This window comes from Bradyrhizobium roseum, assembly GCF_030413175.1.
Classification (GTDB): Bacteria; Pseudomonadota; Alphaproteobacteria; order Rhizobiales; family Xanthobacteraceae; genus Bradyrhizobium; species Bradyrhizobium roseum.
Map to the genome: position 1 here is coordinate 3,788,923 of NZ_CP129212.1, position 112,135 is coordinate 3,901,057.

The window sequence follows — 112,135 nt, forward strand, 5'->3', positions numbered from 1 at the left end:
AGTTGGCAAAATTCAAGCCGATCAGCACCGAAGCCATCAGGATGGTCAACGCGATCACCGCAAACATCAATGCGAAGGCGACCTGAATGCCGAGCCGGCGCGATTCGATCTGGGCGTATTCGGCGACACTGGCCTGGGTCTGCTTCAACTGGCTGACGACGCGGGGGTCGAGGAGACGGGCAACGTAGAGGAACGTATCCGTGAAGCCGCGCAGGCGAATGATCGCCGCGACGTAGTTCTCCTCCGGAAAGACCGCGATCTCCGGTTTGCTTTCGTCGATGTTGTTGAGGAAATCCTGCGGCGGCGTCGAGAATTGCTGCTTGATACCGGTTTGTGCCGTCACCAGGATGTTGCGATCCTTGTCGATCAGCATGGCGCCCGGCAAATTGCGGGCAGTCGCGTTGTTGGTCAGCAATTCGAAAAACGACTGCCGGTCCTGGTCAAAAAGCGGCCTCGCGTTGGACAGGTCATTGGCCATCCCGAGAATGTCGCCATTGATCAGATAGGCGTGCTCATTGACGTAAGCGTGGGCGATGTTCAGCGAGTTCTCAATCGCGGCGCGCGTCGGCCCGGAAAACAGCCTGTCGAGGCCGCGGTCGAGGGTGATGTTGGCGACGATGGCGACCACCACCGCCGGAAGCACGGCGATGATGGAGAAAAGAGCGACGATCTGGACGTGCAACCTGGCCGCAGCCCGCCCGCGCCGCCGTGCCTGGATCACCTGCCAGACTTCCCGGGCGATGATGGCGACCAGCAGCAGGATCGTCGCCGCGTTGGTCAGCAGGAACGAATAAACGATCTGCCGGGTCGGCTCGATCGGCGTCAGACCGCTCAACACAACGAAGGTCAAAAATGCCGACAGCAGCGCCGTCGCGACCGCAAGCGGCGCCACCCACTTCCGCAGGACTCCCCCTCCGGATTCGGCATGCGATGGATCGAACGATGGTGCCGAGGTCGTCTCTGCGGTGGTCATTCCGACAATCGGTAATGTGAAAGTGCTTGGGTTCGCGGTTCGCGAACTGATGCATACATATCACAATGTTGCCGAATTGCGACAATTCCACGGCGCAGTCGAACACTAAAGTGATCGATACTGCGTCGAATCAACCGCTTTTTTCACCGCATTCGAGAATCGTCCCTAGCCTCCGCTCCGGTAGACCTGAATGTCGAGATCCCTGATCTTCTTCCGCAGCGTGTTACGGTTGAGACCGAGCAGGTCTGCCGCGCGGATCTGGTTGCCGCGGGTGGCCGCCAGCGCCGCGGTCAGCAGCGGTACCTCAATCTCCTTGAGGATGCGGTGGTAGAGCCCCGGCGGCGGCACGCCGTTCGGGAAGCCGGAGAAGTGCGAGGACAGGTAGGCTTCTACCGCACCGCCAAGGTTCTCCACCCCGATCGGCGCGTTGCCGCCCGAGGTAACAGCAGGCGGCGCCAGCTCGCCGTCGATGACCGAAGCCGTGATGACGTCCTGCGGGTAGAGCGCCGCCAGCCGACGCGCGAGGTTTTCGAGTTCGCGCACGTTGCCGGGCCAGCGATGCTGCTTGAGCCGTTCCAATGCCAGCGTGTCGAGCTTCTTCGGCGGCAGGCCGTCCTTTTCGGCGAGCGAGAAGAAATGCCGGATCAGATCGGGCAGATCCTCGATCCGTTCCCGCAACGGCGGCAGCCGCAGCGGCACGACGTTGAGGCGAAAGAACAGATCCTCCCGGAACAGCCCCTGCTGGATCAGGATGCGCAAATCCTTGTTGCTGGCCGCGACGATGCGGACATCGGTCTTGATCGGGGTACGCCCGCCGACGGTGGTGTATTCGCCCTGCTGCAGCACGCGCAGCAGCCGCGTCTGCGCTTCCATCGGCATGTCGCCGATTTCGTCCAGGAATAGCGTGCCGCCCTCGGCCTGCTCGAAGCGACCGGAGGCGCGGGTATTGGCGCCGGTGAACGCGCCGCGTTCATGGCCGAACAGTTCGGATTCGATCAAATCGCGCGGGATCGCCGCCATGTTGACGGCGACGAACGGACCGTTGCGGCGCTTGCCGTAATCATGCAGCGCGCGGGCGACCAATTCCTTACCGGTACCGGACTCGCCCGAGATCATGACCGTGAGGTCGGTCTGCATCAGCCGCGCCAGCACCCGGTAGATTTCCTGCATCGCCGGCGAGCGGCCGACCAGCGGGATCGAATCGAACTCGCCCTCGTCAGGCGAGCTTGGCACCCGCTCCTTCGGCTCGGCCAGCGCCCGACCGACGATGGTGATGAGTTCCTTCAGGTCGAACGGCTTTGGCAGATATTCATAGGCGCCGCGCTCGGAAGCCCGGATCGCCGTCATGAAGGTGTTCTGCGCACTCATCACGATGACGGGAAGGTTCGGCCGCATCTTCTTGATCCGCGGCAGCAGATCGAATGCGTTCTCGTCGGGCATCACCACGTCGGTGATGACGAGGTCGCCCTCGCCCTGGCTCACCCAGCGCCACAGCGTCGCGGCGTTGCCGGTGAGGCGCACTTCGTAGCCGGCGCGTGAAAGAGCCTGGTTGAGAACCGTGCGGATGGCGGTGTCGTCATCTGCAACGAGAATGCTACCTGCGGGCATTGTTATTCCTCATCTTGCGTCCTGTGAGGCAGGCGGCAGCGTACCCGGAACGCCATCGCGGTTGCTTTGGTCGAACTGTTTGGTGGGATTGAACATCGGCATCAGCACGCGGAAAGTGGTCTTCCGCGGCTGAGATTCGCATTCGATGATGCCGCCGTGATCGCCGACGATCTTGGCCACCAGCGCCAGGCCGAGGCCGCTGCCGGTTTGCTTCGTCGTCACGAACGGATCGAACAGGTTGGGCAACAGGTCTTCCGGCACGCCGGAGCCGTTGTCCTTGACGCAGAATTCGAGCGGCAGCGACACCCGCGATTTCTTGCCCGGTACCGACAGGCGAACGCCGGGACGGAACGCGGTGGTGAGCTGGATTTCAGCGTCGGAACCGAGATCGGCGACCGCTTCGGCGGCATTCTTCACGAGATTCAAGAACACTTGTATCAGCTGGTCCTGGTTAGCCAGCACCGGTGGCAGCGAGGGATCATAGTCCTCGATGAAGCGGATGTTGCGCGCGAAGCCGGACTGCGCCAGCCGTTTGACGTGGTCGAGCACGGAATGGATGTTGACCGGCCCGCGCGCCACCGGACGGTCGTCACCGAACACCTCCATGCGATCGACCAGCGTCACGATGCGGTCGGCCTCATCGCAGATCAATCGCGTCAGCATGCGGTCTTCGGATGATGCCGCCTGCTCCAGCAGTTGCGCCGCGCCGCGGATGCCCGACAGCGGATTCTTGATTTCATGCGCCAGCATCGCGGCCAGCGCGATCACCGAGCGCGCCGCACTGCGGTGCGTCAATTGCCGGTCCATCTTGTCGGCGATGGTGCGCTCCTGCAACATGACGACGATGTGGCCGGGGCGTTCGGTGAGCGGCGCGACGTGCAGGTCGACCTGGCGATCGCCGCCGATGCGGGGCGTGCCGAGATCGACCTTGTATTCGTTGACCGGCGAGCCGCTCGATCGCACCTGATCGATCAGTGCCAGCAGCGGACTGCCGAACGGCACCAGTTCCTTCAGCGACTGCCGGCGCAGGAACTGCGTCGAAATCTCGAAGAAGGACTCGGCGGCGATATTGGCGTCCATGATGCGGCCGTCGGGCGCCACCAGCAACACGGGGTTGGGCAGTGCGTTGAGAATGGCCTCGCTATCGGTGGGTATGGCGCGGCGATGTTCTAAGGCTGACGTCATGCGGCAGCACTCCATGAAAAATCGTCGAACGCGTCCTGCAGCGATCGGTGGACCCGATGTGGGTCCTCCGATGTCAGGATTTTTTGCCGCCAGCCCTTCAGCGTCTCTGCCGGCGCGCGGCTGTACAGGGCTGCGATCTCCAGCGCCCAGCCGAGATGCTTTCGCGCGTGCTTCAATCCGATACGCAGACCGTAATGGCTGCAGACTTCATCGTAGAGCCTGCGCACATGCGCGAGTTGCTCGGCGAGCGAGGGTGCCGTCTCCGCCTGCCCGGTTTCGAGCCGGCGTCCGATCTGGCCCGGCAACCAGGGCTGTCCCTGCGCGCCGCGTCCGATCATCACGGCGTCCGCGCCCGACACGTCCAGCGCCTGGACCGCCTTTTCGTAAGAGGTGATGTCCCCATTGACGACGAGCGGCACGGAGACCGCGTCCCTGACCGGGCGCACGGCGGCCCAGTCAGCCGCGCCCTTGTAGAACTGGCAACGGGTTCGCCCATGCACGGTGATCATCTGCACGCCGACGGCTTCCGCGCGGCGCGCCAGTTCGGGCGCGTTGAGCGAGCGATCGTCCCAACCGAGCCGCATCTTGAGCGTCACGGGAACTTTCACCGCAGCGATCGTGGCTTCGATCAGCGTCAGCGCATGGTCGAGATCGCGCATCAGCGCCGAGCCGGACTGGCCGCCGGTGACATGGCGCGCCGGACAGCCCATATTAATATCGATAATATCGGCGCCAGAGGCTTCGGCGATCCGCGCGCCCTCCGCCATCCAATGCGCCTCGCAACCGGCGAGTTGAACGACATGCGCACCGACACCGGCTGTCTCGCAGCGCAGGAGAGACATCGGCCGCCCATGGACAAGTTCGTCGCTGGCGGTCATCTCTGATATTACCAGTCCAGCCCCGAGGGTGGCGGCGAGCCGTCGAAAGGGGGCATCGGTGATGCCGGACATAGGCGCCAGAAAAACCCGGTTGGCGACAGCAATATCGCCTATAGTCAACAGCTTAGGGCGTGAACTTTCCGGGCCGGTCACATCGTTCTCGTGGTTGGGGCGGCGGCGTCATTGCCACCGTCGGCGTATATTGTGAGCACAAATCTTGGGCAGTCAAGCGTCTTGCCTACACTTTAGACAGATCTATCATTTGCGCAAGTGCACTGCAACAAAAACCGCTTTTCCCACGGGTGATGGGAATCACTCTGTTTTCCAAAATCTCCATGGTAAGGGCTGTGCGCCAGCGCCTGACACCCCGCCCTCAACCCGATTCGTTCGCATTTTGAGTCCCGATGCCCAAATCTGAGCGTACCGCAGCCATCCTCGTCGCAGCCGGACGCGGGCTTCGCGCCGGTGCCGGCGGACCGAAGCAATATCGCGAGATCGGCGGACAGACCGTGATCTTCCGCGCCATGGAGGCGTTCTGCCGGCATCCGGACGTGTTCGCCGTGCAGCCGGTGGTGAATCCCGACGACACCGCGGTCTTCAATGCGGCCGTTTCGGAGCTGCGCTACCGGACCCCCACCCATGGCGGGGCGACCCGCCAGGCTTCGGTGCATGCCGGGCTCGAGGCGCTCGCAGCGGAGAAGCCGGATATTGTTCTGATCCACGACGCTGCGCGGCCCTTCGTCACCCCTGGCGTGATCTCGCGCGCGATCGACGCCGCCGGCCGCACCGGCGCGGCGGTGCCGACGATCCCCGTCACCGACACGGTCAAGCAGGTCGGTGAGACCGGCAACGTCGAAGCCACGCCCGAGCGGGCGAAACTGCGAATCGCACAGACGCCGCAAGCGTTTCGCTTCGACGTCATTCTCGATGCGCATCGTCGCGCCGCGCGCGACGGCCGCAGCGATTTCACGGACGACGCGGCGATCGCGGAATGGGCGGGATTGACGGTTGCGACATTTGAAGGCGATCTTGCAAACATGAAACTGACCACGCCCGAAGATTTCATTCGCGAGGAAGCCCGCCTCGCCGCCCAGCTGGGCGACATCAGGACCGGGACCGGCTACGACGTGCACGCCTTCGGCGACGGCGATCATCTGATGCTGTGCGGCGTGCGCGTGCCGCACACACGCGGCTTTCTCGCCCATTCCGACGGCGATGTCGGCCTGCATGCGCTGGTTGACGCTATTCTCGGCGCGCTGGCGGATGGCGACATCGGCTCGCACTTTCCGCCGAGCGATCCGCAATGGAAGGGCGCGGCGTCCGATAAGTTTCTCAAATATGCCATCGACCGCGTCACCGCGCGCGGCGGCCGGATCGCCAATCTCGAAGTTACTATGATCTGCGAGCGCCCCAAGATCGGCCCGCTGCGCGACACCATGCGCGCCCGCATCGCCGAGATCACCGGCGTCAACATCTCGCGCGTCGCGGTCAAGGCGACGACCAGCGAGCGGCTCGGTTTCACCGGCCGCGAGGAAGGCATCGCCGCTACGGCGAGCGCCACCATCCGTCTGCCCTGGAGCGAGTAAGATGGGCGGCAGCGACGCGCGCGCCCTCTCCCGCTCGCTGCTCGATCTGTGTCGCATGCGCAAGCTGACGATCGCGACCGCCGAGTCCTGCACGGGCGGCCTGGTCGCCGGCGCGCTCACCGACATTCCCGGCTCGTCGGACGTGATCGACCGCGGTTTCGTCACTTACTCCAACGACGCCAAGCGCGCGATGCTCGGCGTCAAGGCCACGACGCTCGCGACCTTCGGCGCGGTCAGCAAGGAAACCGCGACCGCGATGGCGGTCGGCGCCCTGGAAAAAGCCAAGGTCGATCTCGCGGTGTCCATCACCGGCATCGCCGGTCCCGGCGGCGCCACCCCGGGCAAGCCGGTCGGCCTGGTCCATTTCGCCGTTGCCTCGCGCGATGGCAAGATTTTGCACCGCGAGTTCCGTTTCGGCGCCATCGGCCGCACCGCCGTGCGCCAGCGCTCCGTGGTGGAAGCGCTGCGCATGCTGATGGAGCTGGCGCGCGGTCCGCAACCGCCGACCAAGCCGCGGCGCGACACGATGAGCCGGCTGCGTCCACGGGTAGCGCGCACGCCGCGGCGCAGCGCCGTCAAACGGCGCCGGCCGACGCGGACTTAAGTTCCGCTGGTCACTTTTGCGCCGCCAGCGCCTTGGCGCGGGTTTCGCTGAGCGACGCAGCCGGCGTCAACGCTTCCGGGCTGATCGCAAGCTCGATGATGGCGGGAAGTCCGCTGGCCACGGCTTCGTCGAACGCCTTGGCAAAATCCTCGGTCCGCTCGACATGGGCACCAAAACCGCCGCAGGCGCGCGCCAGCGCGGCGAAGTCTGGGTTGGCGAGATCGGTGCCGGACACCCGGCCGGGATATTCGCGTTCCTGGTGCATCCGGATCGTGCCGTACATGCCGTTGTTGCAGACGATCACGATCAGCGGCAGCCGGTTTTCGACCGCGGTCATGAACTCCAGCCCCGTCATCTGGAAACAGCCGTCGCCGGCAAAACAGATGACGGTGCGTTCCGGATGCTGCAGCTTGGCGGCGACCGCCGCCGGCAGGCCGTAGCCCATCGAACCCGAGGTCGGCGCCAGTTCGGTGCGGTACTGCCGATAGCGCCAGAACCGGTGCACCCAGACGGCATAATTGCCGGCACCGTTGCAGATGATGGTGTCATGGGGCAAGCGGTCGCTCAAGCCCCGAACGATCTGCGAAAGCTGGACGTCGCCCGGCGAGCGCGTCGGTTCGGCAAATGCCAGATAGTCGGCATGCGCCGCCTTGACATGGTCGGCGCGCGATTGATGCTTCGGCTCCAGACGCTTGATCGCCGCCGCAAAGGCCGCGCTGCTCGCGACCACACCGAGCGTCGGCGAATAGACCCGGCCGATCTCTTCGGGATCGGGATAGGCGTGAACCAGCGGCTGTTTCGGTTTTGGAATATCGAACAGCGTGTAGCCGCCTGTGGTCGCCTCGCCCAGCCGCGCGCCGAGCGCGATCACCATGTCGCTGGTGCGGATCCGCTCGGCGATCTTGGCATCGAGCCCGATACCGATATGTCCGCCATAGCAGGGATGCAGATTGTCGAAATAATCCTGACAGCGAAACGAGACGCCGACTGGCACTTCATGCGCCGCCGCAAATGCCTCGAGATCGCGGCGCGCCTGGTCGCTCCATCCGCCGCCGCCGATGATCAGAAACGGCTTCTTCGCTTCCGACAGCAGCGCATGAAATTTCCGTAGCGCGCCTTCATCGGGCGCGATCGGAAGCGGCGTATAGGGCGGCGCATCCGGCACCTCGGCGGTGTCGGTCAGCATGTCCTCCGGCAGCGCCAGCACGACGGGGCCGGGACGGCCCGAGGTCGCGGTGAAGAAGGCGCGCGAGATGAATTCCGGAATCCGCCGCGCATCGTCGATCTGCGCGACCCATTTCGTCATCGGCCCGAACATTTGCCGATAGTCAATTTCCTGAAACGCCTCGCGCTCCATCATGTCGCGCCCGACCTGCCCCAGCAGCAGGATCATCGGCGTTGAATCCTGGAATGCGACGTGAACGCCGGCCGAGGCATTGGTGGCGCCGGGGCCGCGGGTGGCGAAGGCGATGCCGGGACGGCCGGTCAGCTTGCCATAGGCGTCCGCCATCATGGCGGCTCCGCCCTCGTGCCGGGCGTTGATGAACCGCACGCGTTGGCTCTGGTACATGCCGTCGAGCGCAGCCAGATAGCTTTCGCCGGGCACGCCGAACACGGTGTCGGCATTGTGCAGCGCAAGTTGCTCGATCAGAATATGGCCACCGGTTCGAAGATTTCCGTCCATTGCCTCGTCCTTTCGCGATTTGGACCCGGCTTAGAGAATGCCGCCGGTGCCAGCAACCGGTTTTCCGGCGCTATCAATTCATTTCCTCGCGGGCTGCGGGTCTTTCGGCGTAACCCGCGCCGCCACGCCGGTGACGGCTTCGTAGGCCTTGATGACGGCGGTGCAGGACTCGCCGTCGTGCCCGAGCAACGCGGCCTGGCGGTAGGTCTGGTGCACGGCCTCCGCCATGAACCCGGGCAGACCCGCCTCCTCCAGCCAGCGCGCGTAGTAGCGCACGTCCTTGCGGGCGTTCGCCAGCGACATCAGCGGCGTAAAATCGCCGTCGAGGGTGGATTGACCGTAGAGATCGAGCATGCCGCTCTTGCCGCCGGCGGCGGAGATGATGGCGATCAGCTGCGAGAGATCGAGCCCGTCCTTGGCGGCAAGCGCAAAGCCCTCGCACCACGCCGCCACATTGGCGAAGGCGATATAATTGTGGATGAGTTTGAGCCGGATGGCGTGCCCGAGCGGACCGATGTGGAAGATGTTTTCCGCATACAGCTCGAAATAGGGCCTGAGGTCGTCGAGCAAGTCGGCCTCGCCGCCAAACAGCACATTGACCTTGCCGATATCGGCATGTTTCGGGGTCCGCGTCATCGGCGCTTCGGCATAGCGCCCGCCCGCCTCCCGCACCATGCGATCCAGCTTCGCCACCATCTGCGGGCTGCCAGTGGTGTGGTCGACGATGATGAATCCCGGCAGAGGACCGGCCAGCAGCCCATCGCGCGCGATCATCAGCGCCTCGACGTCCTCCGCCTCATTGACGCAAATCATGATGATGCGGCAATTCTCGCGGATCTCCTGTATGCCGCTGGCGGCGGTCGCGCCAAACGATGTGGCGGCGGCGACGGCGACCGGATTGAGATCATAGGCGGTAACGGCCACGCCCTTGGCGACGAGATTCTTCACCAGCCCGCGCCCCATGCCGCCAAGGCCGATAAAGCCAACGCGTTCGGATGTCGTCATTTGGGCCTCCCGATCTGTGCTAGCGGGCTTCCTCCCACTCGGCCATTCTGTTGCGCTGCGGTCGTTTTGCCGCCCGGCTAGCACGCTCACAGGCTGTCTGACAACCGCGATGATGCAGTTTGCGCGGCACGGCTTGTTTCGATATGCCTGTTAGCTCGCGTAAATCGCAACGGCGGGTTGAGGGCGACGCCGCCAACAGGACAGGACCAATCAGGTGAAGTTCAAATCCCTCGCGCGCACCCCTTCATTGCCACAGGAAATCGTCGCGAGCCTGACCGGCGCCCTGCACGCCGGCGAGCTTCAGCCCGGTGATCGCCTGCCGTCCGAACAGGCGCTGGCGACCGAATTCGGGGTCGCGCGAACGGTGGTGCGTGAAGCGATCTCGCAGCTCAAGTATGACGGCATCGTGCAGAGCCGTGTCGGGGTCGGCGCCTTCATCTCCCAGCCGCAGGAGCGGACGGCATTTCGTATCAGTCCCGAGTGCTTCAAGAAGCGCAAGGAACTACTGAAGCTGTTGCGTTTGCGGAACGGCGTGGTCATCGAGGTCGCGGCAGACGCGGCGCAGGCGCGATCCAACCGCGACATCGTCCGCATGGAGTCTATTCTCAAGGAGATGCGCGACGCGATCAGTGACGGCGTTCACGGCGCCGAGCGCCACTTCGAAGCCGAGCGCCAGTTGATCCTCGCCATCGCCAAAGTTGCCGACAACGAACACGCCCTCAATTTCATCGTGATGATCGACAGCCAGATCGCCGAAAAACTGCGGTCGGTCGCCGTCAAGAATACCAAGGCGACGGAACTCGCCGCTGCCGCGATCGAGGAACAGGTCCAGCTCGTCGAAGCCATCAAGCGCGGCGACCCGATCGCGGCGAGGGACAGAGCCCGCAAGCACTACGACAACGCCGCGCAGCGGCTGGCCGACCGCGCCGACTTCGTCGATCTCTAGGATGGCGATCTAACCGCCCCGCCCTTCCCGTAGACCGTGTCCGCCCGTTTTTCGAACGCGGCGGCGAAGCGCTGAAATGCGGTGTCGAACATCGTGCCCATCAGCATCGCCAGCATACGGCTCTTGAATTCGTAGGACAGGAAGAAGCCGACGTCGCAGCCGGCCTCGGAGCGCGGCTCGAACGTCCAGCGATTTTCCAAATTGCTGAACGGGCCTTTCAGATATTCGACCATGATCTTCAGGTTCGGCCGATCCAGCGTCACCCGGCTGGTGAAGGTTTCTCGCACCAACTTGAACGACACGGTCATGTCGGCGACGACGACCTCGGTGCCGTCATCCTTCGGCGTGCGCTGGCGTATTTTGAGCGACTGGCACAGCGGCACGAATTCCGGATAGCGCTCGACGTCGGCGACCAGATCGAACATCTGCGACGCGGTGTGTTGAACCCGGCGCTTGCTGGAAAAGCGCGGCATCAGTGCGCACTCGCCTGATTCTGTTTGAGCGCGATCTGCTTCAGATAGTCGTTCGCCTGCGTCCGCTCGGTGAAGCAGACCAGCGCCTGATCGGTACGCAGGCCCTGAAAATACTTCAGCAGCTTTGGCCGCTGTTGCCGGCGGTAAGTCCAGACGTAGCGGAAAAATTCGAGATCGAATCGCTCAGGACAGCCTTCCGCCATTTCCGGACGAACCCGCCCATAGCTGCCGACGATCCGTCTCATGATCCCGAGCATGCAACGGCGGCGCGGCAGATCGAACCAAATCACGGTGTCGCTGGACTGTCGGCGCAGTTCGCCGGCCCCATAGCGGGTGTAGTTGCCGTCCATGACCCACCGCGGCTGGCGCGCGACTTCCGCGACGCGCTGCCCGAACTCGGCGCTGTCTGACGCAACCCAGCCGGGCTTCCAATACAGCGCATCCAGCGAAACAAAGGGGATGCCAGTCATCTCCGACAAGCGTCGCGCAAATGTCGACTTGCCGGACCCCGACGATCCCATGACGAGAACCCGTTGCATTGGTTTGATCCGAGGCTAGCGTGCCCGTGCCAGGCGCGCGGCTTGCAGCCTGGCAAAATCCTCGCCGGCGTGATGCGACGAGCGCGTCAACGGGCTCGCTGACACCATCAGAAAACCCTTGGTGTAGGCGACCTTCTCATAGCCTGCGAATTCTTCGGGAGTGACGTAGCGCATCACGGCGTGATGCTTGCGCGTCGGCTGCAGATACTGCCCGATGGTGAGGAAATCGACCTCCGCCGAACGCAGATCGTCCATCACCTGCAGCACCTCGTGGCGCTCCTCGCCGAGGCCGACCATGATGCCCGATTTGGTGAAGATGGTCGGATCGATCTCCTTGACCCGCTGCAGCAGCCGGATCGAGTGAAAGTAGCGCGCGCCGGGGCGTACCGAAAGATAACGCGACGGCACGGTCTCCAGATTATGGTTGAATACGTCGGGTTTGGCCGCCGCGACCATTTCAAGCGCGCCTTCCTTGCGCAGGAAGTCGGGCGTGAGGATCTCGATGGTCGTGGTCGGGCAGCGCGCCCGGATGGCGCGGATCGTTTGCGCGAAATGCTCCGCCCCGCCGTCGGCAAGATCGTCGCGGTCGACCGAGGTCACCACGACATGGGTCAACCCGAGCTTGAACGTCGCCTCCGCGACATGCTCCGGCTCGCCGGCGTCGAGTGCGCCGGGCATGCCGGTCTTGACGTTGCAGAACGCGCAGGCCCGGGTGCAGGTGTCGCCCATGATCATGAAGGTGGCGTGCTTCTTGTCCCAGCACTCGCCGATGTTCGGGCAGCCGGCCTCCTCGCACACCGTGACGAGGCCGTTCTCCTTGACGATTCTTCGCGTGTCGGCATAGCCACGGGTGTTCGGCGCGCGCACCCGGATCCAGTCCGGTTTCGGCGGCGACGGCGCGTCGGGCCGGTTCACCTTTTCGGGGTGACGCGGGCGCACCTGGGTAGTGGAGACGGTATCGACGAGGACGACCATGTTAAGTCCGGATATGGCGAGAAACATTAGCTAATCGGTGCCGCCCGCGGCCGCAACCCACGTTGCAGAATACCGCAACGGGGTTGCGGAATGCCGCCATCGGATTGGGGCAGACTCGCTGAGGCTAGCAGAAACGTGCAACATACTGGCGCTTTTCGCCCGTTCCACCCTGATTCCCACCTCAAAATGGCTCAAAATCCCAAGTCGGCCGATGCCGCCGCCATCAACCCCGGCAAGCCGCTGAAACGCTCGTTTTTCGGGCGCAGCGTGCACGAGGTGGCGCCCGATTTGATCGGCGCGACGCTCCTGGTCGACGGCGTCGGCGGCATCATCACCGAGGTCGAGGCCTACCATCACACCGACCCGGCGGCGCACTCCTTCAATGGACCGACGCCGCGCAACCTCGTGATGTTTGGCCCGCCCGGCTTTGCCTATGTCTACCGCTCCTACGGCATCCACTGGTGCGTGAATTTCGTTTGCGAGGCGGCAGGCTCGGCCAGCGCGGTGCTGATCCGCGCGCTGCAGCCGACCCACGGCCTGCCCGCGATGCGCCGCCGCCGCGGCGTGCCGGAAGAGCGCGCGCTGTGCTCCGGACCGGGCAAGCTCTGCCAGGCCCTCGGCATCACCATCATGCACAACGAATTGCCGCTCAATCGGCCGCCCTTCGCGCTGCATGCGCGGCGCGAGAAACCCGAGATCGTTGCCGGCGTACGGATCGGGATAACTAAGGCGGTCGATCTGCCGTGGCGCTATGGCTTGAAGGGTTCGAAGTTCCTGAGCAAGCCTTTTTGAGGGGCAGGTCCTGTCAACGTCGATAGCCGTCATCAGGTGCCGCGCGATGTACAAATCAGAGAGCGCCTTCCTGGCAAAGGTCGAACTGCCAGCCGTTTGCGTCGCGGAATTCCTCCACTTCACGACGTCAGCGCGGTTCGGATCATCCGCGCCAGATCGGAACTGAGGTAAGGTTTCGGCAGCAGCAGCACGCCGGCGTCGAGCCGGCCATGATGCACGATGGCGTTCTCGGTATAACCGGACGTATAGAGCACCTTGAGGTCCGGACGCCGCTTCTGCGCCTCCGTCGCGAGCTGCCGGCCGTTCAGTCTGCCGGGCATGATCACGTCCGTGAACAGCAGATCGACGTGTTCGGGACCGTCGATGATCGCGAGCGCCTCGGCGGCATTGCCGGCGGCCAAGGTGTGGTAACCGAAGCGGCCGATCTGTGTCATCACGTACTCGCGGACCAGCGCGTCGTCCTCGACGATCAGGATCGACTCGTCGCCGTGCACCGGCTCCGCCGCGCCAGCTTCGGCGGACAACACCTCCGGCAGCCCCGCCACCGCCGGCAGATAAAGCTTAACCGTGGTGCCGTGCCCCTCCTCGCTGTAGATATTGATGTGGCCGTTCGACTGCTTGACGAAGCCGTAGACCATGCTGAGGCCCAGCCCCGATCCCTTTCCGACGTCCTTGGTGGTGAAGAACGGTTCGAACACCTTGTCGAGCAGGCTGCCGGGAATTCCTGCGCCGGTATCGCTCACTGCGACCATGACGTAGTTTCCCGGCTTGATCTCGCTGGTCATGCTCGGATAGCTCTCGTCGAGCACCACATTCTTGGTTTCGAGCGTCAGTTTGCCGCCATTCGGCATGGCGTCGCGCGCGTTGAGCGCAAGGTTGAGGATCGCGGTCGAAAGCTGGCTGGGATCGATCAGTGCCGGCGAGGAATCGTGCGCCAGCATCGACTCGATTTCGATCTGCTCGCCAAGCGTCGGCCGCAGCAACCGCGCGGAATCAATGACCAGGGCATTGACGTCGGTATTGCGTGGCTGCAGCGGTTGCCGACGCGAGAAGGCCAGCAGATGTCGCGTCAGATCTGCGCCCCTCGCCGCCGCAGCGCTGATCATGTCGGTGATCTGGGCGAGGTTCGGCCGGTCCTTGACCGCGTCGGCGAGGATTTCGATGGTCCCGGTGATGACGGTCAGAATGTTGTTGAAGTCGTGCGCCACGCCGCCGGTGAGCTGGCCGATCGCCTCCATCTTCTGCGCCTGCCGGACCTGGGCCTCGTTGGCCTCGATCTCCTGGAAACGCCGGACCATCGCTTCGGCCTTGCGCCGGTGTTCCATTTCCTCCTCGAGCGCCGCCTTGGCGTGCGCCAATTGGATGCGGGTCGGCAGCACCAGGATACGCGGCAGCATCAGGAGCAATGTCGCCGTGACGCCAAGCGATACCAACGCCAGGAAGCCCTTGACGAGGCTCTCGATGTCGTAGGCCGGGACCCACAAGGTGAGGACCGATAGCAGTCGGGCCAGCCCGCAGAACGCGGCGAACACGGCGAACGTCCAGAACACGCCGCGGAACATGACATCGCTGCGGCGACGCCACACGTAGAAACCGAGAACGAACGCGGTGACAAAAAAGGCGATGGCCAGCAAAGCGTCGGAAACGGCGTTCACCCAGATCAATTCCGGTTTCCACAGCAGGCACGCGCCATGCGGGGTGAGCATCGACATGTCCAGAATATCCTGTCCCGGGTTGAGGCTGGTCTTTCGATACTTAGGGCATGATCCGGGAAAGTGAAACCGGTCCACTGCCCTGGTGACACACCGCCTCGACCGTTGCGGTCAGGGATTACGGCGGCAGTCCATTTCACCACCGGGTGATGAATGCACTGCCGCCGCGATGCGCCGTAGCCGCGAGAATGCTCGCCAGGGAGACTTCACGATGCCAGCGCGGTCCTGATCATCCGCGCCAGATCGGAGCTGAGGTAAGGTTTCGGCAGCAGCAGCACGCCAGCGTCGAGCCGGCCATGATGCACGATGGCGTTCTCGGTATAACCGGACGTATAGAGCACCTTGAGGTCCGGACGCCGCTTCAGTGCCTCGGTCGCAAGCTGCCGGCCGTTCATTCCGCCGGGCATGATCACGTCGGTGAACAGCAGATCGACGTGTTCGGGGCCGTCAATGATCGCCAGCGCCTCGGCGGCATTGCCGGCGGCCAAGGTGCGGTATCCGAAGCGGCCGATCTGCGTCATGACGTATTCGCGGACCAGCGCGTCGTCCTCGACGATCAGGATGGACTCGTCGCCGTGTTCGGTCCCCGAGACGCCGGCCTCGGCGGCCTGCGCCTCCGGCACGCCTGGCGCGGCCGGCAGATAGAGCTTCACGGTGGTGCCGTGGCCTTCCTCGCTGTAGATATTGATGTGGCCGTTCGACTGCTTGACGAAGCCGTAGACCATGCTGAGGCCCAGCCCCGATCCCTTGCCGACGTCCTTGGTGGTGAAGAACGGTTCGAACACCTTGTCGAGCACGCTGCCCGGGATTCCTTCGCCGGTGTCGCTGACGGCGACCATGACGTAGTTGCCCGGCTTGATCTCGCTGGTCATACTGGGATAGCTCTCGTCGAGCACGACGTTCCTGGTTTCCAGCGTCAGCTTGCCGCCGTCAGGCATGGCGTCCCGCGCGTTCAAAGCAAGGTTGAGGATCGCGGTCGAGAGCTGGCTGGGATCGATCAGCGCCGGCGAGGAATCGTGCGCCAGCATCGATTCGATTTCGATCTGTTCGCCGAGCGTCGGCCGCAGCAACCGCGCGGAATCGATCACCAGGGCATTGACGTCGGTGTTGCGCGGCTGCAGCGGTTGCCGACGCGAGAAGGCCAAAAGATGCCGCGTCAAATCGGCCCCCCGCGCCGCGGCGGCGCTGATCATGTCCGTGATCTGGGCGAGGTTCGGCCGGTCCTTGACCGCGTCGGCAAGGATTTCGATGGTCCCGGTGATGACGGTCAGAATGTTGTTGAAGTCGTGCGCCACACCGCCGGTGAGCTGGCCGATGGCCTCCATCTTCTGCGCCTGCCGGACCTGGGCCTCGTTGGCCTCGACCGCCTGAAAACGACGAACCATCGCCTCGGCCTTGCGCCGGTGTTCGATTTCCTCCTCGAGCGCCGCATTGGCGTACGCAAGTTGCTTGCGTGACGGCGCCGTCAGGATCCGCGGCAGCGACAGCAGAAGCCCTGCGGTGATCCCAAGCGATATCAGCGCCAGGATACCTTTGGTGATGGCTTCAATGTCGTGGGCCGGCACCCATAGGGTGAGGATCGACAGCAGCCGTGTCACTCCGCAGACCGCAACAAAGACGCCGAATGCGCCGAACACCGCACGGAATGTCAGATCGCGGCGCCGCCACAAGAAATACCCGAGGACGAACGCGGTAGCAAAGAATGCGATGGCGAGCAGACCGTCGGAAACGGCATTCAGCCAGATCAATTCCGGCCTCCACAGCAAGCAGGCGCCATGCGGGGTAAGCGTCGACATGTCCAGAATATCCTGTCCCGGGCTGAGGGAATATTGTCGATACTTAGAGCATGATCCGGATAAGTGGGGAACCGTTTCACGCCCCCCGGTGGCAGACCGCCTCGACCTTGTTGCCGTCGGGGTCGCGCAGGAAAGCGCCATAATAGGCGGCGTGGTCGTGGCGCAGGCCGGATGGCCCGTCGCCGGTGCCGCCGGCGGCCAGACCCGCGCGCCAGAACGCATCGACCTTGCTGCGTGACGCGGCCTTATCGAGCGCCTGCATGATGGCGTATGCAGGGGGCTAGTTCGGCGCCTCTATTACGAAGCCAGCTTCAGCCGCTCCAGCGCTTCCTGCAGCTTTGCCTTCCGCTCGACTGCCGCCTCGCGCTTTTCCTTTTCTTCCTCGACGATCTCTTCCGGCGCGTTGGCGACGAACTTCTCGTTGCCGAGCTTGGCGTCGACACGCTTGATATCGGCCTCCGCCTTGACGATCTCCTTGTCGAGCCGGGCCTTTTCGGCCGAGAGGTCGATGACACCCTTGAGCGGCAGCGCCACGACCTCGCCGCGGACGAGCAACTGCACCGCGCCTTCCGGCGGACGGTCTGCGAATGAAATATCCGCCAGTCGCGCCAGTCGTTTCACGGTATCGCTCCAGAGCTGGGCCCGCGCCTGCGTTTCGGTGGACGCGCCCGACAGAACCAGCGGGATCAAGGTGGCCGGCGAGATGTTCATTTCCGAGCGCACCGATCGGATGGCGGTGACAAGATCGACCACCCAGCCGATTTCGGCCTCGGCCTCAGGATCGCTGAAATCGTCGGCGTCGAGCGCGGCCATGACCGGCGCGATCAGCGGCTCGCCGGGGCCTGCCAGCGCCATGGCAGCGATTTGCTCAGCCGTCACCGTGCTGGCCTTGCGCGGCCACTCCGCCAGCACCAGCAGGCCGTCGCGCCTGGCCGTCACCGCCCACAGTTCCTCGGTGATGAAGGGCATGAAGGGATGCAGCAGTTTGAGGATCTCGTCGCGGGCCCAGGCAGTCATGGCGCGGGTTTCGGCCTTGGCTGCGCCCTCCTCGCCCATCAGTACGGGTTTGGCGAGTTCGACATACCAGTCGCAATAGACGTTCCAGACGAAGCGGTAGATTGCATTGGCCGCATCGTTGAAGCGATAGGATTCGATTGCCTCCGAGACCTCGCGCGTGGCGCGCGACGTCTCATGCGCGATCCACCGGTTCAGGGTTTCCTTTGCTGCCGTCGGATCGAATCCGTCCGGCTTCTCGCAGCCGTTCATCTCGGCGAAGCGACACGCGTTCCACAGCTTGGTCGCGAAATTGCGGTTGGTTTCGACCAGTTGCGACGACAGCTTGATGTCGTGGCTGTGCGCCGCGCCACGCGCCAGCGCAAAACGCAACGCATCCGCGCCGTATTCGTCGATCACGCCAAGGGGATCGATGACGTTGCCTTTCGACTTCGACATCTTGGCGCCCTTCTCGTCGCGCACCAGGCGGTGGATGTAGACGGTCGAGAACGGCGCATCCTTCATGAAGTGGATGCCCATCATCATCATGCGGGCGACCCAGAAGAAGATGATGTCCCAGCCGGTGACGAGGACGTTAGTCGGATAGTAGCGCTTCACTTCCGGCGTTTCGTCGGGCCAGCCGAGCGTCGAGAACGGCCACAGTCCCGAGGAGAACCACGTGTCGAGCACGTCCTCATCGCGCGTGATGAAGCCTTCGCGTTTGGCGGGGTCCAGCGCCATCTCGCGCCCCTGCTCTTCCGTGATGACTTCCTGCTCGACGTAATAGCCGAGCGCGTTGCCGACGGCCTCCTCTTCGGTTTCTGCGACGAACACCTTGCCGTCGGGGCCATACCACGCGGGAATTTGGTGGCCCCACCAGAGCTGGCGCGAAATGCACCAGGGCTGAATGTTCTCCATCCACTCGAAATAAGTCTTTTCCCAGTTCTTCGGCACGAAAGTCGTCGCACCCGAGCGCACGGCCGCGATCGCCGGCTGCGCCATGGTCTTGGCGTCGACATACCACTGGTCGGTCAGATATGGCTCGATGACGACGTTGGAACGGTCGCCATGCGGCACCATGTGCGTGTTCGGTTCGATCTTCTCGAGGAAGCCAAAATCTTCCAGCCGCGCTACGATCGTCTTGCGCGCCGCGAAGCGCTCGACGCCTTGCAGTTCTTCCGCCAGCATCAGCGCGCCTTCGGGCAACCCGCGCAGATAGTCCTCGTTCTCGTTGAGCGCCAGGCAACCTTCGCGATCGAACACGTTGATCTGGGGCAAGTTGTGCCGCTTGCCGACCTCGAAATCGTTGAAGTCGTGCGCCGGCGTGATCTTGACCGCACCGGATCCTTTTTCGGGATCGGCGTAGTCGTCGCCCACGATCGGGATGCGGCGGCCGACCAGCGGCAGGATGACGTGCTGGCCGATCAGATGCCCGATCCGCTCGTTGTCCGGATGAATCGCAACGGCGGTATCGCCCAGCATCGTCTCGGGCCGCGTGGTCGCCACGACGACAAAGGTCGAGGGATCGTCGGGGTTGAAGGTATTGCCCTCGATCGGATAGCGCAGATACCACAGGCTGCCCTTGACCTCGACCTGCAGCACCTCGAGGTCCGAGATCGCGGTCATCAGCTTCGGGTCCCAGTTGACCAGTCGCTTGTCCTTGTAGATCAGGCCTTCGCGTTGCAGCTGGACGAACACCTTCACGACGGCGCGTGACAGGCCTTCGTCCATCGTGAAGCGCTCGCGTGACCAGTCGCAGGAAGCGCCAAGCCGCTTCAACTGGTTGACGATGGTGCCGCCGCTCTCTGCCTTCCATTGCCAGACGCGTTCGAGGAATTTGGTGCGGCCGAGGTCGCGCCGATGCTCCTGCCGCTCCATCAACTGCCGTTCGACCACCATCTGGGTCGCGATGCCGGCATGGTCTGTGCCGGGCTGCCACAGCACGTCGCGGCCGCGCATCCGCTCGAACCGGCAGAGGATATCCTGCAGCGTGTTGTTGAGCGCGTGGCCCATGTGGAGCGAGCCCGTCACGTTCGGCGGCGGGATCACGATGGTGAACGGCGCGGCTTCCTTGCGTTCCGGGCGGCCGGCCTCGAACGCGCCGCTCTCCTCCCAGATGGCGGACATGCGGCTTTCGATATCGGCGGGCTGGTAGTTTTTCTCGATCATGGCACTGCAACCGGAATGATGGGGAGCCCTCAAGCCGATCCCGTTGCCGGGCCGCTCAAGGAATGCAAGTCAAATCAACGTGGTAGCGCCCGGTCTGGAGGCATCGGTGCCGGGCTGTGCGCCTAGAAAGCCGCCACGGCGTCTCAAGTCAACCGGACAGCTGCGTCGGCGTAGCGGAGAGCCGCGGCGACGCCGGCTTAAAGCGACAACCGGGTTGGCAGCCCATCGCCGGCAACCAGATTCTTGCCGACTCGAATCCGCCCCGGAACCCGGCCTTGGCCTCAACGGCCGCCGCGCGAGACCCGCTCGATTTCTGCCTTGACGATCCGCTCTACCAGACCCGGCAAATTGTCGTCGAGCCAGGATTTCAGCATCGGCCGCAGCATTTCCTTGACCAGATCTTCCAGCGTCCGCGCATTGTTGCTCAGGACGGTATTGGCCAGCGAGTTGAAAGCAGATTCCACGGCGGAGACAGTCGAATGCGATAGAATGGGTCGTGCCGGTGCGCTCTCGAAGGGCGGCTCCGGTGGACGGCGAGATGCTCTGGCTTCGGTGAATTCGATGTCGTCCGGGGGCTCGACCTTGTTGAAGCTTGCGGGAGGTGGTGGTGGCGGCGCCGGCACCGCCATTTCGTCGGTGAGTTCGAATACGTCCGGCTCGGGCTCGGGTTCGGGCGGCGCCGGCCTGATCTCGGCCTCGGGCGTCGCGGCATCGAGGCTCGCCAGCATGGCGTCGATGTCGTCCTGATTGTTGCTGACGGGTGCCGGCGCAGCTGCAGGCGGTGGCGGAGCCGGCTTCGGCGCGGGGGCCGGCTTCGGAGCCGGCGCAATCGCCGATGGCGGAATATCCTTCATCACTGGCTTTGGGGCTGCCGCCGGGCCTGCCGGCTTTTCGGCAGCGGCAGGCTTCGCCTCGTCGTCGGCTATGATGCGACGGATCGACGCCAGAATCTCCTCCATCGAGGGCTCTTGGACCTTTGCAGGTTGCGTCATCTCCGACTCCACATCGAAACCATTTTATACCAAAGCCACGGAGGAATTGCCGGTTCCGGATGTGAAGGCCGGGATTTTCATCGCACAAGCCCTACTTGTCCCCAGATCAAAGCCCGCCCGCAGCATCGCGCGCGGGTCTTGCTCCCCTCAAGGCGACTCCAGCCCACGTCCATGAAATGCAAGGACGCGGACCACGAATCGCTCAGCTCGCCCAGGAAACGGTACGTCATGGCCACAATTGATTGCAAGCAACGCGCCCGGCACAACCGGCGCCGGGCGATGATATTCGTCCCGCCCATGCGGGAACAGCGCTGATATCAGCGGCCGTCCGGCGTACGAACGCCGGCCCAGCTGTCGCGCACCTGATGGTAGTGCACGCTCGGATCGTAGACCGTGGTCGGCAGGTTGAGGACCTGCGGCGACAGCCTTCCGACCTTGTCCAGCACGGAGTATGACGCCACCACGCGATCATGCTGCGCGGTGACGAGCGCCACGCGGGCATTGACCAGCGCCTGTTGCGCGTTGAGTACGTCGAGCGTGGTGCGCTGTCCGGCCTTGGCTTCCTCGCGAACGCCGTTCAGCGCGATTTCCGACGCCTGCACCTGCGCCTGGGCGGACTGAACCTGCGCCTTGCCGGCGACGAGCTGCCCCCATGCCGTGACCACGTTGGCGCGGGCCTGGTCGCGGGTCTGGTCGAGAATGAGGCGCTGCTGCGCGGCCGTTTCCTTGGACTGGCGGATCAGCGAATATTCGGCGCCACCCTGATAGATGGGAACGTTAAGTTGCGTGATGGCGGACGCGCCGAACGAGCGGTATTGCACCAGGCTCTGCTCATAGGTCTGCTGAACCGAGGCCTGAAGCGTGACCGTGGGCAACAGCGCGCCTTCGGCCACCTTGACCTGGAGGTAGCTGACGTCGATGCCGAACATCGCCGCAGTAACATTCGGATTTTGCGTCAGGCCGAGCTCGACGGCGGCCGGCAGCGTCGATGGCAAATAGCGGTCGACCGGCGAGCCCGGCGCGAGCGCTTGCGGCTCGTTGCCGATGATGCGGCGGAAGTTGCCGCGCGTCGTCGTCAGATTGGCTTCTGCGGTCAGCAGCTGCGTCCGGCCGGCAGCCAGCTGCGCCTCCGACTGCGCCACGTCGGTGCGGGTAACTTCGCCGACGTTGAAGCGGTCGCGCGTTTGTTTCAGCGTCTGCTCGAGGACGCGGACGTTGCTCTTCTGCACCTCGACGATCGCCGAATCGCGCAGATAGTCCATGTAAGTCGTGGCGGCACTGAGCAAGACGGTCTGTTCGAGTGCGCGCAAGGCTTCGCGCGCGCCCGAAACCTGCCCTTCGGCTACTCGGGTTCGGTTTGCGGTCTGCTGGCCGTTGAACAGCGTCTGCGTGACGGTCGCGCCGACGCTGCGCGGCGCATTGGCGCCGTTGATTGGCGGTGCCCTGCCGACGTTGAGGTCGCCGGTGTTGGTAAGGCTGTCGCTATATTGGTAGCCCGCACTCGCCGTCACCGAAACCTTCGGGCGGTAGCCCGAAAGCGCCTGCGGCACGTTCTCGTCGGTGACGCGCACCTGCGATCGCTGTGCATTGAGCTGCGGATTGCTTTGATAGGCGCGCACCAGCGCGGCCTCGATCGTATCGGCCAAGGCGGGCATCGGGCCCATACAAGCTACAAGAAGGACCGAAGCCGCCGCCCCGGTGAATACCTTCACCCCACGCATCCCTGGTAATCCATTCATTTTTATTCGCCGGCCCAAAATCACGAGCAAAACCATGGACCGGGCGCCGCTTCAGTCGAAGTGAGTCCCGGCTCACCTTAGTCCGCACGTAAGCCGGACGGAACCACCCCGCAAGCAAACGACGTCGAAACTCTGTACGTGGGGCAATCGGGCCACACTTCTGATTTCGAAGAGGATTTAGCCGACGACCAAGGGCGAATATTGGGCGCCGAAACGGCTGAAACGCTAGAAAACAAAGGCCGGAACAAGTTCCATGCCGGGCAGCACGGGGGCTGCAGCATCAAACAATGTGCGGTGACCGAAATCGCCGTGCGAAGCCGTCACGATGGTGGCCCGCGCCGGCCGCGATGTCGCGAAAACGCCTACCAAGCGGCCGCCGCTGCGCAATTGCGCATAAAGATGCTCCGGAACGACCTCGGTCGCGCCGTTGAGAACGATGACGTCGTAAGGCCCTCTCGCCGCATCGCCGTAGGCCGATGCTGCGGCCCGGACGGCCACATTTCCACAGCCATTATTGGCCAGGATCGCCTGCGCCTTCGACGCGAGCGCTGAATCGCTCTCGATCGCGCTCACCTCGGTGGCGAATCGGGCGATCACGGCAGCGGCATATCCGCTCGCGCAGCCGACCACCAGAACGCGGTCGCTCTGCTTGATTTCGGCCGCCTGCAGCATCTTCGCCAACACGACCGGCTTGATCAAAAACCGTTTAGCCGCGCCGCCCTCGCTGACGTCGAGATCAAGGTCCAGATAGGCTAGGGCCTGCTTGTTTTCGGGAACGAAGGCCTCGCGCGGCACCGCCAGCATGGCATCGAGAATTCGGATATCTGTGACGTCGCTCGGACGCACCTGACCATCGACCATTTTCTGGCGCGCGGTCGCAAAACCGGACATAGCTTTAAGACCCTGAGAGCTGGCAGCAAGGCCGCCGAAGGAGCTGAAACCGCGTCATCTTTGGTACAAGCGCCGGCAAAACGCAACACGCGGGCGTCGGTTGCCGGACGGATGGCCAATCGTGCAAGGTACCTCGATCGACCACGGTGAGCCCTCGGTCGCGGGTATCGATTCGGTTTCCTTGAAGTCTGGCAGGCCGGTCCATCCCGGCATGTGCGGGGGTTCCGCCCTCCCAGGTTCCTGCCGCCGTTGTCTGGAACGCACTAAACCAGCAAATCCCTGTCGCGAAGTGGCTTTCCGGACCACCGTGTCCCGAATGCACAACTGGCGATTTGGTCCTTTGCAAGCCCGAAAGGCTTTGTTATACGCTCCCCGCCGCGAACCTTTGTTCGCCTGTTCCTCGGTAGCTCAGCGGTAGAGCATTCGACTGTTAATCGAATGGTCGCTGGTTCGAATCCAGCCCGGGGAGCCAGCCACGGCTCTTGTCTCCTCCATCAGCCCGCATGTACCCTCCGACACGCCATATAGTGTCTTGATCGGCACCGTCCGATCCGTACGCAGAAGCATGCCGCCCCTTTTCGGCTTTTGGTGCAGCCCACGGCTCCCGTTTCCGGTACTCACCGCATTTCCGCGAATACTGTCGCAACTCATTTGTGCGGTCAGCAAGACCACAACCTTATCCATACCGGTGAACGCGATTCGGGACACAACTCAAGGATTGAAATTTAATTTTACGAATTTAAATGTGTTCCCTGGGTGACCGGATTATGTCAGGTTGGGTTCCATTAAATAGATCGTTGAATAGCGGGGGCGTATCATGGGCAGCGCATTTAAAATTCTAACCGCAGGGTTACTCGCCGGCTTGGTGCATTCACCGGCAAGCGCAGCCCTTGTCAGTTTCACCGGCGACGGCAATTTTTCGAACGTTACCAATTGCAGTGGAGGCAGCCCCGGCTGCTCCATTACCAACAACGGCAACGTGCTCAACATGTCAGGCGCGGCGAAAAACCATAAGCCGAGCACGCTGACCATCACCGACATTATCGGGACCGACATTTCCACCAACAAGAACGATTTTGTTATCGGCAAGATCACTTGGGTTAATCTGGCTACGTACAACACCGACCAGAATTTCAACGTCAATTACTCGTTTTCGCTGCACTTTACTTCGCCGAGCGATTCGCTTGATTCTCAGCTGTTCAACCTGAACATCCGTCAAACGACCAACCCCTCCGCCGACAACGTGTTCAGCATCACCCAGTCGACGCTGAGCAACCTTGGCCCGTTCATCCTCAACGGCGTCGAGGTTTCCGACATTCACTTCGTGGAGTATGGCGATGGATGGTACGATGGCAGCAAGTGGACCAACCCTGAGGGTGGTACGTCGACGCTTAAGATCGTGGCGGACTTCAAGTCTGTGATTGCCGCGCCGCCGGTACCGGAACCATCGACATGGGCGATGATGATCCTCGGCTTTGCGGGTGTCGGCTTCATGTTCTATCGTCGCGACCGTGGCGCGAAAGCTCTCACGGCCACCTGACCTGACGCCGGGCCCGCTTACTGCGGAAAAACCGCGGCGCAGCTCGGGCTCAGGCTCGCCTTCTGCCGGCGCAGGCAAGCTGTGATGGCGCGAACATTCGGGATCTCCCCCGCACAGAGCCGATAGACGTCCGGCGTGCAGGCCTTGCGCTGTTCGGGGGTGCCTTGCTGGGCAGTCGCCGAGTTGCTCGCAAGCAGGACGAGCAGGAACCCGAACGCCGAAGCCCGGCGGTAACGAAACAGAACTTCCGCGCGTCGCGCAAACCTTGCCTTCATTGCCGCATCTCCCTGGACCATGCCCGCCCTGACACGGGCAGCCGTCATCCGCGGATACGCGAACTAAATTTTGCGAAAAGTGATTTTTCTCACACATCCCCGCAAGTGTACGGGGCTAGCCTTCCGGCGGGGAACTCAACACTTTAGTAACCAGCTTTGCTGCGGCGCCCGAATCCTTAAAATTCGAACGATCCGTTCAATCTGGAAACAAAATCGATCTGAGACCATCGCCTCTGGAACCCCGGAGAGCGCGATGAGCGAAGTTGAATACGATTTGCTGCTGGAAGCCGTCGAAACGGCCGTTACCACAGCCCCGGAGGATGATTTCGTGGTCCAGACCCAGCGCCTTTATACGTCGCCGCGTGCCGCCAACGACAACGGGGCCCGCTGGCCGCTAGTGCCGTTTCCCGAGGGCTGGTACGCCGCCTGCTGAGTGCGGACGAACTCACGCATCACCGGCCTAAGCCATTGATTATGTGGATGGAGGCCACGACCAGAATTGAACTGGTGTACACGGTTTTGCAGACCGTTGCGTAACCACTCCGCCACGTGGCCCCATCGGCGTTTCTTATACGCCCCGCTCGGGATAGGCAACAAAGCAGCTCACATCCGATGCCTCCGCCGGCTGGCAGGCGGGACGGTCCGGACTTCCGCGGCGTTCGCGCCTATTTGGTTCGCGGCGGCGCGCCCTTGCGGCGCCGAAAGTCCCGCTTTTTCGGCTTCGGCGCGAGTTCCGGCATTTCGGCCTGCACTTCCCGATACCGCGCCAGCATGTGCTCAAAGCTCGCGTTGAGCGTCTCGGCAATGTCCGGCCGCTTTTCGAGGCCGGCCAGCAGCAGGCCTGCGGCCTCGATGGTGGAGAGGCCGTCGCCGCGCGGCTCCTTGCGGAGCTTGCCGTAACGCGACGGTCGCTTCGGGCCCAAAACGACCCGCTGGCACTTCAGCATCCATGCGTTGCGCCACCATAGCGCCTTGGCCTGGCTCCAGGTGCCATCGAGCAGCACGATGCCTTCGATGTCGGAGAGCATGGCACGCTGGTGCGGCTCGACCTCGCCCTTGCGGTTGATCGCAACGATCTCGGCATCGGTATCGAGATCGGCGACCTTGGCCGAGCCGAGATACAGCACCGCCCAGCGCGAGGGATCGTCGACCTTCCGCCCCAGCGCCTTGGACAGGCTTGGCCAGGACAGTCCGATCTTGAGCACCGCATCCTTGAAATGCATCGCCGTCAGCCGCGCGGTGCCGAGAGCCCTGTCCTGCTCCTGTGGGTGCTGCAGGATCAGCAGCGAGATCTTGCTTTTGATCGGCGTGACGCTGTCGCAGATGCACAGCGGGAGCGGCTTGCCGCAATGCGGACAGTCCGGGACCACCTCCTCGGCGGCGCCGGACTTGAGATTGGCTTGTTGTGACATCCGCCCGCTATACGCTTCGTGGCCAGTAATTCAACTATTCCGCGGGGACGGGGAGCGGCGCTGGCCGCCATCGCTGCCGCAGCCGGTCGATCAGGAGATAGATCACCGGCGTGGTGTAGAGCGTCAGGATCTGCGACACGAACAGCCCACCGATGATGGTGATGCCGAGCGGCCGGCGCAGCTCGGTGCCGGGGCCGGTGGCGATCACCAGCGGAATGCCTGCGAACAACGCCGCCATGGTCGTCATCAAGATCGGCCGGAAGCGGGCGCTGCACGCCTCGAAGATCGCATCCGCCGACGAGAGGCCGCGGTTGCGTTCGGCATCGAGCGCGAAATCCACCATCATGATGCCGTTCTTCTTGACGATGCCGATCAATAGAATGATGCCGACAAAGGCGATCACGGTCAGCGGCGTGTCGGTGACCTGCAGCGCCAGCAGCGCGCCGAGCCCGGCCGACGGCAGCGTCGAGATGATCGTGAGCGGGTGCGCCAGGCTCTCATAGAGCACGCCGAGCACGATATACATCGCCACCAGCGCGCCGAGGATCAAGAGCGGCTGCCGCCCGCTGGTCTTGTTGAAATCGCCGGCATTGCCGTCAAAACTGCCTCGGATGCCTTCCGGCATGTGCAGTTCCTCGACCGCGCGCTGGATGTTCGAGGTTGCGACCTGCAACGGCACGCCGGGCAGCAGATTGAACGAAACCGTCGTCGAGGGAAACGATTGCGAGTGATAGACCGCGAGCGGAGACAGGCCGCGATGGTAGCGCACCACGGCCGACAGCGGCACCTGGGCATCGCCGGCGCCGGCGACGAAGATGCGCTCCAGGCTGGACGGATCGGCCTGCAATTTTGGATCAATCTCCAGCACCACCATGTACTGGTTGCGCTGGGTGTAGACGATCGAAATCTGCCGCTGCGCGAATGCATTGTTCAAGGCGTTGTCGATATCCTGGACGCGCACGCCGAGGCTCGACGCTGTTTTGCGGTCGATTACCAGCGACAATTGCAGGCCGCCGGGATCGCGGTCGCTGGAAATGTCGGTGATGCCCTCCACCGTCTCCATACGCTTGGCCACCAGCGGTGCCCATTTCTGCAACAGTTCGAGGTCGGTGCTCGACAGCGTATATTGATAGTCGGAATCGCTCTGCCGTCCGCCGGCACGGATGTCTTGCGCGGCGAACATGAAAAGGCGGATGCCGGCGACCCGATAGAGATTGCGCCGCAGCCGGTCGATGACCTGCGCGGTCGACAGGCCTGCTCGCTCTTCCGGCGGCTTTAGGCTGATGAACATGGTGCCGCGGTTGGAACCGCCGCCGCCGGGGCCTACGGTGCCACCGAGCGAGGAGCCGACGCTGGCGACAGCCGGATCCGCCATCACGATATCGGCCAGCTGCTGCTGCAGCCCCAGCATCGCCTGGAACGAGGTGTCGGGCGATGCGCGCGTGGCGCCAATCACGAACCCGCTGTCATCGGTCGGGAAATAGCCCTTCGGCGTTTTGATATACAGCACCACCGTCAGTGCGATGGTGGCAAAGAACACCAGCAGGGTCAGGAACGGGAAGCCGAGCACCGCCCGCAGCGTCCAGGTGTAGAAAGCAACGATGCGCGACAGCGAGCCCTCGACCAGCCGGTCGAACCATGTCGCATGGTTCGAGGTCGCTTCCTTGATGTAGTGCGCGCAGATCATCGGCGTGACGGTGAGCGAGACCACGGTCGATACCACGATGGCAAAGGTCAGCGTCAGCGAGAATTCGCGCAACAGCCGCCCGACGAGGCCATCCATGAAGATCAGCGGCGTGAACGCCGCGATCAGTGACAGGCTGATCGACAGCACCGTGAAGCCGATCTGCCTGGCGCCCTCGAGCGCAGCCGGATACGGCGCCATGCCCTGCTCGAGGTTGCGGTACATGTTCTCGATCATGACGATGGCGTCGTCGACCACGAAGCCGACCGAGATCGCCAGCGCCATCAGTGACAGATTGTCGATCGAGAAGCCGGCAAGCCACATCCCGGCGCAGGTGCCGGCCAGCGCGAGCGGCACCGAGACGCCGGCCGCGATAGTCGGCGTCAGCCGCCGCAGGAACACGAACACCACCAGCATGACGAGGAGGGCGGTCGCCAGCAGCGTATACTGCATGTCGAGCACGCTGGCGCGGATGGTGTTGGTGCGGTCGACCAGCGTCGAAATCTCGACGCCGCCCGGCAGCCACTGCTTCAGTTCCGGGATCAGCGCCCTCACCCGGTCGACGGTGTCGATGACATTGGCATCGCCCTGCTTGGTGATCTGGATCAGCACCGCGGGCTGCTTGTTGAACCAGGCGATCGAGCGGCTGTTGCGGACGGAATCCTCGACCTCGGCGACGTCGGCGAGGCGGACGAAATTGCCGCCCGAACTCTTGACAATGATGTCGCGGAATTCGGCCGCGGTGCGCATCTGCTTGTTGGTCGAGATCGTCTCGCTCTGGCGGCCGCTGTTGAAGATGCCGACCGGCCCCAGCGGATTGGCATTGACGATGGCGAGCCGCACGTCATCGGTGGCGATCCCGGCGTTCGACAGCGCCACCGGGTTGAGCGCGATCCGCACAGCCGGTTGGTCGGCGCCGGAGACGGAGACCTCGCCGACACCCGGCACCTGCGAGATGCGCTGCGCGATCACGGTATCGGCGGCGTCATACATCGCGCTGGTCGTCAGCGTCTTGGAGGTCAGCGCCAGCACGAACACCGGCGCCGCCGACGGGTTGGCCTTGCGGAAACGCGGCAGCGACGGCAGGTCCGTCGGCAGGTCCGCCAGCGAGGCGTTGATCGCAGCCTGCACGTCGCGCGCGGCGCGGTCGATATCGCGGCCGATCGAGAATTGCAGCTGAATGCTGGTCGAGCCCAGCGAACTGGTCGAGGTGATCTGCTCGATGCCGGCGATCTGGCCGAGCCGCCGCTCCAGCGGCGCCGCCACGGTCGCCGCCATCACGGACGGATCCGCGCCGGGACGCGTCGCCGAGACCCGGATCATCGGGAAATCGACGTTGGGTACCGAGGAGACCGGCAGAAAGACATAGGCGACGATGCCGACCAGAAAGAGCCCGATCGCCAGCAGCGTGGTGCCCACCGGCCGCCGGATGAAGGGCTCCGAGATCGATGCCATCTACTGCATCCCCTCGGTCGCACCGGCCACCGTCGGGCCCGGAGGCCCGGGATCCGGCACCGCCTTCTCGATCTTGCGGTTGAGCCGGTCGAGCGCAAGATAAATGACCGGCGTGGTGTAGAGCGTCAGCAACTGGCTCAACAACAGGCCGCCGATGATGGAAATGCCGAGCGGAAAGCGCAGTTCGGCGCCGGTTCCGCTTTCGACCGCCAGCGGCAGCGCACCGAACAGCGCGGCCAGCGTCGTCATCATGATCGGGCGGAAGCGCAACAGGCAGGCCTGCACGATGGCTTCATGGGGCGACATGCCCTGATGCCGTTCCGCGTCCAGCGCGAAATCGATCATCATGATCGCATTCTTCTTGACGATGCCCATCAGCAGGATGATGCCGATCAGGCCGATCACCGAGAGGTCCTGTCCGAACAGCATCAACGCCAGAATGGCGCCGACGCCGGCGGATGGCAGCGTCGAGAGGATGGTGATCGGGTGGATGTAGCTCTCGTAGAGCACGCCGAGCACGATGTAGATCGTGACGATCGCCGCCAGGATGAGCCAGGGCTGGCCGGCCAGCGACTTCGAAAACTCGGCCGCGTCGCCCGAATAAACGCCGACGATGCTGCCGGGCATTGCCATATTTGTTTCGATCTTCTTCACCGCCTCGACCGCATCGCCCAGCGCCTCACCGGGCGCGAGGTTGAAGCTGAGCGAGACGGCCGGAAACTGCGCCAGATGCGAGATTGCCAGCGGTGCGGTGGTGCGAGTCAGCGTTGCGACCGCCGACAGCGGCACCTGAGCGCCGGGTGTGCCGGCAGTCGTGCTCGCGGCTCCCGGGAGATACAGCTTCGAGAGGATCGACGGATCGCGCTGGTAGATCGGCATCGCCTCCAGCACCACGCGGTACTGGTTGGCCTGGCCGTAGATGGTGGAAATCTGCCGCTGCGCAAAAGCGTCGTTGAGCGTGTCGTTGACCGCCTGGAGGCTGACGCCGAGCTGGCCGGCGCGCTGGCGGTCGATGTTGAGCGCCGCACGCAGACCGCCCTCCTGCGCTTCCGACGAAACGTCGCGGAACAGCGGATCGCGGCGCATCTCGGCAACCAGCTTCTGCGACCACAGCGAGACCTGCGCGGCGTCGGTGCCGGTCAGCGTATACTGGTACTGCGAGCGGCTCGACTGGGTCGATATCTGCACGTCCTGCACCGGCTGGAAATAGATGGTCATGCCGGGGATCGAGGCGGTGCGCTGTTTCAGCCGGTCGATCACCACCGAAATACCGTCTTGCCGCTCACCGCGCGGCCGCAGCGTCATCACCAGCCGCCCGACATTGGTGGTCGGGTTGACCGAGCCTGCCCCGATCACCGAGACCACGCCGACGACGTCAGGGTCGGCCTGGATCGCGGCCGATGCTGCCGCCTGCCGGCTCTGCATCTCGGCGAAGGAAACGTCGGGACCGGCCTCGGTCACCGCCGTGATCGAGGCGGTATCCTGCAGTGGCAAGAAGCCCTTCGGCGCGATCACGTACAGGAAGAGCGTCGCGGCGATGGTAGCGAACGTCACCACCAGCGTCGCGCGCTGGCGCAGCAGCACCCACAGCAACGTGCGATGGTAGAGATCGACCGTGCGATCGATGAAGCGGCTGACGGCGGCCAGCCCCGGAACCGTCATCTCGTTGCCGGCATGCTTGAGCAGCCGCGAACACATCATCGGCGTCAGCGTCAGCGAGACGACCGCCGAGGTCACGACCGCAATCGTCAAGGTCAGCGCGAATTCGCGGAACATGCGCCCGACCAGCCCGGACATGAACAATAGCGGAATGAACACCGCGATCAGCGACACCGTCAGCGAGATCACGGTAAAGCCGATCTCGCTGGCGCCCTTCAGCGACGCCTCCATCACCGACTCGCCGTTCTCCATGTGGCGGACGATGTTCTCGATCATGACGATGGCGTCGTCGACCACGAATCCGGTGCCGATGGTCAGCGCCATCAGCGACAGATTGTCGAGGGAAAAGCCGGCAAAATACATGATGCCGAAGCTCGTGATCAGCGACAGCGGCAGCGCCACGCCCGCGATCAGCGTCGCGCGCAACGACCGCAGGAACAGCAGCACCACCAGCGTCACCAGCACCACCGACAGGATCAGCGTGAATTGGACGTCACGGACGGAGGCGCGAATGGTCACGGTGCGGTCGGAGACGATCGTGAGATTGACGCCGGCCGGGATCGCGCGCTGAATTTTTGGGATTTCCGCGCGGATCTGCCGGACCACCTCGATCACATTGGCGCCGGGTTGCCGCTGGATATCGATGATCACGGCCGGCGTGCCCTGGTACCAGCCACCGGTACGATCGTTCTCCAGCCCGTCGATGATGATGGCGACGTCGCCGATCGTGACCGGGGAGCCGTTGCGATAGGCGATGATGATCGGCTTGTAGGCGTCCGCGACCGCGATCTGGTCGTTGGCGGCGATGGTGTAGGCCTGCTGCGCGCCGTCGAGCGATCCCTTCGGCCCCGAGACGTTGGCGCCGGCGATTGCCGCGCGCAGGTCCTCCATCGAGATACCGTAGGCGGCAAGCCGGGCGAGATCCGCCTGCACCCGCACCGCCGGCTTCAATCCGCCGAGGACCGCCACGCGTCCGACGCCGGAAATCTGGCTGAGCCGCTGGCCCAGGATCGTATCGGCGATATCGCTCATGGCGCGCAGCGAAATCGTCTCCGACGTCAAGGCGAGCGTCAGGACCGGCGCATCGGCCGGATTCACCTTGGCGTAGGTCGGGGGATACGGCAGGTTTTTCGGCAGGATACCCGCGGCCGCATTGATCGCGGCCTGCACGTCCTGTGTCGCGCCGTCGATGTCGCGGTTGAGATCGAACTGCAGCGATATCTGGCTGACGCCGAATGACGAGGTCGACTGCATCGACGACATCGACGGAATCTGCCCGAGCTGGCGCTCCAGTGGCGCCGTGATCAGCGACGCGATCACGTCGGGGCTGGCGCCCGGCAATTGCGTCGTCACCTGCACGGTTGGGAAGTCGACCTGCGGCAGCGCCGAAACAGGCAGCGCCCAATAGCCGAGCGCGCCGCCGATCATCAGCGCGATCCCCAACAGCGAGGTCGCAATCGGCCGGCGGATGAATGGTTCGGAGACGCTCATGGATGCGTTCTCACTTTGCGGCGCCGCCCGCCTGCCCATCTGCCGGCGCGGGTCCGGTTTGCCCCTTCTGATCGCCCTCGCCGCGCTCGCGCTTGCCGCGGCCTTCCTTGCTCTGGCCTTCCCCGGGCTGAGCGCCCTTGGCATCGGGGCTGCGGCCGCGCTTGCGCGGCGCCAGATCGGCTGACGGCGCCCGGTCGTCGGTGCCGATCAGCACCTTGGCGCCGTCGGACAGGTTGGCAAAGCCCGTGGTCACGACGCGGTCAGAGGTCGTGAGGCCGCTGGCGATCACGGCGTCGTTTTCGTTCTGCTGCGTCACCACGACCGGCTTGGCGGTTGCGACATTGTCGGGACCGATCACATAGCTGAACGTCCCGGCAGGGCCGCGCTGCACCGCCGAGGTCGGCACCACGATCGCCTTGTCGAGCGTCTCGACCTTCAGCCGCACGTTGACGAACTGCCCGGGCCAGAGCTGGAATTTCGCGTTGGGAAATTCCGCCTTCAGCTTCAGCGTGCCGGTGGTCGGATCGACCTGGTTGTCGATGCCCTTGAGCGTCCCGGTATCGACCACGGTCACGCCGTCATTGCCGAACACGTCCACCGCCAGCGCACCCTTGCCGGCAGCGGCGTTGACCCGCACGATCTGCTGCTGCGGCAGGCTGAACTGCACCGCGATCGGTTGCAACTGGGTGATGATGACGAGGCCGGTGGCGTCCGAAGCGCGGATGATGTTGCCCTGGTCGACCTGACGCAGGCCGGCGCGGCCCGACAGCGGCGCGATGACCTTTGTATAGCCGAGCGTCGCCTTTGCGTTATCGATCGCGGCCTGGTCGGCATTGATCAGCGCTTCCTGCTGAGCCACCACCGCGCGCTGCGTATCGGCCTGTTGTTTTGATCCGGCGTTCGACGTGGCCAGCTGCTGATAGCGTGCCAGGTCGAGCTTCTGGTTGGCGAGCAGCGCCTCATCCTGCGCCTTCTTGGCCACCGCCTGGTCGTACTGCGCCTGATAGATCACCGGGTCGATTTCGCCGAGCACGTCGCCCTGCTTGACGTCCTGGCCTTCGACGAAATTCACCTTGATCAGCTTGCCGTCGACCTGGGCGCGTACCGTCACCGTGTTCAGCGCGCGTACCGAGCCGACCGCATCGAGATAGACAGGAACGTCCTGCGTCCGGGGCGTTGCCGCCAGCACCGGCACCGGGAGGTCGGGTCGTGCGCCGGGCCCGCCGCGGCCGGACTGCTTCTGCTGAAAGGCATTCCATCCGAGATAGCCAAGGCCGCCGAGGATCAGTAGCGTCATCGTCAGCGACACGATCCGTCGGCCGACGCCACGCGCGGCGCGCTTGCCCGCCGTCTTCGCGTCGTCTGGTTCCGGCTTAAAGAGCATTGACCGGCCTTTCCATCCTGGGCTCCCAGCCGCCCCCCAGCGCCTGATAGAGGCTGACAATCGCGAGCAGCCGGGCCAGTTGCGCCTGCGACAGCGCATCTTCGGCCTGGAACAACGTCAGCTGCGTGTTTAGCACGGTTACGATGTCAGAAGTGCCGGCGCGCAACTGCTGCTCGGACAATTGAAACGCCCGCCGCGACGCCGCCACCACCTCGCGCTGCAGGCGCAGCCTCTCGGTGGTCTGGCGGATCGAATACAGCGCGTTATCGACGTCGGCGAAGGCCTGCACCACCGTCTTGCGGTAGGTCTGCAGCAGTTCATCCTGCCGCGCTTTGGTCAGCTCGAAATTGCCGAGGATCCTGCCGCCGTCGAAAATCGGCTGGGTCAGGCTGCCGACCATGCTGAAAAACGCGGCGTGCGGCTGAAACAGCGAAGTCAGCGCCGAGCTCTGGTATCCGCCCTGCCCGGTCAACTGAATGCTCGGAAAAAACTGCGCGCGGGCGCTGCCGACGTTGGCGGTCGCCGAGGCCAGCTGCGCTTCCTGCCGGCGGATATCTGGACGCTGCGTCAGCAGTTCCGACGGCAGGCCGGGCGTAACACGCGGCGCGGCGATCTGGTTGAGCGACCCGCCATTGACCCGCACCGCTTCAGGCGGCCGCGATACCAGGGTCGCCAGCGCATTGATGTTCTGGTCGAGCGTCTGCCGCAGCGGCGGCACCAATGCGCGCTGGTTGGCGAGCACACTCTCCTGCTGGGCAACGTCAAGATCGTTGCCGGTGCCGGCGGCCAGGCGGTCCTTGATGGCGTTGAGGATGCGCTCGGCGCTGGCGATATTGCGCTGCGCGGTACGAATGCGGTCCTGGGCCGCCAGCACCTGGAAATAGGCGTTGGCCACCGTCGTCAGCGTGGTCAGCGCGACGACGTCGCGGTCGAATCGACCGGCGACCGCGGTCTCTTCAGCGGCCTGCGCGGCGTCGCGGTTCTTGCCCCAGAAATCCAGCTCGTAACTGGCGCTCAGCGAGGACGAGTAATTGACCACCTCGCGGCCGCCATTGGTCAGGCCGCTGGAGCTGGAGCCGGAGGTGCGGGAATAGGTTTCCTGTCCGGTGCCGCTGAGGCTCGGCAGCAGCGCCGCGCCGGTAATCCGCGCTTGTGCATCGGCCTGTTTGAACCGCGCGGTGGCGGCGGCGATATCGAGGTTCACGGTCTGCGCCTCCTCCATCAGCGCCGTGAGTTCGCGCGAACGGAAGCCGCGCCACCAGTCGAGCGTCGGCGGCGCATCCGGGGCCTTTGAAGGCCGCGCCGCTGCCTTGTAGCCCTCGGGAACGTCGAGCGCGGGATCGGGCAGATCCTTGGTCAGGATGCAGCCCGCGGAACTGGCCAAGATACCGAGTACGGCGAGCAGCCGCGTCAGCCGCCTGCCCCCTGGAACAATCGCAGGCCACCCTCCGAACGCCGCCATGGCAATCCGATCGGTCACACCCGTTCTCCACCGGGCAAATCCCGGCCCGGCGTACGACGAACGCTTTTCCTGATAGTTTGCGATCCGTTCACGGGGTGATGCTTCCGTTGTAACCAAGTTGGATACTAGCCGTGCGGGTGCGGTGCGGACAGCCCCGCGCGGCCTTCGTCCGATGGTCGGTCCGGGCCACGAAAACGACTGAAAAAATGCACGATACATCTTGTTTTATAGGCTTTTGACCCATCGAGAGACGTCGCATGACTGTCCAAATCTTACGAAGATTTCATGGGGCTTTTCCCCTGTTCTGACGTCCCGAATCGGTCCCGCTACTCAAGCTATGCCGCGCCTGCGGCCGGTTTGAAACCCCGGGAACCGCCTGCCGTATCTTGCTATGTGCTGTGGAGGGCCAAAAATGCGGGTTGCGGTGGTTGGGACAGGAATCAGCGGCAATGCCGCCGCCTGGACCTTGTCGAATCAACATCAGGTCACCGTCTACGATCGCGAACTCAGGCCCGGCGGCCACAGCCATACCGTCAGTATCGATTATGACGGCGCGCAAATTGCGGTCGACATCGGCTTCATCGTCTACAACGAGCTGAACTATCCGGACCTGACGGCGCTGTTCGCCCATCTCGACGTCGAGACCGTCGACAGCTGCATGAGCTTTGCGGTGACGGCGGACACCGGCCGCTTCGAATGGCGAGGGGGCGGCAACAACTGGTTTGAGACCGCGCGCGGATTGTTCGCGCAACCGCGCAATTTGTTTTCGCCTTCCTATCTCTGGATGCTGCGTGACATCCTCACCTTCAACCAGCAGAGCACCGCCGATTACGCCGCCGGAAAGCTGGAGGGACTGACGCTCGGCGAATATTTCCGAAAGCGTCACTTCGCGCCGCGGCTGTTGAGCGACTATCTGGCGCCGATGGGCGCTGCGATCTGGTCGGCGCCGTCGCGCGAGATACTGGATTTTCCGGCCGAGAATTTCGTCGCCTTCTTCGCCAACCATCGCCTCCTGCAATACGATCGCCCGGTCTGGCGCACCGTGAGGGGCGGAAGCCGAAACTATGTCGAAAAGCTCACGGCTTCGTTCCGCGACCGGATCAGGCTCGGCTGCGCCGTCACCGCAATCGAGCGCAGGCCGCATGGCGTGGTCGTTCATGACAGCCATGGCAACGCCGAAAGCTACGATCACGTCGTGATCGCCTCCCACAGCGACCAGGCGCTGGCGATGCTGCCGGATGCCGACGAGCGCGAGCGCTCCATCCTGGGCGCGATCGGCTATTCCCTCAACACGGTCTATCTGCACCGCGATCCCGCGCTCATGCCAAAGCGTCGGCGCGCCTGGGCGGCATGGAATTTTCTGCGCTGGCCACGTCAGGAGACCTTCGATAATGATGTCTCCGTGACCTACTGGATGAACGAACTACAGGGCATCGATCGCGACAAACCGCTGTTCGTCAGCCTCAATCCACCGGTCGCGCCGGATCCGGCGCTGACCTTCGGCAAGTATCTCTGCGAACATCCGCAGTTCAACGTCGCGGCGTTCGCTGCCCAGAAGCGCCTGCCCGAGATCCAGGGCAAGCGGCATACTTGGTTCTGCGGCGCATGGACCGGATACGGATTCCACGAGGACGGCTTGCGATCGGGCCTTGCGGTCGCCGAGGCGCTCGGCGCGGTGGCGCCATGGCGGCAGCCGTTGCCGACGCTCGCCGAAGCCGCGGAGTAATTATGCGCGCACTATCCACACGGCTTGCTGACGCCGCCGCACTCTACGTCGGCGACGTCATGCATGCGCGACTGAAGCCGATGGGCCATCGCTTCAGCTATCGCGTGATGAGCCTGCTGATCGACCTGGACCGGCTGGCGGAGGCCGACCGGCAATCGCCGCTGTTCGGCGTCAATCGTGCGGCCCTCTACAGTTTCCGCGAAGCCGATCATGGCGCGCGCGACGGGTCGTCCTTGCGTGCCTACGTGCAATCTTGCGCGGCCGAGCGCGGCATCGACCTGACGGGCGGGCGGGTGCTGCTGCTCTGCTATCCCCGCCTGTTCGGCTATACCTTCAATCCGCTGTCCGTCTATTTCTGCTATCGCGCCGATGGCAAGCTCGCGTTGCTGATCTACGAAGTGCGCAACACCTTTGGCGACATCCACCCCTACGTCTTGCCCGTGACGTCAGCTGACACCAGCGATGCCGGCGTCCGCCAGCAGCAGGACAAGCTGTTCTACGTCTCGCCCTTCATCGAGATGGCGATGCGTTACCATTTTCGCGTACGGCCACCAGGAGAGAGCGTGCAACTGCGAATTCTGGAAACCGACCGCGACGGCCCACTGCTCGCCGCAACCTTCAATGGCAGTCGCCGCGAACTCAACTCCAAGGCGTTGCTGCGGGCGTTCTTTGGACTCCCGCTGGTCACGCTCAAGATCATGGCGGCGATCCATTGGGAGGCGCTGCGGCTGTGGCTGAAAGGCGCGCGTCTGGTGCCGCGGGACGACGCAGCCCACAATACCGGCTTGGCGAGCAGGAAAGGCAACGATTATACTCCGGAAGCGTTGTCCACCCGTGCCAGGAATTGAAGCAAGGTCGATCGACCATGCGAGGCCGGGTAGACCTCCGTTCGATGGATCTCACATGTCCGAGTTGATTTCGGTCACATCGGAAACCGTAGACGCGTTGTTTCCAGAGTTGCCCCGCCTGGTCCGGCTGGCGTTGGGTTTCGGCTCACAACTGCAGAATGGCACGCTCGACGTAATTCTCGCCGACGGCCGCACCGTCCGCCTCGGCGGCAACGGGCCCGGCCCTGCCGCCGTGATGAAGATCTACGATTACGGTTTTGCCTCGCGGCTGCTGCGCGGCGGCGACATCGGGATTGCCGAAGCCTATCTCCGCGGTGAATGGGATACGCCCGACCTTACGCAATTCCTCTATCTGTTCTGCGTCAATCAGGACTGGATGCAAACGAAGCTGGTCGGCAGTCCGCTGGCGCGTGCCTTCCAGGCCGTCAGGCACTGGCTCAACCGCAACACCAGGCGGCAAGCTCGCCGCAACATCTATGCGCATTACGACATCGGCAACGCGTTTTATTCGGCGTGGCTCGATCCCAGCATGACTTACTCATCCGGGTTGTTCGAAGACGGCACGGCCGACCTGACCGCGGCCCAGCACAACAAATATCGCCGGCTCGCCGAGGCCATCGATCTGCGGCCCGGCCAAAAACTGCTGGAGATCGGCTGCGGATGGGGCGGCTTTGCTGAATACGCCGCCAAGACGTTCGGCACCAAGGTCGTCGGCCTCACCATCAGCAGGGAACAGCGCGACTTCGCGCAGGCGCGCATCCACAATGCGGGCCTCAGCGATCGCGTGGAGATCAGGCTGCAGGACTATCGCGACGAGCGCGACCGCTATGATCGCATCGCCTCGATCGAAATGATCGAGGCGGTCGGCGAGCAGTTCTGGCCGAACTATTTCTCACAGTTGCGCGATCGCCTGCTACCCGGGGGGCTCGCCGGCATCCAGGCCATCACGATCCAGGACAGCCTGTTCCAGGCCTACCGCCGCGAGGTCGACTTCATCCAGCGCTACGTCTTTCCCGGCGGCATGCTGCCCTCGCCGCAGATCCTGAAGACGCTCGGCGAGCGCTTCGGCGTTCCCGTCATCCGCGAGCGCATTTTTGGGCAAGATTATGCCAGGACGCTTGCGATCTGGCGAAGTAATTTCCGTGCGGCCTGGCCTAGTCTGACACCGTCGGGCTTCGACGACCGCTTCCGGCGGCTGTGGGAGTATTACCTCGCCTATTGCGAGGCCGGGTTCCTGTCCGGGAATATCGACGTGCGGCAGGTCGTGTTCGCCAAATCGGGCTGACCGGGCCTGTCGAGCGCTGGCTTGTATGCCCCGCGGCGGTCCTTTAGGGTCGCCCAACGATTGGGCAACAAACTGGCATTTTCAATCCATGGCCTTCCGCAAAGACGTCATCGACGCGATCGGCAATACCCCGCTGATCAAACTCAAGCGCGCTTCCGAAGAAACCGGCTGCACCATTCTCGGCAAAGCCGAGTTCATGAACCCTGGCCAGTCCGTGAAGGACCGCGCCGGCAAATGGATGATCTTGGAGGCCGAGAAGCGCGGTGACCTCAAGCCCGGCGGCCTCGTGGTGGAATCGACCGCCGGCAATACCGGCATCGGGCTTGCGGTGGTCGCCAACGCCCGCGGCTACCGCACGCTGATCCTGATCCCGGAAACCCAAAGCCAGGAAAAGAAGGACATGCTGCGGCTGTACGGCGCCGAGCTTCTCGAAGTGCCGCAGCTGCCCTACGCCAACCCGAACAACTACCAGCATGTCGGGCGGCGGCTGGCCGCCCAGCTCCGCAAGACCGAACCGAACGGCGTGCTGTTCGCCGATCAGTGGAACAACCTCGACAACGCCAAGGCGCATTACGAGTCGACCGGTCCGGAAATCTGGGAGCAGACCGGCGGCAAGATCGACGGTTTCATCTGCGCGGTCGGCACCGGCGGCACGCTGGCCGGCACCAGCCGCTATCTGAAGGAAAAGCATCCGGGCATCGTCAACGCTTGCGCCGACCCGCACGGCTTTGCGATGTACAACCTTTTCAAGCACGGCACCGCCAAATCGACGCCGGGCGACTCGATGACGGAAGGCATCGGCCTCGGCCGAGTCACCCCCGTCGTCGAGACCGCGAAGGTTGACGACGCCTTCCTGGTCTCGGACGAGGAAGCGGTGACGGTGATCTATGACCTGCTGAAGGAAGAAGGCCTCTGCCTCGGCGGCTCGGCCGGCATCAACGTCGCCGGCGCCATCAAGCTCGCCAAACAGCTCGGGCCAGGCAAGACCATCGTCACGATCCTGTGCGACGCCGGCGGCCGTTACCAGTCAAAGCTGTTCAATCCGGCGTTCATGCGCGCGAAGAACCTGCCGGTGCCCGAATGGCTGGAGCGGCGCCCGAAGATCGACATCCCGTTCGAGAAGGTGTGAGCGGGGCTTTGTAGGGTCAGCAGAGGCGCGCTTGCGCCGTGCCACCTTCTCACACCCATTGCGCTGGCTGATGGTGGGCACGCTTCGCTTTGCCCATCCTACCGCACCGTCAATGCCGCAAGATCTGGCTCAGGAACAACTTCGTCCGCGCGTGCTGCGGATTGGCGAAGAATTCCCGCGGCGTATTGGACTCGATCACCTGCCCCGCATCCATGAACACGACGCGGTTGGCGACTTCGCGGGCAAAGCCCATTTCGTGGGTGACGACCAGCATGGTCATGCCTTCCCTGGCGAGGTCGACCATGGTGTCGAGCACCTCCTTGACCATTTCGGGGTCGAGCGCCGAAGTCGGCTCGTCGAACAGCATCACCTTCGGGTTCATGGTGAGCGCGCGCGCGATGGCGACGCGCTGCTGCTGGCCACCGGACATCTGGCCGGGGTATTTGTTGGCCTGATGCGGGATCTTGACCCGCTCGAGGAATTTCATCGCGATCGCCTCGGCGTCCTTTTTCGGGATGTTACGCACCCAGATCGGCGCCAGCGTACAATTCTCCAGCACGGTCAGATGCGGGAACAGGTTAAAACTCTGGAACACCATGCCGACCTCGCGGCGGACTTCGTCCACGCGCCGCATGTTCGGCCCGAGCTCGATGCCATCGACGACGATGTGGCCATCCTGGAATTCTTCCAGTGCGTTGATGCAGCGGATCAGCGTCGACTTGCCCGAGCCCGAGGGGCCGCAGATCACGATGCGCTCGCCCTTCGCGACGTCGAGGTTGATGTCGCGCAGCACGTGAAAGTCGCCGTACCACTTGTTGAGTGTGTTGATACCGACGATCGAGATTCCTGTCATGGCGTGTACTCAGTTGCGGCGATGGGCGTTCAGCCTGTTCTCGACGAACAGGGAATAGCGCGACATTCCGAAGCAGAAGACGAAATAGATGATTCCGGTAAAGGCAAAGCCGGTGAACAGCGTCGTTGGCGTCGCCCACACCGGGTCGGAGAAGGCCGCCCGCAACTGTCCGAGCAGATCGAACAGTGCAACGATCGAGACCAGTGAGGTGTCCTTGAACAGGGCGATGAAGCTGTTGACGAGACCGGGGATGACATGACGGAGCGCCTGCGGCATCACGACCAGCGCCATGGTCTTGCCCCAGGACAGGCCGAGCGCGCTCGCCGCCTCACCCTGCCCGCGCGGGATCGCCTGCAGGCCGCCGCGGATCACCTCAGCCTGGTAGGCGCCGGCGAACAGCGCGATGCCGATCAACGCCCGCATCAGTCCGTCGATGGTGAAGCCGGCCGGCACGAACAGCGGCAGCATGTAGGTGGCGAAGAACAGCACCGTGATCAATGGAACGCCGCGCCAGAACTCGATGAAGGCGATCGAGAAAATCCGGATCAGCGGAATGGTCGAGCGCCGGCCGAGCGCGAGCGCAATGCCGACCGGCATCGAGGCGACGATGCCGACAACCGAAACCACAAGCGTCACCAGCAAGCCGCCCCACAGCCGCGTATCGACCTCGGGAAGCCCGCCGCGATCGAGGCCCATCACCGCGATGACGGCGGCGATGCCGACAAAGACCGCCAGATTGACGGCGACCGCGCGCAATCCGCGGCTTAGCCACAACACCAGTACCGATACGATCACGGCGGTCGCCCCGAGATCGGCCCACAGCGGATAGCCGGAATGCTGGATAGACTCGCGCAGCAGGACCAGCGGCGACAGGGCATAGGCCGCACCCAGACTGATCAGCGCGAGCCCCTTGCCAACGTACCACAACAATGTCCCGATGAACGTCGTCGCATCGACCGACGCCATCAGCTTGTTGCCCGCCACCGCGATACTGTCGACGAAGCCCGTCAGCAATGCGGTGGTCCAGCTCACGGCAAATCCGCTCAGCCCGCCGCCCCGCAGCAGGAAGAAGGCCACCACGGGCAGCGCCACGAAGAACAGGATGGCGTTCGGCCCCTTGGCCGGCAGCCGCGGAATCAAGAGCGGCACCAGCAGGATCGCCGCGAGAAGGAAGGTCAGATTGACCCGCCAGCGCTCTGGCTCAGGATAAAAGCCGTAGATAAACTGCGCGAACTTGGCCTGGATGAACGGCCAGCATGCGCCGACGACGTCACTGGGGTTTTTCGGGAGACAGGCGGTGCGGTCCGTGCCGACCCAGACCGCATCGATCAGCACGAACTTCACCGCGGGAACGAGGATGAACCACAGCAGCAGCGCACTGACGATGGTGATCAGGATATTGGTCGGCGAGTTGAACAGCCGCGTGCGAAGGAAGCCAACGAAGCCGGTGGTCTTCACCGGGGCCGGCCGCTCGGGCACGAGATCCTTGCGAACGAAGCTGGATGGGGTCGTGTCGCTCATCCACCCATGCTCCGGCTGATCCGCCATCCATAGAAGCTCATGATCGCGCTGGTGACGAGCGAGATCAGCAGATAGACGCCCATGGTGATGCCGATGATTTCGATCGCCTGCCCGGTTTGGCTCAGCGTGGTGCCGGCGAATACCGAGACCAGGTCGGGATAACCGATCGCCACCGCGAGCGACGAGTTCTTGGTCAAATTGAGATACTGGTTGGTCAGCGGCGGCAGGATCACGCGCATCGCCTGCGGGATCACGATCAGCCGCAGCACCGACCCGCGCTGCAGCCCGAGCGAGGCGCCCGCTTCCATCTGCCCCCTGTGCACCGAGAGAATGCCGGCGCGTACGATCTCGGCGATGAAGGCTGCTGTATAGGTCGACAGCGCCAGCGTCAGCGCCACGAACTCCGGAATGACGCGCGAGCCTCCTGCGAAGTTGAAGCCTTTCAGCGCCGGTATTTCAAACTTGACGGGCGCGCCGAAAATCAGCGCAGCAAGCAGCGGAAGACCGATCACCAGACCCAGCGCGTAGGGCCAGACCTTGATCACCTTGCCATGGTCGAACAACTGCCGCCGGGAATAGCGCCATAGCCCAATAGAGACGACGACGGCGATCAGCAGCGCGATTGCGAAAGGCTCGAAGCCGGGTTCGCCGATCGGCTTCGGGATAACCAGTCCGCGATTGCTGAGAAAGAAGCTGTCGAAGATCGAAATGCTCTGCCTGGGATTGGGTAATGCGGCGAGCACCGCCAGATACCAGAACAGGATCTGGAACAGCAGCGGCAGGTTGCGGATCAGCTCGACATAGCCGCCGGAAATCCGCGATAGCAGCCAGTTCGGCGAAAGCCGGCCGAGGGCGACGATGAACCCGATCAGGGTGGCGAAGAAGATGCCGATCACCGACACCAGCAGCGTGTTGAGCAGTCCGACCAGGAACACCCGCGTATAGGGATCGGATCCCGAATACGGAATCAGGCTCTGGCTGACGTCAAAGCCGGCATTGTTGGCGAGGAAGCCGAACCCCGCAGTGATGCGCTGCGCCTGCAGGTTGGCGCGGGCATTGGCGACGATCTCGTAGGAGATCCAGGCGAGCGCTGCGACGAACAGGAGCTGGAGCACGAAGCCGCCCCAACCCGCACGGCCGCCGAGCGCCTGCTGCAGCCTTGGAAGTAACTGTGACGGCGGCTTTCGGGGATCAATGGCCATCGCCGCAGCCCCTCTCGGCCGGCGATCAGCGGATCGGCGGTGCGTACTGGATACCGCCCTTGCTCCAGAGGGCGTTGATGCCGCGGGCAATTCCGAGCTTTGAGCCGGCGCCGACGTTGCGATCGAAGGACTCGCCGTAGTTGCCGACGGCTTTTACGATCCGCGAAACCCAATCCTTGGTCAGGCCGAGCTGTTCGCCGAGATTGCCGTCGGTGCCGAACACCCGCTTCATCTCCGGCTTGTCCGATTTCGCCATCTCGTCGACGTTCTTCTGGGTAATCCCGAGCTCTTCCGCGGTGATCATCGCGTAAAGCGTCCATTTCACGATATCGAACCACTGGTCGTCACCATGGCGCACCATCGGGCCGAGCGGTTCTTTCGAGATCACTTCCGGAAGCACGACATGATCGGCCGGGTTCGCAAGCTTCAAACGATCGGCATACAGCCCGGAGACGTCGGTGGTAAAGACGTCGCAGCGGCCGGACTCATAGGCCTTGACGGTTTCGTCGTTGGTGCCGAAAGCGATCACCTCGTACTTCATGTTGTTGCCTTTGAAGTAGTCGGCGAGATTCTGCTCGGTCGTGGTGCCCTGCTGCACGCAGACCGAAGCGCTGTTCAATTCCAGCGCGGAATTCACTTTCAGCGACTTCTTCACCATGAAGCCTTGACCGTCATAATAGGTGACGCCGGTAAAGCTGGCGCCGAGCGAGGTATCGCGCGACAGCGTCCAGGTGGTGTTGCGGGACAGCACGTCGATCTCGCCCGACTGTAGCGCGGTGAAGCGGTCCTTGGCCGAGAGCGGCACGAACTTGATCTTGGTCGCGTCGTTGAACACGGCGGCCGCAATCGCCCGGCAGATGTCGACGTCGATTCCGGTCCAGTTACCCTTGTCGTCGGGTGACGAGAAACCAGGCAGGCCCTGGCTCACGCCGCAGGAAAGCTGGCCCCGGTCCTTGATCGTCTTGAGGGTTTGCGCCGAGGCTGCCTGGGCGGTGAAGCCGGCGGCCAAAGCGAGGGTAACAACCAGAGATACGCGTTTCATGGGGTTGGGCCTTTCAAGAGGTCGTGCGAAGATCGGTTTTTAGGCAACGCCTGACATTGTGGGGCCAACCCGCTGATCCCTCGCTCAAAAGCGTCCTTCCGGCCGTGCACTTTGACGTGCAGTCCGGTCGACAATGGATCTGGTATCGCAGCAGGCCCCTCAACTTGCAGCGACTGTTAGTTGGCACATATCTCAGAACGACTGGCGTGCGGGGTCAAGGGGTTGACTGCCTTCTTCTGCGTCCCTGTTACCAAATTACCCGGCCCCGGCGCGGTGGTTTGCCGTGTATTCGCGATCAAGTCGTGACTGCGTCATAAAGTCGTGGGCGATGCGATGCATCCGCTTCGAGAACGGCGGCCCGTCGTCCCGCCGTTGAAGGCGTTCACCTGTCAGTTTCAACCCCGTCCAGGGCGCCCGCTGCCGCGCCCCGCCGGGAGACGCTTCAACGCAGGGGTGCGGTCGTCACCGGCCATTTGCCGACAGGTTGTCCGGGCGCTAACCACCCGTTCACCATGACGTTGAATCCCCCCATTCGATCAACCAAAAAATACACCTCTCAAGTTCCCTTATACCATTCACCCCTAGTCATCGTGGGGGGATGGCGGTGGTGGCCGTGAAGTTGGGACGTCCCTGCGTAAGAGTAGTAAAAGCGTATGAACATCGCACGTTTCGTCGTTCTGGCCATCGCCCTGAGTGCCGGCGGTGTCGCTGCCTACCTTGCCCGTGGCACCGATGAAAAGCCGCTCCAGGCGGCCGAACCGGCGGCGCAGTTGCCGACGGTGGAAGTTCTGGTCGCGAAGTCCGATATCGGGCTCGGCCAGTCGGTCAAGCCGGATGATCTGCAATGGCAGCCCTGGCCGGCGTCGACCGGCAATAATCTGATCGGCCGCGCCAGCCGCGCGGAAGCTATCCAGGAAATCGCCGGTTCGATCGCGCGCTCGCCTATCCTTGCGGGCGAGCCGATCCGCGAACAGAGATTGGTCAAGGCCAACGGCTCCGGCTTCATGGCGGCGATCCTGCCGACCGGGATGCGGGCGATCTCGACCGAGATATCGCCGGAAACCGGTGCCGGCGGCTTCATCCTGCCCAACGACCGCGTCGACGTCATCCTCTCCAAGCGCACCAGCAATCCGGAGCGCAGCGGCGGCGATGCCGTGCAGACCGAAGTCATCCTCTCCAACGTCCGCGTGCTGGCGATCGATCAGGCGCCGAAAGAAAAAGAGGGCAGCAACACCCTCATCGGCCGCACCACGACGCTCGAGCTGAATCCCGAGCAGGCCGAGACGCTGGTGCGCGCGCGCCAGAGCGGCACGATCGCGCTCGCGTTGCGCAGCATCACCGACATTAACGCGGCGGCCAACGGGCAGTCCGAGGAACCCATTAAAAGACGAAGCGAGAGCATCAACGTGGTTCGCTACGGGATCGCCAATCAAACGACGGCACAGAAGTGACCGAAAGGAAGTTCGAGATGAAGTTTGGGGAGTTTGGGGAAAATCGGTCGGCGATGCGAACCGGTGCAGCGCGTGCCCTGTTGTTCTCGGCCGCCGCCGCGCTGGTGCTGGCTCCGCTGCTGCCGGTCGTCGCAGCCGAAGCTGAAAAGGACAAGGATCCCGTCACGACATCCGCGATCAACCCGACCAAGATGCGCTTCCTCTCGCTTGGCATCGGCAAGTCCGTGGTCGTCGACCTGCCGCGCGACGTCAAGGACGTGCTGGTCGCAGACCCGAAGATCGCCAATGCCGTGGTCCGTTCCGCGCAACGCGCCTATATCATCGGCGGCGCGGTCGGCCAGACCAACGTCGTCTTTTTCGACGCCGACGGCCAGCAGGTCGCCTCCTACGACATCGCGGTCAAGCGCGACCTCAACGGCGTGCGCGCCGCGCTGAAGCAGTCCCTGCCCGGCATCCAGATCGAGGGCATCGGCGACAGCGTCATCCTCACCGGCTCGGTCTCTTCCCCGGTCGAGGCGCAGCAGGCCGCCGAGGTCGCGGCGCGGCTGGTCGGCGGCGCCGAAAAGGTCGTCAACTCGATCGTCGTGCGCGGCCGCGACCAGGTGATGCTGAAGGTCACCGTCGCCGAAGTGCGGCGCGACATCGTCAAGCAGATGGGTATCGATCTCAGTGCCAGCATGAACTACGGCACCTCGACGGTCGTTTTCAACAACAACAATCCGTTCACCGCCAACAATGCGCCGATCGTACCTGGCAACGCCTTGACCGCAACGGCCTTGAACAAGGCCGGCCTGCCATCGGTCACCGCCACGCTGCGCGCGATGGAGAGCGCGGGCGTGGTGAAAACGCTGGCTGAGCCGAACCTGACGGCGATCTCCGGCGAGTCCGCGACCTTCATTTCAGGCGGCGAGTTTCCGATCCCGACCGGCGTGACCTGCCAAACGACGACAGGCGGTGCGATCGGGCAATGCGTCCAGACGGTCAGTTTCAAGAAGTTCGGCATCTCGCTCAACTTCACGCCGGTTGTGCTGACCGAGGGGCGGATCAGCCTGCGGGTGATGACCGAAGTATCGGAAGTCTCGACCGAGAACGCGCTGCAGGGCGGCGCCGGCGGAACGACGATTCCCTCGGTCAAGACACGCCGCGCCGAAACCACACTGGAAATTCCCTCGGGCGGTTCGGTCGCGATGGCGGGCCTGATCCAGGAACAGACCAAGCAGGCCATCAACGGATTGCCCGGCGCCGACCAGATCCCGATTTTCGGCGCGCTGTTCAGGAGCCAGGACTTCATCAACCATCAGACCGAGCTGATGGTCATCGTGACGCCCTATGTCGTTCGAGCGGTGGCGCAGAAGGAGTTATCGCGGCCCGATGACGGCTTTGCGCCGGCATCCGATTCGCAATCCGCCCTGCTCGGCCGCATCAACCGGATCTACGGTGTCGCCGCCCGCGTCGATCCTGTCGGCGGTATGCAGGGCAATTTCGGTTTCATCATCGATTGAGATGCCGCGCTGTTCACCGAGTGGGGACGAGGACAGAACAATGACAACAAGAATTTCGCTGCATCGCGCCAGGGCGTTGGGCAGGTTTGGCGCTCTGCTCGGCCTTTCGGCTGCGCTCGGCGCCTGCATTCCGCACACCCCGGAAGTCACGACCGCCAGCATCGACTACCGGCAACGTCATCCGATCGCAGTGACCGAAGCCGATCGCTCGATCGTGGTGTTCGTCGGCCATGCCCGCGGTGGCCTCTCCGATCCGCAACGGACCGATGTGATCGGACTGGCGCAGACCTGGCGGCGTGAGGGCACCGGCGCCATCACCGCCGACGTCCCGATCGATACGCCGAACGCGCGTGCGGCGGCAGCCTCGTTCCGGGAAATCCAGGCCGTCCTGACGGCGGGCGGCGTGCCCGCGCGCGCCATCACGCTGCGCCACTACCGGCCCGACGATCCGCGTCAGCTGCCGACGATCCGGCTCAGCTATCCGAAGATCACGGCGGTCGCCGGACCTTGCGGCCTGTGGCCGCAAGACCTTGGACCGAACATCGACAACGCCGCCTACAGCGAAAATGGCCAGTACCACAATTTCGGCTGCGCCACCCAGCGCAACCTTGCCGCGATGATCGACAATCCCGCCGATCTCGAACAGCCGCGGCCGGAGAGCCCCGCCTATTCGCCAAGACGCGACAACGCCTTCGAGAAATACCGCAAGGGTGTTGCGACGACGACCATTTATCCCGAGTCCGACAAAGCCAAACTAAGCGATACAGGCAAATGATCAGCCGCGTCTTTCAGAACTCAGACGATCAAGTCGACGACACGCCAACGCAGCCCGAGGAATACATCTCGCCGGCGCCGCGCGTATCGGTACAAGCCTATTGCGCCAGCGTCGCGGTCGCCACCGCGGTGCGCGCGGCAAGCGAGGACCGGCGGCTCGGCAAGGCGCACCTTTCGGTGCACATGGGCGGCATCGCCGCCGCGATCGAGGCCTATCACACCGCGCCGACGCCGAACGTGATCCTGCTCGAAACCGAGCCCAGCCGCGACATCCTCGAAGGGCTCGACGAACTCGCGACCGTCTGCGACGCCGGCACCCGCGTCGTCGTGATCGGCAACGCCAACGACGGCACGCCCTATCGTGAACTGGTGCGCCGAGGCATCAGCGACTACGTGACCGGTCCGGTCAAACCGATCGACGTCGTTCGCACGATATGCGGCCTCTATGCGGCCTCCGAGGCCGTCGCAGTCGGCCGGATCGTTGCAGTCGTCGGTGCCAAAGGCGGCGTCGGCGCCTCCACCGTCGCGCACAACGTGGCTTGGGCGATCGCGCGCGATCTCGCGCTCGATTCCGTCGTGATCGATCTCGACCTTGCCTTCGGCACCGCCGGCCTCGACTACAACCAGGACCCGGTCCAGGGCATCGCCAATGCGGTATTCCAGCCGGAACGGCCGGACTCCGCCTTCATGGAGCGTTTGCTGGCGAAATGCACCGATCGCCTCAACCTGCTGGCGTCGCCCGCCAGCCTGGACCAGGTCTACGATTTCGGTGCCGACGCCTTCGATGCGATCTTCGATACGCTGCGGATGACGACCCCCTGCATCGTGCTCGACATTCCCCACCAATGGTCGGCATGGACCAAGCGCACGCTGGTCGGCGCGGACGACATCCTGATCGTCGCCGAGCCGGATCTCGCCAACATGCGCAACGCCAAGAATATGCTGAACGTGCTGAAGGCGGCGCGCCCCAATGACCGTCCGCCGCTTTATTGCCTCAACCAGGTCGGCATGCACAAGCGTCCGGAGATTTCGGCGCGCGAATTCGCCAAGGCGATCGAAAGCCAGCCAATCGCCGCGATTCCGTTCGACTCGAAACTGTTCGGCACGGCCGCCAACAACGGGCAGATGATCGCGCAGATCTCGTCCAAGCATCGCACCACCCAGATGTTCCTGCAGATGGCGCAGCGCCTGACCGGCCATGCGGTGACCAAGCGGTCACGGATGCCGTTCCTGGAGCCGATCATCAAGAAGCTGCAGGGCAACAAAGTGCGACGGGCCTGAGCAACAGACCCTCGGCGACTAGTCGGGCCGTCCGGCGGACGCGATCGGCAGCTTGCCGCCTTCGGCCCGCGCGGTCTCACGGTCCTTGCGCATCAGGAGCTGTTTGAGCTGCGTGACGTTGGCGGCGGCCTCGGCGGGTGGCAGGTCGGCCCGCACGATCTTCTCTGCTTCGGCGAGACGGCCCTGCAGGCCGATCGCCAGCGCCAGATTGGCGCGCACGCGTGGATCGGAAGGCGCCTGCGCGATGGCGCGGCGTAGCATCTCCTCGGCCTTCGGCAGTTCCTTCGAAAGCACGTAGGACAGTCCGAGATTGGTCAGCACCGAAGGATGGTCCGGCACGATCTTCAGCGCGCTCGAATAGTATTGCCGTGCTTCCTCGTATCGGCCGAGCTGGTCCAGCGTCGCGCCCTGCGCCGAGAGCAGCCGCCAATCCGGATCGTCGGGCGTATGGGCTCGGCCGAGCACCTCGAAGGCTTGCTGGAAGTTACCGTTGTCGGCCAGCGCACGACCGTAGGCGGCGAGCAGCAGCCTGTTACCGGGATGGGCGATGGTGGCCTGTTCGAGCACCGCAACGGCCTGCGCGCGCTGGCCGGAGGCGCGCAAGGCTTTGCCGTATTTGAGCGCGGCGTCGGCATCCTTCGGATTGGCGCGATAGCTGGCCTGGTAGAGTTCGGTGTCGCGGCGCGGATCGCCGGCGCGGCCGATATCGGCCTTGTCGTCGATCGAGCCGGTGATATCGGACAGTCCCGGGGTCTGGCAGCCGGCAAGCCCCACAGCGACGATCAGGGTCGATGTGCACGCAAGAAGTCGCGTAACGCGGAACGGATGAAGCAACTTCTGTCGCATGTAGCTGGACTCACGGCGATAACGGTCCAGCGACACTCACAGCTTAACCCTAAGTTCAGGTTAAGTTTGCCCTGCTCTGCGGTATTAGACGACCTTTGCAGGCCGCCACGCAACCTCCGGGGGCGTACGACCTGCCCAAGCCCTCGCCCGCCCGAACAACTGGGGGTTAGTCGACGAATTGCGCGCCGAGCTCGCAGCCGATCCGCCAGGCCAGCCGGCACTGGCGCGGCCGGCCTTCCGAGAAAATCACCGTGAATTCCGAAGGAATTTCCGGATATTCGGCGATGATCTTCACGCCGCCGTCCGACACGTCGGAGATCATGCAATCGCGCGGCAAGCCGCCGGTCGCGAACTGTATTTTTGCGAAGCTTCTGCACGCCCGACGTTCGCTGCTACGGCGGTTAGCATACATGACAAACCCTGACCCTGCTTGATGTTAGTCCCTATTGTGGATCAACCTAACGGGGAATTATTGGCATTCGCCTAGCGCGGCGGCTAGCAATGTATCGGTTGTATTCGAACTCCGTTTACCGAATCCGCCATTGCAGGCCAAACGCTGAAGTTTCGACGGATCGAGATCTGCGCGCAGCCGCGCCTCGCCGCGAAAATTTTCGGCAAATTACAGGGTTGATCCTCCCTCGTTAGGCGATAGCCTGACCCCTCCACTCGATTTGGCGGAACCGAAAACGCATGGGAAGCCTCGTTCTTCTCGACCTGATGGGCGGCGTCGCGCTGCTGCTGTGGGGCCTGCACATGGTCCACAGCGGGATTCTGCGCGCGTTCGGCGCCGATCTCCGCCTGCTGCTGGCGAAGGCGCTGAGCAACCGCTTCGCCGCCTTCGGCGCCGGCCTGGGCCTGACCGCCCTGCTGCAGAGCAGCACCGCGACGGCCCTGATCACAAGTTCGTTTACCTCCGAGGGCATCGTCAGCCTCGTCCCGGCGCTGGCCATCATGCTCGGCGCCAATGTCGGCACCACGCTGATCGTGCAGATCCTGTCCTTCAACGTCGCCGCCGTCGCGCCGGTGCTGTTCATCATCGGCCTGGTCGCGTTCCGCAGCGGCCCGCGCTCGCGTATCAAGGACATCGGCCGCGTCTTCATCGGGCTCGGCCTGATGCTGCTGGCGCTGCATATCCTGCTCACCACGCTGGCGCCGGCCGAGAACGCGCCGGGCGTGCGCGTATTCATGAACGCCATCACCGGCGATCCCGTGCTCTGCATCCTGTTCGCCGCGATCGTGACCTGGCTGGTGCATTCCAGCGTCGCCAGCGTGCTGCTGGTGATGTCGCTGGCCTATGCTCACTTCGTCACGCCCTATGCGGCGCTGGCGCTGGTGCTCGGCGCCAATCTCGGCAGCGCCATCAATCCGCTCGTCGAGGGGGCGCGGCACGACAATCCCGCCAGCTATCGCCTGCCATTGGGCAACCTCGTCAACCGGCTGGCCGGAATCCTGCTGGTGCTGCCGTTCCTGCAACCGATCGCGGATCTTCTGATCGCGTGGCAGCCGGATGTCGCCAAGGCGACGGCGCTGTTCCACATCGCCTTCAACGTGGTGACCGCGGCGCTCTTCATCGGCCTGCTCGACGGCATGGCGCGGCTGCTCAAGCGGCTGCTGCCAGAACGTGTCAAGGACGCGGATGCGTCGGGGCCCCGTTATCTTGACGACAGCGCGCTGGAAACGCCTTCGCTGGCGCTGGCCGATGCCGCCCGCGAGACCCTGCACATGGGCGACCACGTCGAGATCATGCTGCGCAAGGTGATGGCGGCGATGATGACCAACGACCGCGCGCTGGTCGACCAGGTCTCGCAGATGGACAATTCGGTCGACAGCCTCGACGAGGCGATCAAGCTCTATGTCACGAAACTCACCCGCGGCAGCCTCGACGAGCGCGAGGGCCAGCGCGCGATGGAGATCGTCTCCTTCGCCATCAACCTCGAGCACATCGGCGACATCATCGACAAGAATCTGAGCGAACTCGCCACCAAGAAGATCAAGCGCCGCTTCCAGTTCTCGCCCGAGGGCGCCGAGGAGCTGTCCGCCTTCCACAAGCGCACCATGGATTCGCTGCGGATCGCATTCGGCGTCTTCATGTCCGGCGACGTCAACGAGGCGCGAAAGCTGCTGGCCGAAAAATCCGCGCTGCGCAATGCCGAGCTGGCCGCGACCGAACGCCATCTCGACCGCCTGCGCGAAGGCCGCCCCGAAACCATCGAGACCACCTCGCTGCATCTCGACGTGCTGCGCGACCTCCGGCGCATCCACTCGCACATCTGCTCGGTCGCCTATCCGGTGCTGGATGCCGCGGGCCAACTGGCGGCCTATCGATCGACCCAAGCCGACCTGACGGCGTTGCCGGCGCCGGTCCCCGGCCGCAGCTAACTCAGCGATTCAGCGTCTTCGACGCCTTGCCGCGATGCCTGATGATCAGCATGATGTTCCGGATATAGATGATCGTGGCCAGCGACTGGCCGAGGATGATCACGGGTTCGCGCTTGGCGATGCCGTAGACCAGCGTCATCAGCCCGCCGCCCATCGAGAAGAACCAGAACGCGATCGGGATCACGCTGCGTCCGGCGCGTTCGCTCGATATCCACTGCACCAGGAAGCGCGCGGTGAACAACAACTGCGCGATCAGGCCGAACGCCAGCCAGAAATCGAATTTGGCGACGAAGACGTCGTACAGATAATCGCCGAGCGCCTGCCCGTATTGGATCAGCATCAGAGAACCTCGGTCACAGCCGGCGTCGGCTTCTTGCGGCGGATCAGCCACCACACGCCGGCGAGATCCATGATCCCGATCCATAGCCGGTCAAAGAAGCCGTAATTGGACACGCCGGAACGGCGCGGGCGGTCCATCACGTCGACATAGGCGATATCGAAACCTTCGCGGCGAACCAGTGCCGGCAGGAAGCGATGCAGCCCGTCGAAATAAGGCATCGACAGGAACACATCGCGCGGGAACGCCTTCAGCCCGCAGCCGGTATCACGGGTGCCGTCGCTCAGAATCGCGTTGCGCACGCCGTTGGCGACGCGCGACTGCAGTTTCTTGAAACCGGTATCCTTGCGTCCGACGCGCTGGCCGGCCGCAAGACCGATGCGCCCACCGCCCTTTTCGACCGCCGCGATCAGATCCGGCAGGAACACCGGATTGTTCTGGCCGTCGCCGTCGAGTGTCGCCACGATCGCGCCGCGTGCGGCGCGCACGCCGCTGCGCACGGCGGCCGATTGACCCGATGAAACGGCGTGCTTCAGTTGCCGAAGCTGACGGTGCTGCTTCATCAGATCGGCCAGCCGCTCGGCGGTCGCATCCGTCGAGCCGTCATTGACGTAGATGATCTCATAGGCCCACCGGCCGTCGAGTGCGCCGATGATTTCCGCGACCAGCGGCGCGACGTTTTCCGCTTCGTTGCGCACCGGCACAACGATGGAAACGGCGACCGCATCTGTGTCGGAAGGTCTCAAATCGGCACTCGTCTGGTTGGTTTGGGGGAACCCGGTAACCGGGCAAACATGGGTAACAGGATCTGGCCGGCCGGCTGGCGGCGTCCGCTTTTATGGGGCGAAAGCGCCTCGGGCAACCCTTTTGAGGCGCCCCGACGAAGGCCCGACAAGGGACACAATGCTGCCGTCGTGCAGGATCGCAAATCCGAGCCGGCGTGCTGCAAACCAATAGCGCACGAACACCGTGCCGACGATCCCGACCATTGCGCCCGCCACGACGTCGCTCGGATGATGGGCCAGCAGCACCAGCCGGCTCGCTGCAATGATCAGGGCATAAATCGCCATCGCGACGCGCGCCTGCGGCCACACCGCGGATACCGCCATCGCGAGCGCAAAAGCGGTCGTGGCATGGCCGGACGGAAAGCTGTAATAGGCCGGATTGCCCGCAAAGTGCGAGAAGTGGAAGGCATTGGCCTCGCCGCCGACGAATGGCCGGCCGCGGCCAACGCAGTATTTCAGCACCTCGGTGACCAGATTGGACAGGGCGACCGCACAGAAGATGAACTGCAGCCGCGTGCCGAGCCCCAGCAGCAGCGAGCGCCGGATACCACGCAACGCCGGCGATACGATCGCAATGGCGATCAGCATCACAGCCAGCGCCGCCAGCACGTATTCGTCCTTGCCGAAATCGGTGACGATCCGCAGCCACCACAGCGAGGGCGTGCCGCGCTTGGGCATCTGGGCGATCTCCCAGGCGTCGATCGCAAACATCAGCACGATGATGGCGGCACCGAGAGCGGCTGACAGCCACAATGCCTGCCGCGCCGCGCGCCGCGCCGCTTCGGCGCGTCGCGAATGCGACGGCGAACGCACGAGTTGCGCCAGCGACAGCCACGCCAGAATCGCGAAGCGCGAGGCATAATTCTTGGAATCGACGACAGACGGGCTCGCGGCCATCTTATTCCGTGCCTTCCGAGCGGAAGATGGCGATCGAAATCGCCTTGCCTTGCGAGATATTGTAGCCCTCGATCCGCTTGGCCACGTTATAGCGCAGCCCGATCGCTTCGGCACGCTGGACGAAGGCGCGTTCGGTGCGCGATTCCACCAAAGCGAAACGGCAACTGCCCTGCCCGAGGAAATCGGCCGCACCTGATCCGTCGGTCAACCTCGTGTCGGTCCCGGTCATGAAGACGAGGCTCGGTTCATGAAAACCGGCGGCCGCGGCTTTCGGTCCGACGCATACGACATTGCGCAGTGCGCGCGCGACCTCGGCGCTCGGAAACACTGCCGTCAGCGACGGCAGCACGATGCCGTAGACCGCGACTGCCAGAAACATCGCTGCGACCACCGCGTTCAACAGCGAGCGCTCGGCGCGGCTATCCTCGAACATCCACCACGCGATCAGGCCAAAAATCATCGCCGCCGCCAGGAACGGCCATGCCGGAAACGCCGGGTAATGCGTCAGCTTGATCGCGCCGATGACGGCAATTACGGCTGCCCCGGCTGGAACGACGAACCACCACGCCGCGCCGCGTCTCAGCCACGAGCGCGACAACACGCGGCGCTCCAATGCGCCGGCGGTGAGGATCGCAATCGCCGGATAGAGCGGCAGCACGTAATGCGGCAGCTTGGTCAGTACCGTCTCGAACACGATCCAGGACGGGATCAGCCACGCCAGCAGATATTGCGCGCCGGGCTCCCGCCGCGCGCGCCATACCGCCGGCGCCGCCATCCCCGCCAGCGCCGCGCCCGGCCAGAACGTGACCCAGAACAGAAGCAGATACAGGCCGGGCGGCGCGCCGTGAGACTCCTGCGCGCCGATCTTGCTCAGCATGTCGCCGCCGAGCGAATTGGAGAAGAACGCTTCACCCGCGCGCCAGAAGATCGCCACGAACCATGGCAGCACCAGCACCAGCGTCCACATCAGCCCCCAGATTGGGCGCAATCGCCACAGCCACGCCGCCGAACGATCGAGGATCGCGAGCGCCACGATGGTGAGGCCGACGAACATCAGGATCAGCGGGCCCTTGAGCAGGATTCCGCCGGCCAGCGCGGTCCAGAACACCGCCGGCGCCGTCCATGGCGGGCGCTCCGGATCCTCGCCGCGCTGCCAGGATAGATAGACCCGCGCCATCGCCCCCATCGCGGCGACGACGGTCAGCAGCAGCATCGCATCGGTCTTGGCCAGCCGGGCTTCGGCGCCAAGGAGCACGGAACTGCACATCATCAGCGCCGCCAATGCGGCCCCGCGCCGGGTGACGAAGGCAAGCGCGGTCCAGTAGGTCAGCAGCACCGCGCCGATGGCGCCGATCAGGGAAGGAATCCGGTAGAGCCATATCCGCAGTTGCGCCCGCGGCAGGCCCAGCGACGATGCGGTTTCCACGACGGCGGCCTGCATCCAGTAGATGCCGACCGGCTTCTTGTAGCGGACGTCATCCTGGAAGCGGATGTCGACGAAATCGTCGCTCTCGACCATCTGCTTGGTCGCCTGCGCGAACCGCGCCTCATCCCGGTCGATCGCCGGAATATTGAAGAAGCCGGGCAGGAACAAGACCAGGCCGCAGAGCGCCAGGAACACGATGGCGCGAAAATGGTTCGCGGTCGCGAAGTCGAACGCCGTGGCCAGCCTGCGGCCGGAATGCGCAGGTTTTACAGGCTGTTGGCCTGCTCCAAAGCGTGGGGGTTGTAGGGTTTCAACCATCGTGCTCGCATACGCTGAAACCGCACTGCAAACAACACCACAATTCCGCCCTATCCGACTGTCCGCCGTCGCTTTTTCCCTACTGTACCCGGATCACAACGGTATCGGCCGCACCGGTCGCATCGATCACGGTCAGGCGGGCGAAACCCGGCCCGGGCGGGTCGACCAGCCGCTGGCGCCGGCTGTCGATCTCGCCCACGGCAGTCCCGTTCAGCATGACGGTCAGCGGCAGCACGCCGCCGGCAACCTTGACCGGCATCGGGGCGGCCTGCCCGTCTTGGGTGCGGTCGACATCGATCCGTGCGCCGTTCAGCGGAAACTGGATGCGCGGCATCTGATCGCTGCCGACCCGGATCAATTCGCCGACGGGCCGAAACCGCTTGAGCGGCAATGGCAGCTTGGCATTGGCTGATATCAGCGCGCCCTTTGGCGCCTTCGGCAGCGCCGCCGGGATCTTTCCGGTGCGCGCGAACGCATCGAACAGGATCGGCGCCGCCGCGGTGCGGCCGACCAGGCCCGGCACCGGCGCGCCGTCGGGACGTCCGACCCACACGCCGATCGTGATGCGGCCATCGAACCCGACCGACCACGCGTCGCGATAGCCGTAGCTGGTGCCGGTCTTGAAGGCGATCCTGTTGTGCACGCCGTTTTCCGGCGGCGGCGTGCCGAGCAGGACATTGCCGACCTGCCAGGCGGCGGCCTGATCCATCAGGCGCATCGGTTCGCGATCGTCGGATGCCAGCATGAGCTCGCGCAACGGCTTTGCCGCGCCGAGCCGCGCCAGCCCCGCATAGAGCTGCGCCAGGTCCTGCAAGCTGATGCCGACGCCGCCAAGGCCCATCGCAAGGCCGGGCGCTTCGTCCTTCGGCAGCACGAGGTTGCCGCCGGCCTGCCTCAGGCGCGACGACAGCCGGCTGGAGCCGACGCGATCGAGCAGCGCGATCGCCGGCACGTTCAGTGAGAGCTGCAGCGCCTTGCGCACCGGCACCGTGCCCTGGAACGTCATGTCGAAATTTTCCGGCGCATAGGAGCCGAAACGGACGGGGCGGTCGTCGATCAGGCTTTCGGGGTGCACAAAGCCGTCCTCGAAGGCGAGGCCGTAGATGAACGGCTTCAGCGTCGATCCGGGCGAGCGCACCGCGCGCGTCATGTCGACCTGCCCGGCGCGGCGCTCGTCGAAATAATCGGCGGAGCCGACGCGCGCCAGCACGTCGCCGCTTTCATTATCGACCGCGATGATCGCAACCGAAATGTTCGGTCCCTGCGCCACCGCGCGGTCGCGCGCCAGTCCTTCCAGCGTCTTCTGCAGGCTCGAATCCAGCGAAAGCTTGATGACCGGCGTATCCTTCACCGTCGCCATCGCGGCATCGGAGGAATGCGGCGCCAGGATCGGCATCGGCTTGCGCAACCGCGGCACCGCGACCGCCTTGGCTTGCGCGGCGTCCTCTTTCGACACCACGCCATCCTCGACCATCCGCGCCAGCACGCGGTCGCGCGCGGCGTGGGCGGCTTCCGGATGACGGTCGAGCCGACGGCGCTCCGGCGATTGCGGCAGCGCGACCAGAAGTGCGGCCTCCGCCAGCGACAGCCGCTTCGGCTCCTTGCCGAAATAGCCGTTGGACGCGGCGCGGATGCCTTCGAGATTGCCGCCGAACGGCGCCAGCGTCAGATACAGATCGAGGATCTCGTCCTTGCTGAGCTGCCGCTCGAGCTGAACCGCGCGCACCATTTGGCGCAGCTTTGCATAAAGCGATCGCTCGCGCCGCGGCTCCATCAGCCGCGCCAGTTGCATGGTGATGGTCGAACCGCCGGAGACAATGTGGCCGCGCGTACCGAACTGCAGCGCCGCGCGCCCGAGCGCCAACGGATCGACGCCGCCATGGGTCCAGAACCGGCGGTCTTCATACGCCAGCAGCAATTTCAGATAGGTCGGATCGACCGCCGTCCTGGCATCGACCGGCAGCCGCCAGCGTCCGTCCGCCATCGCATAGGCGCGCAGCAGTTTTCCGTTGCGATCGACGATCGTGGTGGAGACTTTTCGCGCCTGCTCCAGCGGCAGCGGGCCGAGCGATGCGACCCAGCCGGCGAACGCGGTGGTCGCCACGATGAGCACGAAGGCGAGCGACACCGCGATCGGTAAGAAGCGGCTTCGCCCAACACCATCCTCATGTCCGGATTTGTCCGGGTTGTGCAGCCTCTCCCTCATTTCGCCGCGCGCACCTCGACTGAACCCGTTCCGGTGCGGCCGTAGCGCGAGGGGTTGTACATGTCCTCGACATAGGCCTGCGGCAGCACGTATTTGCCGGGCGACACCGCGCGCACGATATAGGCCACCGTGAACACCGACTGGTCGTCGCTGGCGCGGTCGATGGCCGCCGTGAAGCGGTCGTCGCGGAACTCGGTATGCTCCGGCTCCTCGCCGTCCTCGATCCAGTCCAGCGTGCCGCTGTCGCCCGACGACACCAGATGCGGGTTGTCGATCTCAAGGCCGGCCGGCAGATAATCGGCCACCATGATGTGCCCGTATTCCGGCTTGGCCTCGGTGATCTTCAGCACCACGGCGAAGCGGTCGTTCTGCTTGGCCTTGCTGACGTCGGCCGGCTTGCCGTCGAGCGTGAAGTAACTGCGCTCGATCTTGAATCCGTTGGAGGCGGCCGGCTCCGGCGTTACCGGCGAACCCGACACCGAAACCACCGCCTGCACCGGCGCATCGCCGGTATTGGTGATCTTGACCGGCTTGCCGGCTACCGCCTCGGCCTTGTAGCTGCGGTAAACGGCAGCCTTGGCAGGGGCGCCATCGATGTCGAGCGACAGCGTTTCCTTCGACAGCGCCCGCGCCGCCAGCACCAGCCACGCGTTCTCCTGCGTCGAGGTGTAGGGCGAAAGCCCGCGCGCCACTTCGACGCGCTGGACGGCTTGCGTCAGTGTCGCCCGCGGCGCGTTGCCTTCGCTGGCGAGCGAGACCAGCGCCGCGGCGTCGCGCAGCGCCGAACCGTAGTCGGTGCGGCCGAACTCGAGCACGGGCTTTGGCGCCAGCGCCTCCAGCGCCGCGCCATAAACCCGCTCCGCCCGCGTCTTGTCGCCGACCAGCGCCAGCGCGGCCGCAAGCTGCGATTTCGCAATCGGCGTGGCGATATTGGAGAGCTTGGTGTCGGCAAGATAGCGCAGGTCGCCGATCGGGGCGGCGCCGTTGCGGGCCAGCACGTAGAGGCCGTAAGCGAGATCGCGGCCGCCGTCCTTTTCCGGCTCGTTGGCGTTGACCACCGAGTTGCGGATGCGATCCAGCGCGTTCTTGAACAGCACATCCGGCACCGCAAAACCCTTCTCGCGGGCGCGGGTCAAAAAGTCCGTCACATAGGCGTCGAGCCAGGAATCGTCGCCGCCCGCCGACCACAGGCCGAACGAACCGTTCGAGCCTTGACGTGCCAGCAGCCGCTCGATCGCGTCCTTGATGCGCTGGTCGACGGCGGTGTCCATCGCCAGATGCGCGCCGGCCGCGAGGTCGTTGACATAGAGCAACGGCATCGCGCGGCTGGTGATCTGCTCGGAACAACCGTGCGGATAGCGATCCAGCGCTTTCAGGATGGTGGCGGCATCGAGCGCGGTGGACAGGCCCACCGACAGCGACACGCCGCCGGTGCCGGGCACCAGGTCGGAGAACATGTCCGGCGTCAACGTCAGGCTCTCGCCCTTTGCCAGGGTCCGGATCGAACGCCGCGCCAACACCTGCGTCGCCGCCTTGACGTCGAGCGCATAGTGCCGCGCCAGCGTCAGCCCGTTCGGACCCTTGATATCGACGTCGAGATGGGCGGTGCCCGCGCCGCCGGCATCGATCGCCAGCGCCATCGAGGTTCGCTGCTTGGCAGAGAGCTTCACGGTGGTCGTCGGATTGCCCGTCACTTTCACGGGTCCCGACGTTTTCACGCTGATGCTGTAATCGCCGGGCGCGCCCTCGACATTGTCGAGATCGAAACTCATCGTGCCCTTGTCGCCATTGAGCAGGAAACGCGGCAGCGTCGCCGTCAGCACCACGGGATCGCGCACGGTAACGTCGATGGTGGCGCGGCCGAGCTTGGTCGAATTCCACGCCACCGCCATCACGCGGGCCGTGCCGGCGAATTCCGGAATGTCGAAACTGATTTCCGCGGAGCCATCGGCGCCGACCGTGACGATCCCTGAATAGAGCGCCAGCGGCTTTTGCGTCGGCGGCGACCCCTGCAGGTCCGCGCCGGCGGAATCGCCGCCGGTCCGGATCTGGCCGCGCGTGCCCTGCATGCCGTCGATCAATTGCCCATAGAGATCGCGGACTTCGGCGGTGAGACGGCGCTGGCCGAGATAGTATTCGTCCGGCGCCGGCGGCTTGTAATTGGTCAGGTTGAGAATGCCGACATCGACCGCGGCCACCACAATCTTGGCGTCCTCGCCGGGATTGAGCCCGCCGAGCTTGACCGGGATCTTCAGCGCCGTGCCGGGCCGAACCAAAGGCGGCGGCGACAACGCGACCTGCAGCGTGCGGGTCTTCTTGTCGATGCCGAACCATTTTAGCCCGATCGCCCGCCCCGGCATCCGCTGCGCCGCCGCATCGAGCGGCCGGCGCAGCGTCGCCAGCACGTAGGCGCCGGTGCCCCAATCCTTGCCGACGGTGAGCTTGACCTGCTGGGTGCCTTCCTTGACGTCGAGCGTCTGCGTCGTCAGCAGACGGTCGCCGAGCACGTTGATGGTGAGCTTGCCGGCGGTGCGGGCATTGACCGACACCACCATCGTATCGCCGGACGCGTATTCCGGCTTGTCGACCGAGGTTTCCAGGAGGTCCGGCGTGTCGGCGCTGCCGTCGGAATACCAGCCGACATCGAACTGCACCGACGTGACCGGGCCGTCCGCCTCGACCGATTTGACGTCGAGGCGATAGCGGCCGGGCTCCGGCGCAAGCGATACCCGCGCCGCCTTTTCCGCTGTCAGCGTCAGGTCGCCATCGGCGACGCGCTTGGTCGACTTGACCGGCTCATATTCCCACGACGAGTTCTGCCGGTACCATTGGTAGCGTGACTCCATCTTCAGCAGTTCGTAGCGCAGGCCATCGCGCGGCAATTGCTTGCCGTCGGCGCCGACGAAGATGACGTCGAACTCGGCCTTGTCGCCTTCCGCCACGCTCTTGTCGCCGAACAGCGGCTTGACGCCGATCAGCGCCGCCTGCGGCGCGACCGGCAGCACCAGCTTGCGCTCGACGGCGCGGCCGCCGGTCTCCACCATGCGGATGAAGATCTGCGCCTCCTGCGGACGGGTCGAGGTCGGCGCCTTGGCCAGCGACACCGGGAAGGTCGCCACGCCATTGGCGTCGGCCTCCGGCAGGTCCTCGATCGGGGTACGCTCGTTGGAGGCGGACTCTTCGTCCGCCACGCCGAACTGGTAGCCGGCATAGCCCGGCCGCCCGGAGGCTGCGGGCGCCACCAGCATGTCGCCTTCCAGCTGCAGGCCCGAAGCCGGCGCGCCGTAGAGGAATTTGCCGGCGACCTTCAGCTCCACGGGCGTTTCGGCCTTGATCGCCTTCTCCTTGGCCGAGATGTCGAACTCGATCCGCTCGGGGATGTAGTCCTCGACCATGAAGGTGGTCTCGCCGACCGACGAACCCTTGGGATCGGTAAAGGCGCGCACGCGCCAGGTCCCGGTCGGGACAGCGGAGTTGAGCGGCACCGCCATCGAGCGGCCACCCGCACCCTGGTCGGGAAGCTGGGCGCGGCGGAACTCGACGCCGTCAGGCCGCTCGATCACCAGCGTGAGCGGTCCGCCGGCCATCGCGTTGCCCTGTCCGTCGCGCAGCAGCGCGGTCAGGTAGACGGTCTCGCTCGAACGGTAGACGCCGCGCTCGGCATAGACAAAGGCGTCGGCGCCGGCCGGCACGACGCGGCCGGAAACGCCGCGATCGGTGAGGTCGAAGGCGTTGGTCTTCAGGCTGAGGAAGGCGTAGTCCGCCTTGTCGCTCATGACCGTCAGCAAGGCAGGCGACAGACCGCCCTCGCCGCGCGCCAATCCCGCCTCGAACAGCACGTGGCCGGCGTCGTCGGTCTTGCGCGTGGCAAGGATCTCGTTGTTGCGCGCGACCAGCCGCACTTCGGCCTTTGAGACGGCTTGCGTCGAGGCCAGCGAATTGACGAACACATGGATGCCGTCATTGCCGGAAAACGCCGTCAGTCCCATGTCGGAAACGATGAACCATTGCGTCGCCAGCGTGCCGTCATCGTCGCCGCCGCTGCCGGGACCCTTGGCCGACGCCGTCATCACATAGACGCCGGGCTGCAGGTCGCCGAGCGCCTGGTCGACCGGGAACGCCGTCACGACGTCCTGGTTCAGCGTGCTTGCCGTGGCGAGTTCGCCGGTCCAGACCTTGACGCCGCGCTCGTCGCCCAGGCTGGAGAGCTGGTAGCTCGACAGCGTCTTCTGGAAATCGCTGTCGACCACCGTGTTGATCAGGTTGCGGTCGCCGATCCGGAACACGTTGACGTTCACCGACGGCGTATTGACGCTGACCAGCGGAATGCCGCGCTGGCCGGTGCGCGGCAGCACATAGGCGCGGCCGGTGAAGCGCACGAACGGCTTGCGGTCACGCACATAGATGTTGAACTCGGCCGATTTCGGCAGCGACTCCTTCACCGTCGACGGCAGGCCGGCGCGCAAATTGATGTTGTAGCGCTCGCCGTGCTTCAGCCCGTCGACGCAGAGCTGCTTGCCTTCGCTCGTCAGCGCCGGCTTGTCGGTGCCGGCCTGCGCCACGAACGGTGCGAAGTCGACCCGCTTGGCGAGGTCCTCGGAGAACTGGAAGCAGGCGCGCGGCGAAGCCCCGTCGGAATCCACGGTATAGTCCAGAAGGCGGAAACCGTGCTGCTCGCGCATCTTCTCATACTGGCCGCGCACCTCGGCGACCTCCCGCAGGTCGAGCGACAGCCGCAAGCTGTCCAGCGCCGGACGCCACAGCTTGCGCTCGGACATCGCCCGGCCGAGCACGGCCAGCGCGTCGGCCTCCTCCGCCGCGTTGCCTGCGCGCTGATAGGCGATATAGGCCGCGGTTGAAGCGCGCTCGTACAGAAACGTCTGCTCGCTGGAACTGGCGGAGCGGATCTGGAAGATGGTTTTGGCGAGTTTCAGCCAGTTGGAACTGTCCTCGGGCGCGGTGGCCGCAATCTGGCCGAGGATCTGCAGGCCGACACGGAAATCGGAACGCCGGAAAGCCGCATCGGCGTCGTTGCGCAGCGTCGCGGAAGATTTGGCGACCGGCCCGGCTTCGCTCTTGATCTGGGCCTCCAGCTTCACCGCCGAATCGGCCAACTCGTCGCGCTTGAGCGCCTTGTCCGCGGCGCCCGCCGCCGTCAGGCCGAGCGCCAGCGTGGCGCAAATCACTGTGGCGCGAACCAAACCGGTCATGATGGGCTCCTTGCCGCGGACATCGGCCGCGTAACGTCAGAAAGTGCGCGAAATAGTGACGGACTGATGACAGGGATTGTTGGCTTGCGAAAGGTCGCATGCATGGCGCTGGCAGTCCAAACCGTCCCGGCCGCCTGACCGGCGGGGCGCCGGTGGCTGGCTTTGTATCAGGGGCGGACCGATAGGCTATGGCCCGCCGCCTGCCTTGGTCGCGAAGTCACAGAAATCGGTTCGACCGGCTTGGCGGAAAAGCGGATTTTTCATATTGCCAGTGCTAAATAAGGAAGGTCTATACAGGCGGATACTGGCGCGGTTCCGTACCGACGGTCCCATAGCTCAACTGGATAGAGTAACGGATTTCTACTCCGTGGGTTGCAGGTTCGAATCCTGCTGGGATCGCCACCACTTGGACCGATGCGGCAATGGCCGATCCGCTCCGCCGCCGGTTTTGTGGAACGTTCGCCCATCGCAGGCATTCGACCTGCACGTGCGGGCCGCGATTGCCGTAATCCGATGAGGACCGATCGGTCAGCACGACGGGCTTCCTGAACGCACCCGGAGGAAACGTGTCATGCGACTGATGATATCGATGGCGATTCTCGCCCTTACAGCCCTGCCCGCGCTCGCCGACCGCCAGGTTACCGAGGACGAGCGCGCCAAGCTCACCGCCGCGGTCCAGGCCGAGGGATGTAACGGCGGCAAATTCGAAATGGACGAAGACGACCAGCAGTTTGAAGTCGACGATGCCGTCTGTGGCGACAGCAAGAAATACGACCTCAAATTCGATACCCAGATGCGGTTGAAGCGCAAAAATCTGGACTAACGGACCAAAGGTGGGCGGGCGGGAAAACTCGTCAATCCCCGGGGCGATGAAGCCACGTGTGTTGCACGAAGGGCACGACGCCCGCGCCTTTCAGCTGCAGAGGCCGAACGGGGCTCTATCTTTGCGCGCCGTGTCGCGCCTGCACTAGCCCGGAGCCCGCCACGGAGGCATGGTACCTTGCGGGGGAAGCTATATACGCAGGGACAGCCATCATGACGGCAAGAGTAGCGCACAGCAAGGCCAAGCGACCTCCGTCAACCCCGAGGAAGCCGCCTATCCCAGCCGCCAAGCTGGCCCGGCGGCTCGCCGAGGTTCAGGCATTGCGCAAGCTCGTTCAGAAAGCCGAAGCCAGCCGCCGGGCTTTCTGATTTGTCTATGCGGCGTACCTGATCCGGAAATCGTCGATCCGCCTGCCGGATTTCAATTGAGCGGCCAGCCAGCGGGGCGTCTTGCCCCGGCCTGCCCAGGTTTCCGAAGGCTGCTCGGGATTCCGGTATTTTGGTACGACCACGGGATAGGGCCGTCGTACGCGCAACGCCTTGGCCCGGGACGATTTGGCTCGCGACGACTTTGCACCCGAGGATTTGGCGCCGGGGGGCCTGGCGCCCAGCCGCTTCCGGCCGGAAGATTTGGCAACCGGCGATTTGTTGGCAGCAGCCGCAGGTTTGTTGGCAGGAGTCGCCGGTCGAATTTCAATCCCGCGCTGGAGCAGCTTCAGACGGCTTTCCAGCAGGCTCTTTTCCGCCGTCAACGCCGCAGCTAGCCGCTTGGCAACTTCCTCATGGAGTGCCCATAATTCGTCGGTCGACATCGACTTGAAGTCATTTGAATTCATGACGGTCCCAAATCATGATTTGATTTCGAGGGCTCATCGTCGAAATAAAACATGAGCATAACAAGGCCGATTCAAGACACTTGCTGTCTTAAGTCAGATTTTTAATTTCAAATGCACCTACTCGGATGGCCGATTTAATTTGCCGTCCACGCAATCAATCCGATACTGCAGCGCGTCTGTGCGCGCCAGGCGCGACGTCGATCAACGATCCAAGAAAGCCCGGGGCAGCACGCCATGATTTGCGGCTTCGGCATAATTTCGGCTTATAATACCGCCAACAAATTGATCCGTTGCCCTGACAAAGGATGCGGACCGTCATGCCGAGAAAAGGAATTACCGGTCACGACGAGTGGGTCGTCACCGAAGCGCTGGCAACGGCGCTGATCGCGCTCGAACAACTCAAACCGACCCAGCAATCGCGCCAACAGATGGACGACATCAAGAAATTGCTGGCCGCCAAGTGTCAGCCAGGCACCATGAACCTGCATCTCGCCCAGGCAAAGTGCCGGCTAAACCCGCACGCCGATCGCGCCGATATCTATCGAGAGTACGGATTTGAGGATCGCGAAGTCTGAAACCGGAGTGCTGCGGGCAACGTATTGCGCACCAGGAAAAGTTGGAAGGACGTCACCATGAAGCTGCCGCACGCATCTGCCGGCGCAACGGCGCTGATCATTCTGGCCGCGGCAATCGCCCTGCCCGCGCCTGCACGGGCGCAGACCTACGATCCGAGCTATCCGGTCTGCCTGCAGGTGTATCAGGGCATCGCGGATTTCTATTTTGAGTGCCATTACCGGACGATGGCGCAGTGCGCAGCGTCGGCCTCGGGCCGCTCGGCGCAATGCGTGGTCAACCCGTATTACGGCGGGCCAAAGGCTGCGCGCGACAAACGGCAAAAGCGGCCTCAGGCCTATTAATATCCTAGGCCGCCCGATTTAAGACCGGGCGCCCCGCCGTTCACCTGCGCGCCACCCTCGGCGGCGGACACGCATGCATTTCGCTACATGATACCCTATCGCAGCGTCTCGCCGCAGACCTTACCCGTGACATGCGACTTTCTGCGATCATTAAAATTGATTGTTTACGAAAATGGCCGAACCTGACGGCCAGCCGGGCGCCCTTCGATAAGCTCCTGTTTGCCACGGCATGGCACGAATTGATGAAAACACCGATTGAACTCGAACGCCGAACGATTACGAGAACGACGATATCGAAAGACGCGCTGCTGTTCTTTGACACTCAGCGCGGCGTCCTCACCTGCCGCGTTCAGGACGTGACCAATATGGGGGCTGGAATTGAACTCCACAGCCTGAATTTGCTGCCGTTGGATTTTGAATTGAGTTTCGACAAGTTTCACACCATTCGCGAATGCCGCGTGATCTGGCGACAAGGCGATTTCGTCGGCGTTGCGTTTCAGAACTGATCGGCGTGCAGACCGGCTCCTCCATCGTCACCGCTCGAGGTGAACCTCTGCCTTGACAATTGATGTGCAGGCTCTGGAACCAATATCCTGACAATGCGTCGAATCCCTGCGCTTCCGGCCCGCCGGAAGACGTTGCATGCATTTGATGACTGTTCGGTCGCGTCCCTTTGCGTGGGGCTCGTTTGGAGGTCCATGACGGGAGTTCGGTAATGTCCTGGGATCGTCCTTTCCCTCAACCTGTCCCTCTCCCGGAAGGACCGCCCGCACAGACCCTGCGCGACGCCGCCAGCTACATCAGGACACTTCCTCCGACAGAGCGCGACTGTCAGGAATGGCGGCTTGCCGTTCAGATGTTGATCGATGCTGCGGAAGACCGTGCTCCCATGCTGTTTGCCCATATGGGAATTGTCAGGGCGCTCGAAGCGCGCACGAAGGCGCGCTCAGCCCCGCGCGCCAACGCTCAGGTCGGGACATGAAGCACGGGCCCGACGTCAGCATCTGAAATACGACCGACCTTACTGGCCGATGTTTTGAAATGACGGAAGGCTGTCAGGGCGAGCGGATCAGGACTATTGGGAAATGCATCTGCAGCCGGCCTGTCCGCTCCCTTATGCGACGTGCCTGATGCGAAAGTCATCGATCTGCTTGCCGGATTTCAACTTTGCAGCAAGCCAGCGCGGAGTCTTGCCGCGTCCTGCCCACGTCTCGGACGGCCGATCTGGATTACGGAACTTCGGAACGACAGCAGGATACGGGCGCCGACCCGTCGGCGAAATCACGCGCTCTTCGACACCACCCTTAAGTTGCCTCAGCCGATCTTCGAGCACGCGCTTTTCAGCAAGCAGCGCGTCCGCGAGCCTGGATGCAATCTCTTCGTGAAGCGCCCAAAGCTCCTCGGTGGACATCGATCTGAAGTCATTCCGGTTCACGATCGTCCCCAAGCAGAATTGGTTGAAGCGATGTTGGCAGCAAGTATCGGAACAAGCCAATCACACATCTCTTGTCCAGCGGTAGATGTTCCAACAATAACCGCCGCTCGAAAGTAGGGTTCTCCGAGTTGCAAGGCTCCGTCAGACCTGAATATCAGATAATGCAGCGAAACTGTGTTTAAGAATCACCTGCACAACCAGTGATAGATTGGTTCAACGCACATCGCAACTCAAGCAACGATCTGAAACGACAAGTCTGTTCTTGACGCTTTCCTGATGCCGCCGCCCTCGACCGCTGCGCGCAAACCGAGCCATGCGGCGTCGCACTCAACTCAATCTTGCCACATCTCCGCCACGCCAACGGCAAAGTCCGGTCGGAACTTTGGTGCGGAACTTCCGGCCGGGCGCGAGCCTGTCCAGCAACAGAATGTTGTGGTCATGGCAGAGTATCGCCGCCGCAAGAACTGCGGTGCATCAAGACTACGGTTTGCAGCGCTGGCGCTCGCGCTGACGTCGCCGCAGGCCTTCGCCGACACCTTTCAGGAAAAGTGGATGGGGCGGATCGCCCGGCCGCCGGCGGACGATCAGGAAGCCTCCGTCTATTGGCAGGGCGAGTGGGACGCGCGCGGCAAGCGTTTCAAGGCCAACGAGGTCTCCTGCGCGCACCGTACCGAAGCGTTTGGCACCATCTTCGTCGTCACCAATCTGGAAAACGGCAAGAAGATACGTTGCCCGGTGCAGGATCGCGGGCCGTATGCCCGCGGCCGGGTTCTCGACTTCTCGCTCGGCGCCGCGCGCCAGATCGGCTGCGATGGCTTGTGCCGCGTCACCGTGCGCCGCGCCGGCTACGAGTAGTTTCTTACATTCCACTCGCCCACAGGATGCATCTTGAATCACCCCCATTGTTGCCGCCGGGTGACATCGTTTGGGGTGAAATCCGATAGTCTGGTCCGGTTCCGTCGACGAAAGGCGACAAACCATCTTGTCCGCCCTCAATACCGCCGAGCCCCCCGGTCGTCGAAACCGGGAGGTGATAAGGGTCAAAATGCCTGACCCGGGCGGCCCACAATAGCCGAGCGCGCGTCTCCCTGGGGTAGGTGTAAGGGGCGGCGCCCGGCTATTCGGGCCGCGCGGCGGTGCGGCGCTAACAGGAACTCATTTTTAACTTAAAGGAAATTTAAAAATATCTTGAATGGTGTTGATTTTTGTAGCCGCGCTTGTCGGCGAGCCCGGACGGTCCAGCAGAATGGAACCAACACGGCGCAAATCGTCGGCTGAAATCACGATGATCCAGCGCTCTTTTTGCCCGGTCCGCGCATCGGCCGGCATCGCCGGCTGACCTCGGACTTGGAGACCTTCAGGCCGCCCGTCTACGTCTGTTCCTCGGACGCAAAGAGCGGCAAGCCCGCGTCCTTGACGAGGTCCGCCGCGCACGACGTTGATCGCCGACACCCCGGTCGCTCCATGACCGCATGCGGCGTTTGCAGAATTCCGATGTGAGGGGCCTGAGAGGCGACGAAGAGCTAGACGAGGCCCGGAGTGCCTAGGAGTCCGGGCCTCGTGGCCTCCAGTGGCAAGCGTTCGTCGTGATGATGAACGAACGCCCTGCCCCCCGCTGCAAGCGCCGTCGTTATAGATGCGCCGCTCGCGCCCAGCCAATCCGTACGAGTACGGTGCGATAAGGTGGTGCTTATTGCTTGTGTGTGTCCGGCACGCAATTGCAGCGCGCCCCGACGGCGAGCCGCCGCGCTCTACTGCCTGTCGAACGGAATATACTGCTGATACTCTTTCGGCACTGAGTTCCGATAACGCGCCGGCACCGTGCCACGCTCGACGGAACGATCGATCTCCTGCTGCCGCGTCATCCTGGCCGGCTTCTTTTTCTTCACCGCCGTCTTCTGTTGAGGGGCCGCGTTTTCAGCAGGCGTCTTTTCAAGGGGCTTGGCCTCCGGTGTGGGAGTGGAAGCCGCCGGCGGAGGCGCCGGTGCGGTTCCGCCACTGGGCGCACCCTGCGCCAGCGCAACGCTGGACGGCAGAACGAAAAGGGCAACCGCCGATGCGGCAACCACGAGACGAGACAGTTTCTGCATGAAAAACTCCGGTCGAACCCCGTTACCGGACGATCCTATTACGTCCGCAGCCGTCCGCACACCGGGATTTTGGCGACACGAACGGCCAGCAGCCGGCTGTCCCTGAACCGACTGCAGCTCGTGAACACAAAGGCCAGCCGGCTGCAGCGCCAATCAGGTCCGAGCTCGGCGCTGGCGGCCGGCTCCGGATGGGACAGGCCGATCATCATGAGACCCGTAAAGGCAAGTGCGATCACGGCGGCGATGAGCGCAATGTTTTTGCGGGTCCACCAATTATGGGGCATGGCGATCGCTCCAGTTGAGACGCTGGAACAATAGGAACGACCTGCTTTGATCCTGGTGAACGGGTTCACACTACACGGAGATGTGCGCACGCCTGGCTTAAACGGAGATGTGCGCACTCCCGGCTTAAGGTGAAAGCGGGTATAACTCGACCAGTTCCATTGCCTGCGCGAATCTCATACCTGACACTGTGTGCTCGGGGTGAGCGCGTGGGCGGGGCGTGCGATGGATGAGCAGGGAACGGGCTATGACTACGTCAGGTACAAGAAACTGCTGGCGGAAGCCGTCGACGAGCCTAAGCGGCTCGAACTGATCGAGATCATGATCAGGGAAAATGCGCGCGACAGGTTGGAGGCGCAGCGCGCCGCGGACCGGATCGCGATAACGGTGATGACGGTGGCGCGTGTTCTCGGCCCCGGTGGCCGTAGCGATCAGTTCTAGGACAGCGCGTCACTTCCCGAAACGGCTGCGCCCCGGACGAGGCCCTGCCCCCCAAGGGGCTGTTTTTCCGGTCACGCAAGTCTCCCCTGCTCTGCCGGCCCATTTCGACGCTGGCGTTTTGTCCCGGGTTCACTTACTTAGGCCCCATCCCGCGCCCGTGGCGCGCGCAAACCCCATAGAGAAAGCGACAAGGCCTTTTTATGAGCGGATTCAAGGAACCGAGCTTTGCGGATCGCCAGAAGGCCGCGATGCAGGCGCGGCAGGACATTTTGAACAAGTTTCGCGCCAAGCCGGGACTCGACGATCCCGAAGTGCAGCGCCGTCAGGCCGAGCGCGAGGCCCAGGCCGCCGCCCGCGCCAAGGCGCGAGAGGCCAAGGAAGCCGCAAAGGCCGAGCAGAAGCGTCTCGAGGCCGAGGCCGCCGCGGCGGAGGCTGCCCGGGTCGCGCGTGAAAAGGAAGAAGAAGCCGCCAGGCTGGCGGCGCTGGAGGCCGAGCAGAAGGCCAAGCGCGATGCCCGTTACGCTGCCCGCAAAGGCAAGGGCAAGAAGAAGTAAGCAAGGGAGCGGGCGCACCGCTGCCTCTCGCCGGGATCCATTCAGCCCGATTTCAAGCGTCCCGGCATTGCGGGCCGGTACATCAGCACCAGATCTCCGGATGCGTACGTGATGCCGCATCCGGAAATCGCAAAACCTGCGGGACCCAAAAACCGGGGACCCTGGTTCAATCGTCGCTGCCTTTGCGCAACGCTACGCGCTTGCCGGCAGCGAATGACGGCGCGGCTCAGTTCTTTTTCATGCCGTCGTCTTTTTTCATGCCGTCTTTCATCATGCCGTCCTTCTTCATGCCGTCATCCTTCTTCATCGCGTCCTTGGACATCGAATCCTTGGACATCGAATCCTTCTTCATTCCGTCGTCCTTGCCCATCTTGTCCTGAGCGAAAGCAGCTGGCGCGAACGCAAGGCCGAGCGAAACGAGGGCGGCAGACAGGCTGAGGCCGATACGGGTCGTGGTCATGGGGTCTGGTCCTTTGGGTTGGTTTCTCGAAAGCGACATCCGCCGCTTCCTCCAACGACGATGCGGTGACCGTGTTTGTTACCGGCCAGCCTCCACGTTCCGGCATTGTCACGGATAGTTGAACGCCAATGGAGGACGGTTGGAGTTTCGTTCCCCCGCGTAAACGCTTCGCGATTGGTGCAGCCGATGATGGGCTAGTCTTCCCGGGAGCGCGCGGCCCCGCCTTTAAAGCCGTGCTTGCGCCGCGATCGAGCCGCCGCCGACGACCTGCAGCAGGTCGGTCCGCACCGCCTCGATATGCTGCGCCAGAAACCGGCAGGCCTCGTCGATCTGCCGGGCCCGGCACAACGCGATCAAATGGGCGTGCTCTTTTTCGGCCGTTCCCATCGTCTTGGTGTTGGAGAGCTGCAAGCGCGTATAGCGGTCACTGGTCTGCAGCAATGCGATGACGATCGCCCTGGTACGCGGCCGCCGTGCGCGAACGTACAACGCCATATGGAAGTCAGCATTGAGTTGCCCCCACTCGCTGACATTGCCCGCTTTGATCGCCTTCTCGAAGCGCTTCTGGATGTCAGCCAGCCCGGCAAAGTCTTCGTCCGTGAAATGCGGCGCCGATTGCGCCAACAACCGCGGCTCCAGAATCCCGCGCAGATCGAACACGTCGTTGATTTCGTCGAGCGAGAGCTCGGAGACGATGGCGCCCTTTTGCGGAACGATACGCACCAGCCCTTCGGCTTCCAGCTGAAACAGCGCCTCGCGCACCGGAATGCGGCTGACGCCGTAGGCCTCGCCCAAGGCGTCCTGCCGCAGTTGGGATCCGGCCGGATAGGTCCCGTCGAGGATCGACTGCCTCAGCTGGTCGACGATCGCAGCCGACAAGGTCCGGTGCTTGAGAGGGACTTTCATTCCAGCTTCCGTCATCTCACCGCTCCAGGCGAAGAGAGCAAGTTTTGCACGTCGAAAGAGCGCCTGCCCTGACAAAAGCAGTCTGGGGCGGATTCTGCCCAGAATTTGCGTTTGACACGATTGTATAAATTATACATTTCTGAAACGCACGCTAAATCTCAGGGGCAGCGGGGGTCTTTCAATGATCGAGCAGACGGTTCCGGACGCGCCGGCTTTCAGCGCCCGACGGATCGTTGTCGGCGCCTCCAGCGCGCTGCTGGCATGCGAGCGCCTTGCTTTGATGGGGCTGATGTATCTTCTGACGGCCCTGATCCTGATCAACGTCGTCACGCGCTACTCGCATTTTCCGATCTACTGGATCGATGAATCCGCTGTTTACTGCGTGGTCTGGCTGACGTTCATCGGCGCCTCCGCCATGACGCGGCTGCGGCTCGACTTCGCGGTCACCATGATGACCGAGCGCCTTTCGGCGCGCAGTCAGAAGGCGGCCAAGATCATCGCCACCGGCATGGTCGTGCTGTTCGGTGTCGCCCTGATCGCGACCTGCGTGCTCTGGATGGACCCGGTCGGCCTTGCCCGCGCCGGCTTCGACGGGCGCAAGCTCGCCGCCGAAACCTTCAACTTCCTCTACACCGAACGCACGCAGACGCTGAACTGGCCGACCTGGGTCGTCTACCTGACGCTCCCGATCTTCGCGGTGTCGATGACCGTCCATGGCCTCGCCAACCTGCTGGAAGACCTCGAACTGGTCCCGCGCACGCCGCCAAAAGGCTTTCAGCTCTCCGAGCTCGACGGGGTCAACTAGTGATCACCTCGGCTGCCTTCATCGCAATCATGCTGGTCGGGGTGCCGATCGGGCTTTGTCTTTGCCTCGCGGGCCTCATCTATATCGTCGCGTCGGGCAATCCCGTCCTGTTCCAGTCCTATCCGCTGCAGCTGTTCGGCGGCGTCGACAGCTATGGCCTGATCGCCATCCCGCTCTTCATCCTGATCGGCGAGATCATGAATGGCGGCGGCATTACCCGGCGCATCGTCGATATGGCGATGGCCTTTGTCGGCTCGCTGAAAGGCGGCCTCGCCTACGTCAACATCCTCGCCAACATGTTCATCTCCTCCATCCTGGGATCTGCGACCGCGCAGGTCGCGATCATGGCGCAGATCATGGTCCCCGAGATGGAGAAGAAGGGCTATGACAAGACCTTTGCGGCGGGGCTCACCGCCTATGGCGGCATGCTCGGGCCGATCATCCCGCCATCGGTCATGTTCGTCGTTTACAGCGTGCTGGCGCAGGTGTCCGTCAGCGACATGCTCATTGCCGGCATCGTGCCGGGCGTGATCCTCACGGCGATGTTCTGCGTCGTCATCGCCCTGATGGGATACGTCTACAATTATCCCAAGGCCGATTATCAGACCCCGCGGCAGCGCGTGGGGACCATCCTGCGGACGTCGCCGACGCTGCTGATCCCCATCGTGATCGTGGGCAGCATCCTCGGCGGGCTGGCCAACGCGACAGAGTCCGCAGCCATCGGCGCGGTGGCGGCGGCGCTGGTCGGAAAATACTGGACCAGGGAGTTCGAGTTCTCGCAACTGCCGCAGATGATGCTGCGCGCGGGAATCTACTCGGCCATCGTGCTGTTCCTGGTCGCTGCCGCCGCCGTATTCTCCTGGGTCCTCATCTTCGGAAAAGTCCCGCAGGAGACCGCCGCCTGGATCCAGACGGTCGCCAAGGATCCGGTCAGCTTCATGCTGATCTGCAACGTGATCCTGCTCGTCATCGGCACCGTCATCGACGGCATTCCCGGCCTGATCATGACGGTCCCGATCCTGCTGCCGGTTGCCACTGACATCTATCACATCGATCCGCGCCATTTCGGCGTGGTCGTCGTGATCAATCTGGTGCTCGGACTGCTGTCTCCTCCGGTCGGCCTCTGCTTCTTCGTCGCGGCTGCCGTCACCGGCGCCAAGCCGGGAAAGATGTTCCTCGTGACGCTGCCGCTGTTCGTCGTCTCCTGCGTCCTCTTGGTGCTGCTCTCGCTCTATCCGTCGCTTTCTCTCGTCCTCATCAAATAGGTTCAAATCCTAAAGGAGTTCACGCATGTCGCTTTCCCGTCGCCGCTTCCTCGCCGCCAGCGCGGCCGTGCCACTGTTTGCGCCGTCGTTGGCGCTGGCGCAGGCCAAGGAGTTTCGCCTTGGCCTGATCACGCCCAACGGCCATTCCTGGAACAAGGCGGCGCTGAAACTCGGCGACGATCTCAAGGCGGCGACCAACGGCCGCCTGACCATGACGGTGTTTCACTCCGGCCAGCTCGGCAACGAGCCGGCGATGATGCAGCAATTGCAGTCTGGCGCGCTCGACATGGGCTTCATCCAGGCCGCCGAGCTCGGTTCGCGCGTGCCGCATATCGCGGCGATCAACGCGCCCTACATCGTGCGTTCGACGCCGGCGGTCGCCAAATTCGTTCGCCATCCCGCGGCGATCAAGCTGTTCGAGGTGCTGCCGCAGGAAACCGGAACGATCGGGCTGGGCTGGGGCATCACCGGTATGCGCGCCGTGTTCTCGTCAAAGGACCTGACGAGCCTGGCCGACATCAAGGGCATGAAGCTGCGCATCAACCCGACGCCGGTCTATCGCGATTTCTATTCGTCGCTGGGCGCGGCACCGACGCCGATCCCGACGCCGCAGGTGTTCGACGCCATGGCCAACGGCCAGGTCGACGGCCTCGAGGCGGATCTCGAGTTCTCCTGGAACCAGCGTTTCGACAAGGTCTCAAAGGTCATCCTGCAGATGAACGCCGTCTTCATGCCGATGGCGGCGGTGGTTTCCGGCCGCGTCTGGCAATCGTTGCCGGCCGCCGACCGCGAGTTGATCACCAAGACCGTCAAATCCACGCTCGATGCCCAGATCGACGAGCTTGCTGGCAACGAGCCAAAGCTGATCGAGAATTTCAAGAGCGCGCCGATCCCGATCCGTCAGGTCGACGTCAAGGATACCGAGGCTGTCATCGCCGAGTTCGACAAGATCTGGCTGCCGAAGGCCCCCGTCCTCGCCGAGCTGCGCAAGGTCGGCGCGACGCTCTGATCCTCCCTCCTTCTTCCAATCAAATCCGGCGGATCGATCAGATCCGCCGGCCAATCCCAATCGGAGCACCAATGAGCCCACGCATTTCCTGGGAAGGCGTCTTCCCGGCCGTCACCACCCAATTCAATGACGATCTGTCGCTCAATATCGATGCCACCGCCAAGGTCATGGACGGCCTGATCCGCGACGGCGTTTCGGGATTGATCGTCTGCGGGTCGGTCGGCGAGAACACCTCGCTCGAGCGCAAGGAAAAGATCGCCATCATGGAGACGGCGAAGTCGGTCGCCGCCGGCCGCGTGCCCGTCCTGTGCGGCATTGCCGAGTTCACCACCGCATTCGCCGTCGAGACCGCGAAAGAAGCCGCGCGTGTCGGCATCGACGGCGTGATGGTGATGCCGGCGCTGGTCTATTCATCAAAACCGCATGAGACCGCCGCACACTTCCGCGCGGTTGCCACCGCGACCGACCTGCCCGTGATGCTCTACAACAATCCGCCGATCTACAAAAACGATGTGACGCCGGACATTCTCGCGACGCTTGCCGATGTCGAAACCGTCGTATGCTTCAAGGATTCCTCAGGCGATACGCGCCGCTTCATCGACACCCGCAACATGGTCGGCGATCGTTTTGTGCTGTTCGCCGGCCTCGACGACGTCATTGTCGAAAGCGTGGCGATGGGCGCGGTGGGCTGGGTCTCCGGCATGTCGAACGCCTTCCCGCGCGAGGGCGAGACGCTGTTCCGCCTCGCCAGAGCGGGTCGCTACGCCGAGGCGATGCCGCTCTACGAATGGTTCATGCCGCTGCTGCACCTCGATGCCCGTCCGGACCTCGTCCAGTGCATCAAGCTGTGCGAGCACATCATGGGCCGCGGCTCCGCCCTGACCCGCCCGCCACGGCTGGCGCTGCTGCCACACGAGAAGGCCGAGGTCGAAGCGATGATGGCGAAAGCGCTGAAGAACCGGCCGGTGTTGCCGAGCGTCGGACTGAAGGCGGCGTAGGCCGCCTACTTCGCCGCCCGCGCCTTCGCATTCAACGCCGCCGCGACGCGGCTGACCGGCGGACGGCCGATCAGCCCGCTCACGACATTGGTCGCGGCCACCAGTTTTGTCATGTCGACGCCGGTCGCAATGCCCATGCCTTCGAGCATGTAGACCACGTCCTCCGTCGCGACGTTGCCGGTCGCGCCGGGGGCGTAGGGGCAGCCGCCGAGCCCGCCGGCGGCGGAATCGATCACGCGGCAGCCCTCTTCCATCCCGGCGTAGAGATTGGCGAGCGCCTGCCCATAGGTGTCGTGGAAATGCATCGCCAGCTTGGCCATCGGCACATGACCAGCGACCGCACGCAGCAATTGCCGCGCCTTCAGCGGCGTACCGACGCCAATGGTGTCGCCGAGCGAGACTTCGTAGCAACCGAGATCCCACAGGACCTTTGCGACATCGACCACCGCCTGCAGCTTGATCTCGCCCTCATAGGGACAACCGAGCACGGTCGAAATGTAGCCGCGCACCCGCACGCCATCGGCCTTGGCACGGGCGAGCACCGGCTTGAACCGCTCAATCGATTCCGCAATCGAGCAATTGATATTGGCGCGCGAAAAACTCTCCGATGCCGCCGCGAATATCGCGATCAGTTTGGCGCCGGCAGCCTGCGAGGCCTCGTAACCTTTCTCGTTCGGCACCAGCACCGGCAGTTCGCAATCCCTGTGATGGCTGACGCCGCGCAGCACCTCGGCCGATCCGACCATTTGCGGGATCGCCTTGGGCGACACGAACGCGCCGACCTCGACCGATGTGACCCCGGCATCGATTAACGCCTCGACGAAAACGATCCGGTCGGCGACGCTGATCGGGGTCTTCTCATTCTGCAGCCCGTCGCGCGGGCCGACCTCGACGATGTGGACACGGTCGCTCATGATGCCGCCGGCTCGATTTCGGCCAGTTCGACGCCTTCACCGACGATATCGCCGACCTTGCACTTGATCTTCTTCAATACACCTGCGAACGGCGCGCGCAGCGTCTGCTCCATCTTCATCACTTCCAGCGTGAGGATCGCCGCACCCTTTTCCAGCGTTGCGCCCTCCTCGGCCAGCAGCGCGACCACGGTGCCCGGCAGCGGCGCCACGATCTTGTCCTCGCCGACCTGTTCCTCGGTCTCGCCACCGAATGGATCGATCCAGTGCAGATCGAAGCGGCCGTTGCGGGTGCGCAAGTAAAGCTCGTGGCCCTCGATCACGGCGGTGACGCGCGATTTCATGCCGTCGATCGTCAGATCGAAGCTGCCATCATTCACCGGCGAGATCGCGACGACGAAGTCGTGCTTGCCGATCGAGAGCGTCATCGGCCCGGAGCCATAGTGCAGCGTCACCTTGTGCTCGGCGCCCTGTCCCTGACGGAACGAGAACACCCGCTGCCGCCTGCCGACCGGCATCCAGCCAAACGTCTGCCACGGCGAGTCCTTGGGAGCGGATTTCTGCTCGCCGTCGACGATCGCCGCGACCGCGGCGCAAAGCTCGAGATCGCCGGCCTCGCCGGATGATTCCGTCAGCTTCTTCAGCTCCCGCTCGATGAAGCCGGTGTCGATGGTATTGGCGCGCACGTTCGGATGCGTGATGAGCGCCGACAGGAACGGGATATTGGTGACGATGCCGCGGACGTCGGTTTCTTCCAGCCCGCGGTTGAGCCGCTCGATCGCGGCCTGGCGGGTCGGCGCCCAGGCGATCACTTTGGCCAGCATGGCGTCGTAGTACGGCGACACCGCATCGCCGCCGCGATAGCCGGCGTCGATCCGCAGGCCGTCGACGGCATCCGGCGTGCGCCAGGTCTTGATCCGGCCCACGGACGGCATGAAGTTCTTCTGCGGATTTTCGGCGTAGACCCGCGCCTCGATGGCATGGCCGTGCAGCTTGATCTCGTCCTGCCCCATCGGCAGTTTTTCGCCGAACGCCACCCGCAACTGCCATTCGACCAGATCGACGCCGGTGATCAGCTCGGTCACGGGATGTTCGACCTGCAGGCGGGTGTTCATCTCGATGAAGAACACGTCCTTGCCGTCGGAGACGAACTCGATGGTGCCGGCGCCGACATAGCTTACGGCGGCGGCGGCCTTGCGCGCAGCGGCACAGACGGCTTCGCGCTGCGTGGCGTCCAGCGTCGGCGACGGCGCCTCCTCGATCACCTTCTGGTGCCGCCGCTGCAAGGTGCATTCACGTTCCCAGAGCGAGAGCAGATTGCCATGGCTGTCGCCGATGATCTGCACCTCGATGTGACGCGGGTTTTGCACGAACTTTTCGATCAGCATGCGGTCGTCGCCGAACGCCGCCTTGGCCTCGCGCTTGGCGCTGACGATCGCCGCTGAAAGCTCGCCGGCCGAATTGACCGCGCGCATGCCGCGCCCGCCGCCGCCGGCGGACGCCTTTACCAGCACGGGGAAGCCGATCCTGTCGGCGGCTTTCGCGAGCGTCGCCTCGTCCTGTGCCTCGCCGTGGTAGCCCGGCACCAGAGGGACGCCGGCCTTTTCCATCAGCGCCTTGGAGCCCGACTTCGAGCCCATTGCCGTCATCATCTCGGCGGTGGGACCGACGAACACCAGGCCGGCATCCAGGCAGGCCTGCGCGAACGCGGCATTTTCGGACAGAAACCCGTAACCGGGGTGGACGGCCTCGGCACCGGTCTTCTTCGCAGCATCGATGACGCGTTCGATGTTGAGATAGCTGTCCCGCGCCCGCGCCGGCCCCAGCAGCACCGCCTCATCCGCCATCGCGACATGCATCGCGTCGCGGTCGGCTTCGGAATAAACCGCCACGGTGCGCAGGCCCATGGCGCGGGCGGAGCGGATAACGCGGCAGGCGATCTCGCCCCGGTTGGCGATCAGCAGCGTGCGAAAACGCCGGTAAAGTTTTGCGCGGTCCATCATCGTTTCCTGCATCACATCCTGAACAGGCCGAATTTCGTCGGTTCGATCGGCGCATTCGCCGACGCCGACAATCCGAGACCCAGCACCAGCCGCGTATCGGCCGGGTCGATCACGCCGTCGTCCCACAACCGCGCCGTTGCGTAATAGGGGCTGCCCTGGTGTTCATACTGCGCGCGAATGGGTGCGCGGAACTTGTCTTCTTCCTCAGCCGGCCAGCTCTCGCCCTTGGCCTCGATATTGTCGCGGCGGACCTGGCTCAGCACCATGGACGCCTGTTCGCCGCCCATCACCGAGATGCGCGCATTGGGCCACATCCACAGGAACCGCGGCGAGTACGCCCGGCCGCTCATGCCGTAATTGCCGGCGCCGTAGGAACCGCCGATTACGACGGTGAACTTCGGCACCCCGGCGGTCGCCACCGCCGTCACCAGCTTGGCGCCGTCGCGCGCGATGCCGCCGGCCTCGTATTTCTTGCCGACCATGAAGCCGGTGATGTTCTGCAAAAACACCAGCGGGATATTGCGCTGGCAGCATAGTTCGATGAAGTGCGCGCCCTTCAGCGAGCTCTCGCTGAACAGGATGCCGTTATTGGCGATGATGCCCACCGGATAGCCCCAGATATGCGCAAAGCCGCAGATCAGTGTGGTACCATAGAGTTTCTTGAACTCGTCGAACTCGGAGCCATCGACCACCCGGGCGATGATGTCATGCACGTCGAACGGCTTTCGGCCATCGGCCGAGACCACGCCATAGATTTCCTCCGCCGGAAACAGCGGCTCGCGGGGCTCACGCATGTTCAGATTGGCGCGCGTCGGCTGTTTCAGCGTCGCAACGATCCGCCGCGCGATCCCGATCGCATGGGCGTCGTTCTGCGCATAATGATCGGTGACGCCGGATTGCCGCGAATGCACGTCGGCGCCGCCGAGTTCTTCCGCCGTCACCACCTCGCCGGTCGCGGCCTTCACCAGCGGCGGGCCGCCGAGGAAGATGGTGCCCTGGTTGCGCACAATGATGCTCTCGTCCGACATCGCCGGCACGTAAGCGCCGCCGGCGGTGCAGGAACCCATCACGATCGCGATCTGCGGAATGCCCTGCGCGGACATCTGCGCCTGGTTGTAGAAGATGCGGCCGAAATGCCGCTCGTCGGGAAAGATCTCGTCCTGCATCGGCAGGAAGGCGCCGCCGGAATCGACCATGTAGACGCAGGGCAGATTGTTCTGCCGCGCGATGTCCTGGGCGCGCAGATGCTTCTTCACGGTCATGGGATAGTAGGTGCCGCCCTTGATGGTGGCGTCGTTGGCGACGATGACACATTCGCGGCCGGAAATGCGCCCGACGCCGGTAATGACGCTGGCGGAATGGACATCGCCGCCATAGAGGCCATGGGCCGCCAGCGGCGACAATTCGAGGAAGGCAGTCCCGGGATCGACCAGCAGGTCGACGCGTTCGCGCGCCAGCATCTTGCCCCGCGACGTATGCCGCTTGCGCGAGACCTCGCCGCCGCCGCCGGACACGACCTTAAGTTTTTCGCGAAGCTCCGCGACCAGGCTGCGCATCACGTCGGCGTTGCGGGCAAACTCGGAGGACGCGGGGGCGATGGTGGAATGAAGCGGCATGGTCGGCATTTCTTTGGATGCTGGAGGACCCGGAGGATGGCTTCAGGACGGTCGGGGCGGCCCATACGGGACGCCAGCCTGTACCATCCTGGCCCCGATGTGAAGTTCAGGCTGTCTTTTCGAACAGTTCCCGGCCGATCAGCATGCGGCGGATTTCACTGGTGCCGGCGCCGATTTCATAAAGCTTGGCGTCGCGCAGCAGCCGCCCGGTCGGATAGTCGTTGATGTAGCCGTTGCCGCCCAGCAGCTGGATGGCATCGAGCGCGCATTGGGTGGCTTTTTCCGCTGCGTAGAGAATCGCGCCGGCCGCGTCCTCGCGCGTGGTCTCGCCGCGGTCGCAGGCTTTTGCGACGGCATACACATAGGCGCGCGAGGCGTTCATCGTGGTGTACATGTCGGCGACCTTGCCCTGCACCAATTGAAAGGTGCCGATCGGCTGGCCGAACTGTTTTCGCTCGTGCACGTAAGGCAGCACCACGTCCATGCAGGCCTGCATGATGCCGATCGGGCCCGCCGCCAGCACCGCGCGCTCATAGTCGAGGCCGGACATTAGGACGTTGACGCCGCGGCCGACTTCGCTGAGCACGTTCTCCTCCGGCACCTCGCAATCCTCGAACAGCAATTCGCAGGTGTCGGAGCCGCGCATGCCGAGCTTGTCGAGCTTTTGCGCCGTGGAAAACCCTTTCATGCCCTTTTCGATGATGAAGGCGGTCATGCCGCGCGGACCGGCGTTGAGGTCGGTCTTGGCGTAGACCACCAGCGTATCGGCGACCGGACCGTTGGTGATCCACATCTTGTTGCCGTTCAGCACGAAGCGATCGCCCTTCCTGTCGGCGCGGGTCTTCATCGACACCACGTCCGAACCTGCGCCGGGCTCTGACATCGCCAGCGCGCCGACATGTTCGCCCGAAATGAGCTTTGGCAGGTATTTGCGCTTCTGTGCTTCATTGCCGTTGCGTCGGATCTGGTTGACGCAGAGGTTGGAATGGGCGCCATAGGACAACCCGACCGCGGCAGAAGCCCGCGACATCTCCTCCACTGCAATGCAGTGCTCGAGATAGCCGAGGCCCGTCCCGCCATACTCCTCCTCGACGGTGATGCCGTGCAGGCCGAGCGCGCCCATCTTGGGCCAGAGGTCGCGCGGGAATTGATTGCTGCGGTCGATTTCGGCGGCGCGCGGCGCGATCTCGTTCTGCGAAAACGAATGCACCGTCTCGCGAATCGCATCCGCGGTCTCGCCGAGATCGAAGTTGAGCAGCAGCGCCCTGTTCGCAGCCATCGTTCCCCCGCCATCGCACTTGAATTAAACGATCATACGTTTTTTTAACTCAGCCGCAAGTGGAACCTGAGATGGCACAAATGATCGCTCCATGAGATTGAAATACCTGTGCTTTCGTGCCAGGATTATACAATCGACCGCTCGTTTCTACGAGGGTCATACCTCAGAGGCTTCATGGCGCGAACGATCGGCTCACACGGCCCGAAGACGATGGAGTCGATCCGCAAAGCCGGACTGCGCCTGATCTTCGAACACGGCTACGCCGCCATGAGCCTGCGCCAGCTCGCCGCCGAGGTCGGGATCCAGTCGGGCTCGCTCTACAACCACATCTCGACCAAGCAGGAATTGCTGTTCGAGCTTATCCGCGATCACATCAACGAACTGTTACGCCAGCTCGATCGCGCGCTGCAGGGCAAACAGCGGCCGGTCGACAGACTGCGCGCCTTCACCGCGTTCCATGTCACCTACCACATGACCCGCAAGCGCGAGGTCTTCATCGCCAATTCCGAGCTGCGCAGCCTCGAGCCGAGGAACTACGAAGCCATCGTCGCCCTGCGCGGCGCCTATGAGCGGCGGCTTGCGGAAATCCTCAGTGAGGGCGTTGCGGAAGGTGAGTTCGAAGTCGTCGACATCCAGGTCGCGACATTCGCTATCCTGGCGCTGTTGACCGGACTCACCGCCTGGTACCGGCCCGGCGGGCGGCTGACCAAGGAAGCCATCGTCGCCGCCCACGAAAAGCTGGTGCTGTCGAGCGTCGCGCCAACCGCAACACCCAGGCGGGCTCAAGCCGGGCGCGCCCCTGCCCCGAGGGCGCCCACGCGCGGCAGGCTGGCGCGCCGATGACGGAACGCCCGCCCCTCGACGACATCGACCTCAAAATCCTGTCCGAGCTGCAGCGGGATGGCCGCATCCGCAACAATGAGCTCGCGGAGCGGGTCGGCCTGTCGGAGCCGCCCTGCCGGCGGCGGGTGCGCGCTTTACGCGAACGCGGCTATGTCAGCGCCATCAGGGCGACCCTCGACGAAACCCGCCTCGGCTACGAGGTGATTTCCTTTGTCCTGATTCAGTTGCAGAGCCAGGCCCAGGCCCCGCTGCAGGCGTTCGAGAAATCCATCGCCACCGTGCCGCTGGTGCTGCAGAGCTGGCGCATTTCGGGCGATGCCGACTATCTGCTCAAATGCGTCGCGCGAAACGTCGAGGGCATGCACCAGCAGCTTCTGCAGTTTTCCGCGATGCCCGAAGTGCGCAACATCAGGACGTTTCCGGTGCTCGGCGTCGCCAAGGACGCGCCGCTGCCGATCCCGCCCGCCCCGGCACAATAATCGCGGATCCGTCATGCCCGGCCTTGTGCCGGACATCCGCGTCTTCGGTGCGGCAACCAGGCAAGACGTGGATGGCCGGGACAAGCCCGGCCATGACGGCAGGCATATCCCTCCGCTCAGAGGCTCAATGCGTCCAAGGTTCGGCCCGCTTGAAGGCAAAATTGTCGGCGTAGGCGACCTGCCGCTGCACCGAATCCTTGGGCTCGATCACCTGGTAGGCAATGCCCTTGCGCTCGCAATAGGCAACCGCGTCTTCCCTGGTGTCGAAATGCAGGGTGAGCTGCTGCTTCATGTCGCCGGACGAGGTCCAGCCCATCAGCGGCTCGACCGCCCGTGGCTGCTCGGGTTCATAGTCGAGCTGCCATTCCCGGGTCTTCGCCCGGCCGGATTGCATCGCGTTCTTGGCGGGCTTGAAAATGCGAGCGGTCATGGATGGTTAGGTCCTCGAGCGAATGCGACATGGTAGCCGTTGGTGGAAACCGCCGGGATAGTATAGATACACCTTTCAGGAATCGTGGTGATTCCAGAAACTCGGATGTACCATTTCCGTATTGGTATAGTCATTATGCCGTACTGTGACAATCTTGAGCCAGCCAGTGGCGGGCCAGGAATCGGCGGCGCCATTCTCCCCAAACCATCACCCCGACACGGCAGCCATGAAAATCAACGCCACCCTGCCCGACAAAGGACGCGACCTCCGGCTGGACCTGTTTCGCGGGGTCGCCAACTGGGCGATCTACCTGGACCACATCCCCGACAACGTCGTGAACTGGATCACCACCCGTAACTACGGGTTTTCCGACGCCGCCGACCTTTTCGTCTTCATTTCCGGCTACACCGCTTCCTTTGTCTATGCCCGGATGATGCTGGAGCGCGGCTTCATCGTCGGCGCCACGCGGCTGACCAAGCGGGTCTGGCAGCTCTATGTCGCCCACATCATCCTGTTCGTGATCTACATCGCCTCGATCAGCTATCTCGCATTGCGTTTTGGCGACTCCCAACTGGTCAACGACTTCAACGTGGCCGGCCTCGTCGACAACGCAACGGAAACGCTGCGGCAGGGCCTGTTCCTGAAGTTCAAGCCGGTCAATCTCGACGTGCTGCCGCTCTATATCGTGCTGATGGGACTGTTCCCGCCGGTGCTGTGGATCATGCTGCGCCAGCCCAACTGGACCATGATCGCCGCCATCGTGCTGTGGCTGGTGTCGCGGCAGACCGGCTGGAACCTGCCCGCCTACCCGCAGGGGACGTGGTACTTCAACCCGTTCGCCTGGCAGGTGCTGTTCGTCTTCGGCGCCTGGTGCGCGCTCGGCGGCGCCCGTAAGAACCTCCACATCATCAACGCGCCCGCCACGATCTATCTGTGCGTCGCCTATCTGGTCTTCTCGCTGATCATGACCATGGCCGGCAAATTCACGGCCTTCGGCGACCTGTTCCCGCAGTGGCTGTATGCGACGTTCAACCCGAACGACAAGACCAACCTGGCGCCCTACCGCTTCCTGCACTTCGTCGCGATCGTGATCCTGGTCATCCGCTTCGTGCCGAAGGAATGGCCGGGCCTGGAGTGGAAGATTTTTGATCCGCTGGTGGTCTGTGGCCAGCAGTCGCTCGCTGTGTTCTGCGTCGGCGTGTTTCTGTCGTTCGTCGGGCACTTCCAACTATCGATGAGCTCGGGCTCGCTGCTCGCGCAGATCTTCGTCAGCGTGACCGGCATCGCGATCATGACCGTCGTGGCCTACTACATCTCCTGGTCGAAGCGGCAGGACAAGCCGCTCAAACCGACGCCGCCGAAAGCCACGCCGGCGACGCCGGGCTGATGCGCACAGCCGGTGTCAAGCCGGCTGCGCGGTCGATGCCACCAGCGTCCGCACGTCGGCCGCGATGTTGACCAGCGGCGCGACCACCTTGTGCATCGCGGTCTTCGACACGATCGTATCGTGAATCACCAGATGATCGACGCCCGTGGTCAGGAAGCAGTTCACGGCATCCTGCGGCGTTTCCACGATCGGCTCGCCCTTGATGTTGAACGAGGTGTTGATCAGCACGGGAACGCCGGTCAGCGCCTCGAACTCCTTCAGGAGGCGATAGAGCATCGGATTGGTCGCCTCGCGCACGGTCTGTACCCGCGCGGTGCCGTCGACATGCACGATCGCCGGAATTTTTTCGCGCCATTCGGGGCGAACCGGCTTCGCGATCAGCATGAACGGTGAATCCTCGTCACCCTCGAAGATTTCCTTCATCCGCTCGGCCAGTACGATGGGCGCGAACGGGCGGAACGCCTGCCGGTGCTTGACGCGGCTGTTGAGGATGTCCTTCATTTCAGGCTTGCGCGGGTCCGCGATCAGGCTGCGATTGCCGAGCGCGCGCGGCCCGAATTCGGAGCGGTCCTGAAACCACCCGATTACCTTTTGATCGGCGAGCAGCTTTGCGGTGTCGCGGCAGACATTGTCGCTCTTGACGGCATCGACCTGGATGCGCACCAGGAATTTCTGCAGTTCCGCGGCGGCTTCCTGATCGCTGTACCGCCTGCCGACATAGGAATGATCCATCACGAAGTCGCGGCGCTGCTTCAGGATCTCGAGCCAGCCGTAATAGGCGCAGCCGATCGCAATACCGTCGTCGCCGGCCGCGGGCTGGATCCAGACGTTTTCAAAACCGGCCTCGCGGGCCACCCGCCCGTTCGCGACGCAGTTCAGCGCCACGCCGCCGGCCATGCAGAGGTTTTTTGCGCCGGTCGTCTCGCGCAGCCAGCGGGCGCGCGCCAGCAGCACGTTTTCGGTATCATCCTGCGTGCGCCAGGCGAAATCCTCCCAGTGCCGCATCGCCGGGCTCTTCTCCCAATCTTTGCCCGGCTCGAACACATAGGGCTGCTTGAAATCGGCGGTCCAGTGCGGCACGCGCAACTCGCCGTCTTTCATTTCGAGCAGAGGCTTGACCTGGTCGCGCCGGCCGTAAGGCGCCAGCCCCATCAGTTCGCCGCACTTGTTCCAGTCGCCGAAGATGTAGGTCGAGGCGCGGCTGTAGAGCGCGCCGAGGCCTGGCATGTTGTAGAATTCGTCGCTGAGGAACCCGCGATCCGGCTCCATCCAGACCTTCTTCAGGCATTCCAGATTTGTGCCGCTGAACTTGTAGTAGCTCTCCGACTCGCGCGCGAGCGGCGTTGCAGTATCGCTGGCGGGAAACGCTTCCATCACATCGGAGCGATAGCTGCCGACGCCGTCGACGATCATCACGACGCCATCCTCGAACGGCGAAACCGCGAAAGCGCTGTAGGCGTGCGCGAGGTGATGCGAGATCGTGATCACCTTGTCATTGTGCGACAGATACAGCGGATGCTGGGCCGCGTCGCCGCGTTCGAATTCGGGAAGAAAGCCCGGCGCGTCGAAATAGACCAGCCGCTCTTCCATCTCCTGAACCGGCAGGATGTAGCAATTGCGCACGACCAGATCGACGTCGTCGAGCGTGATGCCCTCGGCGTCGAGGCAGTAGTCGATCACTTCCTTGTAGAAGCCCGACGCATGCTTGGCCCGCGTGATCCGTTCCTTGGCGATCGCAAACGCGATGGCGCCGTCGCGCAGCAGGCAAGCGCTGACATCGTGGTCATAGGTATTCAGGCCGAGGACGTAGGTGTGTTTCTTGGGCATGGGTTCTCGTTGAGGCGAGGTGATCGTACGCTGGAAAAATGGAAATCGTGTCGAGATCAAGTTGATGGCGTGGCGTTGCCGTAGCCACTTTCAGAATTCTGCAGCGCACCATCACAGTGTTCATCATGCATTCAGAAACATGAACGGTGCAACGCGCGAAAACCCCTTGTAGAATGGCTCGAACTTGACCTTACCTGCCCTTCTCAATAAAGTCCCGGCAGCTCGAAAGAACCTTAGTAAAAATATCGTCTTAGCCATCTGAACCGAATGCCGTCTCGCGCGTCTAAGTGAGATAGTCCCGAAGTGCAGATGCCTCTCGAAGTGACCCGGAGATTCCGAATGGCAAAACGCTACAATATCCTGACCCGCGGCCTGGCAGCGCTGGCTTTGTTGTTCGTCTACGTGGCCAGCACCTCTGCCATTCTGGTCGGCGGAACGACCACGTCGGCGCAGGCGCGTGGCGGACGCGGTTACCGCGGCGGTCGTGGCTTCTATCGCGGCGGTGGTCGTGGTTTCTATCGTGGCCGTGGATATGGATACTACGGCGGCCCGGTCTATGTGCGCCCTGGTCCGCGCTGCTGGTGGAACCCCTACGGCGTTCGCGTCTGCAGGTGGTGACATAGCTTCGATCGACGCGTCGATCGAAACCGAAGTTCAAGCGCACCGGGCAACCGGTGCGCTTTTTCTTTGGCCGCAGCAAATGAACGGCGCGTTCGCCGCTGGCTTGCCAGCCGCGGAGTCAGCTTCCAAAACCTTCACCCGTCGAGTATCGCCACCGCCCGCGTCCAGCCGGCCGAGGCGCGCTCGATCTTCACCGGGAAGCACGACACCATGAATCCGGTCGACGGCAACTGCTCGAGGTTGTGAAGCTTCTCGATGTGGCAATAGCCGATGTGGCGGCCGGCCTTGTGGCCCTCCCAGATCAGGCTGGCGTCCTTGGTCTCGGCATATTTCTTGGCGGTGTAGACGAACGGCGCGTCCCAGCTCCAGCCGTCGATGCCGGTCAGCCGCACGCCGCGCTCCAGCAGATACATCGTCGCCTCGTAGCCCATGCCGCAGCCGGAGGTAACGTAATCCTGTCGGCCGTATTTGATGCCGGCGGCCGTGTTGACCACGACGATCTCCAGCGGCGACAGCGTGTGGCCGATCCGCTTGAGTTCGTCCTCGACATCCTTGGCGGTCGCGACATAGCCGTCGGCAAAATGCCGGAAGTCGAGTTTGACGCCCGGCTGAAAACACCATTCCAGCGGCACCTCGTCGATGGTCCATGAGCGCTCGCCGCGGTTCATGGTGGGATGAAAGTGCCAGGGTGCGTCGAGATGCGTGCCGTTATGGGTGGAGAGCTGCACCTGCTCCACCGCCCAGCCCTGCCCGTCCGGCAAATCCTCGGCCTTCAGCCCGTCGAAGAACTGCAGCATCCGCGGCAGGCCCTGCTGGTGATCGATGTACTGAATCGTCGGATGCCCGCCGGGCGGATCGGCCGGCACGTCGTTTTGCAGGGGAACGGAAATATCGATCAGTTTGCGCGCCATGGCGTTTCCTCGCTGGATGTTCTTGTTTGATAGCGTCGCGGAAGCGGCTATTGCCGCTCGACCCGGTTCTTCAAAACGCCGATCTTCTCGACTTCGAGCTCGATGCTGTCGCCATGTTCGAGATACCAGCCGAGTTCGAGCCCGCAGCCATTACCGACGGTGCCGGAGCCGATGAACTCGCCGGGCATCAAGGTTTCGTCCTTGGTGACGTGAGCGATGATCTCCTCGAACGAGAATAGCATGCCGTCGCTGATCCCCTGGCATCGTGACTCGCCGTTGACGCGGGCTTCCATCTTCAACTTGTAGGGATCGCCGATCTCGTCCGGCGTCACGATCCACGGCCCCATCACGTTGCCGCCGTCAAAGCTCTTGCCCTTCGCCGGCCCGAGCCGCCCTTCCATTTCGATGCGCTGGGCGTCGCGCGCGGAAAAGTCGTTGAAGATCGTGTAGCCGAAGATGTGGTCTTTGGCCTTGGCGGCGGAGATGTTGGCGCCCTTGTTCTTGGTGATGATGCCGAACTCCAGTTCGTAATCCATCACCTGGCTGTAACGCGGCCACTTCACCGTGGTGTTGGTGCCGCGCACGGAAAAGCGGTTGGTGATGTAGTAGATCGGCTGCTTGCGGTAGACCTCCGGCAATTCACCGAGCGGCTCGGCGTCGATCCGCGCCAGCTCGGCCATGTCGCCCTTGGCGCGCGCGGCGAGCTTGAGCTGCCCGCGCGGGGCCTGCAGGATGTGCAGCGGGAACGACATGCCGTCGCGCATCTGCCGCGGCTCCGGCACCGGTGCGAGAATCTCCGCCCCGCTCACCGCCACCGACAGCTTCTCGTCCTTGCCATGCTTGTCGAAGATTTTCGCCGCCTGATCGAGCGCGGCGTCGCCGGCGTCGATCAAGGCCAGCATCGAAACGAAGGCCGGGTTGGCGCTGCCGTCTGTCTGCGCGGCGGCGGCGAGGTCGAACAGGCGCGTATCGCCCGAATGCACGATTCCGATCTTTTCCTGTCCGCCGGATTTGAACGTTGCGAGTTTCACTGGACACCCCTTGTTTTCAGATGAAATATATGATCAAAAAAAATATCGATAAACAAGACAGAAAAATGTGCCATGGGGAGAATGTCTTGCACGGGGAGAATGTCGTGAAACAGGTCCTTGCCGCCCTTGCCATCAGTCTGACGCTGACCGGGTCCGCCATGGCGCAAGCCAAGATTCAGGTCGGCTGTACGGCGACCTCCGATTGCGCGTCGGCCATGGTGGCTATCGACGAAGGCATTTTCAAAAAGCACGGGCTCGAGGTCGAGATGACGCCGATCGGCATCAACTCGAATATTCCGGCTGCGATCCTGTCAAACTCGATCCAGATCGGAGGACCGACCTCGACGGTGTTCCTGCAGGCGGTCGACGGCGGCCTCGACCTCGTCGCGATCGCCGGCGCCTCCGTCATGAGCCCGACCTCGAACGGCAACATTACCGCCTTCGTCCGCAACGGCATCACCATCAAGGAGCCGAAGGACTTTGTCGGCAAGAAAGTCGGCGCGCCCGGCCTGAATGCCTTCCTGCATGTGCTGTTCGTGAAATGGCTGGTGGAGAAGGGCGTCGACCCCAAGGGCGTCAATTTCGTCGAGGTCACCTTCCCGACCATGTCCGATATCATCAAGTCCGGCGGCGTCGATGCCGTGCTGACCGCCGAGCCGTTCGTGACCCGCATGACCAATGCGGGCCTCGGCTCGGTCGGCGCGCGCTACGCGGTCGAACTGGCGCGCACCGATCCCATCATCTTCTACGCGGCGTCGCGTGAATGGGCTGACAAGAACGCCGTTGCGATCAAGAAATTCCGCGACGCGCTCGCCGAATCCGCGGTCATCGTCAACAACGACCGCGAGAAGGCCTCGAACTCCATTTCAAAGTTCACCAAGCAGCCAATCGAACTGGTCAAGGCGACGCCGCCGAACCGCTCCGAGCCGGTGCTGAAGCCCGAACAGCTCGCCTGGTGGATCGAGGTGATGTCGACGCAGAAGATGCTGCAGTCCAAGCTCGACACCTCGAAGCTGGTGCTGAAATAGAGGATCACGACATGCCGGCGTCCGAGCGCCAACCGGGCCGACCGGCGGCTGAGGCCGCCACACTGAGCGAGCGGGCGGCCATGCTGCTCGAGCAGGATATTCTGGCCGGCCATCTGGCGCCGGGATCGCGGCTCGGCATCGTCGACCTCGTTCAGCGCTACGAGATCGGCGCCACGCCGCTGCGCGAGGGCCTGTCACGGCTGATGTCGCGCGGGCTCATTGTCGGGATCGGGCAGCGCGGATTTCGCGTCGCCGACATCAGCCGCGAGGATCTGCTCGACATCACCACCATGCGTACCGCGATCGAGGTCGAGGCGATCCGGCTCGCGATCGCCCATGGCGACGACGCCTGGGAGGCCGGCATCGTCAGCGCCCTGCACCAGATGCGCCGCCACATCGAGCGCACCGGCGATGCATTTCGCGAGGGCGCGGAGGACTTCGACCGGCTGCACAAGGGCTTTCACACCGCGCTGCTGGCGGGCTGCGGCTCCAAGCGGCTGCTGGCGGCCCATTCCGATCTTTACGACCAGGCCTACCGCTATCGCCGGGTGATGATGCGCTCCTTCGACAGCGGCAAAAAATTCGTCCGTGCCCACCAGTTGCTCGCCGAGCGCGTGATGGCGCGCGACGTTCAGGGCTCGCAGGCGATGCTGACGGCGCACCTGCGCTCGACCATGGATTTCGTCTACCCCTCAGGCAGCGAGAGCTGACATCATGGCAAGCGCCGCAAAGCGCCTCGAAACCATATCCGGCGAGGCCAAACCGCAAGTCGCGTTCGACGCGGTCACGCTGCAACTCGGCGGCAAGACCATCATCGAGAACTTGAGCCTCGGCGTCCGGCCCGGCGAATTCCTCTGCATCGTCGGCGCCTCCGGGTGTGGCAAGACCACGGCGCTGCGGCTGGCGGCCGGTCTCTACCAGCCGACCAGCGGCAAAGTGAGTTTCGACGGCCAGCCGATGGGCGAGCCGCGCCGCGAGATCGCGATCGTGTTTCAGGATTACGGCAAGGCGCTGCTGCCCTGGCGCACCGCGGCCGGCAACGTCTCGCTGGCGCTGGAAGCAGGTGGCATGCCGAAGGCCGAGCGCCCTGCCCGCATCGACGAATTGCTGCGCACCGTCGGCCTGCCCGGCCACGCCGGCAAATATCCGTCCGAAATGTCCGGCGGCATGCAGCAGCGCCTGCAGATCGCCCGCTGCCTGGCGCAGGAGCCGAAGACGCTTTTGATGGACGAGCCGTTCGGCGCGCTGGACGCCATGACGCGGCAGGGCCTGCAGGACGAGGTGCTGTCGCTGGTGGCCGCCAGCGGCGCCACCGTCATCTTCGTGACCCACGACCTCGACGAAGCGATCTATCTCGGCGATCGCGTGATCGGCTTGCTGCCGCATCCCGGGCGGATCGGCATCGAACTTTCCGTCAACCTGCCGCGCCCGCGCGATCAATTGTCGACCCGCGAGCATCCGGAATTTTTGCGGCTGCGCCGGCAATTGTTCGACTTCATCAAGGCGACCGAGCAGTGAACGCCAATTCGGCCAGGGATTCGGCCAAGGCGCTGGCGCTGCCGCTGGCGGTGCTGATCGCGTTCGAGGTCTGGGCGCGCGCCATCGATCTGCAAAGCGACAGCCTGGCGCCACCGAGCGCGATCGTGATGGCGCTGTTCGGTGCCTTTGCCGATTTCTCGATTCTGGCGGCGACCCGCGACACGCTGTTTTCTGCGTTCGCGGGGTTGGCAATCGGAACCGTCGTCGGACTGGCACTCGGCATCGCCTTCGGCATTTTCGAACCGCTCAACCGCCTGATGGAAGTGACCGTCGAGGCGATCCGCCCGATCCCCTCGATCGCGCTGCTACCGATCGCGCTGATCGCGCTCGGCTTCGGCTACCGCATGGAAATCGCGATCGTCGCCTTCGCCTGCGTCTGGCCGATCCTGATCCTGTCGCGCGCCGCGGTGCGCAGCATCGAGCCGCGGCTGATGGAAGTAGCGCGGGCGCTGCGCCTGCCGCCGCTGCAGCGGGTCTGGAAGATCATCATCCCGGCGGCGCTGCCGCGCATCTTCGTCGCCTTCCGCCTGTCGGCCGGCATCGCGCTGATCGTCGCCGTCACCGTCGAGATCGCGATCAACCCGCTCGGCCTCGGCGCCGGCATCATGCTGGCGCAGCAGGCGCTACGCGCCGACCTGATGCTGGCCTATCTGGTCTGGATCGGCATCATCGGCTACGCGCTGAACACGCTGCTGACCGTGGCCCAGAGCCGGCTGTTCGGCCGCGCCGCGCTGAGCGGAGACGGCAGATGAAGCGGGCCGTCATTCTCTGGCGCGTGGCAAGTTTTGCAGTCGCCGCCGGCTTCGTCGGGCTGTGGCAATTGATCGCCAATCTTAAACTCGTCTCGCAGGTGTATCTGCCGGGGCCGGACCGCGCCTGGGCGGCGCTGGTGCGCGGATTTTCCTCCGGCGACCTCTGGAGCAAGCTCGCCGGCACGCTCGAACACATGGCCTATGGCTGGCTCGCGGCTTCCATCGCCGGCATCGCCATCGGCGCCATCATCGGCTCGTCGCGCACGATGCGGGCCTATGTCGCGCCGTCGCTGGAGTTTCTGCGGCCGCTGCCGGTCTCAGCGATCATTCCAGTCGCGATCGCCATGCTCGGGCTGACGCAGGCGATGGCGCTGTTCGTGATCGCCTTCGGCGCGATCTGGCCGATCATGCTGGCCACCATTCACGGCTTTGCAGCGGTCGAGCCGCGTCTCTACGAGGTGGCGCGCTCGCTGCAGATGTCGCGCCTTTCGGTGATCTTCAAGATCGCGCTGCCCTCTGCCAGCCCCGACATCCTCGCCGGCATGCGGCTCAGCCTGACGGTGGCGCTGATCCTGTCGGTGGTCTGCGAAATCCTCGCCGGCCTCGACGGGCTCGGCCACTGGGTGCTGCTGTCAGCCCGCGCATTCCGCTCGGCCGATCTGTTCGCCGGCGTGATCCTGCTCGGCGTCACCGGTTATGTGACGTCGGTGGCGATGTCGATGGCCGAGAGCCGGCTATTGGCGTGGCAGGCGGCGCAGCGCTGACGGGGCGGCGACGGCTTGTGAAGCATTCTCCGACATGCTTTCGGGAATGCCCCGAAGCCAGCCCGAGCGTTTTCTGCTCGCGACCGCCGCCTTGCTGACGCCGGCCGCCCACCGCCATGCGGCCTTGAGACTGAAGGTGACCAGCACCTCATGGTGCCGCATCCCCTTGCCGCCCTTGACCAGCCCGAGATCACGGATGACGCAGTACGTCCCGCTGCTCATGCGGGCGAACTTCGCTCCCTGAAAATGATTGCGCACACGCGATAACATGCGCGCATGCATGCATTCCGCGCCGATTCAGTCAATCTTGACGACCGCCGAATCAACAGCGCCAGTCTACAAAGCCGTCAAAGCGTTGCGTTGTTGCCGCGCTCGCCGATGCGATGGATCTGCGCAGTCCGAACCGGCACGCGACTGAGCACCGCGCGCCGCTCGTCGATCCGCGCGCTCGGCGAGTCCGGCTGTGCAAAACATTCCAGGATCTGGATGCGGATCTCTTCCGCGAGCGGGCCTTCCACCTGGCGCATCCGGTTCCAGAGCCGGATGATCTCCCGTTGCTTCTCGACGTCCATTGGTCACCTCCGAAGATTGACCAATGAGAACATAACAAGAACAATCTGACAAGCCGGAAGTTGCGATTTCCCCTACAGGCAGAGGCTGAGAATCTTCAGCCGGCAGGATTCGGCCGTGCGCGGCTTGGACTTCGCCGCACTGGCTTGTTTCGTTTCCTTCGGCGACCCCTTCGCCGGTTTGGGCGTGGGACGCTCATAGTCGCCGGCGATCACCATCGCCCAATAGGTGCGCCCGGTCTTCGCGCTCTTCACGCTGGCGACGCCGACGCGCGTGGCGCCGGGCAGCAGCAGGTTCTTCCGGTGCCCCGACGAATTGATCCATTGGCCGAGCGTCTTGGGAAAGCTCTCATAGCCGTACGCAATGTTCTCCGCCGCCCGCCCCGCGCCCGCGGGGCCGACACGCGTGGTGAAGCGTCCGAGCACGTCGTGATCCAGCACATCCTTCGACGCCATCGCCTGCGCCTGATCATGCGCAATCCGCGTCAGCGCGCCATCCAGCGTGACGCGCTTCTCGCCGTGCTTGAGCCGAAAATCCGAAATCATCTGCGCCGGATCAGCCGCAGCCGTCCGGACAGGAAGCGCGGCGGCAAAGCACAGCGCCAGCCCCAGCAACAGGGCATGTCGCGCCAGAATGAAAATCCTCGCAGAGTTCACGAATTCACCATGCCTCTTTCAAATGCAGATAGCGCGGAAGCTTCAATCCGAAAAGAGGAGACAAGCCGTTGATTATGTTGGCCAGGATCGCTGGATTTGATTCTGGGAAGTTAAAACGGATGTCTTGTTTAAAATCCTTCAACCCAACGCGGGAAGACGATCAAGGTAGTTGAGCTGACGGGTAGAACCGGGTCAGAAATTTATCGGTCCCGCTCTCGTCTGCCTGCCAGCGTGGTCCTCGTTCGCTTCTCAACAGCGAGAGGCCAAGGAGTTCCAGTGGGCAGCCGGCCATAAGCTGAAGCGCTCCCTTCTCTGCGATCCACTGCTCCTCACCGTCTTGATCGACACGATCGACCGAATATCCAAGGTCAAGAAGCGTGAGATACGCCGCGACTGCCGTATTGCCTGCTGCCGTAATGCTCTCTTGCGTCATCTCTCATCCCCATCCAAGCCCGACAGGCGTCTGACGATGGCTGCGAAGGCGAAGAACCGGACATTCCCGAGGTCCTATCCGCTCATCCGTGGTCGAAGCTGATCCTGGATCAGATCGACATCGAGAGACATCCACTTCATAGGAACGCGGACCCCGGCAATGATGCCGCCATGAATCGTTAAATCATTGATTTCATTATGATGTTGGTCGGGGCAGCTGGATTCGAACCAACGACCTGCAGTACCCAAAACTGCCGCGCTACCAGGCTGCGCTATACCCCGATCCTTGCTGGGAAATGCGTCGATACACGCTTAGACGGCGGCCATCAAGGCGCTCGGGGCCGGGCTACCGCTTGTTGAACAGCGGGTGCGCCACCCGGTCGCCGGGCTGAATGCCGTACTTTTGCGCCGTGCCGGCAATGACTTCCAGCACGCCCCTGGCCAACCCGCCGGAGGAGATGATCTTGGTCGAAAGCGGTTCGGTATTTTCGGCGATGCGCAGGATGCGGCCGTCGGCGCGGATGAAGATCATGTCGAGCGAGATGTAGGTGTTCTTCATCCACATCGAGATCTGCTGCTCCGGCGAGAAGTCGAACAGCATGCCCTTACCGTCAGCCAGTTCCTTCCGGTGCATCAGGCCCTGCGTCTTCTCCTCCTCCGTCGTCGCCATCTCGACGGAAAATACCTGCACCCCCGACTTGGTGGCGATCTCGAGCGGCTGAACGCTCGCGGCCCGTGTTGGCAGGGGAACACAGAGGACAAGCACGGCAAATGCCGCCGCCAGCGGCATCATGAAGCGCAGCCGCGCAACCACAAACGAGAAATTCATCAATGCACTCATGCCGGATATCCTGCTGACAGCCGGAACCCTAACCCGATGCAGGCAACAAACGCCAGAGGACGCCGCGCTCGCGCGCGACGTCCAGCTCAAATTTCCGTCAGCAGGATCAATGCGAGGACAGCGCCGACGGGCCGCTCTCGGGATGAATCTCGGCCGCCATCATGCCCTTCGACCCGGGCCCGAAGCGCACCAGCACATATTGGCCGGGACGCAACTCGGTCATGCCGAAACGGCGCAGCGTTTCCATGTGGACGAAGATATCCGGCGTGCCCTCGCCGCAGGTCAGGAAACCGAAACCGCGCAGGCGGTTGAACCACTTGACCTGCGCCCGCTCCAGCCCGCTGGTCGGCGTCACGCTGACATGGGTACGCGGCGGCAGCATCTGCGCCGGATGGATCGCGGTGGACTCGTCCATCGAGACGATCCGGAACGCCTGATAGCCTTTTGCGCGCTGCACGCATTCGACGACCACTCGCGCGCCTTCATAAGCGGTTTGGTAGCCGTCGCGCCGCAGCACGGTGACGTGCAGCAGTACGTCGGGCCAGCCATTGTCCGGCACGATGAAGCCGTATCCCTTGGACGCATCGAACCATTTGATGACGCCGGAGATTTCGACAAGGTTTGCCGCAGTATCGCCAAGACCTGATAACGCATCTACCGCCGGATCGCGTGGATCGCCGGTAGCATAGTCACTAGGTCCAAGCCTGTTTTGCCCAGCTCCGCCTGACGGCGGCCCCCCGAGCTTCTTGGACACATATTCGTCCGACCCCATGACCCCGGACCTCACACTTCATAAAAAGCGGCCCGCCATCGCCCTGGCGGGACCGGAACACGCGCTCATCGATGACCCACTCATCAAAACGCAGCGCGAATCTCTCGAATCAAAAGATAACACTCTCGCCCGCGAGGCATAGCTAAAAAAAACAAAATTGCGGAGGCTATGAACAGGTTGCACAGCAGCGAATCAGTTGCGCGTAGATCGTGAGTGAAAAAATCGAAGCAGGCTCTCAGAAAAGATAATGCTCAAATAAAGAGATGAGATAACGAGATAAATAGAGAGATTCGATTCCGTTAAATCTCATCGTGATTTAATTGCCGACGAACGGCCCGAGCGTCTCGCCGATGTCGAAACGTAGCACGAGATCAGCGACATCGTCCTGTTCTGTCGGCTCATTATTGATGATCACCAGTTTGGCGCCGTTGTTTCTGGCCATCAGCGGAAAACCTGCAGCCGGCCAAACGACCAGCGATGACCCGATCGCAAGAAACAGATCGCAGCGCTGCGCCAGTTCCGTCGCGCGCTGCATCGCATCTACCGGCATGGCCTGCCCGAAAGAGATCGTCGCGGTCTTAACCGGCTCATCGCACGCCGTGCAGTCGGGCGCGTCTCCGGATTCTTCGAAGCGCGCCTTTACCCAAGGCAGGTCGTAGGCATGTCCGCAGCCGATGCAACGGGCATAGGTGGTATTGCCATGCAGTTCGATCACGTCATCGGCCTTGAAGCCCGAGGCCTGATGCAGATTGTCGATATTCTGGGTGATGATCGCGGGCGCCTTGCCTGCCTTGTAGAGCGAGGCCAGCGCGCGATGCCCGCGGCCGGGCTTCGCTGCCGAAAAAACCTCTTCCATCGCAAAGCGCCGCCGCCACGCCTCGGCCCGCGCCTCTGGGCTGGAAACGAATTCGTCGAACGCAATCGGGCGGTTACGCGTCCAAAGCCCCCCGGGCGATCGAAAATCCGGAATCCCGCATTCGGTGGAAATGCCGGCGCCCGTAAAGGGAATGATACAGGAAGCTTCGGCGATCATGTTGCCGAGCTGCTCGACGCCGCTGCGCAAGTCCCTTGCGATCACCGCTGATGTTTCCAAATGGTTGGGCCGTATCGACTATAGCACGCATCCGGATTGCCATCGATGTGCCCTGCAGCATGCACATCTTCAGGCGTCCGTTATCAGGCCGCGTTGTGGGGTTTCGTCAAACCGCCTTTGATCAAGCGGCGTGGAACCCGCCCGGACGACAATCATGCGCCACTGCTTGTCCGCCACCGTGGCGGCGTGGCGGCGAGCGAGCGAGCGAACAGGCTGCAATCCGGCTTCCGCATTCATGCCCCATTCTGGCGGGCCAATGGCCCGGAGCGCGAATCAACCAGGACGAGACAGGTGATGACGGAAAAGGAAGAACGGCTCGCGCGTGAACGGGCCGAAATCGCAGCCCGCGTCGCGAGCTTCAGGGAAACCCAGCAGAAGTTCGAACGCGCGCGCGTGGAGTACTGCGAGACGACCTTGTCCAACGCCATCAACGGTTCCCGCCCTCTCTCATCCCGACGCTGACTCGGAAACCGCCATTCGGGAAGCCGGGAACCAAGCCGTCGACGCGGCGTTCTCCCTCCACGTGAAGCAACCTTACCAGAGGTCAAGCACGAAATATCTTGCCTGCGTCTCCGAATGCAGGCGGGTTTTCATCTCCGACGAAAAGCCTGTGCGCTGCTGCGGAGCCATGCGACCGCGCGGGTCTGCGCCTCGGTTTGAGCAGAAACAGACATCGCCCTTGGGCGTTAGCCCACGGGAGGGTGTACATGGCTGCGTGGATTGAAATTCTGATCAATGTGGTCGGCTATGCCGGCTTTGTCGCTGTCGCGACCTGTCACCGGCCGCCAGGCAATGAGCTGTCGGGCCGCTGAGAGCATTTCAGCTAACGGTGAGAATCGCCTTGGCCGTTTCGCCGGCGATATGAGACTCGTTTTGTTCTCGCAGAACGAACAGGGGGCACGTTTTTCGTCCGCCAAGCCGTCTTAAGATACCGTTACGCCACCACACCTCGTCATCCGATCCGGCGGACTTCGCAGGCTCGCGCTGCCTCGCCCATCACGTCCGCGAGGCCGACGTCGAACCTTTTCGGGGCAGCATGTACCTATTCAAAAACGTGCTCGTACCTGTCTCAAAGGCGCTGCGATGACCCAGGCCGACCATTATCGAGATCAATCCGACAGGGCGCGGCTGCTCGCCGAAGCCGTCAAGGATCCGGAAGCTTCCAGGAAGCTGATCGAGATGGCGGAGGAATTTCGCCTTTACGCCGAACGGCTCGAACAGACGCAATAAGCATTTCGGCTTTCCAACAGAAATAGCGCGTGAATTTGGATAGCCGCCTCACCGCTTCGGCGTGATGCGAGCACGGACTCCTGCGGGGTCAATCGCGGGAAACACCGCCGATTTTTATCCATTGCCGGCCACCGAAACTTAAGCCTCCGTTTACTCAGTTTTCCTGAAATCCTTCGCCGTTAACCCAACCTCTTTACAAGCCGTAAACGGGCACCTGACAAATTTTGGTCAGGAGGGTCTTCCCATGGTCATTTATCCCATACCAGCTGAAGTGATACAGGCCAGAGTACAACTCGTCGTCGATCAGGCCGCCAAGGCATCGCCGAATACGATCGCGCAGGATCTGCAGGCGGTCGATCGCGCCAAGTCGGCCGCGATCGAAGCAACGCTTGCGAACCTTGATACCAACGAGCCGCCTCTGGTGGACGTCAAGGTTTGAGCTGACGCCAACCCGTATTGCGCCGCGGACCTGACGGCGCCAGCCCTCTCATGCGCGCTGCTGTGCGTGCGCGACGCTGAGCGTCGAGAAGCCACCTATCGCGGGATCGTCTCGGCGCGATAGATTTTCGTGCCCGACGTCTCAACAATCCGGCCCTTGAGCGACCTGACGAACTCCTTCGAACCTTCGACCGCAAAATGCGCGCGCAGCGCCGCCTCGTCAGCCCATTGCTCGAAAAAGAACAGCCGCATCGGATTCTGGCAGTCGACATGGACGTCGTGCGAGATGCAGCCGGGCTCCTTGCGGGAACGTTCGACATGCTCGAGGCAGGAACGCAGCACGTCGTCGAACGTGTCCGTTCGCGCCAGAATACTTCCTGTGACCAGAATCATGCATATCCCCCTCGCGCACCGGCCCGCGCTTCGCGGCGCCGGTTCGGCGTCGGGCGGGTGATATGTCAGTGTATCAGGCGCGGCCCGACGGCGCATACCGCCAAACAGCACGCCAAGACTGCCCACCACGGACAGCTTCATCCGGGCCGTCCTGGCGTCGGTGATCGGAAGCAGAGAACAGCATCGCGACAATGAGCAGGCTGAGACCAAAACCATGGCCGCGGCAGCCTCTGGATGAATCAAAAAACATCGCAATTTTACGGATTTGGTTGCAATGGTGGCAACCTCGGCGTGCCACACCGTCTCCGTGAACATTGTGAGGGAATGAAATGTTCGGGAAATTTTTGCGTGACGAGCGTGGCGCCACCGCCATTGAATACAGCCTGATCGCCGGCTTCATCGCCCTGGCCATCATCTACGCGGTCGGCATGACCGGCCAACGCCTCGTCGAACTTTTCGAGAGCCTGATTCCTGCACTGACGCGCTAAAGCCGGCCAGGATCAAGATGGCGAGGCCTGCCAGCAGCCACAATGCAAGCCCGGCAAATGCGGCAGTGTCGCCTGGCTCCTTCTGGCCCAACAACCGCAGAACAGAACCTTCGGGAGCAGACTGACGGTCCGATCGAAGATCCGCTATCCAGTCCAACGGACCGGATACGCCGGGCCCTTCGCCGTCGGCCTGTCGTCTTTCGGTTCGAAAGCCTGACGCCCGGAAATCCTACATCCTCCGCTTCGTGGCCTTCGTATTGCTTCAGGCATACTTCTTCAGTGTTGCGAGATCGATCGCCGGTCGCAGGAGCCCCGCCAGCTCGACGGCGTCAGCGGCAACCCCGCGCGTTGCGCGACGCGCGTCGTTGCCGGCGGGTTCGCGGGCGAATGACCGTTCGATGCGCAAACCGATCCATTCAGTTGCGGTCGTTCTGACGATGAGGCGGACGGCGCGACTGCCGATGTCGCCTTCAAGCCGAATTGTCGGGGCATCCAAACCTCCATCGATGATCACCCGGCCCACGCCGGATCTTTCCCATCCGAGCCTTAAGACAAATCTACGACGCAATCATTGCACTTTGGTTGGTTTACCCACAGGGAACAACGAAAGGTAGTTCGTAGCATTACGGGTGCGCTCTACTTCTCCCGGCGCATGAACCGGGACGCCCTGCGCACCGTATTTCTCCGCGCTCCATCGCCGCCCTGCATCTCTACCGCCGTAATCAACCCCGCGTGACCTGCCGCACAGAATTAACTGCTTGTTGACTCCCGCTGGCGCATGTCCGGAACGAACGCATTCGATTCAACTTGTCCAGGAAATCGAGGGCTGAGTGATGACCGAGTTTCAATACCTGCAGGAGCAAGCCGCCCGCGCCGAACGGCTGGCGCGAAGCACGCTCGACGCAGTGACGGTGGAGCGGCTTCTCGCGTTCGCCGCCGAGTGCCGGGAAAAGGCACAGCTCGAGAGCGCACACGGGGCGACGGCGGCGTAGCCGGCGGATCGCGGTTGTCTGCCGACCATTCTTGTCAGCTGCGCTGCGGCTTGGTCACAAGAGCGCTGAGAACACTGAGAACGATGAAAGCACCCAGCCCGTAGATGAGTGCATTGACGGCCCAAGCAATGGCTAAGCCCGCGAACACGCTGCCGCCAACCATTCCCCAGAACAGATAGGCGACGCTGATGCCGGGCATCTCCCACGAAAGCAGGGCAAAGCCGGTTAGCGGTTCGAGAACGATAAGCACCGCCGAGATGAGTGCCCCGATTGCCAAGGCAACAATGAGGTTCGCCTTCCTGGACATCACAACCCCACAAGGCCGGTGAAAACGGGAATCAGGATAAAGGCGGCAAGCCCGGGCAGCGTACCTGCAACAACCTTCGCGGTGCGGGAGCCGATCTTCCGATCAAGCGAGGCGCCCGCCTTGAACACAGCCTGAGTCATAAACATGTATAACGCAAGCAACTGATTACTTCGGCAGCAGGCAAATGGAACTGAGTGATATCCAGGATTACGCAATACAGGCCCGAGTGGCGTCAGTCCTTGGCGCCAAGGAGTTCGACCGCGTGTTTGCCGGCGTGAGGTTTGCCGCGCTAGACGGGTCACTCCTGTACGTCTACGCCAAAGACGAATGCACCGCCGCAGACATGGAAGATGACTTCGCTCTTCTCATCGCTGACATCGCCGGCCGAATTCTCCAGCAGACCATCGACGTCGTTGTCGTTCTGCCGAAGGTTCTTCAATGAGACCGGAATAGATCAAAGCAGCACCATAGCCGCCACGGCGACCGGCAGTCTTATCTTCACGTTTCATCCACTTCTCTCGCTATGCCTGCCCTTTCTGGCAATTTGTTGCTATTTATAGCCCGACCGAACGACGGAAAATCCAGAAACGCTCCAAGGAGTTCACGTAAATGCGATACCTCCACACCATGCTGCGCGTCCGCAATCTCGACGTCGCGATGAAGTTTTATCAGGATGCGCTGGGGCTGAAGGAAGTGCGCCGGGTCGACAACGACAAGGGCCGCTTCACGCTGGTGTTTTTATGCGCGCCCGAGGACGAGGGCCTGTTCAAGGCGGCGCCGCAAAACCGCGGTGCGCCGCTGGTCGAACTCACCTACAATTGGGACGAGGAGAAATACGGCGAGGACCGTCATTTCGGCCACCTCGCCTATGAGGTCGACGACATCTACGCGACCTGCGACCGGCTGATGAAGGCCGGCGTCACCATCAACCGGCCGCCGCGCGACGGCAATATGGCGTTCGTGCGCTCGCCGGATCTGCATTCGATCGAGTTGCTGCAGAAGGGCGAGCCGAAGCCGCCGGCGGAGCCGTGGGCCTCGATGCCGAACACTGGCCACTGGTAGGCCGTCGACCGCGACAGCCCTTCGCTGTTCAAGGATTGGCTTGTCGCGCGCGACAATTCCGACATCGCAAAACGTTCCTTCGCGCGACGGTGTTTTGGCATCGGGGCGCGCAGGAACCCGGCGCTTGATCGCGCGTTTGCTCCTCGACTGTACATTGAGGAGGATATGATGGGAAAAGGACTTCTGTTGTGGTTGGTGGGCGTGCCAATTCCGGTGATCATTCTGTTGTGGCTGTTCTTCGGCCGCTGAAGCCAGCCAATAGGCGCTACGCATGAATCGGGGCTCTGTCGCAATGCGGCGGAGCCCGATTTTTGTCGGGTCGGCGCCAGCGCAAGGGCCGCGCTTTTTCGGCGATATTCCGCTATGAACGCATCCCAGTGATCAATGGGAGCGACAACGCGTGGGCGACAACACCAAGAAGAACCTCACCATCTGGGGCCGGGCCAATTCGGTCAACGTGCAAAAAGTGCTGTGGTGCCTGGCCGAACTCGATCTCGGCTATCAGCGCATCGACGCCGGCATGCAGTTCGGCAAGAACAACGAACCTCCCTATCTGGCGATGAACCCGAACGGCCGCGTGCCGACCCTGGTCGACGGCGACTATGTGCTGTGGGAATCCAATTCGGTGATGCGCTATCTCTGCATGGCCTATGGCCGTCATTCGCCGATCTACCCCGAGGCGCCGAAAGCCCGCGCGGGCGTCGACCGCTGGCTCGACTGGACGCTGTCGACGCTGCAGCCGGTCGACCGTCCGGTGTTCTGGGCGCTGGTGCGCACGCCGGTCGAGAAGCGCGACATTGTCGCGATCCAGAAGGATGTCGACGCGGAAGCCGTGGTGTGGCGGATCGTCGAGGCGCAACTGGCGAGCCGCCGCTTCATCGAAGGCGACGCGTTCACGCTCGCCGACATCGCGATCGGCGCCTATGCGCGGCGCTGGCTCGGCGTCGAGGGCGTCACCAAGCCGAACCTGCCTCATCTCGATCGCTGGTTCGCGCAGTTCGCCACGCGCCCCGGCTTCACACAATTCATCGCGCCGCCGATGACGTGAGGCAACGGCTCAGCGCGAGCCGCTGGACACCCCTGCGCCGACGCTCACCGCGCCGCCGATCTTCATGCAGGTGGTGGTGCCTTCGATCCTGACGAAGCCCGCGCCATACTCGGCGCAGGCATTGCCCGGGCGCTTCAGCGGCAGCGGCTTGTCCGATGCCGTGACCTTGTCAGCCTTCTGAAGACGGAGTGGTTCGGCGTCGGCGGCCACCGACGGCAGCGCCAGCGCGATCGTGACCAGGAGGAATTTTCGCATCCCGCCTTGTATCGCCGCTTGCCCGTCAGGGCCAGACCAGGGCATTTCCCGCGAAAGCCGGCGCCTTAAAAAGGCCTAGCGAACGAACTTGACACCGACCGAATTGCCGCGCCGCCAGACCACTTCGCAGCGGCGCCCGGTCCGGGCGTCGCGCGAGAACGCCAGCCGCAATTTCGCCGGCAGCGAGTTGGGGTCGTCGATCATGACCTTGGCGCCGGTCGTGGACAAATCCTTCACCACGCATTGGCGCGCGGCAAAACCGCCCTCCAGGGTGATCCAGCCGGGCTGACTTACTGATTTGCGCGTCTCGCGCTTCTTGCCAGAAAGTTTTGAAAGCAAAGCCATATTGAAAATCCCCCGGGTCAAAAACCCTACGCCATCCGGCTTTAAATTCCGTTGCAACCAGCCATCGCTGGAGGTGGATACCAGCAAGCAAAAAACCGGTTTCCGGGCGGCTTGCCCGGCTGCGCAAACGCCACTATACGTTCGCCGTCGCCGCCGACGTGAACCACGGACGGACGGCGTCCAACGCGGCCCATCAAGCGCTTAACACCTTGATTTCCGGTTGTTTTGCTCCCTTCGTCTATCGGTTAGGACGCCACCCTTTCACGGTGGAGAGAGCGGTTCGATTCCGCTAGGGAGCGCCAAAGCTCTTTTTTCCCTACAATTCTTCAACAAGATCAAGCGCGCGACTGCCGCCCACGACCCATGTTCTCGTCTCGTTCACGGTATCCCATTAACCTGAACGCGACCTCTTGCAAGACAATGGCGCCCTTGAAGGGCATAGCCGTGAGGCGTAGCGCGCCATACGTCGTTTTTTGCCGCTAGCTGCTCGGGAGCGGGCCCGTTGGGAAAACTTGTCGGTGTTCAGTATCTGCGTGGCTTCGCCGCGATTGCGGTTTTGCTCTATCACGTCGGCGATCAGTACAAATTCCCGTTTGAGATCGGCGCGGCGGGCGTCGACATTTTTTTCGTCATCAGCGGTTTTATCATCTGGAGCACGACATCCGGTTCGCAAGTCTCGATGCCGGACTATTTCTGGAAGCGCCTGACGCGCGTGTTGCCGCTCTACTGGATCGTCCTGGCTGTCACGTTTGCATCGGTGAACGCCAAGCCGGCGTTCTTCCACAATCACGACGCATCGATCGAGAATTTTTTTCGCTCGCTCGCGCTTCTGCCGCGACTGAAGGATGGCGCCTTTCACCCGGTGGTCGTGCAGGGATGGACGCTGAGTTACGAGATGTTTTTCTACTGCCTGCTGGGCGTGCTGATGGCAGTTGGTCTGCGGTGGCGCTTGATCGGGACCTGCGCCACGCTTCTCGTCTTTGTCGGCATTGGTCAGCTATTGGATCTTGGCTATATCGGTGCTTTTGCCGCCCCGATCGTGCTGGAATTCGTGGCGGGGGTTCTGATCGCCCACGTCGCCAGCCGACTGGAATTTTCACGTAGCGCCATCGTCGTGGCGTTGCTGTTGGCCATCGCCGGCTTTGCGGCTTCCCAGACGCTGATCGCCGATTGGCCCCGCGTTCTAAAGTGGGGCGTTCCCGCAGCGTTACTCGTCATGGCTGCCGTTGGTCTCGAGCCCTGGTTCCGAAAACATCCGATTCGCGTGCTGGTCTATTTCGGCGATGCCTCGTATTCGATCTATCTCTGGCATGTCTGGGTCGGCGTCGTGATGACGGGCGCGCTCTTGAGACTGCCGATCCCGGCACAGTTCCATCCGGCGATGCAGGCGGTGATGATGCTCCTGGCAAGCTGTCTTCTGTATCGCGTTATCGAACGGCCGCTTCTGGCCCTCTTTCGACGGCCTCCTGCAACGGTCAGGGCCTGATTTTATCAGCGTCCCCATCGGATGCGACATGTCGAACGCTCAACTATAAATCGATTAAATAAACTCCTGATAAGGTACTCGAGTAAACCCAATTCGCTGTGCAGCCTTTAAATGAATGATAGGGTTCGGGATAATTTGGCAATATAAGCCGGAAAATTTTACTGCATTCCGATTCCACCCTGGGAGTACGTCATGTTTAAAGCGCGGAGCATACTTGCAGCTGTTTTGATCTCGTCGGCCGCATCGTCATTTTCCTCGTCAGCGAGAGCCGATTTCATCCTCGATCTGAACCCGGTCGGCCAGAGCGTGAACTTCGACAACGATTCGTTTGCTGCGAATACGGTTTTTCATGGCACCTCGGGATCTGAGATCATCGACTTCAAGGCCAATGTACCCGTAGTCACCGCAAGCGGCGCAGCCTCCATCAATGCTGACTCCAGCGGAAGGCCGCCGGTGACCACGCCGATCAATACCTTGTGGATCACGCCGCAGGACGAGACCGCCTTCAACCTGTTCTCGTTCCGTGGTGCGGTCTTCGGCAACGACGATCAACAGATCAAGGTAACGATCACCGACCAGTTCGATTCGGTGTTTGATTTCCTGATCACCGATAATGGCGACTTCACCCGTATCGGCTTCCAGGCCAAGCCCGGGACCGGTGAGTTGATCAAGACCATCCGGATCGACGGGCTGGGTGCCGGCTTCGATTATTTCAAGCAGCTCGGCTTCGGCTACCAGCCGGATGTCACGGCGGCCGTCCCGGAGCCGTCGACCTGGGCGATGATGATCCTCGGCTTTGCCGGTGTGGGCTTCCTCGCCTATCGCCGGAAGAAGCAGGGCGGCGTGCGGCTAGCCTGAGGCATGCTGGTCGCAGCGTCTGCGATCGAGGCCGCCGGAAACGGCGGCCTTTGCCATATCAGAGCATACGATGCGCCCGCGAAGGGATCGCACGGCGGCAACCAACCGGCTAACGTGAAGCACCCGCTCGCCGCGGGGCCAGAGCGCTCTTCACACTTTTTGCGAAGATGAAATGCGCGGCTACACGCCAAAGGAGAAGTCGAGGATAACCGCTGGCGCCGTGACGGCGCTTGTCGTCGTGGCGTGGCTCTTCGTCATCGCGCTGGCCATGCTGTCCGCGGCCTAATCGACACCGCCGGCGCCGCTTCGGGAACTTTGTTCTGTCTTCCGGGACACACCAGGAACTTTGTTCTCCTCCGGAGAACAACGGATGAATGCGCTCGCCCGCGGCCAAAATGATCTTTCAACCACCCGGTTACTTGCGAAGGATCGGCGCGCCAAAGTTGCTCTGCGACCCCTTACAAAATCTGACACCAGATTACGTTCGGCCCGCAGCAGCGACAGCGCAAGCTGGTCCGTTTCGAGATCGAGCGCGTTTCTGCTCTGCCGGCCGGCATCTGGCAACGTCGGCGGAACTTTGTTCTACTCCGGAAAACCACTGCAAGCAGAGTTCCCATTCATGTCTCGTCAACCATCGCGCGCCGACGGCGCCCGCGTCCTCGCCGACCTCAACGCGTTGCGCGCCATCGGCGCCTACAAGACCGGCGTTCACAAGCCGACTTTTTCGGAACCGCATCTGCAGTCCCTGCAATGGCTGGTGCAACGGTTGCCCGACGGCGGCCTTGCCGGCGAGATCGACGGCATCGGCAACATCCTCGGCACCAGCACCAGGCCCGGCCCGAAACTGCTGGCGGGGTCGCATCTGGAAAGCCAGAACCATGCGGGATGGCTCGATGGACCGCTCGGCGTGGTGTATGCGCTGGAAGCCGCCCGAATCATCAACCGCGATCCGGATATCGACGGCGCGGTCGAAGTGGCGTCATGGTGCGACGAGGAAGGGCATTTCGGCCACTTCCTAGGCAGCCGCTCCTATGTCGGCGGCGTCACCGACGCCGAAATCGACACAGCGCGCGACCGCAGCAATGACCGGAGCATGCGCGAGGCGCTGCGCGACGCCGGCCTCGCCGGCCGTGCCCGCGCGTTGTGCGAACGCGGCCGGCATATCGGCTATCTCGAGGCCCATATCGAACAGGGCGAAACGCTGGAGAGCAGCGGTCTCAAGATCGGCGTCGTCACATCCATCGTCGGGATCTGGCAGTACCGCATCACGTTCACCGGCGAACAGAACCACGCCGGCACCACGCGGATGGCGATCCGCAAGGACGCCGGCCTGGCCCTGGCGCGGTTTTGCGTCGCCATCGACGAACGCTTCCCGGCGTCCTGCGGCCCGCGCACGGTATGGACCACCGGCCGCATCACGCTCGATCCCGGCGCGCCGAGCATCATCCCGGGCGGAGCGGAAATGCTGTTCCAGATCCGCGACGACGATCCGGCCGTGATCGCGCGGCTGGAGGATCTTTTGCACGCCATGGCGGCGGAGGTCGACCGGCAGGGCCGCTGCAGCGTTGCCGTCGAGCGCCTTCGCACCGGCGCGCCGGCGCTGATGGATAATGCGTTCCAGCAGGCCATCGAACAGGCCAGCGCCGCCCTCGCCGGCGGCAAGTCGCAGCGGATGCCGAGTGGCGCCGGTCACGACGCCCAGATTCTCGCGACCGTCATGCCGGCAGGCATGCTGTTCGTGCCCTCGATCGGCGGCATCTCGCACCACTGGACCGAGAACACCGCCGACGCCGACATCGTCACCGGCGCCGAGGTCTTTGTCGAAACCTGTCGAAGGTTGCTGATGCGGTAGCGAAATCCCGCGCCTGCGGCGCGGGCGCCGGCTACATTGAACGGGCAAGGCCGCCGGCGCCCCTGGCGCCACGAGGCGTGGCACAACGCGGGACGACATGGCCGTGGGCACCAAACCGACCCCTTCGATCGCAAAGGTTCCCGCCGGCGTATGGGTCCTCGGCTTCGTCTCGATGCTGATGGATATCTCCTCGGAGATGATCCACGCCCTGCTGCCGATCTACCTGGTCACCGTGCTTGGCGCGTCGATGGCGACCGTCGGTCTCATCGAGGGCATCGCCGAAGCAACCGCCTCCATCACACGGATATTTTCCGGCGCGCTCTCGGACCGGCTCGGCAACCGCAAATGGCTCGCGGCCGCCGGCTACGGTCTGGCGGCGTTCACGAGGCCGGTGTTTCCGCTGGCGCCGACGATCGGCTGGCTGGTGGCGGCGCGTTTTGTCGACCGCATCGGCAAGGGCATTCGCGGCGCCCCTCGCGACGCGCTGGTGGCGGACCTCGCGCCGCCCGGTCTGCGCGGCGCAAGCTTTGGATTGCGCCAGTCGCTGGATACGATCGGCGCCTCCACCGGCCCCCTGCTCGCCATCGCCCTGATGTGGTGGACGTCGGACAACTTCACCGCCGTGTTCTGGTTCGCCGCCCTGCCGGCCTTCATGGCGCTGGCGCTGATCGTTTTCGCCGTGCGCGAACCGGCGCGGCCGCAGGCGCAGCGCATGGTGCAGAACCCGGTCAGTCTGGCCGAGATCCGCAATCTCGGGTCGGCCTTCTGGTGGGTAGTGGCGGTGGCGTGCGCATTTTCGCTGGCGCGCTTCAGCGAGGCATTTCTGGTTCTGCGCGCCCAGAACGTCGGGCTGCCGATCATGCTCACGCCCGTCGTGCTGGTCGTGATGAACGTCGTCTATGCCCTCGCGGCCTATCCGGCCGGCGTCATTTCGGACCGCATCGGCCGCAAGGCCGTGCTGGCCGCCGGCATGGGGCTGCTGATCGCCGCCTGTCTCGCGCTGGCATGGCTGCCGTCGATCGGCGGCGTCGCGCTCGGCGTCGTGCTCTGGGGCCTGCATATGGGGCTGACACAGGGTCTGCTGGCCGCGCTCGTGGCGGACACCGCGCCGGCCGAACTGCGCGGCACGGCCTACGGCTTCTTCAACCTCGTGGCCGGCCTGGCGATGCTTGCCGCCAGCATCATCGCAGGCGTCCTGTGGGATATCGCGGGACCGCAGGGAACATTCCTGGCCGGCGCCGGCTTTGCGCTGGTAGCCCTCGCGGGCCTGCTGGCGGTGCATGGCAGGATCAGCAAGCCCCCCTAGAAAGCCAGGATTCCCTGCTCAGCTTGGCGACAAGGAGTCGCGTCGGACTTTTCTTGCAAACGGCTGAATTTACGGCCATTTGAACGTTCGACGATGTAAAGTTTTCCGTATGTTGTTGCTACAGGCCCTCCCCACCTCGATCGGCGTCGCCGCAATCGCGCCGGCGCTGCTGGTGCTCTGGCTCGTCGTCTCCGCCAACGAGCGCCCCGGCCCACCGACGCGAGTATGGCTCGCGTTCCTGCTCGGCGCGGCCAGCATCTCCCTGCTCGGCATTGCCCGCGCCCCGTTCGCCGCGATCCTCGCGGTGCCCGGGAATCCATGGCTGACGCAAGGCCTGCGCTCGGTGTTCGGCGTCGCCGCCCCCGAGGAAATCGTCAAGATTCTCGTGATCGTGCTGGTGTCGATGCGGCGGCGCAATCTGGCCGACCCGATGGATACCGTGGTCTACGGCGCGGCCGCCGGCCTCGGCTTCGCGGCTTACGAAAACCTCGCTTACCTGGTGCAGCATTCCGACATGTGGCGTTCGCTGGCCGCGTTGCGCAGCGTGCTG

111 protein-coding genes and 5 tRNA genes (2 of these 116 running past the window's edge) are annotated in these 112,135 nt (G+C 63.4%); 51 read left to right on the plus strand and 65 right to left on the minus strand.

Annotated elements, in window-relative coordinates; all coding sequences use genetic code 11:
* The 4 genes from QUH67_RS18205 to dusB all read right to left on the minus strand — a co-directional run.
* Positions 1–973, minus strand: partial view of a sensor histidine kinase NtrY-like gene (locus tag QUH67_RS18205; protein WP_300940165.1) — the 5' portion only. The gene continues 1,376 nt to the left of window position 1, outside the view; the window shows 973 of its 2,349 coding nt (coding positions 1–973); its start codon is at positions 971–973; its stop codon lies off the left edge, out of view.
* A gap of 165 nt (positions 974–1,138) precedes the next feature.
* Entirely contained in the window at positions 1,139–2,581 is a 1,443-nt protein-coding gene (gene ntrC / locus QUH67_RS18210) for a nitrogen regulation protein NR(I) (protein WP_300940166.1), read from the minus strand.
* A 9-nt stretch (positions 2,582–2,590) separates the two neighbouring features.
* Positions 2,591–3,766 carry a two-component system sensor histidine kinase NtrB gene (locus QUH67_RS18215; protein WP_300940167.1) on the minus strand — a complete coding sequence of 392 codons (1,176 nt, stop codon included), beginning with the start codon at positions 3,764–3,766 and terminating at the stop codon, positions 2,591–2,593.
* Positions 3,763–4,764 carry a tRNA dihydrouridine synthase DusB gene (gene dusB / locus QUH67_RS18220; protein WP_300948088.1) on the minus strand — a complete coding sequence of 334 codons (1,002 nt, stop codon included), beginning with the start codon at positions 4,762–4,764 and terminating at the stop codon, positions 3,763–3,765. The genes QUH67_RS18215 and dusB overlap by 4 nt, the downstream gene beginning before the upstream one ends.
* A gap of 284 nt (positions 4,765–5,048) precedes the next feature.
* Between dusB and QUH67_RS18225 the strand changes: the two genes are divergently transcribed.
* A complete protein-coding gene (locus QUH67_RS18225; RefSeq protein WP_300940168.1) occupies positions 5,049–6,230 on the plus strand; it encodes a bifunctional 2-C-methyl-D-erythritol 4-phosphate cytidylyltransferase/2-C-methyl-D-erythritol 2,4-cyclodiphosphate synthase in 1,182 nt (393 codons plus the stop codon).
* Between the two features lies 1 nt (position 6,231).
* Entirely contained in the window at positions 6,232–6,834 is a 603-nt protein-coding gene (locus QUH67_RS18230; RefSeq protein WP_300940169.1) for a CinA family protein, read from the plus strand.
* A gap of 10 nt (positions 6,835–6,844) precedes the next feature.
* Here the strand turns inward: QUH67_RS18230 and QUH67_RS18235 are convergent, their stop codons facing one another.
* Positions 6,845–8,518, minus strand: coding sequence for a thiamine pyrophosphate-binding protein (locus QUH67_RS18235; protein ID WP_300940170.1), 1,674 nt, complete (start codon positions 8,516–8,518; stop codon positions 6,845–6,847).
* 78 nt (positions 8,519–8,596) lie between these two features.
* Positions 8,597–9,613, minus strand: a complete 1,017-nt coding sequence (locus tag QUH67_RS18240; RefSeq protein ID WP_320416081.1) for an NAD(P)-dependent oxidoreductase — start codon at positions 9,611–9,613, stop codon at positions 8,597–8,599.
* A gap of 124 nt (positions 9,614–9,737) precedes the next feature.
* Here QUH67_RS18240 and QUH67_RS18245 point away from each other — a divergent pair, with 124 nt between their 5' ends.
* Positions 9,738–10,469, plus strand: a complete 732-nt coding sequence (locus QUH67_RS18245; RefSeq protein ID WP_300940171.1) for a FadR/GntR family transcriptional regulator — start codon at positions 9,738–9,740, stop codon at positions 10,467–10,469.
* Here the strand turns inward: QUH67_RS18245 and QUH67_RS18250 are convergent.
* The 3 genes from QUH67_RS18250 to lipA are packed head-to-tail and all read right to left on the minus strand — an operon-like array spanning position 10,466 to position 12,456.
* Positions 10,466–10,942 (minus strand): type II toxin-antitoxin system RatA family toxin, encoded by a 477-nt coding sequence (locus QUH67_RS18250; protein ID WP_300940172.1) that lies wholly within the window; start codon positions 10,940–10,942, stop codon positions 10,466–10,468. The two genes, QUH67_RS18245 and QUH67_RS18250, sit on opposite strands and share 4 nt — an antisense overlap.
* Positions 10,942–11,481: a P-loop NTPase family protein gene (locus QUH67_RS18255; RefSeq protein ID WP_300940173.1), complete on the minus strand. Its 540-nt coding sequence runs from the start codon at positions 11,479–11,481 to the stop codon at positions 10,942–10,944. Before QUH67_RS18255 ends, QUH67_RS18250 begins: the two co-directional genes overlap by 1 nt.
* A gap of 15 nt (positions 11,482–11,496) precedes the next feature.
* On the minus strand, positions 11,497–12,456 hold the full coding sequence (gene lipA / locus QUH67_RS18260) for a lipoyl synthase (RefSeq protein ID WP_300940174.1): 960 nt from the start codon (positions 12,454–12,456) through the stop codon (positions 11,497–11,499).
* 186 nt (positions 12,457–12,642) lie between these two features.
* On the opposite strand from lipA, the gene QUH67_RS18265 reads away from it, so the two are divergent.
* Positions 12,643–13,248, plus strand: coding sequence for a DNA-3-methyladenine glycosylase (locus QUH67_RS18265; RefSeq protein WP_300940175.1), 606 nt, complete (start codon positions 12,643–12,645; stop codon positions 13,246–13,248).
* A 119-nt stretch (positions 13,249–13,367) separates the two neighbouring features.
* Here the strand turns inward: QUH67_RS18265 and QUH67_RS18270 are convergent, their stop codons facing one another.
* The 7 genes from QUH67_RS18270 to QUH67_RS18300 all read right to left on the minus strand — a co-directional run bounded on the left by QUH67_RS18270 (position 13,368) and on the right by QUH67_RS18300 (position 23,540).
* On the minus strand, positions 13,368–14,960 hold the full coding sequence (locus QUH67_RS18270; protein ID WP_300940176.1) for an ATP-binding protein: 1,593 nt from the start codon (positions 14,958–14,960) through the stop codon (positions 13,368–13,370).
* 206 nt (positions 14,961–15,166) lie between these two features.
* Entirely contained in the window at positions 15,167–16,756 is a 1,590-nt protein-coding gene (locus QUH67_RS18275; RefSeq protein WP_300940177.1) for an ATP-binding protein, read from the minus strand.
* A gap of 76 nt (positions 16,757–16,832) precedes the next feature.
* Positions 16,833–17,018 carry a VOC family protein gene (locus tag QUH67_RS18280; RefSeq protein WP_407080333.1) on the minus strand — a complete coding sequence of 62 codons (186 nt, stop codon included), beginning with the start codon at positions 17,016–17,018 and terminating at the stop codon, positions 16,833–16,835.
* A 35-nt stretch (positions 17,019–17,053) separates the two neighbouring features.
* Positions 17,054–19,918: a valine--tRNA ligase gene (locus QUH67_RS18285; protein WP_300940178.1), complete on the minus strand. Its 2,865-nt coding sequence runs from the start codon at positions 19,916–19,918 to the stop codon at positions 17,054–17,056.
* A 281-nt stretch (positions 19,919–20,199) separates the two neighbouring features.
* A complete protein-coding gene (locus tag QUH67_RS18290) occupies positions 20,200–20,910 on the minus strand; it encodes a PopZ family protein (RefSeq protein WP_300940179.1) in 711 nt (236 codons plus the stop codon).
* A gap of 317 nt (positions 20,911–21,227) precedes the next feature.
* The gene (locus tag QUH67_RS18295; RefSeq protein WP_300940180.1) at positions 21,228–22,631 is read right to left on the minus strand and encodes a TolC family outer membrane protein; all 1,404 of its coding nucleotides are present in this window, start codon (positions 22,629–22,631) and stop codon (positions 21,228–21,230) included.
* Positions 22,632–22,874: 243 nt separating this feature from the next.
* Positions 22,875–23,540: a protein-L-isoaspartate O-methyltransferase family protein gene (locus QUH67_RS18300; protein ID WP_300940181.1), complete on the minus strand. Its 666-nt coding sequence runs from the start codon at positions 23,538–23,540 to the stop codon at positions 22,875–22,877.
* Positions 23,541–23,937: 397 nt separating this feature from the next.
* On the opposite strand from QUH67_RS18300, the gene QUH67_RS18305 reads away from it, so the two are divergent.
* Positions 23,938–24,012 (plus strand) — tRNA-Asn (locus QUH67_RS18305).
* A 345-nt stretch (positions 24,013–24,357) separates the two neighbouring features.
* A complete protein-coding gene (locus tag QUH67_RS18310; RefSeq protein WP_300940182.1) occupies positions 24,358–25,080 on the plus strand; it encodes a choice-of-anchor K domain-containing protein in 723 nt (240 codons plus the stop codon).
* A gap of 17 nt (positions 25,081–25,097) precedes the next feature.
* On the opposite strand, the gene QUH67_RS18315 is transcribed toward QUH67_RS18310, so the two are convergent.
* Positions 25,098–25,355, minus strand: a complete 258-nt coding sequence (locus QUH67_RS18315) for a hypothetical protein (protein ID WP_300940183.1) — start codon at positions 25,353–25,355, stop codon at positions 25,098–25,100.
* A gap of 253 nt (positions 25,356–25,608) precedes the next feature.
* Between QUH67_RS18315 and QUH67_RS18320 the strand changes: the two genes are divergently transcribed.
* Positions 25,609–25,788 (plus strand): hypothetical protein, encoded by a 180-nt coding sequence (locus tag QUH67_RS18320; RefSeq protein ID WP_300940184.1) that lies wholly within the window; start codon positions 25,609–25,611, stop codon positions 25,786–25,788.
* Positions 25,789–25,836: 48 nt separating this feature from the next.
* Here QUH67_RS18320 and QUH67_RS18325 read toward each other — a convergent pair.
* The 6 genes from QUH67_RS18325 to QUH67_RS18350 form a co-directional block, all read right to left on the minus strand.
* Positions 25,837–25,910, minus strand: a tRNA-Cys gene (locus tag QUH67_RS18325).
* A 110-nt stretch (positions 25,911–26,020) separates the two neighbouring features.
* On the minus strand, positions 26,021–26,767 hold the full coding sequence (locus QUH67_RS18330) for a tRNA-uridine aminocarboxypropyltransferase (protein ID WP_300940185.1): 747 nt from the start codon (positions 26,765–26,767) through the stop codon (positions 26,021–26,023).
* 34 nt (positions 26,768–26,801) lie between these two features.
* On the minus strand, positions 26,802–29,906 hold the full coding sequence (locus QUH67_RS18335; RefSeq protein ID WP_300940186.1) for an efflux RND transporter permease subunit: 3,105 nt from the start codon (positions 29,904–29,906) through the stop codon (positions 26,802–26,804).
* Positions 29,907–33,056: an efflux RND transporter permease subunit gene (locus QUH67_RS18340; RefSeq protein ID WP_300940187.1), complete on the minus strand. Its 3,150-nt coding sequence runs from the start codon at positions 33,054–33,056 to the stop codon at positions 29,907–29,909.
* A 10-nt stretch (positions 33,057–33,066) separates the two neighbouring features.
* Entirely contained in the window at positions 33,067–34,440 is a 1,374-nt protein-coding gene (locus tag QUH67_RS18345) for an efflux RND transporter periplasmic adaptor subunit (RefSeq protein WP_300940188.1), read from the minus strand.
* Positions 34,430–35,902 (minus strand): efflux transporter outer membrane subunit, encoded by a 1,473-nt coding sequence (locus tag QUH67_RS18350; RefSeq protein WP_300948091.1) that lies wholly within the window; start codon positions 35,900–35,902, stop codon positions 34,430–34,432. Before QUH67_RS18350 ends, QUH67_RS18345 begins: the two co-directional genes overlap by 11 nt.
* Before the next feature lie 412 nt (positions 35,903–36,314).
* On the opposite strand from QUH67_RS18350, the gene QUH67_RS18355 reads away from it, so the two are divergent.
* The 4 genes from QUH67_RS18355 (at position 36,315) to QUH67_RS18370 (ending at position 40,890) form a co-directional block, all read left to right on the plus strand.
* Positions 36,315–37,628 carry an NAD(P)/FAD-dependent oxidoreductase gene (locus QUH67_RS18355; RefSeq protein WP_300940189.1) on the plus strand — a complete coding sequence of 438 codons (1,314 nt, stop codon included), beginning with the start codon at positions 36,315–36,317 and terminating at the stop codon, positions 37,626–37,628.
* A gap of 2 nt (positions 37,629–37,630) precedes the next feature.
* Entirely contained in the window at positions 37,631–38,476 is an 846-nt protein-coding gene (locus QUH67_RS18360; protein WP_300940190.1) for a DUF1365 domain-containing protein, read from the plus strand.
* 55 nt (positions 38,477–38,531) lie between these two features.
* The gene (locus QUH67_RS18365; protein ID WP_300940191.1) at positions 38,532–39,761 is read left to right on the plus strand and encodes an SAM-dependent methyltransferase; all 1,230 of its coding nucleotides are present in this window, start codon (positions 38,532–38,534) and stop codon (positions 39,759–39,761) included.
* Positions 39,762–39,849: 88 nt separating this feature from the next.
* Complete coding sequence (locus QUH67_RS18370; protein WP_300940192.1) at positions 39,850–40,890, plus strand: cysteine synthase A; 1,041 nt, start codon at positions 39,850–39,852, stop codon at positions 40,888–40,890.
* A 109-nt stretch (positions 40,891–40,999) separates the two neighbouring features.
* On the opposite strand, the gene QUH67_RS18375 is transcribed toward QUH67_RS18370, so the two are convergent.
* Genes QUH67_RS18375 through QUH67_RS18390 form a run of 4 tightly spaced genes read right to left on the minus strand, consistent with a single transcriptional unit; the run spans position 41,000 to position 45,508 of the window.
* Complete coding sequence (locus QUH67_RS18375) at positions 41,000–41,743, minus strand: amino acid ABC transporter ATP-binding protein (protein WP_300940193.1); 744 nt, start codon at positions 41,741–41,743, stop codon at positions 41,000–41,002.
* A 9-nt stretch (positions 41,744–41,752) separates the two neighbouring features.
* Positions 41,753–43,264, minus strand: a complete 1,512-nt coding sequence (locus QUH67_RS18380; RefSeq protein ID WP_300940194.1) for an amino acid ABC transporter permease — start codon at positions 43,262–43,264, stop codon at positions 41,753–41,755.
* Complete coding sequence (locus QUH67_RS18385; protein WP_300940195.1) at positions 43,261–44,466, minus strand: amino acid ABC transporter permease; 1,206 nt, start codon at positions 44,464–44,466, stop codon at positions 43,261–43,263. Before QUH67_RS18385 ends, QUH67_RS18380 begins: the two co-directional genes overlap by 4 nt.
* A gap of 25 nt (positions 44,467–44,491) precedes the next feature.
* The gene (locus tag QUH67_RS18390) at positions 44,492–45,508 is read right to left on the minus strand and encodes an amino acid ABC transporter substrate-binding protein (protein ID WP_300940196.1); all 1,017 of its coding nucleotides are present in this window, start codon (positions 45,506–45,508) and stop codon (positions 44,492–44,494) included.
* A gap of 653 nt (positions 45,509–46,161) precedes the next feature.
* Between QUH67_RS18390 and cpaB the strand changes: the two genes are divergently transcribed.
* Genes cpaB through QUH67_RS18410 form a run of 4 tightly spaced genes read left to right on the plus strand, consistent with a single transcriptional unit; the run spans position 46,162 to position 50,516 of the window.
* Positions 46,162–46,959 (plus strand): Flp pilus assembly protein CpaB, encoded by a 798-nt coding sequence (gene cpaB / locus QUH67_RS18395; RefSeq protein WP_300940197.1) that lies wholly within the window; start codon positions 46,162–46,164, stop codon positions 46,957–46,959.
* A gap of 53 nt (positions 46,960–47,012) precedes the next feature.
* Positions 47,013–48,461: a type II and III secretion system protein family protein gene (locus QUH67_RS18400; RefSeq protein ID WP_300940198.1), complete on the plus strand. Its 1,449-nt coding sequence runs from the start codon at positions 47,013–47,015 to the stop codon at positions 48,459–48,461.
* A 40-nt stretch (positions 48,462–48,501) separates the two neighbouring features.
* On the plus strand, positions 48,502–49,236 hold the full coding sequence (locus QUH67_RS18405) for a CpaD family pilus assembly protein (RefSeq protein WP_300940199.1): 735 nt from the start codon (positions 48,502–48,504) through the stop codon (positions 49,234–49,236).
* Positions 49,233–50,516, plus strand: coding sequence for an AAA family ATPase (locus tag QUH67_RS18410; protein ID WP_300940200.1), 1,284 nt, complete (start codon positions 49,233–49,235; stop codon positions 50,514–50,516). Before QUH67_RS18405 ends, QUH67_RS18410 begins: the two co-directional genes overlap by 4 nt.
* A gap of 18 nt (positions 50,517–50,534) precedes the next feature.
* Here the strand turns inward: QUH67_RS18410 and QUH67_RS18415 are convergent, their stop codons facing one another.
* Complete coding sequence (locus QUH67_RS18415) at positions 50,535–51,362, minus strand: tetratricopeptide repeat protein (protein WP_300940201.1); 828 nt, start codon at positions 51,360–51,362, stop codon at positions 50,535–50,537.
* 166 nt (positions 51,363–51,528) lie between these two features.
* Positions 51,529–51,774, minus strand: coding sequence for a PilZ domain-containing protein (locus QUH67_RS34865; protein WP_108519442.1), 246 nt, complete (start codon positions 51,772–51,774; stop codon positions 51,529–51,531).
* 278 nt (positions 51,775–52,052) lie between these two features.
* On the opposite strand from QUH67_RS34865, the gene QUH67_RS18425 reads away from it, so the two are divergent.
* Complete coding sequence (locus QUH67_RS18425) at positions 52,053–53,741, plus strand: Na/Pi cotransporter family protein (RefSeq protein WP_300940202.1); 1,689 nt, start codon at positions 52,053–52,055, stop codon at positions 53,739–53,741.
* Between the two features lies 1 nt (position 53,742).
* Here the strand turns inward: QUH67_RS18425 and QUH67_RS18430 are convergent, their stop codons facing one another.
* The 6 genes from QUH67_RS18430 to QUH67_RS18455 all read right to left on the minus strand — a co-directional run bounded on the left by QUH67_RS18430 (position 53,743) and on the right by QUH67_RS18455 (position 64,920).
* A complete protein-coding gene (locus QUH67_RS18430; RefSeq protein WP_300940203.1) occupies positions 53,743–54,081 on the minus strand; it encodes a lipid-A-disaccharide synthase N-terminal domain-containing protein in 339 nt (112 codons plus the stop codon).
* Positions 54,081–54,824 (minus strand): glycosyltransferase family 2 protein, encoded by a 744-nt coding sequence (locus QUH67_RS18435; RefSeq protein ID WP_300940204.1) that lies wholly within the window; start codon positions 54,822–54,824, stop codon positions 54,081–54,083. The genes QUH67_RS18430 and QUH67_RS18435 overlap by 1 nt, the downstream gene beginning before the upstream one ends.
* Positions 54,825–54,914: 90 nt before the next feature.
* On the minus strand, positions 54,915–55,760 hold the full coding sequence (locus QUH67_RS18440; RefSeq protein ID WP_300940205.1) for a phosphatase PAP2 family protein: 846 nt from the start codon (positions 55,758–55,760) through the stop codon (positions 54,915–54,917).
* A gap of 1 nt (position 55,761) precedes the next feature.
* Positions 55,762–57,504, minus strand: a complete 1,743-nt coding sequence (locus tag QUH67_RS18445) for an ArnT family glycosyltransferase (protein WP_300940206.1) — start codon at positions 57,502–57,504, stop codon at positions 55,762–55,764.
* 79 nt (positions 57,505–57,583) lie between these two features.
* The gene (pbpC, locus tag QUH67_RS18450) at positions 57,584–59,710 is read right to left on the minus strand and encodes a penicillin-binding protein 1C (protein ID WP_300940207.1); all 2,127 of its coding nucleotides are present in this window, start codon (positions 59,708–59,710) and stop codon (positions 57,584–57,586) included.
* Entirely contained in the window at positions 59,707–64,920 is a 5,214-nt protein-coding gene (locus QUH67_RS18455; RefSeq protein WP_300940208.1) for an alpha-2-macroglobulin family protein, read from the minus strand. Before QUH67_RS18455 ends, pbpC begins: the two co-directional genes overlap by 4 nt.
* Before the next feature lie 325 nt (positions 64,921–65,245).
* Here QUH67_RS18455 and QUH67_RS18460 point away from each other — a divergent pair.
* Both QUH67_RS18460 and QUH67_RS18465 read left to right on the plus strand, forming a co-directional pair.
* Positions 65,246–65,322 (plus strand) — tRNA-Arg (locus QUH67_RS18460).
* Between the two features lie 169 nt (positions 65,323–65,491).
* Complete coding sequence (locus tag QUH67_RS18465) at positions 65,492–65,743, plus strand: PepSY domain-containing protein (RefSeq protein ID WP_300940209.1); 252 nt, start codon at positions 65,492–65,494, stop codon at positions 65,741–65,743.
* 373 nt (positions 65,744–66,116) lie between these two features.
* Here QUH67_RS18465 and QUH67_RS18470 read toward each other — a convergent pair whose 3' ends face one another.
* A complete protein-coding gene (locus tag QUH67_RS18470; protein WP_300940210.1) occupies positions 66,117–66,578 on the minus strand; it encodes an H-NS histone family protein in 462 nt (153 codons plus the stop codon).
* Between the two features lie 317 nt (positions 66,579–66,895).
* Between QUH67_RS18470 and QUH67_RS18475 the strand changes: the two genes are divergently transcribed.
* From QUH67_RS18475 to QUH67_RS18485, 3 genes are all read left to right on the plus strand, one after another.
* On the plus strand, positions 66,896–67,153 hold the full coding sequence (locus tag QUH67_RS18475; RefSeq protein WP_300940211.1) for a hypothetical protein: 258 nt from the start codon (positions 66,896–66,898) through the stop codon (positions 67,151–67,153).
* A 57-nt stretch (positions 67,154–67,210) separates the two neighbouring features.
* Complete coding sequence (locus QUH67_RS18480; protein ID WP_300940212.1) at positions 67,211–67,495, plus strand: DUF3551 domain-containing protein; 285 nt, start codon at positions 67,211–67,213, stop codon at positions 67,493–67,495.
* A gap of 131 nt (positions 67,496–67,626) precedes the next feature.
* The gene (locus QUH67_RS18485; RefSeq protein ID WP_300940213.1) at positions 67,627–68,001 is read left to right on the plus strand and encodes a hypothetical protein; all 375 of its coding nucleotides are present in this window, start codon (positions 67,627–67,629) and stop codon (positions 67,999–68,001) included.
* A gap of 608 nt (positions 68,002–68,609) precedes the next feature.
* Here QUH67_RS18485 and QUH67_RS18490 read toward each other — a convergent pair.
* Entirely contained in the window at positions 68,610–68,906 is a 297-nt protein-coding gene (locus QUH67_RS18490) for an H-NS histone family protein (RefSeq protein WP_300940214.1), read from the minus strand.
* 462 nt (positions 68,907–69,368) lie between these two features.
* On the opposite strand from QUH67_RS18490, the gene QUH67_RS18495 reads away from it, so the two are divergent.
* Positions 69,369–69,785 carry a septal ring lytic transglycosylase RlpA family protein gene (locus tag QUH67_RS18495; protein ID WP_300940215.1) on the plus strand — a complete coding sequence of 139 codons (417 nt, stop codon included), beginning with the start codon at positions 69,369–69,371 and terminating at the stop codon, positions 69,783–69,785.
* Positions 69,786–70,091: 306 nt separating this feature from the next.
* Here QUH67_RS18495 and QUH67_RS18500 read toward each other — a convergent pair whose 3' ends face one another.
* From QUH67_RS18500 to QUH67_RS18510, 3 genes are all read right to left on the minus strand, one after another.
* Positions 70,092–70,382: a hypothetical protein gene (locus QUH67_RS18500; protein ID WP_300940216.1), complete on the minus strand. Its 291-nt coding sequence runs from the start codon at positions 70,380–70,382 to the stop codon at positions 70,092–70,094.
* Positions 70,383–70,681: 299 nt separating this feature from the next.
* Positions 70,682–71,020, minus strand: coding sequence for a hypothetical protein (locus QUH67_RS18505; protein WP_300940217.1), 339 nt, complete (start codon positions 71,018–71,020; stop codon positions 70,682–70,684).
* A gap of 38 nt (positions 71,021–71,058) precedes the next feature.
* Positions 71,059–71,304, minus strand: coding sequence for a hypothetical protein (locus tag QUH67_RS18510; protein ID WP_300940218.1), 246 nt, complete (start codon positions 71,302–71,304; stop codon positions 71,059–71,061).
* A gap of 223 nt (positions 71,305–71,527) precedes the next feature.
* Here QUH67_RS18510 and QUH67_RS18515 point away from each other — a divergent pair, with 223 nt between their 5' ends.
* Both QUH67_RS18515 and QUH67_RS18520 read left to right on the plus strand, forming a co-directional pair.
* Complete coding sequence (locus QUH67_RS18515) at positions 71,528–71,743, plus strand: hypothetical protein (RefSeq protein ID WP_300940219.1); 216 nt, start codon at positions 71,528–71,530, stop codon at positions 71,741–71,743.
* Between the two features lie 200 nt (positions 71,744–71,943).
* A complete protein-coding gene (locus QUH67_RS18520) occupies positions 71,944–72,297 on the plus strand; it encodes a DUF6481 family protein (protein ID WP_300940220.1) in 354 nt (117 codons plus the stop codon).
* Between the two features lie 226 nt (positions 72,298–72,523).
* Here the strand turns inward: QUH67_RS18520 and QUH67_RS18525 are convergent, their stop codons facing one another.
* Together QUH67_RS18525 and QUH67_RS18530 are read right to left on the minus strand one after the other, a co-directional pair.
* Entirely contained in the window at positions 72,524–72,757 is a 234-nt protein-coding gene (locus tag QUH67_RS18525) for a pentapeptide MXKDX repeat protein (RefSeq protein WP_300940221.1), read from the minus strand.
* A 225-nt stretch (positions 72,758–72,982) separates the two neighbouring features.
* On the minus strand, positions 72,983–73,663 hold the full coding sequence (locus QUH67_RS18530) for a GntR family transcriptional regulator (RefSeq protein ID WP_300940222.1): 681 nt from the start codon (positions 73,661–73,663) through the stop codon (positions 72,983–72,985).
* Positions 73,664–73,844: 181 nt separating this feature from the next.
* On the opposite strand from QUH67_RS18530, the gene QUH67_RS18535 reads away from it, so the two are divergent.
* The 4 genes from QUH67_RS18535 (at position 73,845) to QUH67_RS18550 (ending at position 77,740) form a co-directional block, all read left to right on the plus strand.
* A complete protein-coding gene (locus QUH67_RS18535; RefSeq protein ID WP_300940223.1) occupies positions 73,845–74,468 on the plus strand; it encodes a TRAP transporter small permease in 624 nt (207 codons plus the stop codon).
* Positions 74,468–75,733 (plus strand): TRAP transporter large permease, encoded by a 1,266-nt coding sequence (locus tag QUH67_RS18540; RefSeq protein WP_300940224.1) that lies wholly within the window; start codon positions 74,468–74,470, stop codon positions 75,731–75,733. Before QUH67_RS18535 ends, QUH67_RS18540 begins: the two co-directional genes overlap by 1 nt.
* Positions 75,734–75,758: 25 nt before the next feature.
* Positions 75,759–76,742, plus strand: coding sequence for a TRAP transporter substrate-binding protein (locus tag QUH67_RS18545; RefSeq protein ID WP_300940225.1), 984 nt, complete (start codon positions 75,759–75,761; stop codon positions 76,740–76,742).
* A 71-nt stretch (positions 76,743–76,813) separates the two neighbouring features.
* Positions 76,814–77,740: a dihydrodipicolinate synthase family protein gene (locus tag QUH67_RS18550; protein ID WP_300940226.1), complete on the plus strand. Its 927-nt coding sequence runs from the start codon at positions 76,814–76,816 to the stop codon at positions 77,738–77,740.
* 5 nt (positions 77,741–77,745) lie between these two features.
* Here the strand turns inward: QUH67_RS18550 and QUH67_RS18555 are convergent, their stop codons facing one another.
* From QUH67_RS18555 to QUH67_RS18570, 4 genes are all read right to left on the minus strand, one after another.
* Entirely contained in the window at positions 77,746–78,654 is a 909-nt protein-coding gene (locus tag QUH67_RS18555; RefSeq protein WP_300940227.1) for a hydroxymethylglutaryl-CoA lyase, read from the minus strand.
* A complete protein-coding gene (locus QUH67_RS18560) occupies positions 78,651–80,651 on the minus strand; it encodes an acetyl/propionyl/methylcrotonyl-CoA carboxylase subunit alpha (RefSeq protein ID WP_300940228.1) in 2,001 nt (666 codons plus the stop codon). The genes QUH67_RS18555 and QUH67_RS18560 overlap by 4 nt, the downstream gene beginning before the upstream one ends.
* 14 nt (positions 80,652–80,665) lie before the next feature.
* The gene (locus tag QUH67_RS18565) at positions 80,666–82,270 is read right to left on the minus strand and encodes a carboxyl transferase domain-containing protein (RefSeq protein ID WP_300940229.1); all 1,605 of its coding nucleotides are present in this window, start codon (positions 82,268–82,270) and stop codon (positions 80,666–80,668) included.
* A gap of 106 nt (positions 82,271–82,376) precedes the next feature.
* Positions 82,377–83,549 carry an isovaleryl-CoA dehydrogenase gene (locus QUH67_RS18570; protein WP_300940230.1) on the minus strand — a complete coding sequence of 391 codons (1,173 nt, stop codon included), beginning with the start codon at positions 83,547–83,549 and terminating at the stop codon, positions 82,377–82,379.
* Positions 83,550–83,723: 174 nt separating this feature from the next.
* On the opposite strand from QUH67_RS18570, the gene QUH67_RS18575 reads away from it, so the two are divergent.
* Both QUH67_RS18575 and QUH67_RS18580 read left to right on the plus strand, forming a co-directional pair.
* Positions 83,724–84,392 (plus strand): TetR/AcrR family transcriptional regulator, encoded by a 669-nt coding sequence (locus tag QUH67_RS18575; protein WP_300940231.1) that lies wholly within the window; start codon positions 83,724–83,726, stop codon positions 84,390–84,392.
* On the plus strand, positions 84,389–84,871 hold the full coding sequence (locus QUH67_RS18580) for an Lrp/AsnC family transcriptional regulator (RefSeq protein WP_300940232.1): 483 nt from the start codon (positions 84,389–84,391) through the stop codon (positions 84,869–84,871). Before QUH67_RS18575 ends, QUH67_RS18580 begins: the two co-directional genes overlap by 4 nt.
* Before the next feature lie 124 nt (positions 84,872–84,995).
* On the opposite strand, the gene QUH67_RS18585 is transcribed toward QUH67_RS18580, so the two are convergent.
* On the minus strand, positions 84,996–85,301 hold the full coding sequence (locus tag QUH67_RS18585) for an ETC complex I subunit (RefSeq protein WP_300940233.1): 306 nt from the start codon (positions 85,299–85,301) through the stop codon (positions 84,996–84,998).
* A gap of 226 nt (positions 85,302–85,527) precedes the next feature.
* On the opposite strand from QUH67_RS18585, the gene QUH67_RS18590 reads away from it, so the two are divergent.
* Positions 85,528–86,688 (plus strand): OpgC domain-containing protein, encoded by a 1,161-nt coding sequence (locus QUH67_RS18590; protein WP_300940234.1) that lies wholly within the window; start codon positions 85,528–85,530, stop codon positions 86,686–86,688.
* A gap of 15 nt (positions 86,689–86,703) precedes the next feature.
* Here the strand turns inward: QUH67_RS18590 and QUH67_RS18595 are convergent, their stop codons facing one another.
* A complete protein-coding gene (locus tag QUH67_RS18595; protein WP_300940235.1) occupies positions 86,704–88,515 on the minus strand; it encodes a carbamoyltransferase family protein in 1,812 nt (603 codons plus the stop codon).
* A 339-nt stretch (positions 88,516–88,854) separates the two neighbouring features.
* On the opposite strand from QUH67_RS18595, the gene QUH67_RS18600 reads away from it, so the two are divergent.
* Complete coding sequence (locus QUH67_RS18600; RefSeq protein WP_300940236.1) at positions 88,855–89,133, plus strand: hypothetical protein; 279 nt, start codon at positions 88,855–88,857, stop codon at positions 89,131–89,133.
* A gap of 137 nt (positions 89,134–89,270) precedes the next feature.
* Here QUH67_RS18600 and QUH67_RS18605 read toward each other — a convergent pair whose 3' ends face one another.
* The gene (locus QUH67_RS18605; RefSeq protein WP_300940237.1) at positions 89,271–90,047 is read right to left on the minus strand and encodes a cyclase family protein; all 777 of its coding nucleotides are present in this window, start codon (positions 90,045–90,047) and stop codon (positions 89,271–89,273) included.
* A gap of 47 nt (positions 90,048–90,094) precedes the next feature.
* Positions 90,095–91,078: a fumarylacetoacetate hydrolase family protein gene (locus QUH67_RS18610; protein ID WP_300940238.1), complete on the minus strand. Its 984-nt coding sequence runs from the start codon at positions 91,076–91,078 to the stop codon at positions 90,095–90,097.
* Between the two features lie 158 nt (positions 91,079–91,236).
* Between QUH67_RS18610 and QUH67_RS18615 the strand changes: the two genes are divergently transcribed.
* Genes QUH67_RS18615 through QUH67_RS18635 form a run of 5 tightly spaced genes read left to right on the plus strand, consistent with a single transcriptional unit; the run spans position 91,237 to position 95,161 of the window.
* A complete protein-coding gene (locus QUH67_RS18615; protein WP_320416153.1) occupies positions 91,237–92,106 on the plus strand; it encodes an ABC transporter substrate-binding protein in 870 nt (289 codons plus the stop codon).
* Between the two features lie 11 nt (positions 92,107–92,117).
* A complete protein-coding gene (locus QUH67_RS18620; RefSeq protein ID WP_300940240.1) occupies positions 92,118–92,816 on the plus strand; it encodes a GntR family transcriptional regulator in 699 nt (232 codons plus the stop codon).
* Positions 92,817–92,820: 4 nt separating this feature from the next.
* The gene (locus QUH67_RS18625; RefSeq protein ID WP_300940241.1) at positions 92,821–93,624 is read left to right on the plus strand and encodes an ABC transporter ATP-binding protein; all 804 of its coding nucleotides are present in this window, start codon (positions 92,821–92,823) and stop codon (positions 93,622–93,624) included.
* The gene (locus QUH67_RS18630; protein ID WP_300940242.1) at positions 93,621–94,397 is read left to right on the plus strand and encodes an ABC transporter permease; all 777 of its coding nucleotides are present in this window, start codon (positions 93,621–93,623) and stop codon (positions 94,395–94,397) included. Before QUH67_RS18625 ends, QUH67_RS18630 begins: the two co-directional genes overlap by 4 nt.
* Positions 94,394–95,161, plus strand: a complete 768-nt coding sequence (locus tag QUH67_RS18635) for an ABC transporter permease (RefSeq protein WP_300940243.1) — start codon at positions 94,394–94,396, stop codon at positions 95,159–95,161. The genes QUH67_RS18630 and QUH67_RS18635 overlap by 4 nt, the downstream gene beginning before the upstream one ends.
* On the opposite strand, the gene QUH67_RS18640 is transcribed toward QUH67_RS18635, so the two are convergent.
* From QUH67_RS18640 to QUH67_RS18680, 9 genes are all read right to left on the minus strand, one after another.
* Positions 95,132–95,431 carry a hypothetical protein gene (locus tag QUH67_RS18640; RefSeq protein ID WP_300940244.1) on the minus strand — a complete coding sequence of 100 codons (300 nt, stop codon included), beginning with the start codon at positions 95,429–95,431 and terminating at the stop codon, positions 95,132–95,134. The genes QUH67_RS18635 and QUH67_RS18640 overlap by 30 nt on opposite strands.
* A gap of 77 nt (positions 95,432–95,508) precedes the next feature.
* Entirely contained in the window at positions 95,509–95,733 is a 225-nt protein-coding gene (locus tag QUH67_RS18645) for a hypothetical protein (RefSeq protein WP_300948316.1), read from the minus strand.
* 72 nt (positions 95,734–95,805) lie between these two features.
* On the minus strand, positions 95,806–96,387 hold the full coding sequence (locus QUH67_RS18650; RefSeq protein WP_407080334.1) for a CAP domain-containing protein: 582 nt from the start codon (positions 96,385–96,387) through the stop codon (positions 95,806–95,808).
* Positions 96,388–96,547: 160 nt separating this feature from the next.
* Positions 96,548–96,820 (minus strand): hypothetical protein, encoded by a 273-nt coding sequence (locus QUH67_RS18655; protein WP_300940245.1) that lies wholly within the window; start codon positions 96,818–96,820, stop codon positions 96,548–96,550.
* A gap of 204 nt (positions 96,821–97,024) precedes the next feature.
* Positions 97,025–97,101, minus strand: a tRNA-Pro gene (locus QUH67_RS18660).
* A gap of 64 nt (positions 97,102–97,165) precedes the next feature.
* Positions 97,166–97,612, minus strand: a complete 447-nt coding sequence (locus tag QUH67_RS18665) for a DUF192 domain-containing protein (protein ID WP_300948094.1) — start codon at positions 97,610–97,612, stop codon at positions 97,166–97,168.
* Positions 97,613–97,766: 154 nt separating this feature from the next.
* On the minus strand, positions 97,767–98,432 hold the full coding sequence (locus tag QUH67_RS18670; RefSeq protein ID WP_300940246.1) for a cold-shock protein: 666 nt from the start codon (positions 98,430–98,432) through the stop codon (positions 97,767–97,769).
* 316 nt (positions 98,433–98,748) lie between these two features.
* On the minus strand, positions 98,749–99,510 hold the full coding sequence (locus tag QUH67_RS18675; RefSeq protein ID WP_300940247.1) for an SIR2 family NAD-dependent protein deacylase: 762 nt from the start codon (positions 99,508–99,510) through the stop codon (positions 98,749–98,751).
* Positions 99,511–99,594: 84 nt separating this feature from the next.
* Positions 99,595–99,762: a hypothetical protein gene (locus tag QUH67_RS18680; RefSeq protein ID WP_300940248.1), complete on the minus strand. Its 168-nt coding sequence runs from the start codon at positions 99,760–99,762 to the stop codon at positions 99,595–99,597.
* A 57-nt stretch (positions 99,763–99,819) separates the two neighbouring features.
* Here QUH67_RS18680 and QUH67_RS18685 point away from each other — a divergent pair, with 57 nt between their 5' ends.
* The 3 genes from QUH67_RS18685 (at position 99,820) to QUH67_RS18695 (ending at position 101,194) form a co-directional block, all read left to right on the plus strand.
* Positions 99,820–99,987 carry a hypothetical protein gene (locus QUH67_RS18685; protein WP_300940249.1) on the plus strand — a complete coding sequence of 56 codons (168 nt, stop codon included), beginning with the start codon at positions 99,820–99,822 and terminating at the stop codon, positions 99,985–99,987.
* A 621-nt stretch (positions 99,988–100,608) separates the two neighbouring features.
* The gene (locus QUH67_RS18690) at positions 100,609–100,755 is read left to right on the plus strand and encodes a hypothetical protein (RefSeq protein WP_300940250.1); all 147 of its coding nucleotides are present in this window, start codon (positions 100,609–100,611) and stop codon (positions 100,753–100,755) included.
* Between the two features lie 244 nt (positions 100,756–100,999).
* Positions 101,000–101,194 carry a hypothetical protein gene (locus QUH67_RS18695; RefSeq protein ID WP_300940251.1) on the plus strand — a complete coding sequence of 65 codons (195 nt, stop codon included), beginning with the start codon at positions 101,000–101,002 and terminating at the stop codon, positions 101,192–101,194.
* A gap of 95 nt (positions 101,195–101,289) precedes the next feature.
* On the opposite strand, the gene QUH67_RS18700 is transcribed toward QUH67_RS18695, so the two are convergent.
* Positions 101,290–101,586: a putative quinol monooxygenase gene (locus QUH67_RS18700; RefSeq protein ID WP_300940252.1), complete on the minus strand. Its 297-nt coding sequence runs from the start codon at positions 101,584–101,586 to the stop codon at positions 101,290–101,292.
* A 329-nt stretch (positions 101,587–101,915) separates the two neighbouring features.
* Between QUH67_RS18700 and QUH67_RS18705 the strand changes: the two genes are divergently transcribed.
* Positions 101,916–102,074: a Flp family type IVb pilin gene (locus QUH67_RS18705; protein WP_300940253.1), complete on the plus strand. Its 159-nt coding sequence runs from the start codon at positions 101,916–101,918 to the stop codon at positions 102,072–102,074.
* A gap of 262 nt (positions 102,075–102,336) precedes the next feature.
* On the opposite strand, the gene QUH67_RS18710 is transcribed toward QUH67_RS18705, so the two are convergent.
* Positions 102,337–102,597, minus strand: a complete 261-nt coding sequence (locus QUH67_RS18710) for a hypothetical protein (RefSeq protein ID WP_300940254.1) — start codon at positions 102,595–102,597, stop codon at positions 102,337–102,339.
* 310 nt (positions 102,598–102,907) lie between these two features.
* Between QUH67_RS18710 and QUH67_RS18715 the strand changes: the two genes are divergently transcribed.
* Complete coding sequence (locus QUH67_RS18715) at positions 102,908–103,066, plus strand: hypothetical protein (RefSeq protein WP_300940255.1); 159 nt, start codon at positions 102,908–102,910, stop codon at positions 103,064–103,066.
* A gap of 34 nt (positions 103,067–103,100) precedes the next feature.
* On the opposite strand, the gene QUH67_RS18720 is transcribed toward QUH67_RS18715, so the two are convergent.
* Both QUH67_RS18720 and QUH67_RS18725 read right to left on the minus strand, forming a co-directional pair.
* The gene (locus tag QUH67_RS18720) at positions 103,101–103,373 is read right to left on the minus strand and encodes a hypothetical protein (protein ID WP_320416082.1); all 273 of its coding nucleotides are present in this window, start codon (positions 103,371–103,373) and stop codon (positions 103,101–103,103) included.
* Complete coding sequence (locus tag QUH67_RS18725) at positions 103,373–103,519, minus strand: hypothetical protein (RefSeq protein ID WP_300940257.1); 147 nt, start codon at positions 103,517–103,519, stop codon at positions 103,373–103,375. The genes QUH67_RS18720 and QUH67_RS18725 overlap by 1 nt, the downstream gene beginning before the upstream one ends.
* A 38-nt stretch (positions 103,520–103,557) precedes the next feature.
* Between QUH67_RS18725 and QUH67_RS18730 the strand changes: the two genes are divergently transcribed.
* From QUH67_RS18730 to QUH67_RS18740, 3 genes are all read left to right on the plus strand, one after another.
* A complete protein-coding gene (locus QUH67_RS18730) occupies positions 103,558–103,815 on the plus strand; it encodes a hypothetical protein (protein ID WP_300940258.1) in 258 nt (85 codons plus the stop codon).
* 167 nt (positions 103,816–103,982) lie between these two features.
* Positions 103,983–104,435, plus strand: coding sequence for a VOC family protein (locus QUH67_RS18735; RefSeq protein ID WP_300940259.1), 453 nt, complete (start codon positions 103,983–103,985; stop codon positions 104,433–104,435).
* A 400-nt stretch (positions 104,436–104,835) separates the two neighbouring features.
* The gene (locus tag QUH67_RS18740; protein WP_300940260.1) at positions 104,836–105,483 is read left to right on the plus strand and encodes a glutathione S-transferase family protein; all 648 of its coding nucleotides are present in this window, start codon (positions 104,836–104,838) and stop codon (positions 105,481–105,483) included.
* A gap of 9 nt (positions 105,484–105,492) precedes the next feature.
* On the opposite strand, the gene QUH67_RS18745 is transcribed toward QUH67_RS18740, so the two are convergent.
* A complete protein-coding gene (locus QUH67_RS18745; RefSeq protein ID WP_300940261.1) occupies positions 105,493–105,738 on the minus strand; it encodes a porin in 246 nt (81 codons plus the stop codon).
* 75 nt (positions 105,739–105,813) lie between these two features.
* Positions 105,814–106,083, minus strand: a complete 270-nt coding sequence (locus QUH67_RS18750) for a PilZ domain-containing protein (protein ID WP_300940262.1) — start codon at positions 106,081–106,083, stop codon at positions 105,814–105,816.
* 227 nt (positions 106,084–106,310) lie between these two features.
* Between QUH67_RS18750 and QUH67_RS18755 the strand changes: the two genes are divergently transcribed.
* The 6 genes from QUH67_RS18755 to QUH67_RS18780 form a co-directional block, all read left to right on the plus strand.
* Positions 106,311–106,385, plus strand: a tRNA-Glu gene (locus QUH67_RS18755).
* Between the two features lie 200 nt (positions 106,386–106,585).
* Positions 106,586–107,569: an acyltransferase family protein gene (locus tag QUH67_RS18760; protein WP_300940263.1), complete on the plus strand. Its 984-nt coding sequence runs from the start codon at positions 106,586–106,588 to the stop codon at positions 107,567–107,569.
* Positions 107,570–107,761: 192 nt separating this feature from the next.
* Positions 107,762–108,427 carry a PEPxxWA-CTERM sorting domain-containing protein gene (locus QUH67_RS18765; RefSeq protein ID WP_300940264.1) on the plus strand — a complete coding sequence of 222 codons (666 nt, stop codon included), beginning with the start codon at positions 107,762–107,764 and terminating at the stop codon, positions 108,425–108,427.
* Positions 108,428–109,046: 619 nt separating this feature from the next.
* Positions 109,047–110,279, plus strand: a complete 1,233-nt coding sequence (locus tag QUH67_RS18770; protein WP_300940265.1) for a Zn-dependent hydrolase — start codon at positions 109,047–109,049, stop codon at positions 110,277–110,279.
* A 97-nt stretch (positions 110,280–110,376) separates the two neighbouring features.
* On the plus strand, positions 110,377–111,585 hold the full coding sequence (locus QUH67_RS18775; RefSeq protein ID WP_300940266.1) for an MFS transporter: 1,209 nt from the start codon (positions 110,377–110,379) through the stop codon (positions 111,583–111,585).
* A gap of 109 nt (positions 111,586–111,694) precedes the next feature.
* Positions 111,695–112,135, plus strand: partial view of a PrsW family glutamic-type intramembrane protease gene (locus QUH67_RS18780; RefSeq protein ID WP_300940267.1) — the start only. It continues 597 nt past the right edge of the window; only the first 441 of its 1,038 coding nucleotides appear in the window; the start codon lies at positions 111,695–111,697; its stop codon lies beyond the right edge, outside the window.

Bases quoted from the DNA above. Each gene is read 5' to 3' on its own strand.
- QUH67_RS18390 (WP_300940196.1), bottom strand. From the start codon at position 45,508: ATGAAACGCGTATCTCTGGTTGTTACCCTCGCTTTGGCCGCCGGCTTC.
- QUH67_RS18535 (WP_300940223.1), top strand. From the start codon at position 73,845: ATGATCGAGCAGACGGTTCCGGACGCGCCGGCTTTCAGCGCCCGACGG.
- QUH67_RS18735 (WP_300940259.1), top strand. From the start codon at position 103,983: ATGCGATACCTCCACACCATGCTGCGCGTCCGCAATCTCGACGTCGCG.
- QUH67_RS18565 (WP_300940229.1), bottom strand. From the start codon at position 82,270: ATGCCGCTTCATTCCACCATCGCCCCCGCGTCCTCCGAGTTTGCCCGC.
- QUH67_RS18360 (WP_300940190.1), top strand. From the start codon at position 37,631: ATGCGCGCACTATCCACACGGCTTGCTGACGCCGCCGCACTCTACGTC.
- QUH67_RS18680 (WP_300940248.1), bottom strand. From the start codon at position 99,762: ATGAATGCGGAAGCCGGATTGCAGCCTGTTCGCTCGCTCGCTCGCCGC.
- QUH67_RS18720 (WP_320416082.1), bottom strand. From the start codon at position 103,373: ATGTCCAGGAAGGCGAACCTCATTGTTGCCTTGGCAATCGGGGCACTC.
- QUH67_RS18270 (WP_300940176.1), bottom strand. From the start codon at position 14,960: ATGTCGATGCTCACCCCGCATGGCGCGTGCCTGCTGTGGAAACCGGAA.
- QUH67_RS18255 (WP_300940173.1), bottom strand. From the start codon at position 11,481: ATGCAACGGGTTCTCGTCATGGGATCGTCGGGGTCCGGCAAGTCGACA.
- QUH67_RS18510 (WP_300940218.1), bottom strand. From the start codon at position 71,304: ATGCCCCATAATTGGTGGACCCGCAAAAACATTGCGCTCATCGCCGCC.
- QUH67_RS18340 (WP_300940187.1), bottom strand. From the start codon at position 33,056: ATGAGCGTCTCCGAACCATTCATCCGCCGGCCGATTGCGACCTCGCTG.
- QUH67_RS18385 (WP_300940195.1), bottom strand. From the start codon at position 44,466: ATGGCCATTGATCCCCGAAAGCCGCCGTCACAGTTACTTCCAAGGCTG.
- QUH67_RS18685 (WP_300940249.1), top strand. From the start codon at position 99,820: ATGACGGAAAAGGAAGAACGGCTCGCGCGTGAACGGGCCGAAATCGCA.
- QUH67_RS18700 (WP_300940252.1), bottom strand. From the start codon at position 101,586: ATGATTCTGGTCACAGGAAGTATTCTGGCGCGAACGGACACGTTCGAC.
- QUH67_RS18485 (WP_300940213.1), top strand. From the start codon at position 67,627: ATGCGACTTTCTGCGATCATTAAAATTGATTGTTTACGAAAATGGCCG.
- cpaB (WP_300940197.1), top strand. From the start codon at position 46,162: ATGAACATCGCACGTTTCGTCGTTCTGGCCATCGCCCTGAGTGCCGGC.
- QUH67_RS18345 (WP_300940188.1), bottom strand. From the start codon at position 34,440: ATGCTCTTTAAGCCGGAACCAGACGACGCGAAGACGGCGGGCAAGCGC.
- QUH67_RS18505 (WP_300940217.1), bottom strand. From the start codon at position 71,020: ATGCAGAAACTGTCTCGTCTCGTGGTTGCCGCATCGGCGGTTGCCCTT.
- QUH67_RS18230 (WP_300940169.1), top strand. From the start codon at position 6,232: ATGGGCGGCAGCGACGCGCGCGCCCTCTCCCGCTCGCTGCTCGATCTG.
- QUH67_RS18550 (WP_300940226.1), top strand. From the start codon at position 76,814: ATGAGCCCACGCATTTCCTGGGAAGGCGTCTTCCCGGCCGTCACCACC.
- QUH67_RS18295 (WP_300940180.1), bottom strand. From the start codon at position 22,631: ATGCGTGGGGTGAAGGTATTCACCGGGGCGGCGGCTTCGGTCCTTCTT.
- QUH67_RS18475 (WP_300940211.1), top strand. From the start codon at position 66,896: ATGCCGAGAAAAGGAATTACCGGTCACGACGAGTGGGTCGTCACCGAA.
- QUH67_RS18575 (WP_300940231.1), top strand. From the start codon at position 83,724: ATGGCGCGAACGATCGGCTCACACGGCCCGAAGACGATGGAGTCGATC.
- QUH67_RS18665 (WP_300948094.1), bottom strand. From the start codon at position 97,612: ATGATGCCGCTGGCGGCGGCATTTGCCGTGCTTGTCCTCTGTGTTCCC.
- QUH67_RS18430 (WP_300940203.1), bottom strand. From the start codon at position 54,081: ATGCTGATCCAATACGGGCAGGCGCTCGGCGATTATCTGTACGACGTC.
- QUH67_RS18310 (WP_300940182.1), top strand. From the start codon at position 24,358: ATGGGCAGCGCATTTAAAATTCTAACCGCAGGGTTACTCGCCGGCTTG.
- QUH67_RS18470 (WP_300940210.1), bottom strand. From the start codon at position 66,578: ATGAATTCAAATGACTTCAAGTCGATGTCGACCGACGAATTATGGGCA.
- QUH67_RS18280 (WP_407080333.1), bottom strand. From the start codon at position 17,018: ATGCAGGCGCTCGATAAGGCCGCGTCACGCAGCAAGGTCGATGCGTTC.
- QUH67_RS18555 (WP_300940227.1), bottom strand. From the start codon at position 78,654: ATGAGCGACCGTGTCCACATCGTCGAGGTCGGCCCGCGCGACGGGCTG.
- QUH67_RS18265 (WP_300940175.1), top strand. From the start codon at position 12,643: ATGGCTCAAAATCCCAAGTCGGCCGATGCCGCCGCCATCAACCCCGGC.
- QUH67_RS18285 (WP_300940178.1), bottom strand. From the start codon at position 19,918: ATGATCGAGAAAAACTACCAGCCCGCCGATATCGAAAGCCGCATGTCC.
- QUH67_RS18355 (WP_300940189.1), top strand. From the start codon at position 36,315: ATGCGGGTTGCGGTGGTTGGGACAGGAATCAGCGGCAATGCCGCCGCC.
- QUH67_RS18570 (WP_300940230.1), bottom strand. From the start codon at position 83,549: ATGGCTGCGAACAGGGCGCTGCTGCTCAACTTCGATCTCGGCGAGACC.
- QUH67_RS18415 (WP_300940201.1), bottom strand. From the start codon at position 51,362: ATGCGACAGAAGTTGCTTCATCCGTTCCGCGTTACGCGACTTCTTGCG.
- QUH67_RS18775 (WP_300940266.1), top strand. From the start codon at position 110,377: ATGGCCGTGGGCACCAAACCGACCCCTTCGATCGCAAAGGTTCCCGCC.
- QUH67_RS18725 (WP_300940257.1), bottom strand. From the start codon at position 103,519: ATGTTTATGACTCAGGCTGTGTTCAAGGCGGGCGCCTCGCTTGATCGG.
- QUH67_RS18465 (WP_300940209.1), top strand. From the start codon at position 65,492: ATGCGACTGATGATATCGATGGCGATTCTCGCCCTTACAGCCCTGCCC.
- QUH67_RS18495 (WP_300940215.1), top strand. From the start codon at position 69,369: ATGGCAGAGTATCGCCGCCGCAAGAACTGCGGTGCATCAAGACTACGG.
- QUH67_RS18375 (WP_300940193.1), bottom strand. From the start codon at position 41,743: ATGACAGGAATCTCGATCGTCGGTATCAACACACTCAACAAGTGGTAC.
- QUH67_RS18560 (WP_300940228.1), bottom strand. From the start codon at position 80,651: ATGGACCGCGCAAAACTTTACCGGCGTTTTCGCACGCTGCTGATCGCC.
- QUH67_RS18530 (WP_300940222.1), bottom strand. From the start codon at position 73,663: ATGAAAGTCCCTCTCAAGCACCGGACCTTGTCGGCTGCGATCGTCGAC.
- QUH67_RS18225 (WP_300940168.1), top strand. From the start codon at position 5,049: ATGCCCAAATCTGAGCGTACCGCAGCCATCCTCGTCGCAGCCGGACGC.
- QUH67_RS34865 (WP_108519442.1), bottom strand. From the start codon at position 51,774: ATGTATGCTAACCGCCGTAGCAGCGAACGTCGGGCGTGCAGAAGCTTC.
- QUH67_RS18600 (WP_300940236.1), top strand. From the start codon at position 88,855: ATGGCAAAACGCTACAATATCCTGACCCGCGGCCTGGCAGCGCTGGCT.
- QUH67_RS18410 (WP_300940200.1), top strand. From the start codon at position 49,233: ATGATCAGCCGCGTCTTTCAGAACTCAGACGATCAAGTCGACGACACG.
- QUH67_RS18490 (WP_300940214.1), bottom strand. From the start codon at position 68,906: ATGTCCACCGAGGAGCTTTGGGCGCTTCACGAAGAGATTGCATCCAGG.
- QUH67_RS18625 (WP_300940241.1), top strand. From the start codon at position 92,821: ATGGCAAGCGCCGCAAAGCGCCTCGAAACCATATCCGGCGAGGCCAAA.
- QUH67_RS18705 (WP_300940253.1), top strand. From the start codon at position 101,916: ATGTTCGGGAAATTTTTGCGTGACGAGCGTGGCGCCACCGCCATTGAA.
- QUH67_RS18250 (WP_300940172.1), bottom strand. From the start codon at position 10,942: ATGCCGCGCTTTTCCAGCAAGCGCCGGGTTCAACACACCGCGTCGCAG.
- QUH67_RS18595 (WP_300940235.1), bottom strand. From the start codon at position 88,515: ATGCCCAAGAAACACACCTACGTCCTCGGCCTGAATACCTATGACCAC.
- QUH67_RS18290 (WP_300940179.1), bottom strand. From the start codon at position 20,910: ATGACGCAACCTGCAAAGGTCCAAGAGCCCTCGATGGAGGAGATTCTG.
- QUH67_RS18745 (WP_300940261.1), bottom strand. From the start codon at position 105,738: ATGCGAAAATTCCTCCTGGTCACGATCGCGCTGGCGCTGCCGTCGGTG.
- QUH67_RS18635 (WP_300940243.1), top strand. From the start codon at position 94,394: ATGAAGCGGGCCGTCATTCTCTGGCGCGTGGCAAGTTTTGCAGTCGCC.
- QUH67_RS18585 (WP_300940233.1), bottom strand. From the start codon at position 85,301: ATGACCGCTCGCATTTTCAAGCCCGCCAAGAACGCGATGCAATCCGGC.
- QUH67_RS18655 (WP_300940245.1), bottom strand. From the start codon at position 96,820: ATGACGCAAGAGAGCATTACGGCAGCAGGCAATACGGCAGTCGCGGCG.
- QUH67_RS18215 (WP_300940167.1), bottom strand. From the start codon at position 3,766: ATGACGTCAGCCTTAGAACATCGCCGCGCCATACCCACCGATAGCGAG.
- QUH67_RS18670 (WP_300940246.1), bottom strand. From the start codon at position 98,432: ATGGGGTCGGACGAATATGTGTCCAAGAAGCTCGGGGGGCCGCCGTCA.
- QUH67_RS18365 (WP_300940191.1), top strand. From the start codon at position 38,532: ATGTCCGAGTTGATTTCGGTCACATCGGAAACCGTAGACGCGTTGTTT.
- QUH67_RS18770 (WP_300940265.1), top strand. From the start codon at position 109,047: ATGTCTCGTCAACCATCGCGCGCCGACGGCGCCCGCGTCCTCGCCGAC.
- QUH67_RS18730 (WP_300940258.1), top strand. From the start codon at position 103,558: ATGGAACTGAGTGATATCCAGGATTACGCAATACAGGCCCGAGTGGCG.
- QUH67_RS18695 (WP_300940251.1), top strand. From the start codon at position 101,000: ATGGTCATTTATCCCATACCAGCTGAAGTGATACAGGCCAGAGTACAA.
- QUH67_RS18425 (WP_300940202.1), top strand. From the start codon at position 52,053: ATGGGAAGCCTCGTTCTTCTCGACCTGATGGGCGGCGTCGCGCTGCTG.
- QUH67_RS18275 (WP_300940177.1), bottom strand. From the start codon at position 16,756: ATGTCGACGCTTACCCCGCATGGCGCCTGCTTGCTGTGGAGGCCGGAA.
- QUH67_RS18620 (WP_300940240.1), top strand. From the start codon at position 92,118: ATGCCGGCGTCCGAGCGCCAACCGGGCCGACCGGCGGCTGAGGCCGCC.
- QUH67_RS18520 (WP_300940220.1), top strand. From the start codon at position 71,944: ATGAGCGGATTCAAGGAACCGAGCTTTGCGGATCGCCAGAAGGCCGCG.
- QUH67_RS18525 (WP_300940221.1), bottom strand. From the start codon at position 72,757: ATGACCACGACCCGTATCGGCCTCAGCCTGTCTGCCGCCCTCGTTTCG.
- QUH67_RS18380 (WP_300940194.1), bottom strand. From the start codon at position 43,264: ATGAGCGACACGACCCCATCCAGCTTCGTTCGCAAGGATCTCGTGCCC.
- QUH67_RS18480 (WP_300940212.1), top strand. From the start codon at position 67,211: ATGAAGCTGCCGCACGCATCTGCCGGCGCAACGGCGCTGATCATTCTG.
- QUH67_RS18400 (WP_300940198.1), top strand. From the start codon at position 47,013: ATGCGAACCGGTGCAGCGCGTGCCCTGTTGTTCTCGGCCGCCGCCGCG.
- QUH67_RS18445 (WP_300940206.1), bottom strand. From the start codon at position 57,504: ATGGTTGAAACCCTACAACCCCCACGCTTTGGAGCAGGCCAACAGCCT.
- QUH67_RS18350 (WP_300948091.1), bottom strand. From the start codon at position 35,902: ATGGCGGCGTTCGGAGGGTGGCCTGCGATTGTTCCAGGGGGCAGGCGG.
- QUH67_RS18715 (WP_300940255.1), top strand. From the start codon at position 102,908: ATGACCGAGTTTCAATACCTGCAGGAGCAAGCCGCCCGCGCCGAACGG.
- QUH67_RS18235 (WP_300940170.1), bottom strand. From the start codon at position 8,518: ATGGACGGAAATCTTCGAACCGGTGGCCATATTCTGATCGAGCAACTT.
- QUH67_RS18455 (WP_300940208.1), bottom strand. From the start codon at position 64,920: ATGACCGGTTTGGTTCGCGCCACAGTGATTTGCGCCACGCTGGCGCTC.
- QUH67_RS18315 (WP_300940183.1), bottom strand. From the start codon at position 25,355: ATGAAGGCAAGGTTTGCGCGACGCGCGGAAGTTCTGTTTCGTTACCGC.
- QUH67_RS18765 (WP_300940264.1), top strand. From the start codon at position 107,762: ATGTTTAAAGCGCGGAGCATACTTGCAGCTGTTTTGATCTCGTCGGCC.
- QUH67_RS18335 (WP_300940186.1), bottom strand. From the start codon at position 29,906: ATGGCATCGATCTCGGAGCCCTTCATCCGGCGGCCGGTGGGCACCACG.
- QUH67_RS18605 (WP_300940237.1), bottom strand. From the start codon at position 90,047: ATGGCGCGCAAACTGATCGATATTTCCGTTCCCCTGCAAAACGACGTG.
- QUH67_RS18405 (WP_300940199.1), top strand. From the start codon at position 48,502: ATGACAACAAGAATTTCGCTGCATCGCGCCAGGGCGTTGGGCAGGTTT.
- QUH67_RS18545 (WP_300940225.1), top strand. From the start codon at position 75,759: ATGTCGCTTTCCCGTCGCCGCTTCCTCGCCGCCAGCGCGGCCGTGCCA.
- QUH67_RS18750 (WP_300940262.1), bottom strand. From the start codon at position 106,083: ATGGCTTTGCTTTCAAAACTTTCTGGCAAGAAGCGCGAGACGCGCAAA.
- QUH67_RS18645 (WP_300948316.1), bottom strand. From the start codon at position 95,733: ATGGACGTCGAGAAGCAACGGGAGATCATCCGGCTCTGGAACCGGATG.
- ntrC (WP_300940166.1), bottom strand. From the start codon at position 2,581: ATGCCCGCAGGTAGCATTCTCGTTGCAGATGACGACACCGCCATCCGC.
- QUH67_RS18300 (WP_300940181.1), bottom strand. From the start codon at position 23,540: ATGTCCGGTTTTGCGACCGCGCGCCAGAAAATGGTCGATGGTCAGGTG.
- QUH67_RS18640 (WP_300940244.1), bottom strand. From the start codon at position 95,431: ATGTTATCGCGTGTGCGCAATCATTTTCAGGGAGCGAAGTTCGCCCGC.
- QUH67_RS18580 (WP_300940232.1), top strand. From the start codon at position 84,389: ATGACGGAACGCCCGCCCCTCGACGACATCGACCTCAAAATCCTGTCC.
- QUH67_RS18370 (WP_300940192.1), top strand. From the start codon at position 39,850: ATGGCCTTCCGCAAAGACGTCATCGACGCGATCGGCAATACCCCGCTG.
- QUH67_RS18615 (WP_320416153.1), top strand. From the start codon at position 91,237: ATGGCGCAAGCCAAGATTCAGGTCGGCTGTACGGCGACCTCCGATTGC.
- pbpC (WP_300940207.1), bottom strand. From the start codon at position 59,710: ATGAGGGAGAGGCTGCACAACCCGGACAAATCCGGACATGAGGATGGT.
- lipA (WP_300940174.1), bottom strand. From the start codon at position 12,456: ATGGTCGTCCTCGTCGATACCGTCTCCACTACCCAGGTGCGCCCGCGT.
- QUH67_RS18330 (WP_300940185.1), bottom strand. From the start codon at position 26,767: ATGTCACAACAAGCCAATCTCAAGTCCGGCGCCGCCGAGGAGGTGGTC.
- QUH67_RS18440 (WP_300940205.1), bottom strand. From the start codon at position 55,760: ATGGCCGCGAGCCCGTCTGTCGTCGATTCCAAGAATTATGCCTCGCGC.
- QUH67_RS18590 (WP_300940234.1), top strand. From the start codon at position 85,528: ATGAAAATCAACGCCACCCTGCCCGACAAAGGACGCGACCTCCGGCTG.
- QUH67_RS18320 (WP_300940184.1), top strand. From the start codon at position 25,609: ATGAGCGAAGTTGAATACGATTTGCTGCTGGAAGCCGTCGAAACGGCC.
- QUH67_RS18515 (WP_300940219.1), top strand. From the start codon at position 71,528: ATGGATGAGCAGGGAACGGGCTATGACTACGTCAGGTACAAGAAACTG.
- QUH67_RS18690 (WP_300940250.1), top strand. From the start codon at position 100,609: ATGACCCAGGCCGACCATTATCGAGATCAATCCGACAGGGCGCGGCTG.